Genomic DNA, 87,279 nt, shown 5'->3' with positions numbered 1-87,279 from the left:
GTTGTTAATATCGGTTATATTGTTTTATATTATCTTATTTTATTAAGTATTATTAATAGCATTCAATGATGAAAAAAGTTATTTACTTTTATGTTAATATTTTTTTTACTTTGTACTAGTTTTCAAAATAGTTTTTTTAGTGTTAATTATTCTATAACAATGTTAAATGTTGGTAATGGTCAGACAATTGTTCTTCGGGATCATCGAGCTTTAAAAACTGTTTTGTATGATGTTGGTGTTGGCGGGGGGACGGTCAAAACAATTAGTAAGAAATTATTTAAGATGAGCAGGGATTAATTGGATTGATACAGTTTTTATTTCGCATCAACATGATGATCATTATAATAATCTATTTGAAGTTCAAAACTATTTTTTAGTTAAGCAAATTATTCAAAACAACACTAACTTAAAAACTATTTGATTTGGCGGAATGAAGTTTACGATTTTACATCGAAGTATTAACGATGCTGATGAGAATAATAATAGTTTAGTTGTTTTAGTTAAAATTAATAATATTAAAATTCTATTGACAGGAGATATTAGTCAAAAGTTGAACTTAATTTATTAAACCAAGATTTAGTATTGTTAATTTATTACAGGTTGACCATCATGGTTCGGCAACGAGTTCTAGCTTGCCTTTTTTACAAAGGATACAGCCAAGATTTTGTTTTATTTCCGGTGAAAAAACAAAACAACAAAATTACCCTGCTGCAACAGTTTTAGAAAATTTACAAACTGTTAACTGTCAAATTTATTTTACTGGTGACAAACAAAATATTTAATTTAATATTATTGGTAAACAACCAATGCTTAAATTATTTTAAGTTGATATTTTAATTGTTTCCTTTATGATAAGATTACTTTAACATAGTTTTAGCATATTTTAAAGGAGTTTCAGAAGATGTTTTTGATATATGGTGAAGATGCTTTTTTAATTAAAATGCAGAAAAATAAGGTTTTAAAAAAAATTAATCCAGATGATGAGTATGATTTACAAGAGTATAATTATTTAGAAGATTCTTTACTAGGGATTTTAAATTATGCTAATACGATACCATTGTTTTCTGAAAAAGAATTATCATTATTAATGATAGTTATTTTATTACTGAAGAAAAAATTAAAGCAAAGATTGATAATAAGGAACATTTAACGCATTTAATGGAATATTTGTTAACTCCCAATCCAAGTACTTTTATTATTTTTATTTGTCCAGTAAATAATATTAGTAATCGTTTAAAAATAACAAAAAAAATGTTGGAGTTAACTAGTGTTTTAAAGCAACTAATTTATCGTATAATGAACTAACAAGATTTATTGATAATTATGTTGCCAAAAATAACGGGACAATTAAGCAAATTTAATTAATAAAATTGTTGAATATTTGCCAAATAATTTATATATTATTAAAAATGAGCTAAATAAATTATTGTTAATTGATAAAGTGATAACTGATGATTTAATTGAAAATAATATGACAAAATATTTGGATACTGACATTTTTAAATTAGTTGATGATTTATTAAAAAACGATTTAAATAATTTTTTAATCAATTATCATTATTTACAAGAGCGTGGACTAAGCAGTATTGCTTTGCTAGCTTTAATTACTAATAGTGTTATTTTTACAAGAGATATTATCGTATTATCTACCTTAAAGAAAACACCATCACAAATTGCTGAAATCTTACAAATTCATCCCTTTCGGGTTAAAAAAATTGCTGAACATATGCATAATTTTAGTATTGAAAAAGCAAATAATATCATTAAGGAATTATTTTGAATTGATTATAATATAAAAAAGGGTATAATAAGGAAGGAAATTAGTAGTGATTTGTATTTAATTAAATTATTTGATATAAATTAAACTATAGCAAAGAAAGACGAGGGAAACAAATGAAAGAAAATAAATTATATGCTCATATAGTTTATACATTATACAATACATTTAATGATGATAATATAAAGGCGCAAGTAATCGTTAATCCAGATTTTAAAAAATTAGTAATTCAGCAAATTTGTAATCTATTAACACTAGAGAAAGAATTTAATACAAATTTAAATGATAATAAGTTTACCCTTTCATTTGCACAAGTCTTAGCCGATATTACCAATGAATCAGAAAAAATTGAGAAAGTTGATGGTGCTACTTTTAACACATTAGATGAAGAATATGTTGAGTTTGTTCAATATATTGTTCAAAATTTTGAAATTGAAAAAAGTTATATTACTAGAGAAAATGTTATCACAAATGAATTAATTGATGCAACAGCTGATTTTACTGACGAAAAAGTAATTGAAAATGCACAGGATAAATTAAAAATTAAATCTAATGAAAAAGAAGTAGCTGAATTACATGATCAAACCGGGCCAACGGTTGGTAGCACAAGTGCAATGGGGGGTATGGGTGCTAATTTTCCTGATCCAAATAATTTTGATATGTCACAGATGATGCAACAAATGGCTAATATGCCAGTTCCGCCGCGATTGGATCATCGCTTTTATTTTTATACTTCAAAACCAAAATATATGCCACTTTTGAAAAAAATTGTTGCTGGTGTTGTTATTTTAGCTTCGCTTTTATTAGTAATTTTGTGATTTTTAACTTCTTATTTAAATATTCATTTAAATACAAAAGTAATTGTTTACACACTTCCAGGAACAAATTCTGGAATTATTGTTGGTGGAGGAGCAGATACTGCTTTACATAATGGAAATAATAATTTTAGTAAGGAAGCATTTCCTTTTGGTTCACAGTACAACTTTTCCATAATGCAGTCCGCAGGTTTACAAACATTTTCTGGTATCTTATCAATTTTACCGGGAATTTTCTTGGGTTATGAATTACTAGGAAAAAAACGTTTTAAACGAGATAATTATGTTGTTCGTTTTTGACCAGTTGTGTTATCAATCGTCATTTTATTATATTCTGCATTATCATTAATCCAAGTTTTGTTACCAAATATGGTTGAAAAATATTTTAATAAAATTTCAGTTCCTAACAATGGGGTAATTGTTAAAAATGACCCTAGATTAGCAATCACTGGTGGGTTATTATTACCAGATTCTGATTTGTCTGAAACAATTAAGAGTTTAATAAATGAGGTGTATAATAATACAACATATCAAATTTTACGAATTTTTACAGTTATTTTAATGATTATTGGTTTGATTGCAGGAATTCTGGTTGTTATTTTAGCTGTTTTAGCACCAAAAGTAGATCGTAATAAATTGATTCGTGCCAATACTGAGTATCAAAAAGCAGTAACAGCAATGATGAGTGGTCAAAAATACGAGATGGATCCAACTCTTTTTGATGATGAATTTAAGGATGATAATGTTTTTGAAAAAGATGATTCAGACGGGAAGAAAGATAATTAAAAATAAAAAGTTTTCATAATTAATTATGAAAACTTTTTATTTTTAATACTGTTGTCTTCTTTAAAAAGGATATGTGATTAATTTGCTTTAAGCATTAATTTACTTTTAACACGAGCGGCTTTATTAGTATGATAAATTCCTTTAGTAACTGCTTTATCCACTAAACTAACTGCTGTGTTAACTAGTTCTATTGCGTTTGCTTCATTTGTATTAATTGCAATCTCTGCTTTTTTAATTGCGGTCTTTACTGAAGATTTAAAAGATTTATTTGCTAAATTAGCTTTCGCATTTGTTTTTACTCTTTTAATTTGTGATTTAATATTAGCCATGTTAGGTCTCCTTTCATTTTTTAAGACACAAAGGAATTATAGCAAATAGATAAAAAGGTGTAAAGAAAAGTAATGCTTTTTCTCAATATTTTATAATTTTTTCTTAATTATATGTATAATAAAAGTAATGGGGAGCAACAAATATGGGTTATTATTATCAACATAAACTTGGCTTTTCTTTTCATTGTTTACAACGAATTCGTGAGCGAATTCCACTTTTTAAAGAAGAAAATGATTGGGTTATTAAAGAAAAAATTATTAAAATGATTGAAAATTCTTCTGAATGAATTGAAACAAGGCATAATTTATATATTAAATTAGATGATTTAGAGGGTAATTTGTATGTTGTTGTTGAAAAACAACACCGTTTAATTGTGACTGTGACACCAATGAGTCCAAATAAATTGCTTGATGTTATTACAAAAAATTAGGTTCTAAATTCTCTTTGTGAGCAAGATGTGTTATAGTTAAAATATAGGCAAAGGAGAAAAGAAACTATGAAAGTTTTTATTGGAAATGATCATACTGGTGTTGAGATGAAAAACGTAATTGTTGAGTACTTAAAAGCTCAAGGACATCAGGTTATTAATTTGGGAACAGATAGTGATGTAGCAGTTGATTATCCAGACTTGGGTCAGGCAGTTGGTGAGAAAGTGATGCAAGAAAAAGATAGTTTTGGTATAGTTATTTGTGGAACGGGGATTGGAATTTCAATTGCAGCGAACAAAGTAAAGGGGGTAAGGGCAGCATTGTGTAATGAAACAATTTTGGCTAAATTAGCACGTGAACACAATGATGCAAATGTTTTAGCGTTGGGTTCCCGTATGATTGCTAATCAAAATGCAACTTGAATTGTTGAAACATTTTTAAATACTACTTTTGAGGCGGGACGTCATGCGTTTCGTGTTGATAAACTTAAATAAATTGTAATTATTTTTATGAATAATTGAGATAGTTTACTTTTGTATCCTTTTTTTAACGATATTAGTAATGGTTAGTTATGTTATTGGGTTGGTTAAAAAAGGAGCAAAATCTTTTTGACAATGAGCTTTTATTGTTCAACATTTTTGTTTTTGATTAGCTTTATCATGTGCGTTAACTTTAAATTATAATTTTATTATTTTTGATTTTACAAAAAATATTACTTCAATTGCAATTTTGTTTGCAGTTAGTACTTCGTTTTATGCGGCAGTTTTTTTATCCCGAGAGCCTGAATCACTGCTTTGGTTCGTAGTCGAAAACTCTGATTATGGATTTCATATGGATTAATGTTTTTGGGAATTTTATTAGTTTTACTTGCCACGGAATTGAGAAGCAATGATTGCTTGTACACTTGCGTTTGGCTTTGGTGTTTCAACCAATTCAATATGATATTTAACCTTTAATGAAGTTTATTTATTTCGAACTAATCCATTTTTAACAATTGCTTTAAACTTGCCGGTTGTATTGTTAGCTAATATGGCAGGAGCAAATTTTTTAATGTTTGTAAAAAATTTTAGTCAAAATCCTTTAACGCTGCATTATGTTATCTTTGGTACTATTTTTAGTTTATTAATATTTGCAATGATCTTTCGTTTTTATTTACCAGAAATTAAAAGTAATGTTGGTGCTTTTCAACCACCAGTGTTAAAACAACTTAGTGGGTTTTCGTGATGAAAAGTTGTTATTATTTTTGTTTTGTTATTTTTTGTAACAATTTTAAGAGAACTTAGTCAAGGTGATTTTTTAAACTTATTATTAGCCCAAGAAACTTGAGTCAAGTATCATAACAAAACAATTGTCGAACAATATATTCATTCGGTACAAGAAATTTGATGAATTGCACAAATTATTGGTGCAGTATTAATTTATCATTTTTTTGTTAAGAAGGTAGGAATTAAAAAATCGTTAATACTAGCATTTGCTGTATGAGGAGGATATTTTATTTTAGCAGCAACAATTTCGGTCCCAGAAGTTTTATTAGGATTACAACTTTTAAATGGTTTTGCTTTAGGAATATTATTTGGTGTTTTGTTTTCATTAGCAATTATGTGAAATTATCGTATTCAAAATCGTCCGGTAACTGGTTGCTTTTCTGCCCTAAATTCTTTAATGACTTTTTTAGTTCAGTTTTTAATTCGTGTATTTTCTAATAATCATCTTGGTATTTTTAATAATTTAGAGTTAAATTGAAATTTACCATTTTTTGAAAATGATGCGTTTTTAAAAACATTAAAAACAACGCTTTTATTCTTATATTTAGGATGTGCCATTAGTTCCTTTGGGTTAATCATTCTTGTTTGCTTTACTGCTAAATTTATTAGTGGTGAGTACCATTATTCAAAACAAGTGGAAGAAAAAATGGTTGAATTAGTAGGAATGGTTGTTCCACAACGGGTTGATCAAAAAATTGTTTTACAATAATATTTGCGAATAAAAAAAGAATTTACATAATAACTTCTACTGCTTTAATGTCGGGCATTTCTTGTTTAACAATTTGCTCAACACCATCTTTAATTGTTGAATCAATTAATCCACAGCCAACACACGCCCCAGCTAATCGGACATAAACAACATTATCTTTAACTTCAACAAATTCAATATCTCCACCATCTTGGTTAATATAGGGACGAAGATTATCGATAATATCTTTTGCTTGATTTGTTTGTGTCATTTTATCACCTTCATTATTTATTATATCATTATTATTTTCTAATAAAAGATTGTTTAATCCATTATGGATAAGTATATAATATAATTAAGGATTAAATTTGAATTTTTATCTCATACCAAAATTTTATAGGAGGACTAATGGAAGAAAAAAGTTTTAGTATATATGGTCTGTCTGCTGGAGTTAAGTTAGCAGATGAAATTTGTAATATGTTAGGTGTTGTAAGAGAGGAAATGGAAACTGTTCGTTTTGCTGATGGAGAAATTCTAGTACGAGCAATGAATTCAGTTCGTGGTAAAGATGTTTACATTATTCAATCAACATCATGGCCAGTTAATGAAAATTTAATGGAGTTATTAATTGCAATTGATGCGTTAAAACGTGGAAGTGCACAAAGTATTAATGTAATTATTCCTTATTTTGGTTATGCGCGACAAGACCGTAAAGCGCGTGGTCGTCAACCAATTACTTGTAAATTGGTTGCTAATATGTTAACAACGGCGGGAGCAACAAGAGTGATGACTGTTGATTTACATTCACCACAATCAATGGGATTTTTTGATGTTCCTGTCGATGATCTACGATCAACACAAGAATTAGTAAAAACAACAATTCGTGAAATTGAAAAAAATCACATTACTGAAGAAGTAACTATTGTTTCACCAGATCATGGTGGATTAGTTCGCGCTCGTGATGTTGCTAATTGTTTAGGAAGTTTAGCGGGGAATATTGCGGTAATCGATAAACGTCGACCAAAACCAAATGTTAGTGAAGTTCAATTTGTTTTAGGAGATGTTAAAGATCGGATTTGTTTTATTGTTGATGATATGATTGATACGGCAGGAACAATTTGCAATGCCGCTAAAGCTTTAAAACAAAATGGTGCAAAAGAAGTATATTTATTAGCTTGTCATGGTGTTTTTTCACCACCATCAAAAGAACGGCTAACTGAAATCATTAATGATGGGACTGTTAAAAAAGTCATTGTTACTAATACTATTGATATTAATGAAGAACGTTTATTTGATGGGTTAGAAGTTATTTCAATTGCTGATTTAATTTCACAAATTATTAGAGCAATGATTGAAAAACGTAGTTTATCTGATGTTTATCTAAAATGTAATGAAAAAATTAAAAAATTAGTAGAAAAAATTAAAGGAATAAAATAGTGGTCATTTAATATATTAAGTAAAAATAACATACTAAAATAGTTATTAAAAAGTTTGAGTTGTATTAAAAAATACAACTCAAACTTTTTAATTTTAAAATAGTAGTTTTTAAACAACTACTATATATTGTTATTTTACATATTGTTATTTTACTTTATTTCAAGTTTTATAATTTGTTTTAGCTAAAGATCATAGTGTTGCCCGACTATATTGTCGAACATACCCAGGATCATAGTTGAAGAAGGGGCTATTTTTCGTAATTTGATATTTTTTATTGTTGATTGGTTGTTCTATTTTAATTTCCTTCTTTTCTAAACTAGTTTTTTTTGTTTTGCTAGTTTCGTTTTTGACTGTTCGTTTTATTTCTTTTTTAATTGGTATTTGATAAATATTTTCTTGTTTTGGGATTGTTCGACCCGCGTAATTAGTTTTCTTAATTTTCTGTGTAATTCGTTTATGTTTATGTTCATTAATATATTCTAATTGTGAAGGGTGCTTAACATGTTGTCGTTTAATTGCAACAATTTCTTCTTCTTCTTCTTTATTATTGATTTTACTGTTCGGAGTTTTCTTTTTTGCTTTTGATAATATTAAAGTTTGCTCTGGAGTTAAATTTTTTGTAATTGACAAAAGCAATTGTTTTTGGTCTTGTGTTAGGACTTTCTTAAAAAGCAATAGTCTTTCAATTGTTGGTGTATTTAAACGCATTGCTAATAATTCATTTAAAATTTTTTGGTTTTCTACAGTATATTTTTTTTGTTGTGATAGGGTTGAAGTGGTTGTTAATTTGTTTGTAATCATTTTGTTCCTCATTTTTTACATATATTTTTATAATACCATATTTTTTAATAATCTGGTCGTATTTATAATAATTTTTTTAAAATAGTTTTTAAATGTAATTATATTTAATAATGTCAAAAAATAGAATTTATTTATAAATTTTAAAAAAATAAAAGAATGATTCCTTGCAATTTGTTTTTATATCGTGTATCATTTTGGCCAATTTTTTATATTGATTAATAACCCTTTTTATGTTATGATTTATTAATGAGTGTAATTATTTAAAGGGGTTATTTTAACATGGATAAAGATATTGAAAAAGATCTTTGTGAAAATACTGATCCAAATGATTCGTCTGATCAGAATAAAATTGTTGATCCTGAATCTGAGAAAAAACAAACTACGGATAACATTAAATATGGACGCGCAACATTTGGGGGAATTTTTAAGACAGAATTATATAATTCTATTGCCCGCGATAAAAAACAGTTGCTACGATTTTTATTAATTTGTTTTATGTCTTTTTTGTATGGAATTATTTGTATTACTGGAGTTTGAGATCCAGTTGCTAATATTTCAAAAGTACCAATGGCGATTGTAAACGGTGATGATGCAACTTGTGTTGCTTATGTCAATAGTAAAGGTGGAACTGAATTTATTGATAATGCAATTAAAGTTGGTTATTTGGAAGCAAAAAGTTCGGAAGAATGTAATGGACAAGCAAGTAAATGATACCAAAGTGAAGGATTCGATCCAAATAAATATGAACTTAATTATCGTTATTCTTCATTGATTGATAGTGTTATTACTAATAATAACAAATATGATGAAAATTCAAAAACTTTAACAACATCAATCGGTGACATTGCAACAACAATTAAATATTTAAAAGAATCAGAAACTAATTTTGCACCAAATAGTAAATATTGAGTACAATTAAAATTCCAACTGACTATTCTTTAAATATTTATAAATTAATGCGAGGATTAGCTCAAATTGGTGAATCAAATTTCACTGATGATGATGAGAATGATTTCTTTAAAACAATGGATTATTTCAGTGCAAATAAAATGGAATTTTGAGCAACATATGAACATAGTTTTATGATTGGAAATATGATGAATATGTTACAAGCCGGTTTTGGTAGTTTAGCAAGTAGTATTTTAGCAACATTAGCACCATAAACAATGTTTTGATTAGCATCACGTCAAGATCATGGCGAAAGTTCAAACGGTGGTAGTTCACATTTTGGTGAATACTATATTATTCCAAAAAATATGTATAATTTTATAATGGCTGTTGTTCAAAATATTAGTACATATGATTGTGATGGGACAGTATGTTTTGGACCAAAACCAAATGATCCATCAAAATTATATAAAGCATTACAATATTTAAAACAAAATAATCCTAAATTATATGAGTCTGTTAACAAAATGTTTGGTCATATTAAAAATTATGTTATGATTTCTGTTGGTGGAATGATTGAATTAAAAATGGCAGATATTTTGCCACTTGCTTTTCAAATTATGTTTCCTGATTTAGGAACCAAAGTTATAATTCCTTTACTATAATCAGCATTAATAATATTAATTTCATCATATAAAAGATAACTATATTTATTAATAAATTCTTGTCCTAAAGTTTTAGTAACCACTTTTTTTCTAATAAGATTAAAATTATCATTTGGTAAAAGTGTGTAATTAATTTTTATTTTTATTACAGGGCTTGGATCTGTAACATCCCCCATTTCTATTTTTTCATTATTTACATTTAAATAATATTTATTTTCACCAACAATAAATTTAAAATGAACTTTAAATGAAGATGGACTAACATTTTTATTTTTGTCATAAGTTAAAGAAGTTTAGAGTGCACCCCAAAAAGTAAGTAAAGTAAAAAAAGACTTTGCTAAACTTTTAAAGGAGGTGCATTTTTATATGGCAAGAAAAGGTCAAAAATATAACAAATATACATCAGAATTTAGAACAAAAATCATTGAGGAAATTAAACAAAAAAGTTGTTGAGTAGTAGCAAAACAATATAATCTAAATGCAAATACAGTAGAATCTTGATGAGCAAATCATAAAAAAGGAAAATTAAACAATCATAAAGGACCTAAAATCTCTTTTGGTAAAAAGAGATTTAGAATATTATAAAACAAGGTATGAATTATTAAAAAAGCTCCATGACTTTTACAATTAAGCAAACTAAGAATCGTCTCTTTTATTAAACAAAATTGTCATGAATATTCAATAAAATTATTATTAGAAGTAACGGGGTTAAAACGTAGTTATTGAGATAAATATAAAAATTATGACAGTAGCAAAAAAGATAAAGAAGCAATAAATGATATTGTAAAAGTCTATGAAGAAAATTTAAAACAATTTGGATATCGAAGAATTACTAAATATTTAAAAGAAGATTATGATATAAAATATAATTCAAAAAAAGTTTTAAGGATTATGCGTTATAATCAAATACAACCTGAATATGTAAGAAAAATGAGAAGAAAAATGAAATATAAACAGAATAAAGAAAAAAGTTTATTGCAATATCCTGATTTAATTAATCGTAAATTCAATGATATAAAAACAAGGTTTTCAGTGCTATATACTGATGTAACATATTTAATTTGAAAAAGAGAAAAATATTATCAATCAACAATTATTGATGGATATACTAAAGAAATAGTTGATGTAAAGTGATCTAAATATAATGACAATAAATTAGTAATAGATAATTTAAATGATGCAATTAATAAAATAAAATTAATAAAAAAAGATCTGAATGGAATAATAATTCATTCAGACCACGGATATCAATACACATCCGCTATTTATCTCGATAAATGTGTATCTAACGGTATTATAATTTCAATGGGGAAAAATTACCACTGTGCAGATAATATTGTTATAGAAAGTTTTCATTCATTACTTAAGAAAGCTACAATCCATAATAAAATATATAATTCACATGAAGAATATATACAAGATGTTATAAAATGAAATACATGATATTCAAATCGTAAAGAAAAAGATATAATAAAAAAATAGTAAATACTTTTTATTAGTACTTACTAAAATGGGTGCAGTCTAGAACCCATTCCATCTGAAATAGTAGGCGTATCTACTGCTAAAAAATTAACCGCTGTTGTTAAATACATACCTAACATTATTTTTTATCCTCCTTGTTTTCAATTTCTTTTTTATCTTTTTTCTTACCTCGAATTTGCCGAATTTTTTGATAAATCGATAAACCAATTCAAGCAAAAATACCCAATATAATAACAACACTAAAAATTGTTGTTAATCAACCTGGCACAACTTAATTCCTCCTAAAAATTTAATTTCACGGCACGCTCCGCGTGTTTGCTACGCTAAAAATAAACTATATTGAATAAATTACGCGGATAATTTATTCATCTTCTTTTACATTATTAATTACAATATTATTTACCGTATTAATAACATTATCTTTTCCATACTTAATTACTAAGGACCGCAAAATAAAATAATGTTTCTTTTCAATAACAAATCAACCCCTTTCTGAGTTGAATTGTTGCACTTCACTTACACGATGCCAAATTGCTCGATAACTTTTTTCCGCAAATTTATCAATATCACAAAATGCAATTACTTTATATTTAATACCAATATTATCTAATGCTTTTCTTTGACTACCAATTCCACTAAATAATTCGATTACTTTAAGCATTATTTTTACCTTTTTTATAGCATAAAATATAATTATTTTTTGGTTTATCAAAATATAAATGAGTTAAATTTTCTATTTCTTCTGGTGTTAATTTTTTATGTTCAACTTCAATTTCATAACGATCCATAATTGCTTAACCATAATTTTGAGCAACTTCAGGGTAATTATCAAACATTTCATTTAATATATATTTTAATTCCATATTATTTATTCTTTCTAACAATATTTATCCGAGCAACTTTCACAAACATATCTTTGTTTTGCTTTAAAATTTTGTCTTAATTCTCTTGATGAACATTCATTTACAATAAAATTAATTTCTTCTTGTGTATATCTGTCATCAGGAAAAATTCATACAATACTATCACCAATCACTTTATAATAATTGTCTTCTTGACAATCTTCTCAATATTTTCTATTTGCCATATTATTCAAATCCTTTTCATTTAATTTCGTTATCTTCTAAATCAATAATTGATGTTGAATAATAATTTTCGTTTTTAGCAGCAATTGTCGCTTCCTCTAATGTATAAAACGATAAAGTATCAATGCTAAATTTATTTTTAATGATTAATAAGTATCTTTTATTCATAATTTATTCCTCCTCATTCTTTTTATTTACAATTAAATTTTCTAATTGATAAGTTTTTAATCAATGTTCTTCACATAATATAATTTCTTTTTTATAACCTAAATTTCACTCTAATTTATCACCAATTTTTTCAATATAATTATTTCCATAATAAGCATTTTTATTATTACAATTAATTTTTTGACATTTCATAGGTTAGTTTCTCCTAATTCTTTTTCCCCAATGCTCAATGTTCATCAGTCATATCTTCAAATGAAACTGAATAATAATGTAGCATTAATTCATTTAATTTATTAATAGTTTTTTTATTTAACTTTTTCATATATGCCTCCTATAATTTTGATAAATGTTGGTAAAACAACTACAATGTTCTACAATTTGTAGTTGTTTATATATATGACCGCCATGTATTTACATCTCTTCATCCGCACCATTTCAGGTCAAAGCGTTCAGTTTTTAAAATAAATCCACTTGCACCTTGAAGATCCTAATGCTAACGCAGATTTATTTATAAAGTCACTATCTCTATGTTTATTGTCGTTTGATATTAACCTTGGACTTATCACGACTATCGCTTTCTATTTTATTACTCACGGACTTTATACCGATTTGTTAGAACACATATATTAAGTTGTAAGATTGTTTAAATTAAAAAAAAACCCTAATAAGAGTTGTTTTTGTCCTAATTCGTTTTACAATTTACATTTTAAAATATTTAAAGCGAAGATTGATATAATTGATATAATTAAAACAGAACAGAAAAACGGTATAAGGGGAGTGTCGCGATGTTTAAATTAACAGCTAATTATTTACCTGCGGGTGATCAACCATTAGCAATTGAACAATTAACAACAAATTTATTTGCAAATAAAAAACATCAAGTTTTATTAGGAGCAACTGGGACTGGAAAAACTTTTACGATGGCAAATGTTATTGAAAATTATCAAAAGCCAACATTAGTAATGGCTCACAACAAGACATTGGCAATGCAATTATATGTTGAGTTAAAAGAAATGTTTCCGGAAAATCGAGTGGAATATTTTGTTTCAAACTTTGACTTTTATCAACCAGAAGCATATGTGCCCAGCAAAGATTTATATATTGATAAGGATGCACGACAAAATATGGAATTAGATATGATGCGTTTGAGTGCTTTTAATGCTTTGACAACGCGTAAAGATGTGATTGTTGTTGCTTCGGTTGCCGCAATTTATGGAGCACAAGATCCTGATGAATATAAAAAATCTTTTTTTCAAGTTGATCGAAACCAAAAAATTAGTAAAAAAGATTTAGCAAATTTTTTAGTATCATCAGGATATGTTCGCAATGATATTGAATTAGTTCCAGGGAGTTTTAGTGCAAAAGGAGATGTTATTAAAATTGTTCCAGGATGAAATATTAAAACTTTTATTCGTATTGATTTATTTGGTGATGAGATTGAAGACTTGGCGTATATTGATGGGTTAACTGGAGATGTGACACAGCGGTTATCAACCTTAACAATTTTCCCAGCACAAGATTATATTACTTCACCAGAACGGTTAGAAGAAGCAATCAAACGGATTGAAGCAGAATTAAAAGTTCGTTTAGTAGAATTAGAACAGGAAGGAAAACTTATTGAGACCCAACGATTAAAACAACGAACAGAATATGATTTGGATTCATTACGAGAAAGTAGCCTTTGTTCTGGGATTGAAAATTATTCACGACATTTAGATTTACGAAATGAAGGAGAAGCTCCATATACTTTAATTGATTTTTTTGGTGATGATTTTTTAACAATTATTGATGAATCCCATATGTCATTACCACAAATTCGGGCAATGTATAATACTGATCGCAGTCGGAAAGAAACATTGGTTAATTTTGGATTTCGGTTAAAGAGTGCACTAGATAATCGCCCGTTAAATTTTGATGAATTTAATCAAAAATTAAAGAATGTTATTTATGTTTCAGCAACACCAGGTGATTATGAATTAGAATTAGTTGACCAAAAAGTAGTTGAACAAATTATTCGTCCAACTGGTTTATTAGATCCAACTGTTGAGGTCAAAGGGACGATTGGTCAAATTGATGATATTATTGCACAAATTAAAAGTCGTCGTGAAAAAAATGAACGGGTGTTTATTACAACTTTAACAATTCGGATGTCAGAAGATTTAACAAGTTATTTACAAGAACAAAATGTTAAAGTTGCTTATTTACATAGTGAATTAAAAACATTAGAGCGAAGTCAAATTTTATTAGACTTACGGAAGGGTGTTTATGATTGTATCGTTGGGGTTAACTTGATTCGGGAAGGAATTGATATTCCAGAAGTATCACTAATTTGTATTTTAGATGCTGATAAACAAGGTTTCTTACGTAATGAACGTAGTTTAATTCAGACAATAGGACGAGCAGTACGGAATGCTAGTGGGCATGTGATTTTATATGCGGATAATGTTTCTGATGCAATGACAAAAGCAATGGCGGAAACAACACGTCGTCGTCAAATTCAAGAAGAGTATAATCGAAAATATCATATTACTCCAACAACAATTATTAAAAGTATTCGTGATTATACTAACATTAAACGTCGTGATGATAAGTTACAAAAAATTAAAAATAAAAAATCAAAAGAATATAAAACAGCAAAAGAAGCATTACTACACGATTTACGAAAAGAAATGGATGAAGCAAGTAAAAAACTTGACTTTGAACGAGCAGCGGAATTACGCGATATTATCATTGGAATTGAAGCAGAATAAAAAATTGTGATAGTATTAAACTACGAGGAGGAACTTAGGATGAAAAAGTTTATTGTAAAAGATATTGTTGATAGATTTGAGTATAAAATTTTAGCAGGATCAAATGGACTTAACCGTGAGGTTAAAGTTTATGGTCTTAATCGCCCAGGCTTAGAATTAGCAGGATTTGACTTTGAAAAAAATAATATTAATCGTCGAGTAGTCTTATTATCAAATAAAGAACAATTATTTGTTAATACATTAAGTGATGCGGTAAAAAAAGAACGTTATGAATATATTTTGAACGAAAACATTCCAATGATTATTTTAACGGAAAAATTTACTGATAAATTATTATTAACAATTGCGGAAAAACATAATTGCCCAGTTGTTTTAGCAAAAAATATTACCACAAGTCGTTTGTATCAAGTTGTACTAGAATTTTTTGATGAGCACTTTGCTCCAATAATAGAAGAACATGCGTCATTAATTAATATTTTTGGGAAAGGAATTTTATTAAAAGGGAAATCTGGGATTGGAAAGTCGGAAATGACATTAGAGTTAGTTAAAAAAAACCATTTGTTTGTTGGTGATGATCGTATTATTATTCAACAACGAAACAATAAATTATATGGGCAATCACATGAAATGTTAAAAAATTTAATTGAGGTTCGTGGATTAGGAATTTTAGATTTAAGTAAAATTTATGGTTTACAAGTTTTATTAGATGAAACGGCAATTGATTTAGTAATTGAATTAATTCATTTAGAGGATGAACAATATAAATCAATTGACCGTCTTGGTTCAGAATATAAATATATTAAAATTTTGGATACGCAAGTTCCAATTGTAACGATTCCTGTTACGTATGGACGAAATGTTAGTGAATTAGTTGAAACAGCTGTTTCAAAATTAAAACTAGAAGCAGCAGGAATTTCTTCGATGAAAACATTACAAGATCGTTTTAAAAAATATTAAAAATAGAAAAAGGAGTAGGGGCTTGTGAATTTAGCAACATTAATTGCCCATGATACGTATGGGAATTGATTTCGGCCATATTGATTTTTAATTTTTTGTGGTTTTGCAATTACAATTATTTTGTCGTTAGTTAATTTTCGCAAGCGTCATATTCCAACGCAGGGATTATATTTAGGAATCTTTGTTATTTCACCAATTGCTTTATTAGGAGCTAGTTTTTTTGGAAAATATGATGTCAAAAATCCAATTTTCTTTTTTACTTTGTTTGCTTTTTGGCAACCAGGAATGAGTATTCATGGAGGTTTAATTTTTGGTTTAATTACAGGTTGAGTTTGATTTGGGTTTGAATCACGAAAACACAATATTTCAATTTGAGTTTATGCTGATTTAATTGTTCCAAATATTTTATTGGCGCATGCAATTGGTCGGTGAGGTAATTTTTTTAATCATGAGTTATTGGGGGCCGCTGTTGCACTAGAGCAGTTAATGTGGTTACCAAGTTTTATTCGGGATAATTTGTTTAAATGATATGTTCCTAATCCAATTCCAAATAATTTTCATCCAACTGATGCGGTTGGAATTGGCGGTGGTCGTGTTAATCCAACTGATTTTAATAATGTACAATATTTTCAACCGATTTTTTTATATGAATCATTTGCTAATGTTTTATTATGAATTTTAATTGTGTTTGCATTACCGTTAATATTTCGTTATAGTTATTATTGGCGGTTCAAGAAAGAAGAACCTGATTTTACGAAATTATCGTGAAAAGGGATTTGAGCAAAATGATATTATGATATTAAACCCGATCCAATGATAGTAAATAATCTATCACAGGAAGAAAATTTAAAAAAAATCTATTTTAAGAATAAGTATAAGATGACAAAAAAACAAGTAATAAAAACTAATTTTAAATATCAAGGGGCACGCCTTAAACAAATTTTAAAGACTGATGGACGGAAGTTAGAAAAGGTAGAAAATCCACATCGATTAAAAATTTTACGTTGTGGGGTTCAAACAGGAATGTATATTGCTGGTTATAATATTATTCGGATAGTTTTAGAAACACAACGTGATGATCATGATTTATTTATTAAAAATATGCGTGTCCTTGATTATGTTATTCTTAGTTTAATGATTGGGATTGGCCTAATTTTAATATTGTTTGCACAGTGAATAGCTGTTATGAAATGAAGAAAAGACGGATGATTGTATGAAAAACAATACTAATGAAATATATGATATGTTAATCATTGGCGCAGGACCAGGGGGTATAACTGCAGCAATTTATGGATCCCGAGCAATGGCTAAAATTGCGATGATTGAAAAAGGGGCCCCCGGGGGAAAAGTAACAAAAACCAGTGAAATTGAGAATTATCCTGGGTTTGATAGTATTCAAGGTCCAGATTTAGCATTAAAAATGTTTGAACAAACCCAAAAACTAAACATTCCTTACTTAGCAGAACGAGTAACGAATATTACTAAAAAAGATAATTTATTTGAATTAGATTTATTATCAGGAGGTAAATTATTTGCTAAAGTAGTAATTGTGGCAACAGGAACTGTTGAACGAAAATTGGGAATTCCTGGAGAATTAGAGTTAAATAGTCGTGGTGTTTCATACTGTGCTGTTTGTGATGGAGCATTATACAAAGGAAAAGATGTCGTTGTTGTTGGTGGTGGTTATGCTGCAATTGAAGAAGCAATGTATTTAGCGCGGTTTGTTAATAAAGTTTATTTAGTTCATCGTCGTGATCAATTTCGTACAGACATTAACATTGTTAGTAAAGCAAAAGATAATCCTAAAATTAATTTTATTGTTGATAGCATTGTAACAGAAATTAAAGATATTGATGCAAATCGTGTAACAGCAATTGTTGTAAAAAATGTTAAAACTGATGAAATAAGAGAGTTAGAAATTAGTGCAGTCTTTCCATATATTGGAGCAATTCCAATTAGTGATTTTGCAAAAAATTTAGATGTGTTAGATGAAAATGGTTACTTTATTGTGGATAATAAATGTTTAACAAAAGTACCAGGATTATATGCGGCTGGTGATGTTACAAATACCACATTACGGCAAATTGCGACGGCTGTTAGTGATGGAGCAAAAGCAGCTCAATTTGCTTTAGAATATCTTGATAATTGCTATTAAAAGGAAGAATTTACGATAAGATATATATTAGATAAAGCAAAAAAGAAAGCGAGAAAGTACTTATTATGAATAAAAAAGAATTAAAAGATGTAGAAGTTAATGGGAAAAAAGTTTTAGTTAGGGTTGATTTTAATGTGCCAATGAAAGATGGCCAAGTAACGGATGATAATCGAATTACAGCCGCATTACCAACAATTAAATATTTATTAGAGCATGATGCAAAAGTTATTTTATTTTCACATTTAGGAAAAGTAAAAACAACAGATGATTTAAAAAAACGTGATATGGCTCCTGTTACGAAAGTTTTAGAACAAAAATTAGGACAGCCAGTTAAATTTGTTAATGCTTTTGAAGGAAAAGAATTGGAAACAGAAATCAATGAAATGCAAGCACAAGATGTTATTTTATTTCAAAATACAAGATTTGCTGACATTCTTGATAAAGATGGTCAAATTAATGTTGATTATAATGGCAATGCAAAAGCAAAACGAGAAAGTAAAAATGATGCAGCATTAGGAAAATATTGAGCAAGTCTAGGTGATGTTTTTGTTAATGATGCTTTTGGAACAGTACATCGTGCTCACGCTTCAAATATTGGAATTGCCTTAAATATTAGTGAATCGTGTTTAGGGTTTTTAGTTGAAAAAGAAGTAAAGATGTTATCACAAGGAGTTGATAACCCAGTTAGACCATTTGTTGCAATTATTGGTGGTGCAAAAGTTTCGGATAAAATTGGGGTAATTGAACATTTATTGACAAAAGTAGATAAGATTTTAATTGGTGGAGGAATGGCATATACTTTTTTTGCCGCACAAGGTCATAATATCGGGAATTCATTGTTAGAAGCTGATAAAATTGATATTGCAAAAGAATTTTTGGCAAAAGCTAATGGGAAAATTATTTTACCAATTGATGCTTTAGAAGCGCCAGAATTTGCTGATGCTCCAGCAAAAGTTACTAATGGTGTTGAAATTGATAACGGGTATATGGGCTTAGATATTGGACCAAAAACAATTGAATTGTTTAAAAAAGAGTTGGCTGGTGCTAAGACAGTCGCTTGAAATGGACCAATGGGAGTTTTTGAGTTTAATAACTATAGTATTGGGACAAAAGCGATTTGTGCTGCAATTGCTGAATTAAACGATGCCTTTACTTTAATTGGTGGGGGTGACTCAGCTGCTGCTGCAATTCAATTAGGTTATAAAGACAAATTTACTTATATTTCAACTGGTGGTGGAGCAAGTTTAGAATATATGGAAGGTAAACTATTACCGGGAATTGAAGCTGTTCAAAATAAATAACATAAAAAAACGACAGTATAGAGTGCACCCCAAAAAGTAAGTAAAGTAAAAAAAGACTTTGCTAAACTTTTAAAGGAGGTGCATTTTATATGGCAAGAAAAGGTCAAAAATATAACAAATATACATCAGAATTTAGAACAAAAATCATTGAGGAAATTAAACAAAAAAGTTGTTGAGTAGTAGCAAAACAATATAATCTAAATGCAAATACAGTAGAATCTTGATGAGCAAATCATAAAAAAGGAAAATTAAACAATCATAAAGGACCTAAAATCTCTTTTGGTAAAAGAGATTTAGAATATTATAAAACAAGGTATGAATTATTAAAAAAGCTCCATGACTTTTACAATTAAGCAAACTAAGAATCGTCTCTTTTATTAAACAAAATTGTCATGAATATTCAATAAAATTATTATTAGAAGTAACGGGGTTAAAACGTAGTTATTGAGATAAATATAAAAATTATGACAGTAGCAAAAAAGATAAAGAAGCAATAAATGATATTGTAAAAGTCTATGAAGAAAATTTAAAACAATTTGGATATCGAAGAATTACTAAATATTTAAAAGAAGATTATGATATAAAATATAATTCAAAAAAAGTTTTAAGGATTATGCGTTATAATCAAATACAACCTGAATATGTAAGAAAAATGAGAAGAAAAATGAAATATAAACAGAATAAAGAAAAAAGTTTATTGCAATATCCTGATTTAATTAATCGTAAATTCAATGATATAAAAACAAGGTTTTCAGTGCTGTATACTGATGTAACATATTTAATTTGAAAAAGAGAAAAATATTATCAATCAACAATTATTGATGGATATACTAAAGAAATAGTTGATGTAAAGTGATCTAAATATAATGACAATAAATTAGTAATAGATAATTTAAATGATGCAATTAATAAAATAAAATTAATAAAAAAAGATCTGGGGGGGGTAGAGTGCACCCCAAAAAGTAAGTAAAGTAAAAAAAGACTTTGCTAAACTTTTAAAGGAGGTGCATTTTTATATGGCAAGAAAAGGTCAAAAATATAACAAATATACATCAGAATTTAGAACAAAAATCATTGAGGAAATTAAACAAAAAAGTTGTTGAGTAGTAGCAAAACAATATAATCTAAATGCAAATACAGTAGAATCTTGATGAGCAAATCATAAAAAAGGAAAATTAAACAATCATAAAGGACCTAAAATCTCTTTTGGTAAAAGAGATTTAGAATATTATAAAACAAGGTATGAATTATTAAAAAAGCTCCATGACTTTTACAATTAAGCAAACTAAGAATCGTCTCTTTTATTAAACAAAATTGTCATGAATATTCAATAAAATTATTAATTAGAAGTAACGTGGTTAAAACGTAGTTATTGAGATAAATATAAAAATTATGACAGTAGCAAAAAAGATAAAGAAGCAATAAATGATATTGTAAAAGTCTATGAAGAAAATTTAAAACAATTTGGATATCGAAGAATTACTAAATATTTAAAAGAAGATTATGATATAAAATATAATTCAAAAAAAGTTTTAAGGATTATGCGTTATAATCAAATACAACCTGAATATGTAAGAAAAATGAGAAGAAAAATGAAATATAAACAGAATAAAGAAAAAAGTTTATTGCAATATCCTGATTTAATTAATCGTAAATTCAATGATATAAAAACAAGGTTTTCAGTGCTATATACTGATGTAACATATTTAATTTGAAAAAGAGAAAAATATTATCAATCAACAATTATTGATGGATATACTAAAGAAATAGTTGATGTAAAGTGATCTAAATATAATGACAATAAATTAGTAATAGATAATTTAAATGATGCAATTAATAAAATAAAATTAATAAAAAAAGATCTGAATGGAATAATAATTCATTCAGACCACGGATATCAATACACATCCGCTATTTATATCGATAAATGTGTATCTAACAGTATTATAATTTCAATGGGGAAAAATTACCACTGTGCAGATAATATTGTTATAGAAAGTTTTCATTCATTACTTAAGAAAGCTACAATCCATAATAAAATATATAATTCACATGAAGAATATATACAAGATGTTATAAAATGAAATACATGATATTCAAATCGTAAAGAAAAAGATATAATAAAAAAATAGTAAATACTTTTTATTAGTACTTACTAAAATGGGTGCAGTCTAGAATGGAATAATAATTCATTCAGACCACGGATATCAATACACATCCGCTATTTATCTCGATAAATGTGTATCTAACGGTATTATAATTTCAATGGGGAAAAATTACCACTGTGCAGATAATATTGTTATAGAAAGTTTTCATTCATTACTTAAGAAAGCTACAATCCATAATAAAATATATAATTCACATGAAGAATATATACAAGATGTTATAAAATTAAATACATGATATTCAAATCGTAAAGAAAAAGATATAATAAAAAAATAGTAAATACTTTTTATTAGTACTTACTAAAATGGGTGCAGTCTAGTATTGTTGTTTTTTATTTTTTAAATTTGTTGTTGTGTAATATAGTGAATGTTTCCACCACCTAATAAAATTTCATAAGCATAAATTGGTTCAATCTTATAGTGAGGAAAAGCAGCACCAATAATATTGATTGCTTGCTGATCTGTTGCCAAATTAAAAATTGGTAAAATGATTGCTCCATTTGCAATATAGAAGTTAACATAACTACCAGCCAAGCGGGTATTTTCTAATCGTGCTTTAACATGTTCTTTGCCAATAATGTCACTGGTGTCTTCGTTTGTTGTATACATTGGTGTTGGAATTGGTAATTTAATTACTTTAATTTTACGACCCATTGCATCGGTTGTTGCTTCTATAAATTTAAGGGCAGCACGACTACGTTCATATTGGGGATCATTTTGATCATCAGTTCAGGCTAAGAGAACAGCCCCTGGTTTAACAACACATAACATATTGTCAATATGACCACTTGTTTCATCATTAAAGATTCCATAAGGTAATCAAATCACTTTTTTAACATTTAAGTATTGTTTTAAAGCTGCCTCAATTTCTATTTTTGATAAATGTGGATTACGATTAGGATTTAATAAACATTCTTCAGTAGTATATAAAGTTCCTTCGCCATCAACATGAATACTACCTCCTTCTAAAACAAATGAAGTACGGTAACGATCAATTTTCAAATAAGAAGATACTTCAGCGGAAATTTTATCATCATTATCCCATGGATAATATAATCCACCATTTAAGCCACCCCAAGCATTAAAGATTCAATCAACGGCACGAACGTCACCATTTTTGTTTTTTAAAAATGTTGGACCAACATCACGCATTCAGGCATCATCATTTTCAAATACTAAAATCTTAATGGTTGGATCCAATAACTTTGTGGCAATTTCTTTTGTTCGTGGAGAAGTAATCATTATAACAGGTTCATATTTATTAATTGTGTTTGCAACTTTTGCATACACATCTTGTGCAGGTTCGGCATTTTTTCGTCAGTTATCAATTCGTTCCGGGAAAATCATTCAACAACCTTGGTGAGGTTCAAATTCTCCGGGCATATAATATTCATCATCTTGTGGTAATGTTTTTAGTAATTTATTCATGTTGTTGGTTTCCTCCTTTTTTGTGTTTTCATTTGTTATAACTAATTAAGATTTCCCTAATAATAATGACGATAATACTTCCAACAATACAAAAGGCAACGTGTTGTCCACCACTATTAAAAGCTCACGTATCATTCTTAACAATAATACTACCAAAAATAAACAAAATAACAGAGAAAATAATAATAATGATTGGGAATAAAACAATAATTCATTGCACTCATAAGGGTCCTTTAATTTTAAACGGTCGTTCAATATTAGGTTTGATAAGCCGTAATTTAATGTAAGCAGGAAAGATTAAAAAGTAAGGGGCTAAAAACATCAGCGATGAAAAAGCATATAAGGTTCAAAATAAGTTTGCAACATTTGGTGTTGCTGATAGCATTGCTCCCCCAATTAAAATAACAATCGTTGAAATAACACCCGCAATAATTGATGCTCATAATGGTGTATCATTTTTTAATTTAGATGCAAAGATTGTTGGGAATTCACCATCTTCAGCAGCTTCCTTAATTGCTAAGTTTGTGCCAGATGTTCAAGTAATCATTTTTCCAAAGAAAGTAAACAATATAAAAATAGCAATAATCATTGTGACTCATTAGGCCTTAAAAGCAGCACCAATTGATTGAATAATTCCATTTGCTTCATCAAGATGATTAACATCAACAATAATGTTAACAGCTGCTGTTCCAATCAAATAGCAAATAATGATGATAATTTCACTAATTAAAATACTTTTAGGAATTGTTTTACGAGGATTATCAATTTTATCAGTAGCATTACTTTGCAACTTAAATCCAGAAAAATTATAAATAATAACCATAAGAAAGATAACACCTGTTGACCAGGAAGGTAAAAAACCAAATTGAGCATCATGTAATTGGAGTTGAAACAGAATTACCATTTGCCAACCAATAAATTGCTCCTGTAATTAAGGTAATTGTTACAATTAATTTTGCTACTGAAGTTAAGTTCGGAATTCATTTTAGTTTTTCTAACCTAATAAAATTTAATAAAATTGTAATTCAAGTTAACAATAAGGAAATTGCAATTTTAATTCAAAAGTTTAATGTTTTATTAAAAAAGGCAAACGATAACGTACTTGAGAAAGCTAAGTAAACAGATGACATTCATAGTCCAACGTTAATTCAATATAATCAGTTTGTTCGTGCAGCTCATTTTCGCCCAAATGCTTTTTTTACTCAAACATACATTCCACCTTCAGAACCAAAGGTTGAACTTAATTCAGCACTAATAAAACCATAGGGAAGAAAATAAAAGATTTCTAATAAAAATCAATAAATAATTGATGATCATCCAATTTTAGCAGCACCAAATGAGTCAATAAAAAAAATGGCGCTAAAAGTAAAAAGGATAATATCAGTTATTTTTAATTTTTTTGTTTTCATAATGATTATTCTTGATGATTAAAAGTATAACGTTGTTTTCATGGGCGTTGGATATCATCTAATCAACTAGTGATGTCACCAGCATGATAATCTTTTGTAGCTGTTGTGGCAATATCAAGGCGTGGATAGATAAAATAAACTAATAAGGCAAGCTGAGCTGTCAAACGGTTTTCAGATTGTTGGAACACAATTGATTGGTTTCCATCGATAACTTCATCCATAACCTCAATATTTCGTGAAGCTGGTAAACAGTGCATAAATCTTGCTTGTGGTCCCGCTTTTGCCATTAAGGCATTAGTAATTTGATAAGTTGGTTTAAAGGCTTTTACGCGTTCATTTGCTTCATCTTCTTGGTCAACTCATTATCATAATAAATCGGTATAAATAATATTGGCATCTTTAACATAATTTAAGTCTTCGGTGATTAAAACACTGCCACCATTGTTTTCCTTAATGTTTGCTTTGGCAATATCAATTCATGCTGCTGGTGATTGGTATTTTTTAGGGGCAATTATGGACAAAGTTCATCCCAATTTTTGTAGTAATGTGTATTAACGAACTACAAACATTAGTTCGATCACCAATAAAAACAATTTTTAATTTGCTAAAGTCATTATTTAAATATAGTATTGGATCAGTATGTTCAAGGATGGTAAATAAATCACATAAAGCTTGCGTTGGATGATTGTAATCACTTAAACCATTAAAAACGGGTACATCAGCTTTTTTAGCAATTTCTTCCACTGTTTCATGTTTTCGGGCGCGGATTAAAATTCCATCGGTCATGTGTGATAAAACTTTAATTCTATCATAAAGGGACTCTTTTTGACCAAGATGAATTTCGCCGGGTTTTAAATATTGAGCATGCTCCCCCAATAATGTCGTTGCTGCTTCAAAAGAAACTCTTGTTCTTGTTGAAGGTTCTTCAAAAATCATTGCTAATGTTTTATTTTGTAATAAGGGCGGAATTGCCCCATTATAACGCGCAGTTTTTAGTTTTTTCATTAGCGTTAATAAATCTAAGATTTCATTTTTACTAAAATCTTGGGTATCAATAAAATGTCGTAATTGATTCATTGTAATTCTCCTTTCTTTGTTTTTATTATATTTTTCTAATAATATTTTACAAATTAAAATTCTAATTACTTTGTAATTAATTAGGCAAAAAATGGATTTTTTTTCGGAAATAAGTTAAGATTAAGGCATAAAAAAGGACATCAAAGGATTTTAATCAGTAGCATTAATATTTTAATTATAAAATAATAGTTAAAATAAGGACCTATTAGAATGAAATCAGGTTATTTTGTTTTTTTAATTTAAATTGAGAGGTAATAGTATGATTAGATTGGATAAAATAGATCGGGATATTATTGGTCAGTTACAAAAAGATAGTCGCATTTCAGTGCGTAAAATTAGTAAAACAATTAATATCTCTGAAAAAACAATTCGAATGCGAATTAATAAGTTAATGACGCAAAACATTGTTAAACCTGTTTGCATTGTCAACCCAAATTCTTTCGGTTATGTTAATTTTGTTGATATTTTTTTTTAAAATTAATCAGGATGTTGATATTAAAGTTTTACAAGAATGATTACATAATAAAGTTTATGTTTCATATTTATCACGTCATTGGCATGACCAAGATTTTGCAATTCAATGTTGGTTTAAATCAGGAAAAGAAATGATTAATTTTATTAGTGAATTAGAGAGTTATCCTGGTATTTTAGATGTTAAGTATCATTTAATTAGTGAGAATTTTATGAGACTCGTATTCATGAAAACCAGAGGATAAAAATTATCGCTAAAAGAACAATTGTTAACATTGTGTAATAATTATGCGAACATTATTTTTTATGATATAATAAAAATGATTTTTTATAATTGTGTAGAATAGAGGAGATAGTTACATGGCAGTTAGCGATCGTAATATTGTAAAAAAACATGGAAAAATAGCAGACAAAATCATAGCCTTAGATGGAACAATGCAAGCATTGTCTGATGAAACATTAAAAGCAAAAACAGCTGAATTTAAAGAGAGATTAGCGCAGGGTGCAACATTAGATGATATTTTAATTGAGGCTTTTGCGGTGGCACGAGAAGCAGCGCGCCGTATTTTGGGTTTGCATGCTTATCGTGTCCAATTAATTGGAGGAATTGTTCTACATGAGGGTGATGTTGCTGAAATGAAAACCGGAGAAGGAAAAACTTTAACTGCGTTAATGCCAACATATTTAAATGGTTTAACTGGAAAAGGAGTTCATATTGTTACTGTTAATGAATATTTATCAAAACGGGATTCAGAGATTAATGGTCAAGTGTTTTCATTTTTAGGTTTAACAGTTGGGTTAAACACTCGTAGTGGAAATAAAGACGAAAAAAGAGCAGCATATAGTTGTGATATTACTTATACAACTAACGCTGAATTAGGATTTGACTATTTACGTGATAATATGGCTATAGTGATAAAGTACAAACACGGGTTAAACTACGCTATTATTGATGAAGCTGATTCAATTTTAATTGATGAATCAAGAACACACCATTAATTATTTCGGGAGGTCGCCAAAATCGAATTCCACAATATCAAGCAGCCGATCATTTTGCAAAATCATTGTCACGAGAAAATGATCTTGAAATTGATTTAGAAACAAAAACAAGTTTATTTAACTCCAGAAGGAATTTTAAAAGCAGAAAAGATTTTCTCAATTAATTCATTATTTGACATTAAAAATACTGAATTATATCATTTAATTTTAAATGCTTTGAAGGCTAATTTTGTTTTTAAAAACGGAATTGAATATGTTGTTCAAAACAATGAAATTATTCTAATTGACCAGTTTACCGGACGATTAATTCCGGGGCGTGCATATAGTGATGGTTTACAACAATCATTACAAGCAAAAGAACAATTTTGAAATTGAACAAGAAACAGTAACTATGGCAACTATTACTTATCAAAACTTTTTCCGTTTATATAATAAATTAAGTGGAATGACCGGAACGGCAAAAACAGAAGAAGAAGAGTTTGTAAAAATTTATAATATGCGAGTAATTCAAATTCCAACTAATCGTCCATTAATTCGTCGTGATGAAGCAGACTATATGTTCGCTAATCGTGATGCAAAAATGCAAGCAATGATGAAAGAAATTTTGACTTTGCATGAAAAAGGACAACCAATTCTAATTGGGACAACTTCGGTTGAATCATCAGAAATTGTTTCTCATTATTTACGCAATGCTAATTTAAAGTTTGAAATGTTAAATGCTAAGAACCATGAGCGCGAAGCGGATATTATTGCGCAAGCGGGAGAAAAAAAGGCCATTACCTTAGCAACAAATATGGCGGGACGGGGAACTGACATTAAATTAGGGGGAGGAGTTACTAACCTTGGCTGTTTAGCTGTTTTTGGGGTTGAAAGAAATGAAGCGCGTCGGATTGATAATCAGTTGCGTGGGCGTTCAGGACGACAAGGAGATCCTGGATTTTCACGTTTCTATGTTGCGATGGATGATGAGTTAATGATGCGTTTTGTGGTGATCGATTACGTCGCATTTTTGCAAGACTAGGGTCAGATTTTATTCAATCACGAATGTTAACACAAGAGCAATTTCAAATGCGCAAAAAAAAGTTGAAGGGATGAATTTTGATCAACGAAAACATATTTTAGATTATGATAATGTTTTAGCACAACATCGTGAAGCAATGTATGCTCGTCGTGATCAAATTTTAATTGCTTCTGATTTAAAACCAATTATTAAAAAGATGCAATATTCAGCAGCATATGATTTAACAAAAATGTTTGGAAATGAATCACATGGTGAATGATTTATTCGTTATGATGAGTTAATTAAAGGGGTCAACGATAAAGTTGTTGCAAATAATGCATTAGATAAAACAGTAATGGAAAAAATGACCCGCGAAGAAGTTGCAAAATATCTTGCAGAAAAAATGAATGTCTTTTATCAAGCACGGACAGAGGATGTTCCTGCTGATGTGATGAATCAGATTGAACGGAATGCAATTATTTCTTCTTTTGATGAATATTGGACAAAGCATATTGACCAAGCAAGTAAATTACGAAGTGGGATTTATTTACGTAGTTATGCTCAAACTAATCCGCTTCATGCGTATGTTGAAGAAGCAGCAAAATTGTTTGAACATATGCAATTATCAATTGCTCATGAAGTTGTTATTAAATTAGCAAATGTTGTAATCCGAAAAGTTGAGGATGGGAGCGTTGAACCAATGCAAGATTCTGAACAAGAAGTTCGTGAATTTAAACAAAAAGGTTAATTGTCTAAACCACTATGCCAAGATAGTGGTTTTTTCTGTACTATTAAATTAGATAAAAGAGGGATTAAAATGAGTTTCGCGCTAGAAGTTAAAGAGGAAATTATTAAAAAAGAATTTTACCCAGTTTGTCAAAAAGCTTTTTTATGTGGTTTTGTTAAATATAATATGACATTAAATATTAGCAACCATTATTTTAATTTTGAAGTTAGTTCAATTAGTAACGCAATTATTCGTACAATTTATTCCTTTCTTAAAAATTTATATCAAGTTGAAATTGACATTATTATTATGCAAACAACAAAATTAAAAAAAAATAAAACGTTTATTTTACGAATTAAAGAACGTGCCTCAGAAATTCTAAAAGACTTAAATATTTTTGATGCTGATACCAACAAAAAAATTATTACAATTCCTGCTGATTGAAATGAACGCCAACAGCGTGCTTACATTGCGGGAATTTTTGTGGCGTGTGGTAGTGTTAATTCACCCGAAACAAGCAACTATCACTTAGAAGTGCAGTTTATTGATGATGTTTCAGCGCAAACTTTTCGCAGATTATTACACAAATTTCATTTTCCTTTTAAGATAGTTACCCGCCACGATAAATATGTCTGCTATCTTAAAAGATCAATTTTAGTTTCTGATTTTCTAAAATTAATTGATGCAATTAATAGTGTTTTAGCATTTGAAAATACGCGCATTTCGCGGGACATGGTAAACAGTATTAATCGGTTAAATAACATTGAAATTTCAAACCAGCAAAAAGCAATGAAAGCTGGAGAGGAACAAGTTATTATGATTAATTATTTGTTAGAACATAATTTATTTGATGAATTAAATGATAATACAAGAAAAGTTGCGTTTTTACGGATTGCCTATCCGGATGCATCATTGCAAGATCTTTCGCTATTATTGGAGAGTGAGCATAATTTAGAAATTTCAAAATCAGGAGTTAATCATCTTTTCCGCGAAATTAAGAAAAAATATTACGAAAATCAAAAGTAAGCTATGCTATAATTTACTTATATTTTTTATAAGATATGTTTATTAAAGGTTATTTATTTGAAAAAATGGAGGAAAAAATTATGGGAAAAACGAAAAAACATGTTAAGTTTTTTGAATTTTTAACTGTTTTTTCAACGGCTGTTGGAATTACAATCGGAATTGGGATTTATTTAAAAAATGATACTTCTGAGGGCCGCGTTTTATATTTCACCCAAAATCCATATTTAACAATTGCATTATGAATTTTAGTTTGTATTTTAGGAATTGCGATGATTATGGTTTTTATTGAAATTGCCTCTATTAACACAAAGAGTGGGGATGTAACATTAGCATCATGAGCCAATGTTTTAATTGGTCGTAAGGTTGGAAGTTTATTTTCAATTTTTTATATTTTTTTTTATTTTCCAACTTTATTAGGAATTTTCCCAATTTTTAGTATTAATACAATGTTTGATGCGTTAGAAATCAAGAGTATTACAAAGGGGACCCAAAACGCAATTGCAATTAGTTTGGGTAGTATTCTTTTAATCTTGTTTTACTTATTAAATATTTTTTTACTAAATGTTGGAAGATGAGTACAGACCATTGGAACTTTTGTTAAATTTATTCCACTATTGGTAAGTTTAATTATTGGATTCATTATTCCAATGAATGGAAATGTGTTTGATAGTTTTAAAGAATTAAAATTTGGGAATTTCTTTATGGGCCTTTTACCCGTGTTATTTTCTTTTGATGGATTTATTTATGCCGCAGGATTACAAAAAGAAGTTTCTAACAAAAATGTTGTGCCAAAAGCACTATTTGTTGCAATGGTTTTTATTACAGTTTTTTATTTAATTCAAGTTATTTCGTTATTCTTAGGGACAAACGATGGAAGTGTTTTTAGTTTATTTAATAATATTATTGGTGGACCAATTGATTGTGTTTTGAACTGATTTATTGTTATTACCGCACTAATGAGTATTAATGGTTTAACATTTGTTTCACCAGCATTAGGCCAAACTGTTCAAGATGAACGTCTTGTTTATATTGGCAAAAAAGAATTAAGTTATCACCAAATTGGCTTAATTCAAATGGCAATTACGGTTAGTTTTAATTTAATTATTATGGGAACTAGTTTAGGAATTAAAGATGACCCACTTTATTTATTAGATATATCTTCTAATGCAGTTAGTTTTGTTGCTTTTATTTGCTATATTAGTTTAATTGTTGCTGTATGAGTAAATCGTTATACAAAACGGGTTGAAGTAACGAAAGTAAAAGGAATGTATTACTATGCTGGCTTTGCTATCTTCTTGTTACTCGTTTCAATTTGTTACATTATTTATAGTTTTGCTGCTTTTAAAAGTAATCATAATACTTTATATAGCTTAGCAATTATTATTGGAGGAAGTTTAATTTTATGAGGAATTAATGAATTGTTATTAAACAAAACAACTACCCAAGTTCCATACCAAATAAAAACCCCAGTGATGAATAAAATTAATCAATAGGGTTATAAGTTAAGATTTTATCAAGTTCATCGGTCTGGTGAACTTTTTTTCAGCCCCCCATAAGAATGTAAACTTTAAAATTATGTTTTTTTAATAATTGATATAAATCAAGATGGGAATGGCCAGTACTTGAAATAAAAAGAATTTTTTTATCTTTAATAACTTTTTTTGAATAAATTAGACGAAATAAATGATGAGGGATATTAATACTATTGGTAATATGACTTTCCAATCATTCTTCTTTTGGTCGAACATCGATAATTAACCATTTTTCAGAATTATTAATTTTTGGTAATTTTTTAATTGATTTTGTATTGTATTTCATTTGAAATGCTGAAAAAAACATTTTTTCACCTCTTTGTGATATATTATAACATTAAGAAACTTATTATTTTACTACGAAATCTGTAAAATTTAAGTATATAATTAAAACGTTATATAGAAACGAGGGAAGAAAATGCGAAAACCAATTATTATTGGAAATTGAAAAATGCATAAAACAAGTAGTGAAACAATTGAATTTTTAAATCAAGTTGATCCTGTTTGTGGTAATTTAACAGTAGAAGCGGGAATAGCAGTACCATATATTAATTTAGCTGTTGGACATCAACATGCTAATAATTTGATTATTGCGGCACAAAACTGTCATTATGAAGATTTTGGGGCTTTTACCGGTGAAATTTCAGTTGATATGTTAGAAGATCTAAAAATAACACATGTTATTATTGGCCATTCTGAGCGTCGTGAAATGTTTAATGAAACTGATGAGACTGTTAATTTAAAAGCAAAAAAATTATTAGCAAAGGGGATGGTGCCAGTTATTTGCTGTGGTGAAACATTAGACCAATATGAAAATAATGAAACGCAACAAGTTGTTGAAAATCAAATTACAAAAGCATTCCAAGGAATTGATTTGGAAAATGCAAAAACAGTTGTCATTGCTTATGAACCAATTTGAGCAATTGGAACTGGAAAAACAGCAACCACCGAAATTGTTCAAAAAGTTTGTGCTATAATTCGTGCTAAAATTGCTGTGCTTTATGATGAAGTGGTAGCAAATGTAATTCGAATTCAATATGGTGGTAGTGTTAAACCAGATAATATTAAAGAATTATTAGCACAACCCGATATTGATGGTGCTTTAGTTGGCGGTGCCAGTTTAGAACCACAGACTTTTTTAGGATTAGTAAAATAATTATTAATAAGAAATGATGAATAATTTTTATCATTTTTTAAATATTGTAAATTAAAATAAAAAAGTTATATTTTTAAAATATAATTTTTATTTTGAAAAAACTAATTAGATCTTAACTATTTTATCTATAATTTAAATTTACTAAAAAAACAATATAATAAGTTTGAGAAATTGTTTAATTTCTCAAACTTATTATATTGTTTTTTTTATTTTGAGCGTAGCGAACACGCGAAGCGTGCCGCGCAAGTTAAATTTTTAGGAGGAATTAAGTTATGCCAGGTTGATTAACGACAATTTTTAGTGTTGTTATTATATTATGTATTTTTGCTTGAATTGGTTTATAGATTTATCAAAAAATTCGTCAAATTCGAGGTAAGAAAAAAGAAAAAAAGAAATTGAAAGTAAGGAGGATAAAAAATAATGTTAGGTATGTATTTAAAAACAGCGGTTAATTTTTTAGCAGCAGATACGCCTACTATTTAAGATGGAATGGGTTCTATTTGAAGTGGATTAGGACAAGTGATGATAAAAGTTAAAGAAACAATTTATGCTGTATTACCACAATTAATGACCTTTTTAGGTGATGCGTGAAGTATTTTAATTCCATTTGGTATTTTTGTTATCATTAAGATTTTAAACTTTTTCCGTGTTATGGTTAAAGGATTTTAATATTTATTATAACTAATTATTTGTATTAGTTAAGGCACACTACACTAGTTTATTTATATTTTATTAATTTATTATTTTATATAACTATTACTTTAAAACTTAATAGTATTTTTCAGTGTGCCAATTTTTATCATTTTTATATTTAACAATGTTAATAACATTGTTTATTAAACATTAGATAAACAATGATATTAGCATTATGTATACCATTGTTAATAATCAGTGTTTTTATCAATAAATAAGCAATATATAAACATTAAATATAACATTGTTTATTAAACAGATATTTAGTTAGGAGATTATATTATGGATATAAAATTTAAAACAACTAAGGAATATAAAAAATTAAAGAGAGATTTTATTATTAAAAATTTTGGTTTTGGTTTTGGTTTTGGTTTTGGTTTTGGTTTTTGTTATTTTTTATTTTTAATTAATCTTATTGCAATTATTGTAGGTTTTATTTTGTTTTCAAATAGAGAAATAATAGTTGGTATTTTAATTCTTTCTTTATTTTTAATTTTTATATTTATTATTTTATTTTTTGTAATTGAAGAGCATATATCAGAAATTAAGGAATATAAAGTTATGGTGTTAAAGAAACAATTGTTACCGTTAGAAAATATAATTGGAGAATTAGGAGAAGGTAAAATGCTAAGAGGAGGAGTTGATAAAATTGAGTAATTTTGTTAAGAAAAATCAGAATGTAGAAAATTATTTTATTCGTAAAGAGTTGATAGTTTTTGAAACAGATAAAGCAAGTTTTATAAATTTACCTAATCATAATCGTCACATTGGTTTTTGATTGAGTAATAAATTTATTTATCCTAGTGAAAAACACTTAGAACAAGTAGCTATTGGTTTGATTTGTGATAATTCTTATCCTATTGTAAAATATGATGAAAATTTAAAATGACATATTTGAAAGTATTTAACTGGAACAGAAATAATTAATTTGTATAATCAATATAAACAAAATTATTTTACACAAATGAAAAAAGCAATATTTCCTGGTGAACCTCAAAAAGTAAAAACAAACAATAATAATAATTTAACAAATTGAAGTGATGAAAAAGTGCAACAATTAATCAATGATTTAGAAAGTTTAAATTAAATGAGTTTATATGACTATTGAGTTCAATTTGTTAGTTATATTATTGGTTCAAATGCTCCTAAATTTTTATATGTTATATCTTTTGTATTATTTATTGTTTTATTTTTTGGAATGTTTTTTAAACTTATTCAAAAAATGTGGAGTTTTTAAATATGCAAAATGATTGAGAAAAATTAAAAGAGTTTTTTACTCATGTATTTTTGTTTATTGACAAATCTAACGTTGAAAGTATTACAACCTGGAATTTGACTCAAAATGAATATTTAACTCTTATGATTGGTGTTTGAATTGTGATTTTATTTCTAATTATGTTATTTATAATTTTTATAAAACCTCAACTTTTTTCTTACTACCAAGAATTATCATCAATTGCTTACAAAGCGGGGTGCATTGATAATATTAACAAGTTAGTAAAAGCATTGTGAACACGCGAACATGAAACATCAACGTGATTAGAAGATGGTTTTGCAGTTCCACATGCCCGCATGAAAGATATTAAAAAACCAGCTGTTATTTTTGTTTGTTATCAAACGGGGCTATCATGACCAACATTTGATAATAGTCCTGTGCAAGTTGCGATTGCTTTAATTATTCCAACGAATAAGAAAAATGATATTCATTTGGAAGTATTAAGTAATGTTGCAAAAAAATTATTAAATGCTGATCTTCGTCAAACTTTAAAAACAGAAAGTGATAAAAAAAAATTATAGCATTGTTACAAGCAGAAGATGAAACAACAATTGGCGCAAACGAAGATTATAAGGGATATGTTTTAGGAATTACAGCTTGTCCAGCTGGAGTAGCACATATATACATGGCTGCTAAAAAAATTGAAGATGAAGCAAAACGATTGGGATATGCTGTCAAAGTTGAAAAACAAGGAGAAAATGGTTTTGAAGATAAATTAACAACAGAAGATATTCAAAATGCTAATGTGCTAATTATTGCTGCTGATATTGCTATTGGTGAACAAGAACGGTTTGTTGATATTCCAATTTTAAAAATAGCGGTTAGTGAACCATTACATGATGTTGATGGTGTTTTTAAAAAAACATTTCAAATTATGCGGCAACTTCCAAATCAACATATTCCAACAACAAAACAAACTAAAATTAAAAAAGAAAGAGGTTGATTTAAATTACATTTTAAAGGAGGGGCTGTTAGTTTAAAAAATGCGGTTTTAACTGGAATTTCTTATGCGGTTCCTGTTATTGTTGCTGGAACAGCAATTCAAGCTTTAATTACAATTATCATTCAAATTGCTGGAGCGGATTATATTGTGCAACACGCTAATTGGTTGAACACTTTAAGCAATGTTGCTGGAAAAAGTTTAAGTATTTTATTAGCACCAGTTTTAGCGGCTTATATTGCTTATGCAATGGCTGATAAACCAGGGTTAACACCGGGTTTTCTTGGTGGTTTAGCATGTGTCTATGTTACAAAAACTGCTGCTGATGGAACAGTAATTGTTGATGGTCTTGGATTCTTGGGGGGTTTAATTACTGGGATTCTAGTTTGATATATGATTAAACTATTTAAAAAATATTTAGTTAGTCAAAAAATGCAAGGAGTCTTAACGTGGTTTGTTTATCCGGTTTTGGGGTCATTAATTAGTATGTGTGTGATTTTATTTGTTATTGGACAACCAATCGCTTTATTAATTAATGTTATTTTTAGTGGGTTAACAACTTTACAGACATCTAATTTAGCCGCCTTGTTAGGAATTATTATTGGAATGATGTGTGTCTTTGATTTGGGTGGGCCGTTTAATAAAGTGGCATGGGCTTTCTCATTTGCATCATTTTCACAAGCCTTTACTAGTGGGCAATTAACTAATCCAGCATTATTAGTACCATATGCTTGCTTTTGAGCAGCTGGAATTGGAACTGGTTGAACTACAGCATTAGTAACGCTTATTGGTCGTCGTTTTTCAAACCAATATGAAAAAGAAGCCGGAAAAATGTCGTGAATTTTATCATCATTAGGAATTACAGAGGGGGCAATCCCATTTGCCTTATCTGATCCATTCCGAATAATTCCTTCTTTCATGTTAGGTGGTGCTGTTTCAAGGGGATTATGTGCCGCATTTAATTTAGGATCAACAATTACTGGTGGTGGTTTTATTACAATGGCCAGAATGCAATCTGCAACAGGGGCAGTTTCCATTGGTATTGAAATCTTACTATGATTAATCTTTGCTATTATTGGATGTGCAATATCAACAAGCTTATTATTAGTTTTAAAATATATTAAGACAAAACCAATAATCGAGAAAAAAGTACAGACTTGAACAGTTAATATTTTATCATCAGGAATTGTTCCAGCGGTTAAAAAACAACATTTAAAAAAATTTAACCAATTATCATCAACCGATGAACAAGAACAATATTTAAATCGAAAACAGAAAAAAAGTAATCTTAAGGTAGAAAGGTAACAGTAATTATAATGAAATATGACTTTGATATTATCATTGATCGTAGTCAAAATTTAGAGCGAAAATGAGACCAAGCTTTCATTGCAAAAAACTATCATCTAAATGGTGATAATATCATTAATTCATCAATCGCTGATTTAGATTTTACTACACCATCACCAATTATGGACGCTATTTTAGCACGTGCAAAAAAAGGTGTTTATAGTTATAGTTATGTTAGTGATGATCTTTATCGGGCAATTAGTAATTTATATTGTCATCAACACAAAGTGGTGGTTCCAGTTGATAAAATTAAGTTATTGCATGGGACCGTTAATGCTTTGCATCGATTAATTCAATGTTTAACCGATGTTAACGATTATTTTTTAATTCAAACGCCAGTTTATGGTCCATTTGGACAAGTTATTGTTAACAATAACCGGCGGCTTCTTGCAAATCAATTACAATGAGTAGGTGATACTTACCAAGTTGATTTTTCGATGTTTGAAGCAACAATTAAAAATATCAACCAAAATTATTTATCTTGTGTAATCCACATAACCCTGGGGGCGTGTTTGAACAAGGACCGAATTACAAAAAATAATTACTATTTGTGAACAATATCATGTTTTAATAATATCAGATGAAATACACGGCGATTTAGCATTACCAAATGTTGAATTTCATTCGTTACTATCATTTAAAATTTCGGATAATTATCTAATTATTTGTAATTCACCAAATAAAGCTTTTAACCTTGGCGGTTTAAAATCATCATATTTAATTACGCATAATAAAATGTTAAGAACTAAAATTGATGAACAATATCAACGCGCTTCAATTACGTCACCCAATTTGTTTACCATTCCAGCTTATCTTGCTGCCTATAATAATTAGGAAGTAATTATGTGAAAGACAGCAATGTTAAGTTATATTGCAAAGAATTACCGGTATGTTGCCGAAAAACTAGCGGATATTTCAGGTTTAAAAGTTATGAAGTTAGAAGCATCGTATTTTGTTTGAATTAATTATGCAGAAACTAATCTAACTTCGCAAGAAGTTAATAAATTATTATTAAATACAAATTGATTGTTAGTAAAGATGATGACTTTGTTGAAACTCCATCAGCATGTTTTAGAATTAATATTGGTACATCCTTTGCGATGGTAGTAAAATTAATTAACATTCTAATAACAATTTTTACTAAATAAGAAAGGAAAATTTAAGATGAGTAAAAGAATTATCGCAACGACATTAGCTCCTCAGGCAATTGGCTCATATTCACAAGCAATTAAAGTTGGCAACTTTTTATATATCTCGGGGCAATTACCATTAGATCCATCAACAATGACTTTTGGTGGAACAACAATTACTGATCAAACAAAATGATCATTGGAAAATTTAAAAGCAATTGTTCAATCAGCTGGTTATAGTTTAGCAAATGTTGTAAAAGTTACCATTTTCTTAAAAGATATCAATGATTTTGCTGCAATGAATGAAGTTTATAGGACATATTTTACTGAAGACTTCCCAGCTCGTTCAGCAGTGGCTGTTGCAGGATTGCCGAAAGATGCTTTAGTTGAAATTGAAGCAATTGCTTATTTGGAATAATTAATTGTAACTTATGTTAAAACAAAGAAAAAATTTTCTTTGTTTTTATTATGTATTTTTATATAAAAAAATATTAAAATATCAAGAAAATTAATTAAGGGCATCTTCTTATTGCTTGTAAAATAAAGTGTTATAATTATTTATAGTGAGGAATTAAAATTATGAAAAAGAACAAAAAGATAATCAATTAACAGAAGCAGAAATTCAACAAAAATTACAAGAAATTGAAAATAATTTTAAATGTGTCCCAGAAGTTTTAGGTGGTGTTGGATTTTGTGCGAAGTCATTTGATGAAAATGGCAAACTAATTACAGAAGAACCAGTCCAAGAATCTAAAAAATAAGGTAAGATTTATATGTAGGAAGAATGTGATTAAAAATGTTTGGATTAGCACAAATAACGGGATTAGTTTATTTTGTTTTTATTGTAATTACAGGTTTGTTTCTTTTGGGGTGATTGACTTTTGGTTTTGTTCTACTTGGATATAAGAAACGTAAAACAGATTTAGAACCACGAAAATTATTTAGAAAAATGTTAAATGATAATGATCTTCAAGATGTTAACATTGGGGAACGAAAACATATTATTAAAGCGCGTAATTTTTCTAAAATAAGCAATGCCGTAGTTATTCAACAAAATGATTATAAAGATCAAAGTATTGCTAAAATTTATGATATAATTTTTCATTTTTATTATGTTTATAATAAAAAAACAAAAGAATCAAAATGTTTTTTTTGATTAAAATTTTTATCATGATTTTTAGTGTTTGTTTATTGTTATTTATTGTTACAACAATTTTAGTTGTCTTAACCAAATATTTAAAAGACAATGATGTTATTAATGGAGTTGGAATTGCAATTCAGGTTTTGTCAATTATGGGCATTATTTTTTTAATTCTTGGTTGGTTCTGTTGAACAAACTTAGTAGAACATTATCGCCAAGATTTAATAACATTAGCAACAGAATATTTATCAGATAAAGACTTAAAAGCTTTTAAAATTTATACTAGTTTTAAAGCTTTTTTACCATTTTCAGAAAATGTTATTTGTTTTTCTTAGAGGGATTGAATTTTAGAATTTAATTCGGTATATTTAAAGAGTAAATATATTAAACACCACCTGTATATGCCAGTAATATGGTCTAGCGTTTCTACGTCTTACCACTGGAATAAGTACTATATAGGTTAATGCTTTTCTTTTTTGCATTAACTTATGTTTATAAACAAGGTTAATGTTTTTTATTTTTACATAAATTTGAATGGAGAGTTAGCTTATATGTTTTAAAAAAAGATTGAAACTTTTTTTCACTTTGGTGATTTAAAAACTACTTTTAAGAAAGAAATTATTGGTGGTTTAACAACTTTTTTAGCAATGTTATATATTTTGTCCGTACAACCAAATATGTTATCTACTGCCCCAGATATTAATCATTCAACAGATCCAAGTCAGAATATGGCATTTGGGGGAATTTTTGTTGCAACAGCACTTGCATCTTTTATTGCAACATTAATTATGTGATTATCAGCTAATATGCCGGTTGGGTTAGCACCAGGAATGGGGTTAAATGCTGTTTTTACTTTTAACGTTGCTAATAATGGTTTGGGTTATCAAGGGGCTTTAATTGCAGTAATGCTGTCTGAGATTATTTTTTGTCTTATTTCAGTAACAAAATTACGAACAATTGTTATTAATGCAATTCCAAATTCATTAAAATTAGCAATTGGAGCTGGGATAGGATTTTTTATTACTTATATTGGTTTGCACAATATTGGTTTTGTTTGTGACAATGCTTTTACATCAGGAGGCATTGTTGTTAATGGCGGGATTCCTGTTGCAACATTAGGAAATTTAAAAACTAATTGACCAATGATCTCTCTCAACAACAACAACGGAGGAGGAGGAAAAGAGAGAGATCACACGCGCGCTATATTATATAGCGCGCGTGTGATCTCTCTCTTTTCCTCCTCCTCCGTTGTTATTGACAGTGATTTTATTCGCACAAATTTTGCCTATTGAAAGGGTTAAAGTTATAGTGATTTTAATGGTTTTGGTACTAATTTAAAGTCAACTTTTACAACATTTACTAATCCAAAAATTTGAACATCCCCAATTATGTATATTTCGATTTTCGTTTTTCTATTTGTAGATTTCTTTGATACGACAGGAACGTTATATTCGGTTTCAACGCAAATTTCAACGGCAACAGAACAACGATATAAATTAAAACCACGGGCTTTAATTGCTGATTCGGTTGAAACTTTAGTGGGGGAACATTAGGATGTTCACCTGTTACAAGTTTTGTTGAATCAACAACAGTAGTTCCGCAAGGAGAACGAACTGGTTTTTCAGCTATTATTACAGGAGTCATGTTTTTAGTTGTAATTCCATTATTTCCAATTTTTAAATTAATTACTCCCGCGATTGCTGGAGCGGCCGTTGTCTTTGCTGGAACATTAATGGTTAGTCAAATTAAAGATATTGAATGAGCAAAACCCGAATTTGGAATTGCTGCGTTCTTTACAATTATTACGATGATTGTTACTTTTTCAATTACAAATGGTTTAGCACTTGGTTTTATTGCATATGCCTTAATTTGTTTAATTACAAAAAAAGCTAAGAATGTTGCAATTCCAATTTATATTTTAGATCTATGTTTTATTGGGTATTTTATTGCTTTTGCCTTTGTCCCAGTAAAGTTAAAAAGATAAATTTACAAAAAAAACTCTTTAAAAAAAGAGTTTTTTTGTTAAAAATAATATAAAAGAATGATTGTATTGATAACAAGTTTATTTTAAAATGTAAAAAAGAAGATAAGGAGACCAATAATATGCGTTTAGATAATAAACTTTACGATGAAAACTTAACAATGGCAGTTAATTTTTTGAAACAAAAAGTAACCGATTGAGAAGACTAGACTGCACCCATTTTAGTAAGTACTAATAAAAAGTATTACTATTTTTTTATTATATCTTTTTCTTTACGATTTGAATATCATGTATTTCATTTTATAACATCTTGTATATATTCTTCATGTGAATTATATATTTTATTATGGATTGTAGCTTTCTTAAGTAATGAATGAAAACTTTCTATAACAATATTATCTGCACAGTGGTAATTTTTCCCAATTGAAATTATAATACCGTTAGATACACATTTATCGAGATAAATAGCGGATGTGTATTGATATCCGTGGTCTGAATGAATTATTATTCCATTCAGATCTTTTTTTATTAATTTTATTTTATTAATTGCATCATTTAAATTATCTATTACTAATTTATTGTCATTATATTTAGATCACCTTACATCAACTATTTCTTTAGTATATCCATCAATAATTGTTGATTGATAATATTTTTCTCTTTTTCAAATTAAATATGTTACATCAGTATATAGCACTGAAAACCTTGTTTTTATATCATTGAATTTACGATTAATTAAATCAGGATATTGCAATAAACTTTTTTCTTTATTCTGTTTATATTTCATTTTTCTTCTCATTTTTCTTACATATTCAGGTTGTATTTGATTATAACGCATAATCCTTAAAACTTTTTTTGAATTATATTTTATATCATAATCTTCTTTTAAATATTTAGTAATTCTTCGATATCCAAATTGTTTTAAATTTTCTTCATAGACTTTTACAATATCATTTATTGCTTCTTTATCTTTTTTGCTACTGTCATAATTTTTATATTTATCTCAATAACTACGTTTTAACCCCGTTACTTCTAATAATAATTTTATTGAATATTCATGACAATTTTGTTTAATAAAAGAGACGATTCTTAGTTTGCTTAATTGTAAAAGTCATGGAGCTTTTTTAATAATTCATACCTTGTTTTATAATATTCTAAATCTCTTTTACCAAAAGAGATTTTAGGTCCTTTATGATTGTTTAATTTTCCTTTTTTTATGATTTGCTCATCAAGATTCTACTGTATTTGCATTTAGATTATATTGTTTTGCTACTACTCAACAACTTTTTTGTTTAATTTCCTCAATGATTTTTGTTCTAAATTCTGATGTATATTTGTTATATTTTTGACCTTTTCTTGCCATATAAAATGCACCTCCTTTAAAAGTTTAGTAAAGTCTTTTTTTACTTTACTTACTTTTTGGGGTGCACTCTAGACTACCACTTTTTAATGGTACTTGGTTCAGGTTATAATCCTCTTGCTGATTCATTTAAAATTAACCACAGTATTAAATATGCGGATATTCCGTTTTGACCAGTTTGTACAGCACCATATCATTTTGGAAACTTAGTTTTTGCTGAACATAATGGGAAAAAAAGTAGTTTTTATGCAAGGACGACACCATTATTGTGAAGGAAATAGCATGGGTGAAATTGCTTTCCCAATTTATACGTTGTCATTATTAAATGTGCAAATAATGATTGCATCTAATGCTGCAGATAGTTTAAATGCACAGGCAATTAAAATTGGTGAAATATGTGCAATAACAGATCATATTAATGCTTTTGGGGATAATCCAATTATCGGGTTGAATAACTCTCGGTTAGGAATTCGTTGACCAATTCCGCAAAATTTATATTATGATAAATTACGACAATTACTCTTAACAGTCGCTGAAAAAAACAATATTAAATTAAAAACGGGAGTATATGTTGGTTATCCTGGTGGAATCTTTGAAACAGCTCGTGAAGCAAGAATGTATAAACCATATGCACAAATGATTGGAATGAGTATTGTTCCTGAAGCAATTGCAGAATTTCATAGCGGAATGAAAAGTTGCTGGTTTAGCAACCGCAACAGTTTGTTCGATTGGATATAATCCTGATTTTGTCGATGATGATTATATTATGAAACAAACGCATAAAATGGCAGTTGATTTAAAAGTCTTATTAATGAAATTATTAGAAGTAATTTAGAAAAAGCAGAATTGTTATTATGCTTTTTTCTTTGTTTAAATAGCCACTTCATATTAAAAAACCAATAATTGTATTAACAATAAAGAAACTCATTTGAATTAACATATTAATATTAATTGATATCGGATGATTACCACCAATACTATTTACGCCAGCAAACATTGAAAATTGGAGAATATTAGAAATTAATCATAAAATTCATTGTTCTTTTAATTGTAAAAACATTATAATTGAAGCAATAATGGCGATGCTATTTGTAATGCTATCAAAAATACAGGGAACTGGTTGATGCAAATAGGCAGTCCTGCTTTACAACCGCATAATGAAAGGCGGGAATTTCATAATATCAAGCAACCATTAAAATAGCACAAGCACTAAGGGCAATTGGAATTATAATTCATCATTTTGATGATCTAATGTTTAAAGAAGAATTTTGTTCAAATACTAATGTTTTCTGTCAAATGTATCAACCAATAAATTGAAAGGGGTAAATAAAAGAATAAGTTTAATTGCGCATCACCGGTATAATCAAAATAAAATGCAAATAATCCAAAAGTTTGTAACATTAATTAAACCTCAGAAAAAGTTACTCATTTTTCCAAAACTAATTAAAAAAACATTTAAGACCACACTAAAACTAACTAGCCCGCTTAATGAATACAACGTGGCATCAATTCATTTTGGCATATTACCCAAATAAGGTTTGGGTGTGTTTAAAACATTTATAATACTAAAGAAAGAAGGATTATTATAAGGATCAATAAAATGAATAAAATCAAAAAAGGATAATAAGATAACAATAACTCCAAGACAAATTAAAAGAATCTTAAAAAGTCTTGGGTAATTCTTTAATATCTTTTCATATTGTTTTTACACCTAGAAAATTAATTGGTCGGGTAATTATAAATCATTTTTGCTGTTTATTTTCTATTTTAGATAACTATCTTGAACTTTCTTCTGTCGATCTTTTTAAATTTATAAATATATCTTAACAAAAAATATTGTTTTTTGTTATATTTCAAGTAGATTTGCTACAATAAAATTAAGAGAAAGTTATGCTAAGTATTTTACTAACACAATAATTTTTTAAAATAATATTAAATTTAAATTGAAAGGAAGATTAATGATGAAAAAGTTATTAACTATTTTTAATATAATTTTAATCGCTATTTTACCGGTAAAAAATAACTGTTGAAAATTTTGTTAGAACTGAAGTACAAACAAATAAACATTTAGATGTCACTAAAGTGGGGGAATATAATAAAAATAGAAAATTATTTTATTATAAAAATTATAACTTTAATAAATAAAAAGAATATAGTATTGATAGTAAAAAGTTTTAAATTATTCTTAAAAAACTTAGTTAATAATATTAAATTATTTTTAGAAGAAAATCCTAATGTTAATTTAATGGATAAAGATCAATTAATTGAATTCGTATATTAGTTACTTAAAAAATGAAAAACATTATGGTGTCACAGCATTTGAAAACTTTTGATGGGGTTTTAAATGATGAATTACTTGAGACAGTTTTATTACCACTTTAAATAATGCGGGTAATAACATTGCACGTGATAGTATTAGTAGTATTTTAACTGTAAAATTAGCAGGGTATGTAGCTCATTATTAGCAATTAAATATCCTTGAGTTTTAGCAATTCCTAAAATTGATTTAATAATAGGCGGTACATTAGGTGTTCAAGTAGCGGGTTGTTTATTGGGACGTCAATTTTGATTAAAAACTAGTATAATTTTTAGAATGATATGATTCCCACCAATTATGACTGGGTGCTGAGATCAGTAATATGTTTTAAATGATGATTATTAATCAAAATAAGTTTAAAAATAGTTTATGTTCACGTCTTGTTACAACAACATTAATAATTCTGTTTTTTTCACTTTGTATGATGTATTATACTTGAGATATTGATTGGCGTTGACTTATTATTAATATTTCTATATTAATAGGTACAAGTGTGATTGTTAATATTATTGATTGATATTTTCAAATGTATATTGTTAAACATTGTTAACAAAAAATTTTAGTAAAAATAATGAAAAATCGTAGTTATTCTCGAAATTTTAACTTAACAAAACAAGCAAATATTATAGTTAACTTAAAAAAGAGTGAATATTTTATTGCTCAGTTTTAAATGTTTTTGTGATTATATTTATGCCTTTATTTTTAATGCTATTAAATAATTTAATTTTAACTGGCAAATTATTGTCGCTCATATTTATTTTCATTTATTTTTTATTGTTGAATTTATATGAAATAAATTATAATAATCAGAATATTGCATTAAAAGATGATGAGTATCAAGTTGAAAATGTGAAAAAATGAAATTTTTATAGCATTAAAAACAAAAAAGAATATAAAATATTTTATTATAAAAATTATAAATTTTATTCCACTTTATTTAGGTTTTTTTGGATTAATTGCTAATATTGTTATATTGTATATAACTTTAAATTATTTATATGATCAACCTTTTAATAAGATAATTGTTGCAACAAATAGGAATGGAATTTGAGTTTTCTTTACACCATATAATTATATTCATATTATTTTGCATAATTTTTTAATTCTCCTTTTTTTAACATGACTTATGCAACTAATATTATTTTATTTATTGGATCTTAAATACCCTTAATAAAAATAAGAAAATATTGTTAATTCAAATTTTTTGTTTTTTAAATATTTTTGCTATTTTAAGTTTTATTTTAAAACTATTCTTAAAATCTTTATAATAATTTTAATTTAAATATTCATAGTGATAATGGCTCAGAATGTAAATCATATAAATTGGAAATTGTTTGGACAATGCGATAGTTGAATCATTTTATGCTATTTTAAAAACTGAAAGCTAAAAAAAGAAATATAATAAATTCAAAAAATTATTTGAAGACTTTAAAAATTTTATTACTTGATATAGCACAAAAATTTAATGTAAAAACTGGACTATCACAAGTTTATATAGGATAATTTACACATTGTGTAAAATTAGGATATGATTAAATTTTTAAAATATAAAATATTTTTATAGTTTAACTTAATAATTTACCATAGTAATATATAATTTATTATATAGACAAGTTACCTCAATGTCTAATATTTTTAAGGAGGAAAAAATGTCAAACTTTAATTTTTACAAAAAATATAATAACAATGATTTTATTTCTGAAATAGAGATGATAGAATCGAATATAAATTATAGGAAATTTAATTTTCCAAATGAAATAAGAAAAGCTTTAGAGTATTTTTTAGATTTTGAATTTAATGATGTTTGCGAAATAAAAAGTGTGGGTTCAAAAATTAATTATATTAAACAAAAAAATATGTTAAATGATTCTATATTAAATAAAATATCTGAATTAAATAATAGTGTAAAACCCTATTCACATTCTGGAAATGATTATACAAAAGTATCTTTTGAATTAAAAAATGATATGTTAAATAGAATGTTTGATATTATTAGTGAGTATAAAGAAACACATGTTATTAATTTTAACGAAAGTATTTATAATGATACGAATAAAGAATACTTTTCAAAAGAATATTAAAAACAAATGTTTTTTGATCTTTTAGAGGAAAAGGAAATAGCAGACTTTGAATGTTTTGAATTATTTTGTGCAAAATATTTAATGGATCTTGATGATATTGATTCTGAAAAAAGAGTAATTGGTTCTGTAAAAAACGGTGGAATTAATCTGTTTGAAATTGATGAAGAAACTCAAACAATTAAAATATGTCATTGCAAATATAAAAAAGAAATTAATAAGCTTGATGTTCAAGATAGTTTTGATAAAATAATAACTACCATTGATTCATTTTATAAAGATAAATTTTATGATAAAAATGAAGATATAAAAGATATTGGTGCTAATTGAAATAATTATATTGAAGAAAACTTGAATGTTGAACTTGTATTATATACTTCTGCAGATGCTAATTTTAAATATAAAGATTTATTACAAAATTTAGAAAAAAAATTAAATAAAATTATTGGCAATGAGCATCATATAATTATAAAAGTTATTGATGAAAAAGAGATAGAAAAAATATTAATTTCAAAACAAGCAAAACCGGGTGTAAAAAATGTTTTTTCTTGAATTATGTAATGAAGATTCACTGATTTCTATTGATACTAAAGATTTTGGCAAAGTTATTTTGGCAGTAATTAAAGGAAAATCATTAAGAACAATATATAAGAATCAAGAGCGTAAAGGACAATTATTTAAAAAAAATGTCAGAAGATATATTAAAAGGAATTATGTAAAATGAAGTGCAACAAATCTTATTAGTCAAATAATACAATAAAAATCATAAAAAATCAATTATAAATTTTTAAAAATTAAAATATTTATAATTTTTATTTTATTTTAAGCACACTTAACCGTACTAAAAAATAATTTATTAAGTTAAGTAATAAATTTTTTAAAAATTCTGTAAAAATACTTCTTTTGCACTTATTCAATTTAAACAAGGCCTTAATTTATCATTTATAACATTAACTACTCAATTTATTTTTTGTTGACTAACATTATTAAAATCAGTTCTCTTAGGATATCATTCTCTAAGTTCAGAATTCATATATTCAATTAGTGGTTTTCCCGGATCGCAAAAATAAACTTGTGTTTCAGCAAATATTTCTAATTATCTTCATTTACTAAATTCTTTTCCTCTATCGGTTATTATTCCTTTAATTTTCCCAATTAAATTATTAGTTATAACAATATCTTTAAACTTTTCTACAACTTCATTAGCAGTATGATTTTTTAATTTCATTACAAAGTAATTTTTACTTAATTGTTCTACTAAAACTAAATTACTAGATTGATGGTCTTTACCAACTACGGTATCCATTTCAAATCAACCAACATCAGTCTCTTTATTCTCAATATCTCATATTGATTTAAAATTAATTAATTTACCACGATTATCAAATTTTCCTTTTGTTTTATATTTTTTACCACGATGACGTAAATTCTGTTTTAAAAAACCATAAAAACCCAAATAAATTCATTTATACAATGTTTTAACACAAACAGGAAATTTAATACCAAACTTTATAAAATAACGATGAATAAGTTGTGATGGAGAATCACGATAAACATTAAATCTTATATTAATAAAATTTAATTGTTCTTCTGTAAACTTATATCTTTTATTATTATTTTTTCTTTTCTCATAATACATTTTATCTGACTTATAAGCACTATATTCATCAATAGTTTTAAAACGCTTAATTTCTCGCAAAATAGTACTACGATTTCTGTTCAAACATTTAGCAATTTGTGAAATATTTATTTCACCATTCTTTTTTAAAAATAATTTTGATAATAATAATTTTTCCAATTTAACCTTATCAATAAAACTTAAATGACTATACATAACATTTATATACCTTTCATTAATTTATAAATTTAATATTAAAATTATTTAATACATTATTGATATATGATAAAATCAATTATAGCATTCAAGTAATTTTAATAAAGGAGAAGTAAAATATGAAAAAATGACTAAGTATTTTAGGAACAATCGAATTAACAGCAACAAGTACAACAACATTAATTAGTTGTAAAAAACCAAATAACAATGAAAAAAAAGGGGGTAATAAACCTACACCAGAACCACAACAACCACCAGAAAATAGTAGTTGAAAAAAAGTTTATTCAAATGATAATGTATTTAATAAAATAGATAATAAATATTATATTGTTATTTGATTTTATATATTTGATAATGAATGAAGAATTAATAAGTTTAATAATAATTCAATAAATATAAATATTGTTAATGATTTATTAAAAAAAGAAAATAATGATTTACAAGTTTGGCGTGGTATAGGATGAAGTGATTGAAAAAATAATCCAGATCATTTTAAAGCGGTTTATCGTTGAAATAAAAACAATGAACCACAAATACCAGAAATTAATAAAGACACAGGACTAATAATTGATTGAAAAAAATAAAAGGAACTATTATGAACATATAAAATAAAATTGACAGAAAAAAGAGAGTTAAAATTTCTGTTATATAATTTTATTGAAAGGATGTTCTTTTTTATGGCAAAACAATGAAATAAAGATGAAAAAATTGAAATATTAGAATTTTCTAAACAAAATGGAGTGAGAAGTTCTGCAGAAAAATATAATGTAGCAAAGTCAACTATTCAAAGATGACGCGCTGAGGCTGAAGAAAATGTTGATAATTTAGAGTGAGTCCGTGGCTTGTAAACAATTCAGCATTCAAAACGTAGAATGAAAGCATCAAAAGTTATGACTGATGATGTGACTAAAATGTCGCGTCGCGTGTTCGCTACACTCAAAATAAACTATATTGAATAAATTACCGCTAATAAATTACGCGGATAATTTATTCATCTTCTTTTTCATTATTAATTACAATATTATTTACCGTATTAATAACATTATCTTTTCCACACTTAGTTACTAAGGACCGTAAAATAAAATAATGTTTTCTTTCCATTAACAAATCAACTCCTTTCTGAGTTGATTTGTTGCACTTCACTTACACGATGCCATGATATTTTTGCAATAATTGGCGCAACTATTTATTATTTAATATTAAAATCAAAGCATATAGAAAATGATATAGAAATTTATATACACTATTAAACAAAATTACAATTATAATCCTTTATAAAACATAATAATGAAAAAGATGAACTTGTAAAAGAATTATTTGATGAAATAGCTGAGGAAGCGGCTATAATTATTGAATTAAGTAATAAGCCCTCTTCAAATTTTTTAAAAACTGATTCAAATTATGAATTGCTTTTTAATCAAATAATTAAAAATGTTTTTGGAGCAAGAAAGAAAACAAGAATAGAAGAATTAGTTGAAATATTATTTAAACCATTAAAATTAAAAGATACTAATTTAAAGTAAAAAATGTTTATTTAATATATTATTCTAATCTTATTTTAAAGTATTTCTTATTAAGAATATTTCATTATAATTAAATACCATTGTGAACAATTATTTTTTAGTTATATTTGTTTTTGTTTTTTTCATAGGGAACTTGATGTTGCAAAATAAACTGAAGTTTCAATAATTTGTTTAATTTTTTACATTGTAAATTTATTGTATTTGTTGTTTTATTATTAATGTGATTTGCATAAAAATTTTATAAAATTAAAAAAATGGCTAAAAATAGTTGCTTGTTTTTTAATATTTAGTATATAATTAATAAGGCTAAAAAATATGCCATGCCTAGTTAGCTCAGTCGGTAGAGCACTCGGCTGTTAACCGATCGGTCGCAGGTTCGAGCCCTGCACTAGGCGCCATTATTTTTTTTGACAATTTTTACAAATATTTATCGGCCTGTTGGTGAAGCGGTTAACACACATGCCTTTCACGCATGCATTCACGGGTTCAAACCCCGTACAGGTCACCATTTTCCGGTGTTAGCTCAGTTGGGAGAGCGCCTGCCTTACAAGCAGGTGGTCAGCGGTTCAAGTCCGTTACACCGGACCATTTTTAATGATAGGCTGGCTTAGCTCAACTGGTAGAGCAACTGGCTTGTAATCAGTAGGTTGGGAGTTCAATTCTTCTAGCCAGCACCATTGGCTGTCTCCTGTTAGCTCAGTTGGTAGAGCATCTGGCTTTTAACCAGTGGGTCAAAGGTTCAAGTCCTTTACAGGAGACCAATTTTAAAAATCAAATACCCGGGTGTGGCGGAACTGGCAGACGCACCAGACTTAGGATCTGGCGGGGTAACTCGTGGGGGTTCAAGTCCCTTCACCCGGACCATAAAGAGAAACAAAACAACACTTTATAAGTGTTTTTTATTTTGCAAAAATTTGTTTAATTTTATTATTTTTCTACTATAATTAATAAAACTATAAAATAGTGTCTGATACATATCTTAAATAATTGATCATACAACTTTTGGTTAGAAAGAAGAATACAAATGAAAAAAGCTGTTTTTTCAGATTTAGATGGAACCTTATTAAAAGATAATCACCGTTTTAGTAAGTTAACAAAGAAAACCGTTAATTCAGTCCAAAAAAAAGAATTCCGTTTGTGGTGACAACAGGGCGATTAGCAAATGATGCCATTCTTCAAGCTCGTAAACTAAAGGTTCATAAATATAATGGCTATGTCTTATCAAACAATGGGGCAAGTGCCTATTCATTTAAAACAAATAGTTTTTTATGAATGATGATTTTTACAACTGCTGAAATTAATACTATTTTTAAATTTACGTATCAAAAATATAAAGTGCATTTTTTTAGTAATAATAGTACGTATGTTTATAAATGTGGTGAAAATTCTTATTATTGATCAAAAATAATGCGAACTAAATATAAGGTTATTACTAAACCAGAAGAAATTATTGAAGATATTACGCATGCTAGTGTTATTGCTCATCAGTCATTAAATGATAATGATGCTGAAATATTGATGCAAGAGTTACGACAATTATTACCACAATTAGATATTACACAGTATAATAATCGTGTTTTTGAAATTTCTTGTAAAGGAATTTCAAAGGGAAGTGCATTACAGTTTTTATCGCATCATATTGGAATTGATATTAGTCAAACTTATTCGTTTAGTTATTCTTACAATGATCTTGAATTAATTCGACAAGATGGCGTTGGAATTGCCGTTGGTAATGCAATTGATGAATTAAAGGTGATGGCCAATGAAGTAACTTTATCAAATCGGGAGGATGGACCGGCAAAATATTTACAGCAGTTTTTTTAAAAAAAATAGAACTTTTGTGATATGATAAAAAAAGCAAGAGAGTTCAGTAAAGGAGAGAAAAAATGGCTGTAAATGAATTAAAAACTGTTGAGGAGTTTGAAAAAGTAATTGCTGAAAATAAATTAACATTAGTTGATTTTTATGCTGATTGATGTGGACCATGTAAAATGATTTCACCGGTAATTAATGAATTATCAAAAGACCGTGGTGATGTTAATTTTGTTAAAATTAATGTTGATGAATTGCAAGATCTTGCCCAAAATTATGGAATTTTATCAATACCAACATTAATTACATTCCAAAAAGGAAATGAATTAAAGCGAAAAACTGGATTTGTAACCCGTAATGAAATTGAACAAGAATTGTTAAGTTAAAATTAGTTGTTAAAAAGATTTAATAACAACCTAAAAGAAGAAGGTGAATATAAAATGGCAATGGCAATGAAAAAGCGTCGTCGTTTAATTGCGGAGAAAAAAGCAGCGAAAGCCTTAGCACGAAAAGAAGCTGCAAAAAAAGTAAAAGAAAAAGATAACTTGGAAGAAAAAGCTTCAAAATAAAAAAAATAAAATAATGAACATATAAAATAAAATTGACATAAAAAAGAGAGTTAAAATTTCTGTTATATAATTTTATTTAAAGGATGTTCTTTTTTATGGTAAAACAATGAAATAAAGATGAAAAAATTGAAATATTAGAATTTTCTAAACAAAATGGAGTGAGAAGTTCTGCAGAAAAATATAATGTAATGTAGCAAAGTCAACTATTCAAAGATGACGCGCTGAGGCTGAAGAAAATGTTGATAATTTAGAGTGAGGCCGTGGCTTGCAAACAATTCAGAATTCAAAACGTAGAATGAAAGCATCAAAAGTTATGACTGATGATGTTACTAAAATGTCGCGCTTTGAATTAGAAGAAATTGCAAAGCTCCATCTTGCACTAAAAAAGTATGAAGCGAAGACTATTAAAGATAAGTTATTCGCCATTAATAATTTATCAACAGATTATTCTGTTGATTTTTTATGCCGAAAATTAAAAGTTACTAGACAAGGATATTATTTATGAATAAAAAATGGAATGCCTAAGTATAAAAATTATAATATTAAATTTGCCAATACAATATTAGAATTATTTAATAAATTTAAAGGTATCTACGGATATCCAATGCTGAGTATTTTATTAGAAAAATATAAAAACATAAAACTTAACAAATGAGTTGTTTATAGATACATGAAAATTTTAAAAATTAAATCTATTAAACGTAAAATTAAGCCAAGTTATTTAAAATCTAGACCATTAAGGTTTCCAAATATTTTAAACAGAAATTTTGTTGCAACTAAACCTAATCAAAAATGAGTAACTGATGTTACATATTTACCAATAAAAAATAAAATGTTATATTTATCAATTTTAAGAGATTTATTTAATGGTGAAATTTTAGATTGAAAATTATCTAATAATCTAAATAGTAATTTGTGCTACAAAAATTTAGTTTCAGCTTGAAATTATTCAGGAAAACCAAAAAATATAATAATTCATAGTGATCAGGGTAGCTCATATACTTCACCAATCTAGAAGGATTTATGTGAAAGTATGCACATGGTTATTTCTATGTCTCGAAGAGGAAATTCACCAGATAATGAGGCATGTGAAACTTGATTTAGTTCATTTAAAAAAGAATGCATATATTTATATCAACGAAATGAACTAAATTTAAATAATATTTATGAAATTGTTTCGAACTATATTGAGTTTTATAACTTTGTAAGGCCAATAATATCGCAAAGAAAAACTCCTTTCGAACAACGAATGGAGTTTTTTAATAAAAAAATCTTTTTTTTGTCAATTTTAATTGACATCTTCATAATATTATTTTCTTTTTTTATTTACCCTAAAATAGAAAAAATAACAGCTGTAATTAAAGCATAACTAAAGTTAATTACAAGTGTTGTTAGTAGAATAAATCCTTTTTTCTTTAAATATCAAACATACCCGTCATATTCGGTTTGCAAATGTGAATATTTGGTTATAATATTAAATACTAAATCAGCTTGTTTAGGATTTAATTCCTTCGTTTTGTTTAGTTTTTGCAATGGATTTCGAACTATAATTCAGTTACTAATAAACATTATTAAAATAATAATGATTAAAATTCCAAAGAAAATTTGTGATAAATCGCTATTACTTAAGTGTAAGGCATTTTTATATAATACCAACGGAATTGTTGTTGCAATTTGTGATAATAGAAAAATAACATTACAGATTAAACTAATAATTCAAAATGTTTTAAGTGATGTTTTCATGGTTATATTATTGCTTTCTGATTAATTGCTATATGTGCGCCAGCTTTTAAAAAATAGTAACAAATTCATCTTCTGGAATTCTTAAACAAGGAAAACTTGTGCCTGTTTTGTTATCATCATAATAGCCAAAAAGCATTCCTAATGCTAAATGTCATTTTGCGGAGTCAACAATGTTGTGTTCTTTAAAAAATGGAATAGCTTGTGTTGGAGTAATACCACCCATAATACTTGAACCAATTTTTAAATCTGCCGCTTGTAATGCCATAAAACTAGCAACAATATGTGTTTGTTCATCAGAAAACATATCGGGACTTGGATAAGTTTTTAAATAATTGTTCATTCCCTTTACGTTATTTTTTAATGCTTCTCCTTCAAAAATTCGTCCTAAACGTTTTGTTAGAAATTGTTCTGAAGTTAAATAATCTCCGTTTGCTCCTAATAATAATGCCAAAACTGGAGCATCTTTTACTTTTTGTTGATTTCCTGTCATAAAGCAATTTAGTGCTGCTTGTTCTTTTAACTTTTGATCTTTAATAATAATAACTTTAACTGGTTCTAATCCATTTGAACTAGGTGCTAGTGCGCCTGTTGTTAAAATTGTTTTTAAATCAGCTTTGCTAACCGTTTTTGTTTTATCATAAATTTTAATGGCTTTTCGAAATTGAGCTGCTTGTTGTACACTCATTGTTTTTCCTCCACTTTCTTGTTCTGGTAATAATTTTATTATACGTGAATAAAATTAAATTAATAGTGTTTAAACCACTAACAAACCGTAGGAACAATGTTATAATAAAAAAAGATAAAATTAAGGAAGGATAATAACAATGGAATTTTCGCATAAGGCAATTGAGCAAAAATGACAGCAATATTGAGAAAAACATCAAACTTTTAAAACAACAAATAATTATGATAAAAAAGCTTATATTTTAGATATGTTTCCGTATCCTTCGGGAGCAGGTTTACATGTTGGGCATCCAAAAGGTTATGTCGCAACCGATGTTGTTAGTCGTATGCGAAAATTACAAGGATATGATGTCTTACATCCAATTGGTTGAGATGCTTTTGGATTGCCAGCAGAACAATATGCTTTACAAACAGGAAATGATCCTGCTGAATTTACATTACAAAATATTGCTAATTTTCGTAGTCAATTAAAAGCGCTTGGATTTAGTTATGATTATAATAAAGAAGTTAATACTTCTTCGCCGGGGTTTTTTAAAACAACACAATTAATTTTTGAATTATTATATCAAAATGGTTTAGCTGAAATGCGTGATGTTGATGTTAGTTGGTGTCCTGAATTAGGAACTGTTTTAGCAAATGAAGAGATTTTAAATATTAATGGAAAAATGGTGTCAGAACGAGGGCATTATCCAGTTTATAAGAAACCAATGCGTCAGTGAGTTTTAAAAATTACTGCGTATGCTGAAAAATTATTAGAAGGACTAGATGAAGTTGATTGACCAGAATCAGTCAAAGAATTGCAACGTAATTGAATTGGAAAATCAGTTGGTGCTGAAATTAAATTTACGGTTCAAGATAGTTCAGAAATTATTGAAGTCTTTACAACTCGAGCGGATACTATTTTTGGTGTTGAATACTTAGTTTTAGCACCAGAGCATCCGTTAGTAACAAAATTAGCAACACCAGAATATAAAGGAAAAGTAACAGAATTTTTAGTCACTACAAAAGCAAAAAGTGATTTAGATCGCCAAGATAATAGTAAAGAAAAAACAGGAATGTTTATTGGTAGTTATGCAATTAATCCTGTTAACAAAAAAGTTGTGCCAATTTGGATTGCTGATTATGTCTTACCATTTTATGCTACGGGGGCCGTAATGGCTGTTCCTGGTCATGATGAGCGTGACTATTTGTTTGCTTTAAAATATCAATTACCAATTAGTTATGTTATTGAAGGCGAACACCATCAACAGTTGTATAATAAAGATGGAAAACACATTAATTCTGACTTTTTAAATGGTTTAACAACTAGTGAAGAAATCACAAAAGCAATTACTGTTTTAACCTCAGCAGGGCATGCAACAGCAAAAACAACTTATAAACTTCGTGATTGATTATTTTCTCGACAACGTTATTGAGGAGAACCATTTCCCGTTATTCATTGAGAAGATGGGGCCATTAGTTTAGTTGATGAAAAAGAATTACCATTAGAATTACCAAAAATGACAAATATTAGACCTTCCCAAACGGGAGAGTCACCCTTAGCTAATGCAGCTGATTGATTAATGGTTGTTGATAGCACTGGTAGAAAAGGCCGCCGCGAAACTAATACGATGCCACAATGAGCTGGCAGTTGTTGATATTACTTAGGCTACATTTTAATGGAAAATAATGAAATGTTAGATTTACGAAGTTCAGAAGCACAAAAATTACTAAAAAAATGATTACCAGTTGATTTATATGTCGGTGGACAAGAACATGCTGTTTTACATTTATTATATTCACGTTTCTGACATAAATTTTTATATGATCAAAAGTTAGTATCAACTTCCGAACCATTTTATAAATTAGTTAACCAAGGAATGATTTTAGGTCCTGATGGAACAAAAATGAGTAAATCAAAAGGGAATGTTATTAATCCTGATGATATTATTAAATCGCATGGCGCTGATACTTTGCGGTTATATGAAATGTTTATGGGTCCAATTGAGGCATCATTACCATGAAATCCTAGTGGTTTAGATTCAGCGCGAAAATGATTAGATCGTGTTTATCGTCTTGTTAAAAATCATAATTTTACGCAAGTTAATAATCACCAATTAGATTTTGTTTATCATAATATGGTTAAAAAAGGAACCGAGATGATTGAAAAATTGAGTTTTAATACCGCTATTTCACAATTGATGGTTTTCATTAATGCTTGTTATAAAGATGATGCGCCTATTTACCAACCATATTTTGAAGGGTTTACTAAAATGTTAAGTATTTTTGCACCACATTTAGCAGAAGAAATTTGAGTTAATTTACAACAAGAATCATCAATTGCATTATCGACTTGGCCAAGTTATGAAGAAAAATACTTACAAAAAAAGGAAGTTGTGATTGCGGTTCAAGTTAATGGGAAATTACGTGCTAAATTAGAAGTGGCAGTTGATACTTCCGAGCAAGACTTGTTAACTTTAGCAAAGGCAAATTCTAATGTTGAAACCTTTTTAGCTAATCATCAAATTATAAAGGAAATTATTATTAAAAATAAAATTGTTAATTTTGTTGTAAAATAATATCACAAATTTAATAATTTATCATTTTAAACAAAGGAGAAAGAAAAAATGAAATTTGTTCGTTCTAGTGATGGACCTTGAGGATTTTTTGATCCAGCAGGTTCATATGTGCCAGGAGCAGATTGAACTGACCAATGATTTTTTAAAGGGCACAGTTATATTTTTCAATTAGTTGGAATTGCTATTTTTATCTTACTTATTGGGTCATTGTTTTTTTGTAAAAAATATTATGCTAAAACTGTTAATTGAAAATGATTTCGAATTTCAATTGGAACTTATCAAATTGCAACTTATTTTTTAACTTATGCAATTTGAGCATCATATTTAGCGCTTGTTTTAAAAACGGAGTGAATTTGAGGTCCGGTTGGTCCGTCACAAATTCGTGGTTTAAGTGAAGTGATGCCATTGCATTTATGTAGTATGCACCAATTATTATCTGGCTTTATTTTAATTTTTCCTAGTCGAAAATTTTTTGAAGTTGTAGGGCCATCAGCAATTATTTTACCAATCTTAGCAATTATTACGCCCGTTAATGGTTATTGAAGTTTAGATAATTTCTTTTATTATAATTACTTTATCTTACATACTTTAATCATTTTTGCTTATTTATATGTTTATAAATATGGTTTGGTTGGTCGTCCTTATAGTGGTTTATTATTTAAATGACAATTATTGTGATTAACATTATTTTCAATTATAGCGGTAATTTGAGATTGGATTTTTAAAACTAATCAGTTATTTGTTGGACCAAGTAGTGGTGAATCATGAAATAATGGTGGTTTTAACGTTGGTGGATGAAATACAAACTTTATTGGAGCAAAATACATGTGACCATTTGCCTGATTGCCAATGTTTATCTTGGGAATTGTGATGGTTTCGCTCACCCATGTCGTGTTATTTTATATTCCACAAAGTTTTTTATACGATGTAAAAACAAAGGAATTAATAGCCGTTTCTCGTGGTTCATGTAATAAGTTTCGAACAAAAGAAGGGTTAACTTATATTGGCTTTACATTTACCTATATTTTTTGACCAGATAATAAAATTCATCAACATTTAAATCAAACTAACTTATTGCGGTTTACCGATGTTGAATTACTAACTTTTTCTCGTTAAAATAGTCAGGTTTGTTGACTATTTTTTAATTAATAAGGATTACAATTTAAAATAAAGGTATAATATAACTAAATTGCTAAGAAAAGGTGGATGATAACAATGTTTAAATATGCAATTATTGCAAATGACTATCAAGAATCAGCCAAGTTGGTTAGTAAAATTACAAAAACATTACAAAATTACGGTTTGGAAGAAGATATTATCAATCCAGAATATGTTTTTGTGATTGGTGGTGATGGTACTTTGTTACGTGCGGTTAATGAGTTTCAAGATATTATTGATGAAGTTTATTTTATTGTTATTAAGTCGGGGTCATTAGGTTTTTATGCTAACTATGATGAAAAAACATATTCACGAGCAATTGATGCAATTATTAAGGATACAGCGCGGATTCGTCAAATGCCTTTATTAGAAATTAAATATAACAATAATATTGTTTGCTATGCTTTAAACGAAGCAAAAGTTGTTGACCATGTTAAAACAATTCGAACTGATATTTATGTAAATGATGATTTATTAGAACATTTTCGTGGGAGTGGTTTAGTATTTGCAACAAAAACGGGGTCAACGGGTTATATGCGAGCAATTAACGGGTCAATTATTGCGGCAAATATGACAACGTTATGACAATTAAAAGAAATTGCCCCAGTTGCTAATTCAACATTTTCAACAATTAATGCTTCTATCATTTTGGACCAAGAACAAGTTGTTCGTTTAACCGGGGCATTAGCAGGAAAAAGTTTAGTCATTGATACTTATGAATCAGAGATTTTAAGCCCACAAATAGAGTTAAAAATTAGTCAAAAAACATTAAATTTATTTTATGATGAAGAAAATAATTTAAGTATGATTGCTAAAATGAAAATTTTATTTGCGCATTGTAATAACAACAGAAGGGATGATTAGAAATGCGGGCAGAATATATCATTATTATTGTGGTATCTATGATTTTAATGTTATTATTCATTTTAATGATGGTTTTTCGAAAAAAAATTTTTAATTTTCAAAAAGTTTTAATTCCAAAGCAAAAAATTTCTTTTTCTGTTAATGATTTAATTACAATTTTAGGAACAGTTAATAACATTGTTATGGTTAAAGCAACTTTGACTCGTTTACGCGTAACGGTAAAGGATTTAGATGAAGTTGATTTTGAATTATTAAAAACAAAATTCAAACTAAAACACATAATTACTGTTTTGCAAACAGTAATTATGCCATTTGGTAATGTTAGTTTAGCTGTTAAGATTGAAATTGATGCAGCGATGGAAAAAGAACAATAAGTAATATTGATTAGTAAATTGGCGATAGTAAAATTGTTATAAAAAGGAGTATATATATTATTAGAGTGCACCCCAAAAAGTAAGTAAAGTAAAAAAAGACTTTGCTAAACTTTTAAAGGAAGTGCATTTTTATATGGCAAGAAAAGGTCAAAAATATAACAAATATACATCAGAATTTAGAACAAAAATCATTGAGGAAATTAAACAAAAAAGTTGTTGAGTAGTAGCAAAACAATATAATCTAAATGCAAATACAGTAGAATCTTGATGAGCAAATCATAAAAAAGGAAAATTAAACAATCATAAAGGACCTAAAATCTCTTTTGGTAAAATAGATTTAGAATATTATAAAACAAGGTATGAATTATTAAAAAAGCTCCATGACTTTTACAATTAAGCAAACTAAGAATCGTCTCTTTTATTAAACAAAATTGTCATGAATATTCAATAAAATTATTATTAGAAGTAACGGGGTTAAAACGTAGTTATTGAGATAAATATAAAAATTATGACAGTAGCAAAAAAGATAAAGAAGCAATAAATGATATTGTAAAAGTCTATGAAGAAAATTTAAAACAATTTGGATATCGAAGAATTACTAAATATTTAAAAGAAGATTATGATATAAAATATAATTCAAAAAAAGTTTTAAGGATTATGCGTTATAATCAAATACAACCTGAATATGTAAGAAAAATGAGAAGAAAAATGAAATATAAACAGAATAAAGAAAAAAGTTTATTGCAATATCCTGATTTAATTAATCGTAAATTCAATGATATAAAAACAAGGTTTTCAGTGCTATATACTGATGTAACATATTTAATTTGAAAAAGAGAAAAATATTATCAATCAACAATTATTGATGGATATACTAAAGAAATGGTTGATGTAAAGTGATCTAAATATAATGACAATAAATTAGTAATAGATAATTTAAATGATGCAATTAATAAAATAAAATTAATAAAAAAAGATCTGAATGGAATAATAATTCATTCAGACCACGGATATCAATATACATCCACTATTTATCGCGGTAAATGTGTATCTAACGGTATTATAATTTCAATGGGGAAAAATTACCACTGTGCAGATAATATTGTTATAGAAAGTTTTCATTCATTACTTAAGAAAGCTACAATCCATAATAAAATATATAATTCACATGAAGAATATATACAAGATGTTATAAAATGAAATACATGATATTCAAATCGTAAAGAAAAAGATATAATAAAAAAATAGTAAATACTTTTTATTAGTACTTACTAAAATGGGTGCAGTCTAGAATGGAATAATAATTCATTCAGACCACGGATATCAATACACATCCGCTATTTATCTCGATAAATGTGTATCTAACGGTATTATAATTTCAATGGGGAAAAATTACCACTGTGCAGATAATATTGTTATAGAAAGTTTTCATTCATTACTTAAGAAAGCTACAATCCATAATAAAATATATAATTCACATGAAGAATATATACAAGATGTTATAAAATGAAATATATGATATTCAAATCGTAAAGAAAAAGATATAATTAAAAAAATAGTAAATACTTTTTATTAGTACTTACTAAAATGGGTGCAGTCTATATATCACAATGACTTGAGTAATTATAGTTTTGATACTTGTTGGTTTTTCCTTAGTAGGAGCTTAGGTTCGGTTTTGGTTTCGGAAAGCAAAATATCATCTTAAAAATGAAGAGAATACTATGAATGGCAAAGACCAGGCTGATAAAAGTTATGAGCTTATGATGACCATTATTAGTGAAGATGCATTAATTGCAAAATATTTGTTACCACCGCCACGTTATGTTGATACTTCAATTCCAAACTACCAAATTGATTTTAACTTAGGATTATTTATGTCTGACTATTGAGAATTAATTCATTATTTAAATAAAACAACAGATCCAATTGCAAATGATATTTTTGTTGAATATTTCACAACAATTAATGAAGAATTAAATAATTTATTAACAGAAGTTATTAGTAACAATATTGAACCATTAGCAACAGTATTTGTTGCATTATATGATCAAGAAACATGAGATAAAACTTTTGTTGAATGTTTTTTAAAACCGCATGTGTTATTAACTAGAGAAATGTTAGCAACCCAATTGATTCCAGATAGTTTTTCAATTTTACAACAAATTAAATTTTATTTACGATGGAAAGATCGTCAAATTTTTACTAAACTAGAAGCAGTTTTTTCTGCCGTTTTAAATGAGCATCTTACCTTGGTAAATAAAATTTATCAAGAGTTTATTCAAAAATTAGAAAATGATTTTAATACCCTTTTTGATTTACAAACATGAGAAAACTTTGGACAATCATCTGCAACTGCTTCATAATTAGAAGAATTATATCAATTGTTTGGGTTAAGTTCATCAGCTTCAATTAATGATATTAAACGAGCATATCGCCAGTTAGCAAAAAAATATCATCCTGATTTAAATAAAAGTTTTGATAGTGAAGAAGTAATGCGAAAAATTAATGATGGTTATGAGAAGTTACTTGCCAATCATCAGCAAGAAGAAAATGAAGTTTAAAAATTTGTTAGTTGCAAATTGTTTTTACTAAAATTAATAGTATAATTTTATTAACTTAAAGGACAAAAAATTATTTTAGTATGCAGAAGTTATGACGAGAAAGGGAATATACACATGGCTACACAAAAAATAATAAAATGATACTATACTAATTTAAAATTTAATAATTGAGATTTATATATTGCTGTTTCTGACCAAGGGGTTACTTTTGTTAGTTCTAATCATAAGGGTTTTAGTGAGTTAGAATATTGGCAAAAGAAAAAGGGATTAAATATTGTTTTGGTTGCTGATCAAGAGCAAAAAACAGCAGAAGTAGTTACCCAATTAACAGAATACTTAGCAGGAAAACGAACAACCTTCACATTACCGTTTGATTTTATTGGAACATTGTTTCAACAAAAAGTTTGACGTGAAGTTGCAAAAATTCCTTATGGGAAGACAACTTGTTATTCTGATATTGCCCAAAAAATTGGTCATCCCCGAGCAGTTCGCGCTGTTGGTACTGCCATTGGGAATAATTCAATGACAATTATTGTGCCATATCACCGTGTTCTTGGCAAAAATAATACCTTACGAGGTTATCGTGGCGGGATGGAAATGAAGGCGTCGTTGTTACAATTGGAAAACATTTGATAATTTAACATTTTGTATATTGTAAACCAAATGCAACACTTTATGAAAAATAAAGTGTTTTTTATTTTTATTAAAAAACATAAATTTATTTGCATTATTCATCGGATAGTATCTTATAAATTTAGAACTTTTATCATAAAAACAGATGTTCTTATGTTTTCCCTACACAAAATAAACGATATTTTTATAAATTTCCTTTCAAATAAAGGTATTATCCGATGAATAATGCAGTACTTAAAACTTAATATTTTGATGCTGAAAGATGAACAACTCATCTATGGCGCGAAGCTTTAAAGAAAGTGTGAAAGCGAATGGATTTACTACTCCTATTTATTTCTTTAATTCTCGGCAAGATTAATCACTTGCGAAATGTCAGAGCATGTGTTTTTTGGCTTGTTTTCATAAAAAGAGTGTTTGTTGTTAAACCGAAAAAACAATATCGGACACTAAAAAAACAAGAGGGTTGGAGCTCCAAAAGGTTATTTTCTTTATATAAAGTTGTCTAGGGATGGATGAAGCGTAATTAATAACTGGGTAAACTTTTTTACTTCCGTAGGGGGGTAAACTATGTCTAAATATTCTACCGCCCCCGCTCACCCCCAAAGTGAAGCGGGCGGCAAATTAAGTAAGTACTAAAATAAATTACTAAATATCAAAATATTAACCAACAAAGGATTTTTCTATTTATTTAAAAAAATAAATAAAAAGAAGGGAAAAAATATTATGCAAGAATATAAAAGTAAATATATCAATAAAACTTGAAATGAAATAACAACATCATTTGATTGGGTTAATTGTCAACCTGTTAATTGTCGTATTTCACATTATAAAAATCATTATGATTTGCAATGTTTAGAATGAGCAAAAATGTATTTAAATTTATTTGAAAATAAATGAGATGTTATTGTTTCTTATATGCAACATTATAAAATTAACGATATTTTAGATTTAGCTTCCGATGGATGAAAAATATTACAAATTGACCAAAAAATCAAAGGAATAAATTAAAATATATTATTGCAATTGACCCTGCTGGAATTGGACAAACTGGTATTATTATTTATAATGTTTTGCAAAATAAAATAATTAATAATATTACTTTTAATTCCAAAAATGAAGAAGAAGCAATAAATAATATCTATTTAATATTAAATGAGTTTAAAAATAAAATTTGTTCTTATTTAAATAAAGTTATTGTAATAATTGAAGATTATCAACTTCATAAGGGATTAAAAATAACAAACCCACTATCTACACCTAAATTTATAGGTGGTTTAAAAGTTTTATGTAAATATCAATTTAATTTAAATTATGTTTTACAATCGCCAGTTGTTAAGAAAAATTATAGCTATAAAGGAAATATTAAAATGACAGAGCATGAACATGACGCTTGAAAACATTTACAATATTTTTTATCAAAGGGAGTTGAAAAAAATGGCACGGCTAAAAAGTAATTTACCTAAGAAATCAATAACTAATAAACCTAAAATAAAAAATAAAAGAATTAACAAGTTAGAATTAACTGTTAGATTACATGAAAACCCTATTAAAACAAAAATTAAGGCACTGGTTGCTGGTGGTGTTGAAGTTGATGCTTGTTCGGCTAAATGTCAATGAGACGGATTAAATTATTCAACATTATCAATATATAATCCACCAATTGTATCTGAGTTTTTGAAATTAAAAAAAGATGATGAGATAAAAATTAAAGGCTCAGTATTTAATCAGTTAAATATAAAAACTAAACGTTATTTTTTATCTTTTCGAGTCGATAGTTTTGAAATTATCCAAAAAGCAATTAGAAAAAGAACAAATACAAATAATAAAAAATAGGAGGAAAAACAATGGCATTAAAAAATGTAAAATATGTTCTTATTGATGAAAATAATGAACCAATTAAAAATGAAGATGGTGGTTTAAATATTAAAACTGCTGAAATTATTTTAGAAAATATTGCTGAAGTTGAAGAATTTAATGCAAGTAATTTAGAAAATAGCAATCAGCAAATCAACGAATTACAAACAAAAAACACTGAATTAATTTCACAATTAGAACAACAAACCCTGCAATTAAAACAAATTGAAATTAATAGTTTTAATAATTCTTTAACTGATAATGAAGAATTTAAAAATGTCTTATTAAAATCTTATGATATTAATGATGATATTGAAGTAATTAAAACACACCTACAAAGTGTTTATGATGAATTAATTAAGGTACAAACAGTTAATACTGGTGGTGTACCAAAAGTAGAAAACAAAGAAAACAATATTTTAGATACAGACAATGTATTTAATAAATAGAAAGAAGGAAGTAAATTATGGCACAAACCCCACAAAGAATATTTGGAGATATTGTTAACCAAGCAACAAAAAATGATCGTGAAGCATTTGATCAATGATATTTACAAACTTATCAACAAAAATTTAGTTGAGAAGCATTATTTGCATGAAAAGAAGCCAATAAATTTGGTTTAACATATAAAAGAAAGAAAAATATTAAATATAATGAAGGTTTGGGAAAAGATGGAAAAGTATTTAATACTGATGATAGTCTTTTAAATTACACTGAAGTAGAGTTTGAAGATGGAACAGTTGAATTAGATACAATTTTAACTTTTGCTCGTAAATTAGACCCTGTAGAAAGTGATTTTAATCCTAATCTTTGGGCTGCAGATATAGAACAAGCAATGGACACAGAAGTTGCTTATAAACGCAATAAAATTCTAGATATTATTAATAATGGAACAGTTACAACTATTCAAGGTAAAAAAGCAGATGACACAAGTGCATTACAAATCCACGATGAAATTATGGATAAAATATATGAAAATGGCTTTACTCCATCAGAAACAGTTGTCTTGGGTTCGGCTGATTTTATTCGTGGAATTCGTAATAAATTACAGTTACAGCTTGGAGCAAATGACCAAATAAACAGTGTAATCACAACAAGTGGCGCAATGAAAACCGTTGAAGGAACAACCTACTATATGGTTCCTAAAAAATTACCAATTATTAATAAAGATGGTTCAGAAGGAATAATTAATCTATTACCAGAAGGTGTTAATGCAATTGCCTTTAAATTTAACAAAAAATATGACCCGCTTATTTTACGCAAAAAAGACCATACTCCATTAAGGATTGGTGCAGCTGCCTTAGGTACTGGAATGGGTAATACTTTGATTATGGAAAGAGTTTTATATTTAGGTGGCGCTGTAGTTGAAACTAAGGGAATTATTAAACATATTGTTGTAAAAATTGATATTAGTAAAATTAATAAATTAGATAAACCAACTATTCATTTTGCAAACCCAACAAAAGCAACACCAGAACAGTTAAAACCACAATTTAAAGATGTTGTTTTAAAAGCAATAAAAGCAGTAGATAGTTCTTTAACTGAAAATGATTTTGATTACTTTATTGAAAGTAAAGGTGAAGATTGACCCATTGATATTACAAATGATAAAACTGTTGAAGTTCAAATTCAAGGTAAAAACAACGCTACTGGTCAAACAAATCCAATTGATGTTAAAATTAAAAATTCTTAATAATAGTACTAAAAAATAGTACTTTTTCGTTTGATATATATGCCAATTGGAACATCTAAAACTGCTCTTATTTATTCTGTTAAAAAAATACCAACCAGATTATCTATCCAACAACAAGAAAAAAGTTTTGGTTTACAATTATTAGAATTTTTAGGAATTCAAGTTTTAGAGCCCTTGGTTTATCAGTTTTAACTGGCGGTATTGCTTCGGCTGTTGGTCTTGGTGCGGGATTATCTAATTTTGGCGCAGCATTTATCTCATTTGGAGTAGAAACAGCAACCGATTTTGCTGTAAATCAAATATATGATAGTTTAACATCAGAAGTTACAGCAAAAAGTACTGCCTTAAATTTGTTACCAGCAATTGGTGGAGTTGGTAAATTAACGCGCGCTGCTCGAACAACTAGAATTTTAAAATTAGCAAAAGAAACTAAATTACTTGAAAAATTAGGTGTAATAACTGCTAATAACTTAGAAGATATTGTAAAACAAGTTACAGGTAAAAAGATTTTATCTGATAAATTAATATTTGATTTTACAAAACAAGCTAATAATGAGGCTTTGTTATATACAATTGGAAAATTAGCCCGAAATGATTTTTATAAAGGTTTTAAAGTTTCTAAATTAGAAACAATTAATAATTTATTAAAAATTGAGAAAAATATTCAAAAAATAAGTCCTACATTAGTTCAAAAAATACCACGCGTAAATGAAAAAAAATGCTAATAAATGATTGTCTGAATATGGATTAAATATTGATAAAATAAGCAAAATTAATACTAATGAGTGATATAACATTATGACTAATCTTCATAAAAAAGGTGTTGGTAAAAATCTACTATTAAATGCTAATTTAATGCGATGCAGTAAAATATATAATAATAAATTATTAAATATTTTGCATCAAACACCAATTAAATTAAATAAAGTTTTAAATCATTTAAACCCAAATTTTTATATTCAAAAAGTAACTAAAAAATTATTAGCCCCAATTGAAAAACAAATAATTACTATTAAACAAAAAGTAATTAATAAAATTACTGATAAAACTAAAAAAATATTGTCTAAATTTGAAACTAAGGCTATTAAAAAAGGCCAATTATTACCTTTTGCTTATGGTTCTGATGTTTTTTTAGCAGTAAAAATTGTTCCTTTATCAGTTGCGGGTGAAGTTGCTTTAACAATATATTATAAAAATCCTAAATATGCCCCTATTGTCGTTATGACAACTTTAATCAAAGCAGAACAGTTTGTTTTGGCTTCTGAACCATTTAAATTCTATATGAACAGTGAGTGGTTTATTGGTTGGGGATTTAAAAAAACAAGTTTATTTAATTTAGTTTCTTTTGCCCCACTTGCTGATAAGCAAGTAGTAAAAGATAGTTTTAAAATATATAGAACAATTGCTAAGATATTAAAAATGCAAGAACAATTTAAAAATAACTTTAATAAAGATAAATTGTTAAATACGCTAGAAGATAGTGCGGTTACTAGTTTATTGGGTAATGGACTACTATTTCAAGCATATAAACAACTCAGAACAAAACAAGATTTAAACAAAACAATTAAAACAAAAACATTACTAAATAGTAAAAAATTTATATCAAAGAAAATATATTCTAAAAAAAGTAAATGGTAAGGAGATGATTAAATGTTAAATGAATTATGACAAAATGTTACTTTGGAAAATTATAATAATTTTATTCCAATGACAGGTAAAATTACACAAGTTCCAGTTCGTTATAATAAGTTCTTTAAAGGTGATGTAGAATTATGATTTAAAGCATTTGCTTTAAGAGCCCAAAATATGATTAATTCCTATTTGAATTATCCATTTTCAAAATTAAAATTTGAAACATTTAAAGACCCACTATTAAAGAAAATTTGTATTAATATGGTATTTATTACTATTGAACATTGAACATTTAATCGTATTCCGATTGAATTCTTTACTTCAGCATCTATGAATGTTGGTGATATTAATTATTCTTCACAAAATGACCCAATGGCAACATGACAAGGTCTATTGCCTACTTATGCAAAATCATTGGCTAATTTAACAACTTTAAAGAAAATGTTTCGTACTTTTCAAGAAGAAGGTATTGATTTAACTATGATAGATTTAGAAGCATATTATACTCAGTTAGAAGTTGATGCTTTATTAGATAAGGTTGTTATAGAAAAAATTAAAGATGATAAACTTGTAAAAATAAAAGAAGAAATATCAGATGAATTAAAAAAATTAATTGTTATACAAGGTTTCTCGGATTGAGAAGTTGTTGATACTAGTGATTTTGTATCTAATAGTATTTCGGAATATAAAATTAAGAATTTTGATAAGTCAAAATATGTTTATAAAATTTGAGCTAATATTGAACAATATCCGATATTAATGGTAGAAACTTTTAAAAATTATAGTGAAGATATTCATTCGCATTCTCAAATTACTTTATTTATTAAAAAAAACGGGAATGTTCTTATGTGATTAAATAATTCACTCTATAATATGTCAATATTACATATTCAAAGAAAAAAAGTAAGTTAGAAAGGAGATGATTTTATGCCAAAAGTAGAAGTTAAAGATGTAATTATGTTTTTGAAAATCTTTGGAGTTTCATCATTGTTTTTTATCGCAGGAATTATTATTTGTTTTTTAGGCCATACTAAATTAGGGATTGAGTGACCTGCATATGTAATTATTGGTGCAATGCTTAATGGTTTTGGGGTTGTTGTTTTAATTATTGAAACTATTAGATTTATCAAAACTCATAACAAACAACAAAAAAAAGATAGTATTGAAGATGTTATTAAAAAAGAAGATACAAAATAAAGAGGTGATATAAATGGGATTGTTACCAGCCAAAAAGAAGTTAAAGAAAAGCTATGATATTGATAGTTATTATCTTAATTTAGCATCAACTATTACTAATCGTAAAAATGTTACTGTTCAAAAACATAATGAAATTTTAGAAAAAAGAATTTGTGAAGATAATGCTAATTTTTTAAATCCACGTGATTTAGAAATTAGCATTTATAATCCACTCACTAATAAAAAAATAGATACTAAATTAATTAATAACTTGTATAATGTACGATGAAGCGGCAAAAAACAACTCTTGTTAAATAAAAAGGGTTGTTTTTTTATTTGTAAACCCATAATTATTAATTGATTCAGAGAAAGGACAGCATCTTAAATTCTTAAAATAGAAACTTTTTATTACAACTTTTTGATATTCTCTTTAAGTTGTTTATACATTTATTAAATATCTTAGAAATCTTTACAAAGTGTACCTGTTTTTTCTCCCCTTATTTAAGGTGTTGTCCTTTCTCTGTTTCAATTAATTAATTAATTTGGCTAATAAATAAAAAAATAATATCAAAGAAAGGAATGAGTAATGAAAAATAATAAGCAAGAACAAATTTGCGATATTTATAACTGCTATAAAGCAATATCATTCATTACCGAAGAATTTGTATCAAATAAAGTTTTATGAACTTGTGAAAATCATAAAGATTTATTAAATCGCATAAAAGATAAAAAACAAAAGCGATTTTATAAAAAACTAGAAAATTCAAAAATTATCTTTGATGATAAAACTGGTTCTTTAAAATTTTGATTTTATAAAACAACTCAATGCAGAGTGGGACAGTTATTTTAAATAACTAAGTGCTTCCATAAGAACATGAGTATTAACTCATTCCCACAAGCCATCCGAGGCAAGTACTGAAATAGTGTATGAGGAAAAAAGTAAATCGGCGCTGGTTCATTATAACTAAGCGATAGTCGTGATAAGTCCATGGTTAATATCAAACGACAATAAAAAAAGAGATAGTGACTTTACAAATAAATTTGCGATAGATATTACTTCTTAGAAGTGACAGCGGTTTAATAAAAACCACAAAGTCAGCATTAGGCTCTTCAAGATGCGAGTGAATTTATTTTAAAAACTGAACGCTTTGACCTGAAATGGTGCGGATGAAGAGAGAGAATTCTCTGGCTCCACAAAGAAAAAACAACTGTCGATTATATAATATACCGCCACTGCTCACCCGCAGTGAAGCGAGTGGCGTAGTAAATAAATAACTTAATTTATATATAACTAATTCTCGCTTGGCACTTTCACTCGGGAGTGAGTACCAACGAGTTTAAAAATAGGAGGAATTAAAAATGATATGTAATAAAGCATTAAAAATTACCAATAAAGATATTATTTATGCACAAATTGATAGTGGTTATTCAGATAATTTGGAGTTAAATTTATATCTTAAATTTGGTAATGAAGAACGACACGTAGGTAATATTGAATTACCAATAGATTTTAATTTAAATTGCAAATGATATGAAATTGATAAAGTTAAAGGTTTAATTAGTGATTATTTAGAAGATGAAGAAGCGGATTACGAGGTGATAAATTATGAATAAAAGATACTTATTAGTAACAAAAGATAAATATAGTTTAAATACTACATATTTTTATACATTTGATGAGACAAGAATTTATTCTGAAAATTTAAATTATTGTAAAACTACAATTATTGATTTAGAAAATGAAAATATTAAATGAAAAGGAGTTGAATAATATGTGAAAAGATGAAGATAACAATGTTTATACAGAAGAAGACTTATTTAATATTGCATTAGAAGAATGTTATTCAGAAGAAAGTGCTTATGAATATATTGATAATTTAATTAATGAAATGGAATTAGAGGAAATTTAATTATGGCAGATTTAAAGTTAAATAATGAAGTTAAAAATATTACTTATCCGTTTTATTTAAAAGGAAATGATTTTAAAGAATTAAGTTTAAAAGCATTAACAATTAAAAAATGAATTGATGAAAATGGGCAAGAATTAGCAGAATTTATATATCGACAACAAACTTGATTAATAAATGGAGAATATAAATCACAATCACTAAAAGATTTAAAACTAGTAGTTTCAAAAATTGATTATATTTTTAGAGAACCTTTAGAATTAATAAAAATTTTTAAAGATGAATTAAATTTTATTAGAAAAGATATTTTGAATTTAGAAAATAATATCAAGAATAATCATGATTCTTTAAAAAATAGTGTCATTAATATTCAATTTCAAAAACAAAATGAAATTATTGAAACTCATAAAAAAGAACAATTTTTAGAAATTAAAAGTGTAGCAAAACAAGAGCAAGAATTAAAAATTATTACTAGTAATTTTCGTAAAGATAAATTATTAATTAAAAATATTGAAATATTAGGTATTAATGATGATTTTTTACAAAATGCTGATAAATTAGAACTTATTAATTTAATTAAAAATTATTTAATTGTTGATGAACAAATTGTTAAAAACGAAATTAAAGAACAATGAGATAGTAATAAGGATATTAATTTAATTGGTGTTAAAGGTATTAATTTTAAAATAAATAAAAGAGAAAAATAATATGGCAAATATTGTTGAATTTTTAAGAACAGATAAAGCAACAGAATGAATAAAAAGTAAATTTTCTAATGAAAATGAAATTGCAAGATTTAAAAGTAATATAGTTGCAATATCAAATAGTAATGAATTATTACAAAAAGCAGATCCAAAAACAATTATGACTGCTTGTTATCAAGGTGTATTATTAAATTTACCAATGGAAAAACAATTTGGTTATGCTTATGTAGTTCCTTATAATACTAAAATAACAAGGATTATTAATGGTCGTGAAGTGCAAGAATGAATTAATCAAGCTCAATTTCAAATGGGCTATAAAAGTTATATTCAATTAGCACAAAGAAGTGGCCAATATTTAGATATGTCAGTATCAGATGTTAGAGAAAATGAATTAATAAATTATGATCGTTTAAAAGGTACTAGTTTTAATTGAAATCAAAACGAAGATGAACGAGAAACATTACCTATTATTGGTTATGTTGCATATTTTAAAATGGTTAATGGTTTTGAAAAAACATTATATATGACCAAAGAACAAATGGAAAATCATTTTATAAAATATTCTAAAACTTATGCTAAAAATAAATCATTTTATATTGCTACTTTTGATGAAATGGCACTTAAAACGGTATTAACTAGTTTATTGCGAAAATGAGGTATTATGTCAGTCGAATTACAACAAGCTTATAAATCAGACCAAGCAGTTATTACAACTAATGATGAAAAGATTTATATTGATAATGATAGTAATATAAGCATAAATAAGGGCCAAATTAGTAATGAAAATATATCAAATAATAATTTATCCGAACCAAGTGAAGAAGTGACAGATAATAATGTAGTAAAAGAAGAAGATATATCAAATGTAGTACCAGCAGTTAACAATGATGAGGAATGAGCGAAATGATAAAAATAGGCATTGATCCATCAGGAACCGGTACTACGGCTGTTGCTATTTTTGAAAATAATAAATTAATTGATAAATCTGAATATACAAATCGTGATTGAATTGCACAAACCGATATTATTTTAGATAAGTTAAAACAAAATGCAATTATTAATATTGAAGATTGTTTATATACATCTGCTAGTGCGAGTAAAGATAGAGATGATTTATTAAAACTTATAGGGGCAATTAAATATAAAACAGAAAAATTATTAAATATTAATTGAATATCACCACGTCATACTAAATCAGTTGTTAAGAATATGGAAAATTTAAGTAAATATAATGATAGTTGTATATGAAAATATGATAAAGATAATAATTTAACTTATCAATATGGTAAAGGCTGAAAATATAATAATAAAAAAATAAGTAATCATATCCGAGATGCAATTATTATTGCTAATTATAAGGGTTAATATTATGAAACATTCATTTAATCAAAAAACAGGAAAATATTATTCTTGCAAAATTCGGAATGTTAATATTTACTTAAATAAAAATGAAGAACAAGTTTGAAATGAATTTAATGGCTTTACTTATTCACAACGAATAGAATATCTTATTAATTATTATATAAAACACAATAAAGAAAAATAAAAAATAACCAATTAAGGTTATTTTTTAAATACTATTTGTTAGTTGTCTAATAGCATCTTTTTGCGCTTGTTTTTTATCATTTACTTTAACTTGTTTTTTAACATTTTTAATTTGACCTGTTTTTAATGCTAATTCTGTTGCATAATCAGGTCCTCGTAAATGTTTTTCGTGGGCAATAACAGCAGTTCTTAATTCTCTAATTTCTGCTTTATATTTTTTAATTTTTTTAGCAGATAATCCAAGAATACCAAGACTACTCATTCCACCAGCACCCGATAACACAAGTAAAGTAATCATTAATGTATCATTAAACATTTTTTTAATTCCTTTCTTATCCTTACTCAAACAGTGGCCATCCATTTTTTCAGAACAAAATAATTTATTAAATTAAACTATATAACCACCCAAAAATATCAGCCGCCCCTATATATAGTCTATTTTAAATTTAATTCTTGTTTATTTTCATTTTGTATATTTTTTAATTTTTCTTCTTGTTTTTTAGTATATTCATCTTGCATATTTTTAAATATCTCTTCTGTTATACCATCTAAATTATTTCATTGTTTTGCTATTCTTGGTTGAATAACACGCGGATTAATCCGACAATCTAAACAATGTCTTAAATGGTCTTTTTTTCATTTTGATTTATCAATTCAAATGATAATTAAAGAAATTATTAAAGTAATTAAAGGCAATATTGTAAATACTAATCCCATTTTAGATATTTTTAATCGTGGTATATCAATTTTCATATCTACTTTCGGTTTACTACTAGCAACAAATATGCCTTGAATTCCATGTGTAAATAAAGGTGTTAATAATATTGCGATGCCATTACCCCAATATTGACCATAATTATATCAATTAATACTATCTTTTATTGCATTAATCATGCCATATTCTAATCAACAATTTAATGCTAAAAATATCAATGTATAAAAATTAACTACTCAACTACGAATTTTATATTTTCTTTCTCATTCTCTAATATCTTTATGAGTTCAATTATAAGTCGGAATAGGGTCTTTTTTAAATCAATTTCAAGGTAAGGCCCCTTTTAATCAAGTTGTTTTATCTTGTTTCATTAATTAAAAATCCTTTCTAACTTACTTTTTTTCTTTCAATATGTAATATTGACATATTATAGGGTGAATTATTTAATCACATAAGAACATTCCCGTTTTTTTTAATAAATAAAGTAATTTGAGAATGCGAATGAATATCTTCACTATAATTTTTAAAAGTTTCTACCATTAATATCGGATATTGTTCAATATTAGCTCAAATTTTATAAACATATTTTGACTTATCAAAATTCCTAATTTTATATTCTGAAATAGTATCAGGTACAAAATCATTAGTATCAACGACTTCTCAATCATTACCACCACCACCTTTTAATTGATAATGTTCATTAATATATTTAGTAGTTGGTAATGTGTCATCTGTTGCTTCTAGTCCAGGCGTTTTTTTTGTTTTAATAACACTAAAATCTGCAACTTGGTCATTATTTTTAAAACTTGAATCTCATATTCTTAAACCACCAGTTTGTTTATCATAGTCAGCATTAGCTCTGCCACTTTCACCAATAACTATATGCAAATTCTGTGACTGACCACTTTGTTTTGTTTTTCAAACATTATTTTCATAATAAATAGTATCATTATCAAACGGAACAATAAGTTTAATATATTCGTTATAATCAATTTTAGAAAAGTCATTAATAGTTGGATAAGTAATATTTATTGAATTATCTGTTTGTAATCGCTCTTTTAATCAAAATAATAATGTTGGATAAAAAGTTTTTTTACTAATATGTTTATATTCTTCTTCTCATGGATGAGCATAATTATCTAAACTATAATTATAAGGTCTAGATACTGTTTTACTAGATATAATATCAATTATTTCACCTGCTAATTTTAAAGCATTTTTAACATCACAAGTAATATTTTCATTTGCTTCTGGGTCATTAGTTTGTGAATATGCTACACCACCTTGTGAAAATGAAGCACTACCAGTTAAATCATTAACTCCTTTTGGTAAATATCAATTTATAACTGCTAATAAACAAGCAGATTGAATATAACTTAATCATTTATCATATTCAATTAAACCAGTATTATCTTTTTTTACTCAGGGAAATAAATATTTTTTATTTATTTTATCGGAAATTGTGCCACCAGATAATCTATCCATTCATAAACTAGTTTTTAAAATAGCATTATAAATTAAATTATAATTGTAAGCAGATTGTTTACGATCATTAATGGGTTGTCAAAGTTTACTTGCTTTAACATCTTCAACTGTTATAAATAACAAATTACTTAAATTATTTTCCATATATTACACTCCTTAATTGATTACGATATTTATTTCTTAAATTAGACGGTTTATAACTATTAACTTTTCTTTTGATTTTATTAATTGCTTTAATAGACTTATTAACTTGATAAAATTTATTATTAACTGGTGTTTTATATGAATTATTAATATTTTTAACATCACTTCGGCGTTCACGATATCATTTTTTATTATTAATTTCACCAGCAAAATTAAAATTAAAATGTCCAATCTTTAAATTATTAATAAACTTTTTAATTTGTTGTAATTTTTGAATATGTGGTAATGTTAATTTAGTAGTTCCTTTGGGATATTTTTCTTTTAATTCTTGTGGTAATCTTTTTTTAATATAATTTCTTAAATGACTAGGTAATCATTTTCTTAACCAATACCGTCAAAATAAGGTTCCTGCATTAGATGCAGCATTACTTAATAATTTTCAAATTTCAACTGGAACACTAGGATAAACATATGGACCATAAAATTTTGGATGTTTTGCTGTTTTTGTATATATTAAAATAGTTAAATTACCTGTTAAAGTTAATTTATTTGTTATATTAAACATTCCACTATCAAGTCAACTACTATTTAACTGTTGTCAATTAGTATTTAAATAATTTTCCTTTTTAAATTGTTCTCTATTTTTAATATTATTATCTTTTTCTAATTGACTTAATATTTGTTGAATTTCTTTTTGATGACCTTTTTTAATTAAATCTACATAGATATAAGGATTTAATCATTTATAAATATCTTCAATCTTATTTGTAATCTTTTGTAACGGATTAGCATAATATGAAGCAAATTTACTAACTTTATTAATTAAATTAACAAATTTATTTATTATGTGTTCATTACCTAAGTTTTCTGCTAATAAAGTTAAAACTCGTAATATTAATAAGTTCATGTCTTATTGAGTATTTTTAATTACTACTTCAATTGGGTCTGTTTTACCAGTTGCTTTGTTTTTACCTTCAATTACAACTTCAATAATTTTATCATTTGTAATATCAATTGGTCAGTCTTCACCCTTGGGTTTTGGATAGTAATTAAAATCATTTTCAGTTAAAGAACTATTTACTGCTTTTACCGATTTTAAAACAACATCTTGTAATTTTGGTTTTAATCATCCATAACTGACATCTTTAGGGTCTGGTAAATTAATGATTGGATTATCTATTTTATTAATTTTGCTAATATCTATTTTATTAATATTAACAACATTGCTTGATGATGAAATTTCGTAATCAACTGGCACTCTAAATGTTTTATTTAGATTACTTTTAGCAGTATTAATTTCATCTTGTGTTGGTTCTTTTTCTAAAATAATTTTACATGTTTTAGGATATAAAATAGTTGGTGTTGCATATTGCACTTTACCAATTCATTTAGGGTTAGCAGTATCATTATCTAAAACTTGTTGAATAGTATCCATATTAATTGGATATGCTCATACTTGTTTATTAATAATTAAACCATTTACATTAGTAAAATTATAACCTTTATCACGGTTAACTTGTCCTTTTGTATATGTTTTTTCTAAATGAAAACTTTTAGATACTGGAATACCCATTGCGGTATTTTCATATAATTCACCATTAACCATTGCTTTTAATTGGGCTTGTGAACCAATTACTTTTAAATAAGCAGGTGTTAATCCTAAATAGGCTCTACGACCTAAAACCATAAACATTTTATCTGTTGGCAAACCAAAATATAAATTACTAATTTGATTTGTTAATTCAATCAAAGTTTCATTTAATTTAAAGAATGCACGATTTGCATCATCAGCATCATCAGCTGTATAACTACGAAATGGAATTACTTCATATTGACCATCTGCTAAACAATAATCATAAATAGCCTGAATTAATTCACATTCTAAATTAACAAATTTATTTTGTACAACACTAGAAATAGCATCAGCAATAACACCATTTTTAATATTTTGTTCTATTAATGCTAAATCAAAAGCCTCATTCATTAATTTTAAATTAAATCTTTTATCAATAGGAACTGGAATTCTTGTTAATCCCATTGTTTGAGTTGTTCCACCATTTGGTAATGAATAATCATCTTGTCATACTACACGATGAGTTAAATTATATAATGCTTGTCCAGCATTTGGTAATCAAGCAACTTGTTCGGCTGTTGCAGTAGCATATTGCATAATACTTGCATATTCATTATATAAAGGTCCACGCAATAAAGCATTAACCATATCAACATATGCTTTTTGATCTGTTGTATTACCTTGTAATGTAAAAGGGTACTTGTGGCAAATTAATTGTTGCCATAATATTCACTCCTTATTATCTAAGGTTTTTAAGTGTATAATCAGTTAATTTTTTAATTTCTTCCGGAGTATATGCTCCTTTTTCTTTAATAGTTTCAATTTCATCATTCTTATTTTCACTAGATTTTTCAATCATATCTTTAATAAAATTAGTTGGTGAAACTGACGGTTGTTCTTGTACAAACAAATCAGGTTTTAATTCTTTTAAAGTTTGCATTTTTTCAGTTAAAGAACTACCACTAACTTTATCTAAATTAGTTTTAATATCTTCAATTTTAGTAGATGGAACATCTTTAAATGCTTTTAGTTCATCTAATTCATTAGATAATTTAATAAAGTCTTCTTTTGATATAACATCTTCGCGTTTTTGCACACTTTCTCTAATTTGTTTTGCTTCATTATTAAACTGATTTAAGATATTTTCAGCAATCTCTTCACTTAAACCTTGTTCTATTAATTGTTCTTTTGTAAGTGCCATTTTATAAACTCCTCTTTTTTTATTCTTGTTCGATTAACAAGTCAGCATAACTCTTTTTTACGGAAAAAGATTAAACCTATAAATTAATTATATACTAATAGTTTATAATTACAATACTTTTTATAAACTAATACTAAACAATTACAAACAATAAACACAGCCACATATAAAATAATATATATTTTAATATTTATTATATTTCATTTCTAATTTAGTCCTTAAAACGCGTAATAAGAGTTATTTTTAAAGATAAAATTTTAAAATAATTCCTAATTTTGCTTATATATATATTATACTTAAGGTAGATCTTGATAAAAAGTTTCAAGATTAAGAAAAGGAGAAAAACAAGTATGAAAAAATTACTTAGTTTATTAAGTGTATTAACAATTAGTGGAAGTACAATGTCAAATGTAATTGCTAATAAACCTTATTTAATAACAGCTTATGAAAATAATTTAAGATATGAAATACTTCCTCCAACAAGTGTAAAAAACTTAATTACAACTTTCATGAATAAAATTGAAACCAATGATAATTTTGATTATTGAATTGGGACAGCAGATTATGATACCCAGTGACGTTTTAAAGAACTTACAGAAAATAAAACAGGTAATTTATATACAAAAAACATGACAGCAATATCTGATAATGTAGTTCAAACATTTGAAGATAATTATACAAATAATAGTAGTTCTTCTCAAACTTTTCAAACGCAATCTTATTCAAAAACTATTGGTAATACCAATTCATTTACTATTTCCTTAAATGAATCAGTATCATTTAATACAAGTTTTGATTTTCTATTTTTTAATTCATCTATAAATGTTGATATGAACTCAAGTCAAACATGAGATAAAACAACAACCACTGAGGAAACAGTAACTGCACCAAGTCAATCATTTATTGTGAGTCCTAACTCCAAAGGAACTGTAGAATATATAATTAGACAAGGTACATATAATTCAAATGGAATTATAAGATATTATGAACAATTAGATTTTAAATTTGCTTCACCATATTGAAAAACAAAGGGTGGAAAAGAAGTATATTCACTTATAAATTTAGTAGATATGATTAAAATAATTGGAACTAAATATAGGGATATGCTTTCAATGGACTACAAAGGAAATTGTGTTTGATCAGTTGATAATGTAGATAATCCTACTGTTATTATATTTAGTATACCAATAACTTGAAATTCACAAGGTGGTAAACTTGATGTTACTTTTGATGAAACTCCGTTATAAAATAAATAAAAATGAAAAGATTATTAAGTATTTTAGGAACAATCACTATAATTGCAACAAGTACCACAAGTTTAATTGCTTGTGATAACATAGCAGAATATACACCTGAAGAATTAACAAAATTAAAAGAAGAAAATAAAATTAAAACAAATAATCAAGAAATTAGAAATAATTTAGAATGAATAGCACCACAAGAAAAACCGTTTAATAAAATAGATAATAAATATTATTATGTAGTATGAAGAGGTAATGGAAATAAGTGAAATTTAACTAAATTTAAAAATAATGAAAAAATAATACCCACAAAAGAAAATAACAATAATGTATTTAAATGCCTGGATGAACAAAAAGAAAACAAACTTAAACTACATTATCACGGAAACTTATATGCAGGAAAAATAATTAATACTGATGTTGATTTAATTAATTATGAATTATCTAAAAAAACAAATTGACCATGAAGAATTGACAAAGGAACTTATTTTAAATCCGTTTATCGTTGAAATGGTGATGAACAAAAATTACCTAATTTAGATATTGAAAAAAATGGTAATATAAAAGTTAAATAAAAATATAAAAATAGATAATTAAATCTATTTTTTTGTTTTATCTTGGTTTAATTGTAATTTTAATTGGATTATTATTTTTATTTCTAATCCCAAAAACACTGGGGTTAGAAACGTTTATTATTATATTATCATCATTACCCCAAGAAGTATTAATTGTGTTACAATATCCAGATAATTTAACAATTAATACCTTTGAAAATCTGATTTTTAATTTCATATCATTTGTATAATATGCTTGTAAATATGTTTCTTTAATTTTATTATCATCATTATTGGATAATTTTGTTACTTGAAACAAAGAATTAATTGTTCATCTTCTTCACGAAATAACATAACTATTTTCATAATTTTCACTTGACAAACCATTTGTATATGCAGTGGCAAATGTTAGAATATCATTTACTTTTATATTATTTGTATATAAAGTTATTGTATTATCAAAATTAATATCATCAGTTTGTGATAAACACTCTTTTTGTAAACTTGCCTCAGATAATTGTCCAAAATTATATTCACAAGTATAATAACCTGCTAAAATATTAACATTTCTATTAGGAATGAGATTTTCTATATCTGGTGGTGCACATTCAACCCGCAAATTACCTAGATTACTTATTTCTATTGTTTTATAAGAACTAATAAATTTATCAATACTTTGAATTGTTGGGTCAATTTGTCTTAAATCAATTTCAGTTTCATAATATCCTTCATTAAATTCATTAGAAAATAAATTAATATAACTATTAGGAGTATTTGAACGTTTACATTGTGCTGGTGCTGTAATTTTGGTTTTTAATGGTTGAATTGTATTAGATCCTCATATATCTTTTGTATAAGTTTTATAATTATATGGTATTGGTGGGAGAACATATTTTGGGTAATTAAAGGTTGGTATTTCATAATCATGTGGTAATAAGAAACTAGTTTTATAATTAGTTGTCATATCGCGTAAATAGTTATTTAAGACACTTTTTGTTTTACCACGAAAACTCCATACTGATAATCTTAAGTAATCTTCTTCATTATTTGTATATGGGTTATCAGCATAAAAGATAATTTCAAAATTACCTTTATATAATGCTTGAATTGAAAACATATCAATTATATAACTACAATTTGTACCATCTGGTGTTTGTAAGAATTCTAAATTATTATCTTTTTCACTATCACTAACTGGTGTTTGTGCATCTACTGCTTTGGTTTGTTCATTAATTAAATAAACTCGGTTAGTTTTTTCATTTAATTGTTTTAAATTATAAGTTGAGTAAACTAACGCACTTGTTTTTGAACCATTTTTATTTAAAACAGTACCTTTGCATTTATCAGTTAATAAAGTAGTAAAACCTAAACTAGTAGCATTTGCTCCAAAGATAGCACCAACTTTATCATTGCCTTGTTCTCTAAATATTTCAAACGGTAAATAACCTTTCCCTTTTGAGTTTTCAGACCAAAATGCATCATTATAAAAACTATAAATATTAGCACTAATAAAGCCATTAAGTCATTGAAAATTAGGTCATGATTTTTCATCTTGATTAATAACTCATCCTCATGGAATACCAAATGAAATAAAGTTTAAAAATTTACCAACTCCGCCTGGTATAGTAAAAGGATTAAATACTAATTTTTGCGTATAGTTTAAGGGTAATACTGTAATTTGGCGATTAATAAAATTATTCATATTTAAAATATCTCAAACATTACATGCACCCATTTTATTATATTCAATTTGAACACTACCAACTGTATTACCAAATTCATCTTTTCTTCTAAAATATGATGAAGCTTGAGTACTAATAATATTATCAACATTACCACTATTTACTTTTATTTTATTAGGTGGAGTTATATTTCAATTTTTAGATCAATAAAATTTAGAATTATCATCTTCTGTATGAATATTTCTACCAACACCAGAATTAGTTGCTGATGTAGTAGTTGGGTCAGTTATAACAATACCCTCACTATTTTTTTGATTTCAAAAATCATATCTTGCTTCCATACTATCTTTTCAATCTTTAAATCCTGTTATCATTGTTGGTTGAATACCTTGAATATTATATCAACTTACATCAGGTGAAGCATAAGTATTTATTTTATCTGGAGCAGCAGGAAACATATTATACATTAATAAATCCCTTGAATTCATAACTTTTTTATTAAATTCACCTTTAATAATTGGTCGCCCAATTACAGGCATATCAAAAAATATCGGATTACCATAAAATTTAACTGCCATTGCTCTAACCCCTGGGTCTTTTAATAAAATCTCATCTAATTCAACAATACCTTTATTTAATTTTTCATCATAAGTTATTTTAGGAAAACAATAACCTTCACCAGGCGCTGATGTTTGAATAAATTGTCGTACTGATAAACCACTATTACTAATTTTGTCATTAATACTTGAAAAGGTAATTTCTTGTCATAAAAAACTGCCATCATAAGGTGAATAATAATTAATAACATTTGAGGGATATAATCATTGTCTATCTTGGGGGGCAGAATTAATATCACCACCACCAATATTTAATCCACGATCATTAAATACAGTATAAAAATTATAATAATCATTAATATTTAATTTAGTAATATCTTCATCTAAAATTAATAAAGTATATTGTCTTTCAGTTGATTGCTGAGTAAATACTTGTTCAAATTTAGCTTCACCAAATTGAATTGAACTTCTATCATCAATCATATAAGCATCTCAATATTTACCAACTTTAACCTCTTTTGTATAAAAGTTATCAGCTTTATTATCATTAATAAAATAACTTAATTTATATTGATTTAAGTATTCTAACATTCTATTAATATCATGAATATTTTCACCATCAATTAATTTTCAATAAACATTATTATTTTCATCTTTTAATTTTATCGCAAAAGGTGTCTCATTATTTGCTCATATAGTTGAGTTAATAGGTTGTTTATTAAAATCATCAATAGTTAATATATTAATTTCTTCACCTTTATATTTTTGTACTATTTTTAAACTACCTTGTCATTGAGCAATCGTACTTTCCATATTATCAAATATTCTTGAATAACTACCATAATCACTTGGTTTAGCATTATTAGGTTTTCATCCTGTTTCAGTATCAGGTATATATGAACTATAAACATTAAAAGGAAATACCATTCAATGTCTGTTATCTTTTATGTTTTCCCTGATATCTATTAAAGTATCATGGGCTTGTCTTCTTAATTCTTCTATAACTCCCGGGTTAATTCTAGAGTGCACCCCAAAAAGTAAGTAAAGTAAAAAAAGACTTTGCTAAACTTTTAAAGGAGGTGCATTTTATATGGCAAGAAAAGGTCAAAAATATAACAAATATACATCAGAATTTAGAACAAAAATCATTGAGGAAATTAAACAAAAAAGTTGTTGAGTAGTAGCAAAACAATATAATCTAAATGCAAATACAGTAGAATCTTGATGAGCAAATCATAAAAAAGGAAAATTAAACAATCATAAAGGACCTAAAATCTCTTTTGGTAAAAGAGATTTAGAATATTATAAAACAAGGTATGAATTATTAAAAAAGCTCCATGACTTTTACAATTAAGCAAACTAAGAATCGTCTCTTTTATTAAACAAAATTGTCATGAATATTCAATAAAATTATTATTAGAAGTAACGGGGTTAAAACGTAGTTATTGAGATAAATATAAAAATTATGACAGTAGCAAAAAAGATAAAGAAGCAATAAATGATATTGTAAAAGTCTATGAAGAAAATTTAAAACAATTTGGATATCGAAGAATTACTAAATATTTAAAAGAAGATTATGATATAAAATATAATTCAAAAAAAGTTTTAAGGATTATGCGTTATAATCAAATACAACCTGAATATGTAAGAAAAATGAGAAGAAAAATGAAATATAAACAGAATAAAGAAAAAAGTTTATTGCAATATCCTGATTTAATTAATCGTAAATTCAATGATATAAAAACAAGGTTTTCAGTGCTATATACTGATGTAACATATTTAATTTGAAAAAGAGAAAAATATTATCAATCAACAATTATTGATGGATATACTAAAGAAATAGTTGATGTAAAGTGATCTAAATATAATGACAATAAATTAGTAATAGATAATTTAAATGATGCAATTAATAAAATAAAATTAATAAAAAAAGATCTGAATGGAATAATAATTCATTCAGACCACGGATATCAATACACATCCGCTATTTATCTCGATAAATGTGTATCTAACGGTATTATAATTTCAATGGGGAAAAATTACCACTGTGCAGATAATATTGTTATAGAAAGTTTTCATTCATTACTTAAGAAAGCTACAATCCATAATAAAATATATAATTCACATGAAGAATATATACAAGATGTTATAAAATGAAATACATGATATTCAAATCGTAAAGAAAAAGATATAATAAAAAAATAGTAAATACTTTTTATTAGTACTTACTAAAATGGGTGCAGTCTATTCTACTCATTTTTTAATTCTCCTTAATTTCTGTTCTACCTTGTAAGGCATTTTGATTATTACCAGTTTCATCGTATTCTAGTAATTTATTATTATGTTCGATTTCTTTAGTTTGCATTTTATCTTGTCATGACTCTACTTTTTCATAGTATTTGGTTGCTTCTAATTCATCAATATTATCATATTCAGTTATAGCTCTTATTGGTTCCATTGTGCCATTATCTAATCTAGCTGTAATTAATTCATTTTGTCGCATTTGGTCTAATAAACTAGCACTAACAAAATGAAATCCATAAGGTCGTTCACCATTTCCGTCTCATAAACCATAATATTTTAAAACAGTATCAAACATTTTAGTATAATATTGTTTACGATATGATTGTAAATATGCTTGTTTTTCTAAATCTTTTGTTTTAGTTAATAATGATTGTGTTTTATTTTGGTCATTATCTGACTTATCACCAAATGGACTAGAAAAATGACATGCTAAATATACTTGTTCAATAATAGATTTTTGGTCTTCGGTATATGTTTCTAATGTTGGTGTACCTTGCACTACTTGTAAAGATTGGGATAATTGACCATCTACTGTTGATGAACTTGATTGAACAAAAATATCATCAAATACATCTTGTAGTACTTTTTTATTACCTTTGTTATAAGCAGTCATTAAATCATCACTTAGTATCCCATATCAATGCGTACGATTTGCATATCTTTCTTTTGATTTAATATTAAAACTATCTTCTAAATCAAATTGTAATTTATAACAATTTGCCATAGTTGGTCATTGATTTAAAGTGGTTGATGTTGATAAAAATAAAGGATTAGGTTCATTTATTATTTCTCAAAAAGGGACTATGCCTAATTTATTTTTAAATTCTTGTACCAAAACGGGTCTAACATCATCTTTAATTTGTGTTTTACTTTGCCCAACAACTACTTCATTATTTTTAGGTCAACCTTTAATAACTATTTTATCTTTGGTACAAATTAAATTTAAAATAAAACCACTATCTGATTGATGATAATTTAATCAAATATCAGCACCTTGTTCTATTTCATTTATTTTACTTACACGAGATGTAAAGTTAAAAGGGTTAATTCATAAATCAATATTTCCATCACTAGTTTCTAATAAACCAAAGATAGTTTTACCCATTAAACTTGCTGTTAATTCATTTTTATCTAATTTTTCTTTTATTTTATAAGTTTCATATCATCAATTTAATTTTTCTAAAATGTCTTTACGATGAGACTTAAATAAAATATCTTTACCATTTATTAATCGCATTTGATGGCGAGCAATAATATTTGCTAAATTAATTGTTCAATCATAATTATAAAATTTTAAAACACTATTAATATCATTTAAGTTTGGTAAACTAGGAAAAGCATTATTCATGGTTATTTTGCTCCTTTAAATTTAAGATAAGTGCATAATTAATTATATTTACTGTTAATAAATTTGGTTCATTTGCTAAAACTTGTACACATACTTTAATTTTTTGATATTTCTTAATATATTCGTTATATAAATTTAATTTACACATTGCGATATTATCTTTATTTAATTCTTGACAAAGTCTTTTTTTAACTTGTCCACAAACCGACATATATGGTCTTTTTGCATTTATTACACGCTCATCATGTATTACATAAATATCTTTTTTCATTAAGTTATTCACTCCCTTTGTTGTCATAATTTATAATCTGCTGAACTATTATGTTTAACCATTGGTATTAATTCAAAGTGTAAGGCATAAAAATCACTATCAAAGGTATCATCATATAAGTCTAACATTTTTTCTTCTCTGGCATCTGGTTTATCTTCTCATTGTATTAATTCATATTGGGTTTTACTTACAGGACATTTTTCTCATAATCATTTTAATTGATTAGTATTTATTAACATTGTAAAAGCTTCAATACGATGTCTTATTTTAAATTTTTGTTTTTGTGCTGGTTTAAATGTCATATATTGACCAAAACTATAATTATATTTTTCTCTATTTAAACTTTGTA

The 87,279-nt window shown here is 26.8% G+C and carries 113 protein-coding genes, 6 tRNA genes, 11 pseudogenes and 1 riboswitch; of the genes and pseudogenes, 98 read left to right on the top strand and 32 right to left on the bottom strand.

All coding sequences use genetic code 4. The annotated features are described in order from the left end of the window. Window positions 1-226 precede the first annotated feature (226 nt). The 4 genes and pseudogenes from NL276_RS04940 to NL276_RS04920 all read left to right on the top strand — a co-directional run bounded on the left by NL276_RS04940 (window position 227) and on the right by NL276_RS04920 (window position 3,378). A complete protein-coding gene (locus NL276_RS04940) occupies window positions 227-568 on the top strand; it encodes a ComEC/Rec2 family competence protein (RefSeq protein WP_253301439.1) in 342 nt (113 codons plus the stop codon). A 333-nt stretch (window positions 569-901) separates the two neighbouring features. Further along, window positions 902-1,305 (top strand): annotated as a pseudogene (locus NL276_RS05305) (DNA polymerase III subunit delta). Between the two features lie 52 nt (window positions 1,306-1,357). Beyond that, a complete protein-coding gene (holA, locus tag NL276_RS04925; RefSeq protein WP_370281057.1) occupies window positions 1,358-1,864 on the top strand; it encodes a DNA polymerase III subunit delta in 507 nt (168 codons plus the stop codon). A 29-nt stretch (window positions 1,865-1,893) separates the two neighbouring features. After that, on the top strand, window positions 1,894-3,378 hold the full coding sequence (locus NL276_RS04920) for a hypothetical protein (protein ID WP_253301436.1): 1,485 nt from the start codon (window positions 1,894-1,896) through the stop codon (window positions 3,376-3,378). Between the two features lie 77 nt (window positions 3,379-3,455). On the opposite strand, the gene rpsT is transcribed toward NL276_RS04920, so the two are convergent. Then, window positions 3,456-3,707 carry a 30S ribosomal protein S20 gene (gene rpsT, locus NL276_RS04915; RefSeq protein WP_253301435.1) on the bottom strand — a complete coding sequence of 84 codons (252 nt, stop codon included), beginning with the start codon at window positions 3,705-3,707 and terminating at the stop codon, window positions 3,456-3,458. 143 nt (window positions 3,708-3,850) lie between these two features. Here rpsT and NL276_RS04910 point away from each other — a divergent pair, with 143 nt between their 5' ends. From NL276_RS04910 to NL276_RS04895, 4 genes are all read left to right on the top strand, one after another. Further along, the gene (locus NL276_RS04910; protein WP_253301434.1) at window positions 3,851-4,138 is read left to right on the top strand and encodes a hypothetical protein; all 288 of its coding nucleotides are present in this window, start codon (window positions 3,851-3,853) and stop codon (window positions 4,136-4,138) included. Window positions 4,139-4,204: 66 nt separating this feature from the next. Further along, a complete protein-coding gene (gene rpiB, locus NL276_RS04905; RefSeq protein WP_253301433.1) occupies window positions 4,205-4,630 on the top strand; it encodes a ribose 5-phosphate isomerase B in 426 nt (141 codons plus the stop codon). A gap of 67 nt (window positions 4,631-4,697) precedes the next feature. After that, window positions 4,698-4,976 carry a hypothetical protein gene (locus NL276_RS04900; protein ID WP_253301432.1) on the top strand — a complete coding sequence of 93 codons (279 nt, stop codon included), beginning with the start codon at window positions 4,698-4,700 and terminating at the stop codon, window positions 4,974-4,976. Between the two features lie 27 nt (window positions 4,977-5,003). Beyond that, complete coding sequence (locus NL276_RS04895) at window positions 5,004-6,110, top strand: hypothetical protein (protein ID WP_253301431.1); 1,107 nt, start codon at window positions 5,004-5,006, stop codon at window positions 6,108-6,110. 22 nt (window positions 6,111-6,132) lie between these two features. Here the strand turns inward: NL276_RS04895 and NL276_RS04890 are convergent, their stop codons facing one another. Further along, complete coding sequence (locus tag NL276_RS04890) at window positions 6,133-6,360, bottom strand: NifU family protein (RefSeq protein ID WP_070406371.1); 228 nt, start codon at window positions 6,358-6,360, stop codon at window positions 6,133-6,135. Window positions 6,361-6,497: 137 nt separating this feature from the next. Between NL276_RS04890 and NL276_RS04885 the strand changes: the two genes are divergently transcribed. Further along, window positions 6,498-7,526, top strand: a complete 1,029-nt coding sequence (locus NL276_RS04885; protein ID WP_253301430.1) for a ribose-phosphate diphosphokinase — start codon at window positions 6,498-6,500, stop codon at window positions 7,524-7,526. 144 nt (window positions 7,527-7,670) lie between these two features. Here the strand turns inward: NL276_RS04885 and NL276_RS04880 are convergent, their stop codons facing one another. After that, entirely contained in the window at window positions 7,671-8,327 is a 657-nt protein-coding gene (locus tag NL276_RS04880) for a hypothetical protein (protein WP_253301429.1), read from the bottom strand. A gap of 279 nt (window positions 8,328-8,606) precedes the next feature. Here NL276_RS04880 and NL276_RS04875 point away from each other — a divergent pair, with 279 nt between their 5' ends. From NL276_RS04875 to NL276_RS04855, 6 genes and pseudogenes are all read left to right on the top strand, one after another. Beyond that, window positions 8,607-9,269 (top strand): YhgE/Pip domain-containing protein, encoded by a 663-nt coding sequence (locus NL276_RS04875; RefSeq protein ID WP_253301428.1) that lies wholly within the window; start codon window positions 8,607-8,609, stop codon window positions 9,267-9,269. Next, complete coding sequence (locus NL276_RS04870) at window positions 9,233-9,490, top strand: hypothetical protein (protein ID WP_253301427.1); 258 nt, start codon at window positions 9,233-9,235, stop codon at window positions 9,488-9,490. The genes NL276_RS04875 and NL276_RS04870 overlap by 37 nt, the downstream gene beginning before the upstream one ends. A 3-nt stretch (window positions 9,491-9,493) precedes the next feature. Then, the gene (locus NL276_RS04865) at window positions 9,494-9,880 is read left to right on the top strand and encodes a hypothetical protein (RefSeq protein WP_253301426.1); all 387 of its coding nucleotides are present in this window, start codon (window positions 9,494-9,496) and stop codon (window positions 9,878-9,880) included. Between the two features lie 366 nt (window positions 9,881-10,246). Continuing rightward, window positions 10,247-10,465 carry a transposase family protein gene (locus NL276_RS04860; RefSeq protein ID WP_253301425.1) on the top strand — a complete coding sequence of 73 codons (219 nt, stop codon included), beginning with the start codon at window positions 10,247-10,249 and terminating at the stop codon, window positions 10,463-10,465. A 12-nt stretch (window positions 10,466-10,477) separates the two neighbouring features. After that, window positions 10,478-10,798, top strand: a pseudogene (locus tag NL276_RS05300) (IS3 family transposase); the annotation flags it as partial. Between the two features lie 12 nt (window positions 10,799-10,810). Then, window positions 10,811-11,362, top strand: a complete 552-nt coding sequence (locus NL276_RS04855; protein ID WP_253301039.1) for a DDE-type integrase/transposase/recombinase — start codon at window positions 10,811-10,813, stop codon at window positions 11,360-11,362. 118 nt (window positions 11,363-11,480) lie between these two features. On the opposite strand, the gene NL276_RS04850 is transcribed toward NL276_RS04855, so the two are convergent. From NL276_RS04850 to NL276_RS04830, 6 genes are all read right to left on the bottom strand, one after another. Continuing rightward, window positions 11,481-11,630 (bottom strand): hypothetical protein, encoded by a 150-nt coding sequence (locus NL276_RS04850; RefSeq protein ID WP_126821178.1) that lies wholly within the window; start codon window positions 11,628-11,630, stop codon window positions 11,481-11,483. 93 nt (window positions 11,631-11,723) lie between these two features. Continuing rightward, the gene (locus NL276_RS05295; RefSeq protein WP_370281039.1) at window positions 11,724-12,023 is read right to left on the bottom strand and encodes a DNA cytosine methyltransferase; all 300 of its coding nucleotides are present in this window, start codon (window positions 12,021-12,023) and stop codon (window positions 11,724-11,726) included. After that, window positions 12,016-12,150: a hypothetical protein gene (locus NL276_RS05000; RefSeq protein WP_256468768.1), complete on the bottom strand. Its 135-nt coding sequence runs from the start codon at window positions 12,148-12,150 to the stop codon at window positions 12,016-12,018. The genes NL276_RS05295 and NL276_RS05000 overlap by 8 nt, the downstream gene beginning before the upstream one ends. A gap of 89 nt (window positions 12,151-12,239) precedes the next feature. Next, window positions 12,240-12,449, bottom strand: a complete 210-nt coding sequence (locus tag NL276_RS04840) for a hypothetical protein (RefSeq protein ID WP_253301424.1) — start codon at window positions 12,447-12,449, stop codon at window positions 12,240-12,242. Between the two features lies 1 nt (window position 12,450). Beyond that, on the bottom strand, window positions 12,451-12,615 hold the full coding sequence (locus NL276_RS04835; RefSeq protein ID WP_253301423.1) for a hypothetical protein: 165 nt from the start codon (window positions 12,613-12,615) through the stop codon (window positions 12,451-12,453). A 3-nt stretch (window positions 12,616-12,618) separates the two neighbouring features. Continuing rightward, on the bottom strand, window positions 12,619-12,807 hold the full coding sequence (locus NL276_RS04830; protein WP_253301422.1) for a hypothetical protein: 189 nt from the start codon (window positions 12,805-12,807) through the stop codon (window positions 12,619-12,621). A 593-nt stretch (window positions 12,808-13,400) separates the two neighbouring features. Between NL276_RS04830 and uvrB the strand changes: the two genes are divergently transcribed. The 12 genes and pseudogenes from uvrB to NL276_RS04780 all read left to right on the top strand — a co-directional run bounded on the left by uvrB (window position 13,401) and on the right by NL276_RS04780 (window position 22,220). Continuing rightward, a complete protein-coding gene (gene uvrB / locus NL276_RS04825; protein ID WP_253301421.1) occupies window positions 13,401-15,365 on the top strand; it encodes an excinuclease ABC subunit UvrB in 1,965 nt (654 codons plus the stop codon). 39 nt (window positions 15,366-15,404) lie between these two features. After that, window positions 15,405-16,322 carry an HPr(Ser) kinase/phosphatase gene (hprK, locus tag NL276_RS04820; protein ID WP_253301420.1) on the top strand — a complete coding sequence of 306 codons (918 nt, stop codon included), beginning with the start codon at window positions 15,405-15,407 and terminating at the stop codon, window positions 16,320-16,322. A gap of 24 nt (window positions 16,323-16,346) precedes the next feature. Then, complete coding sequence (locus NL276_RS04815) at window positions 16,347-17,552, top strand: prolipoprotein diacylglyceryl transferase (RefSeq protein WP_253301419.1); 1,206 nt, start codon at window positions 16,347-16,349, stop codon at window positions 17,550-17,552. Further along, window positions 17,536-18,477, top strand: a complete 942-nt coding sequence (gene trxB, locus NL276_RS04810; protein WP_253301418.1) for a thioredoxin-disulfide reductase — start codon at window positions 17,536-17,538, stop codon at window positions 18,475-18,477. The genes NL276_RS04815 and trxB overlap by 17 nt, the downstream gene beginning before the upstream one ends. A 65-nt stretch (window positions 18,478-18,542) precedes the next feature. After that, window positions 18,543-19,778: a phosphoglycerate kinase gene (locus NL276_RS04805; protein ID WP_253301417.1), complete on the top strand. Its 1,236-nt coding sequence runs from the start codon at window positions 18,543-18,545 to the stop codon at window positions 19,776-19,778. Window positions 19,779-19,867: 89 nt separating this feature from the next. Next, window positions 19,868-20,131, top strand: coding sequence for a transposase family protein (locus NL276_RS04800; RefSeq protein ID WP_253301010.1), 264 nt, complete (start codon window positions 19,868-19,870; stop codon window positions 20,129-20,131). Further along, window positions 20,098-20,418: pseudogene (locus NL276_RS05290) on the top strand (IS3 family transposase); the annotation flags it as partial. The gene NL276_RS04800 and the pseudogene NL276_RS05290, both read left to right, overlap by 34 nt. Before the next feature lie 12 nt (window positions 20,419-20,430). Continuing rightward, on the top strand, window positions 20,431-20,748 hold the full coding sequence (locus tag NL276_RS04795; protein ID WP_253301416.1) for a hypothetical protein: 318 nt from the start codon (window positions 20,431-20,433) through the stop codon (window positions 20,746-20,748). Window positions 20,749-20,794: 46 nt separating this feature from the next. After that, the gene (locus tag NL276_RS04790) at window positions 20,795-21,058 is read left to right on the top strand and encodes a transposase family protein (protein ID WP_253301010.1); all 264 of its coding nucleotides are present in this window, start codon (window positions 20,795-20,797) and stop codon (window positions 21,056-21,058) included. 63 nt (window positions 21,059-21,121) lie between these two features. Continuing rightward, a pseudogene (locus tag NL276_RS05285) lies at window positions 21,122-21,346 on the top strand (helix-turn-helix domain-containing protein); the annotation flags it as partial. Between the two features lie 12 nt (window positions 21,347-21,358). Beyond that, on the top strand, window positions 21,359-21,910 hold the full coding sequence (locus tag NL276_RS04785) for a DDE-type integrase/transposase/recombinase (RefSeq protein ID WP_253301415.1): 552 nt from the start codon (window positions 21,359-21,361) through the stop codon (window positions 21,908-21,910). 133 nt (window positions 21,911-22,043) lie between these two features. Further along, the gene (locus NL276_RS04780; RefSeq protein ID WP_253301414.1) at window positions 22,044-22,220 is read left to right on the top strand and encodes a hypothetical protein; all 177 of its coding nucleotides are present in this window, start codon (window positions 22,044-22,046) and stop codon (window positions 22,218-22,220) included. A 62-nt stretch (window positions 22,221-22,282) separates the two neighbouring features. Here NL276_RS04780 and aguA read toward each other — a convergent pair whose 3' ends face one another. The 5 genes and pseudogenes from aguA to argF all read right to left on the bottom strand — a co-directional run bounded on the left by aguA (window position 22,283) and on the right by argF (window position 25,857). Then, window positions 22,283-23,371: an agmatine deiminase gene (gene aguA / locus NL276_RS04775; RefSeq protein WP_253301413.1), complete on the bottom strand. Its 1,089-nt coding sequence runs from the start codon at window positions 23,369-23,371 to the stop codon at window positions 22,283-22,285. Then, entirely contained in the window at window positions 23,364-23,960 is a 597-nt protein-coding gene (locus NL276_RS04770; RefSeq protein ID WP_253301412.1) for an amino acid permease, read from the bottom strand. The genes aguA and NL276_RS04770 overlap by 8 nt, the downstream gene beginning before the upstream one ends. 9 nt (window positions 23,961-23,969) lie before the next feature. Then, window positions 23,970-24,194: an amino acid permease gene (locus tag NL276_RS04765; protein WP_253301411.1), complete on the bottom strand. Its 225-nt coding sequence runs from the start codon at window positions 24,192-24,194 to the stop codon at window positions 23,970-23,972. Next, window positions 24,178-24,780 carry an amino acid permease gene (locus tag NL276_RS04760; RefSeq protein ID WP_253301410.1) on the bottom strand — a complete coding sequence of 201 codons (603 nt, stop codon included), beginning with the start codon at window positions 24,778-24,780 and terminating at the stop codon, window positions 24,178-24,180. Before NL276_RS04760 ends, NL276_RS04765 begins: the two co-directional genes overlap by 17 nt. A 5-nt stretch (window positions 24,781-24,785) precedes the next feature. Then, a pseudogene (argF, locus tag NL276_RS05280) lies at window positions 24,786-25,857 on the bottom strand (ornithine carbamoyltransferase). Window positions 25,858-26,116: 259 nt separating this feature from the next. Here argF and NL276_RS04740 point away from each other — a divergent pair. The 5 genes and pseudogenes from NL276_RS04740 to NL276_RS04705 all read left to right on the top strand — a co-directional run bounded on the left by NL276_RS04740 (window position 26,117) and on the right by NL276_RS04705 (window position 31,573). Then, a complete protein-coding gene (locus tag NL276_RS04740) occupies window positions 26,117-26,332 on the top strand; it encodes an Lrp/AsnC family transcriptional regulator (protein ID WP_253301407.1) in 216 nt (71 codons plus the stop codon). After that, window positions 26,316-26,573 (top strand): hypothetical protein, encoded by a 258-nt coding sequence (locus tag NL276_RS04735; protein WP_253301406.1) that lies wholly within the window; start codon window positions 26,316-26,318, stop codon window positions 26,571-26,573. The genes NL276_RS04740 and NL276_RS04735 overlap by 17 nt, the downstream gene beginning before the upstream one ends. Window positions 26,574-26,688: 115 nt before the next feature. Then, window positions 26,689-29,075 (top strand): annotated as a pseudogene (secA, locus tag NL276_RS05275) (preprotein translocase subunit SecA). A 69-nt stretch (window positions 29,076-29,144) separates the two neighbouring features. Further along, window positions 29,145-30,080 (top strand): DNA-binding protein WhiA, encoded by a 936-nt coding sequence (gene whiA / locus NL276_RS04710; protein WP_253301402.1) that lies wholly within the window; start codon window positions 29,145-29,147, stop codon window positions 30,078-30,080. 80 nt (window positions 30,081-30,160) lie between these two features. After that, window positions 30,161-31,573 (top strand): APC family permease, encoded by a 1,413-nt coding sequence (locus NL276_RS04705; protein ID WP_253301401.1) that lies wholly within the window; start codon window positions 30,161-30,163, stop codon window positions 31,571-31,573. Here NL276_RS04705 and NL276_RS04700 read toward each other — a convergent pair. Next, window positions 31,563-31,919 carry a rhodanese-like domain-containing protein gene (locus NL276_RS04700; protein ID WP_253301400.1) on the bottom strand — a complete coding sequence of 119 codons (357 nt, stop codon included), beginning with the start codon at window positions 31,917-31,919 and terminating at the stop codon, window positions 31,563-31,565. The two genes, NL276_RS04705 and NL276_RS04700, sit on opposite strands and share 11 nt — an antisense overlap. A gap of 111 nt (window positions 31,920-32,030) precedes the next feature. Here NL276_RS04700 and tpiA point away from each other — a divergent pair, with 111 nt between their 5' ends. The 15 genes from tpiA (at window position 32,031) to NL276_RS04625 (ending at window position 41,279) form a co-directional block, all read left to right on the top strand. Further along, window positions 32,031-32,768 carry a triose-phosphate isomerase gene (gene tpiA / locus NL276_RS04695; RefSeq protein ID WP_253301399.1) on the top strand — a complete coding sequence of 246 codons (738 nt, stop codon included), beginning with the start codon at window positions 32,031-32,033 and terminating at the stop codon, window positions 32,766-32,768. 522 nt (window positions 32,769-33,290) lie between these two features. Beyond that, complete coding sequence (locus NL276_RS04690; RefSeq protein WP_253301398.1) at window positions 33,291-33,437, top strand: hypothetical protein; 147 nt, start codon at window positions 33,291-33,293, stop codon at window positions 33,435-33,437. A gap of 306 nt (window positions 33,438-33,743) precedes the next feature. Next, on the top strand, window positions 33,744-34,118 hold the full coding sequence (locus NL276_RS04685) for a hypothetical protein (RefSeq protein WP_253301397.1): 375 nt from the start codon (window positions 33,744-33,746) through the stop codon (window positions 34,116-34,118). Further along, a complete protein-coding gene (locus NL276_RS04680; RefSeq protein ID WP_253301396.1) occupies window positions 34,111-34,548 on the top strand; it encodes a DUF3627 domain-containing protein in 438 nt (145 codons plus the stop codon). The genes NL276_RS04685 and NL276_RS04680 overlap by 8 nt, the downstream gene beginning before the upstream one ends. 152 nt (window positions 34,549-34,700) lie before the next feature. Then, complete coding sequence (locus NL276_RS04675; protein WP_253301395.1) at window positions 34,701-35,258, top strand: DUF2649 family protein; 558 nt, start codon at window positions 34,701-34,703, stop codon at window positions 35,256-35,258. Between the two features lie 2 nt (window positions 35,259-35,260). After that, window positions 35,261-36,982: a fructose-specific PTS transporter subunit EIIC gene (locus NL276_RS04670; RefSeq protein WP_253301394.1), complete on the top strand. Its 1,722-nt coding sequence runs from the start codon at window positions 35,261-35,263 to the stop codon at window positions 36,980-36,982. 11 nt (window positions 36,983-36,993) lie between these two features. Next, a complete protein-coding gene (locus tag NL276_RS04665) occupies window positions 36,994-37,665 on the top strand; it encodes a beta C-S lyase family protein (protein ID WP_253301393.1) in 672 nt (223 codons plus the stop codon). After that, complete coding sequence (locus NL276_RS04660) at window positions 37,553-37,858, top strand: aminotransferase class I/II-fold pyridoxal phosphate-dependent enzyme (RefSeq protein ID WP_370281056.1); 306 nt, start codon at window positions 37,553-37,555, stop codon at window positions 37,856-37,858. Before NL276_RS04665 ends, NL276_RS04660 begins: the two co-directional genes overlap by 113 nt. A gap of 9 nt (window positions 37,859-37,867) precedes the next feature. Next, a complete protein-coding gene (locus NL276_RS04655) occupies window positions 37,868-38,131 on the top strand; it encodes a hypothetical protein (protein ID WP_253301392.1) in 264 nt (87 codons plus the stop codon). A 57-nt stretch (window positions 38,132-38,188) separates the two neighbouring features. Then, window positions 38,189-38,572 (top strand): RidA family protein, encoded by a 384-nt coding sequence (locus NL276_RS04650; protein WP_253301391.1) that lies wholly within the window; start codon window positions 38,189-38,191, stop codon window positions 38,570-38,572. A gap of 366 nt (window positions 38,573-38,938) precedes the next feature. Further along, a complete protein-coding gene (locus NL276_RS04645) occupies window positions 38,939-39,373 on the top strand; it encodes a hypothetical protein (RefSeq protein WP_253301390.1) in 435 nt (144 codons plus the stop codon). Continuing rightward, entirely contained in the window at window positions 39,346-39,630 is a 285-nt protein-coding gene (locus NL276_RS04640; protein ID WP_253301389.1) for a hypothetical protein, read from the top strand. Before NL276_RS04645 ends, NL276_RS04640 begins: the two co-directional genes overlap by 28 nt. Window positions 39,631-39,670: 40 nt before the next feature. After that, window positions 39,671-39,771, top strand: a riboswitch (purine riboswitch). A gap of 183 nt (window positions 39,772-39,954) precedes the next feature. Continuing rightward, entirely contained in the window at window positions 39,955-40,596 is a 642-nt protein-coding gene (locus tag NL276_RS04635; RefSeq protein WP_253301388.1) for a solute carrier family 23 protein, read from the top strand. Between the two features lie 87 nt (window positions 40,597-40,683). Then, on the top strand, window positions 40,684-40,848 hold the full coding sequence (locus tag NL276_RS04630; protein ID WP_253301387.1) for a hypothetical protein: 165 nt from the start codon (window positions 40,684-40,686) through the stop codon (window positions 40,846-40,848). A gap of 89 nt (window positions 40,849-40,937) precedes the next feature. Next, entirely contained in the window at window positions 40,938-41,279 is a 342-nt protein-coding gene (locus tag NL276_RS04625; RefSeq protein WP_253301386.1) for a hypothetical protein, read from the top strand. 244 nt (window positions 41,280-41,523) lie between these two features. Here the strand turns inward: NL276_RS04625 and NL276_RS04620 are convergent, their stop codons facing one another. From NL276_RS04620 to NL276_RS04615, 3 genes and pseudogenes are all read right to left on the bottom strand, one after another. Continuing rightward, window positions 41,524-42,075, bottom strand: a complete 552-nt coding sequence (locus tag NL276_RS04620; protein ID WP_253301385.1) for a DDE-type integrase/transposase/recombinase — start codon at window positions 42,073-42,075, stop codon at window positions 41,524-41,526. A gap of 12 nt (window positions 42,076-42,087) precedes the next feature. Beyond that, window positions 42,088-42,234 (bottom strand): annotated as a pseudogene (locus tag NL276_RS05270) (helix-turn-helix domain-containing protein); the annotation flags it as partial. Between the two features lie 231 nt (window positions 42,235-42,465). Beyond that, complete coding sequence (locus tag NL276_RS04615; protein ID WP_253301384.1) at window positions 42,466-42,639, bottom strand: hypothetical protein; 174 nt, start codon at window positions 42,637-42,639, stop codon at window positions 42,466-42,468. Window positions 42,640-42,861: 222 nt separating this feature from the next. On the opposite strand from NL276_RS04615, the gene NL276_RS04610 reads away from it, so the two are divergent. Continuing rightward, on the top strand, window positions 42,862-43,374 hold the full coding sequence (locus NL276_RS04610; protein ID WP_253301383.1) for a purine-nucleoside phosphorylase: 513 nt from the start codon (window positions 42,862-42,864) through the stop codon (window positions 43,372-43,374). A gap of 82 nt (window positions 43,375-43,456) precedes the next feature. Here the strand turns inward: NL276_RS04610 and NL276_RS04605 are convergent, their stop codons facing one another. Continuing rightward, window positions 43,457-43,765 carry a nicotinamide mononucleotide transporter gene (locus NL276_RS04605; protein WP_253301382.1) on the bottom strand — a complete coding sequence of 103 codons (309 nt, stop codon included), beginning with the start codon at window positions 43,763-43,765 and terminating at the stop codon, window positions 43,457-43,459. Window positions 43,766-46,602: 2,837 nt separating this feature from the next. Here NL276_RS04605 and NL276_RS04600 point away from each other — a divergent pair. Beyond that, the gene (locus NL276_RS04600; protein ID WP_253301381.1) at window positions 46,603-47,034 is read left to right on the top strand and encodes a hypothetical protein; all 432 of its coding nucleotides are present in this window, start codon (window positions 46,603-46,605) and stop codon (window positions 47,032-47,034) included. 6 nt (window positions 47,035-47,040) lie between these two features. Next, window positions 47,041-47,592: a hypothetical protein gene (locus tag NL276_RS04595; RefSeq protein ID WP_253301380.1), complete on the top strand. Its 552-nt coding sequence runs from the start codon at window positions 47,041-47,043 to the stop codon at window positions 47,590-47,592. Window positions 47,593-47,908: 316 nt separating this feature from the next. Here NL276_RS04595 and NL276_RS04590 read toward each other — a convergent pair. Continuing rightward, window positions 47,909-48,865, bottom strand: a pseudogene (locus NL276_RS04590) (IS30 family transposase). 119 nt (window positions 48,866-48,984) lie between these two features. On the opposite strand from NL276_RS04590, the gene NL276_RS04585 reads away from it, so the two are divergent. The 13 genes and pseudogenes from NL276_RS04585 to NL276_RS04525 all read left to right on the top strand — a co-directional run bounded on the left by NL276_RS04585 (window position 48,985) and on the right by NL276_RS04525 (window position 54,138). Continuing rightward, window positions 48,985-49,449, top strand: a complete 465-nt coding sequence (locus tag NL276_RS04585) for a lipoprotein (RefSeq protein ID WP_253301379.1) — start codon at window positions 48,985-48,987, stop codon at window positions 49,447-49,449. A 93-nt stretch (window positions 49,450-49,542) separates the two neighbouring features. Then, window positions 49,543-49,713, top strand: coding sequence for a hypothetical protein (locus NL276_RS04580; protein WP_253301378.1), 171 nt, complete (start codon window positions 49,543-49,545; stop codon window positions 49,711-49,713). Window positions 49,714-50,710: 997 nt separating this feature from the next. After that, window positions 50,711-50,786: transfer RNA gene (locus NL276_RS04575), tRNA-Asn, on the top strand. A 34-nt stretch (window positions 50,787-50,820) separates the two neighbouring features. Beyond that, window positions 50,821-50,896: transfer RNA gene (locus NL276_RS04570), tRNA-Glu, on the top strand. Between the two features lie 4 nt (window positions 50,897-50,900). Further along, a tRNA-Val gene (locus NL276_RS04565) sits at window positions 50,901-50,976 on the top strand. A gap of 13 nt (window positions 50,977-50,989) precedes the next feature. Beyond that, window positions 50,990-51,065: transfer RNA gene (locus tag NL276_RS04560), tRNA-Thr, on the top strand. A gap of 8 nt (window positions 51,066-51,073) precedes the next feature. Continuing rightward, window positions 51,074-51,149 (top strand) — tRNA-Lys (locus NL276_RS04555). 18 nt (window positions 51,150-51,167) lie between these two features. Next, window positions 51,168-51,252: transfer RNA gene (locus tag NL276_RS04550), tRNA-Leu, on the top strand. A 160-nt stretch (window positions 51,253-51,412) separates the two neighbouring features. Continuing rightward, window positions 51,413-52,212, top strand: a pseudogene (locus NL276_RS04540) (HAD-IIB family hydrolase). Between the two features lie 62 nt (window positions 52,213-52,274). After that, window positions 52,275-52,586 (top strand): thioredoxin, encoded by a 312-nt coding sequence (gene trxA, locus NL276_RS04535; protein WP_253301375.1) that lies wholly within the window; start codon window positions 52,275-52,277, stop codon window positions 52,584-52,586. A gap of 54 nt (window positions 52,587-52,640) precedes the next feature. Further along, a complete protein-coding gene (locus tag NL276_RS04995; protein ID WP_256468767.1) occupies window positions 52,641-52,769 on the top strand; it encodes a hypothetical protein in 129 nt (42 codons plus the stop codon). 265 nt (window positions 52,770-53,034) lie between these two features. Continuing rightward, a complete protein-coding gene (locus NL276_RS04530) occupies window positions 53,035-53,784 on the top strand; it encodes an IS3 family transposase (RefSeq protein WP_253301374.1) in 750 nt (249 codons plus the stop codon). An 18-nt stretch (window positions 53,785-53,802) separates the two neighbouring features. Continuing rightward, a complete protein-coding gene (locus tag NL276_RS04525; RefSeq protein WP_253301373.1) occupies window positions 53,803-54,138 on the top strand; it encodes a hypothetical protein in 336 nt (111 codons plus the stop codon). On the opposite strand, the gene NL276_RS04520 is transcribed toward NL276_RS04525, so the two are convergent. Both NL276_RS04520 and NL276_RS04515 read right to left on the bottom strand, forming a co-directional pair. Further along, window positions 54,096-54,512 carry a hypothetical protein gene (locus NL276_RS04520; protein WP_253301372.1) on the bottom strand — a complete coding sequence of 139 codons (417 nt, stop codon included), beginning with the start codon at window positions 54,510-54,512 and terminating at the stop codon, window positions 54,096-54,098. The two genes, NL276_RS04525 and NL276_RS04520, sit on opposite strands and share 43 nt — an antisense overlap. 46 nt (window positions 54,513-54,558) lie before the next feature. Next, window positions 54,559-55,197 carry a nitroreductase family protein gene (locus tag NL276_RS04515; protein ID WP_253301371.1) on the bottom strand — a complete coding sequence of 213 codons (639 nt, stop codon included), beginning with the start codon at window positions 55,195-55,197 and terminating at the stop codon, window positions 54,559-54,561. A gap of 139 nt (window positions 55,198-55,336) precedes the next feature. Here NL276_RS04515 and leuS point away from each other — a divergent pair, with 139 nt between their 5' ends. The 30 genes and pseudogenes from leuS (at window position 55,337) to NL276_RS04370 (ending at window position 73,856) form a co-directional block, all read left to right on the top strand. Next, window positions 55,337-57,754, top strand: coding sequence for a leucine--tRNA ligase (gene leuS, locus NL276_RS04510; protein WP_253301370.1), 2,418 nt, complete (start codon window positions 55,337-55,339; stop codon window positions 57,752-57,754). 48 nt (window positions 57,755-57,802) lie between these two features. Further along, window positions 57,803-58,870 (top strand): TMEM164 family acyltransferase, encoded by a 1,068-nt coding sequence (locus tag NL276_RS04505; RefSeq protein ID WP_253301369.1) that lies wholly within the window; start codon window positions 57,803-57,805, stop codon window positions 58,868-58,870. A 99-nt stretch (window positions 58,871-58,969) separates the two neighbouring features. Beyond that, window positions 58,970-59,776 carry an NAD(+)/NADH kinase gene (locus NL276_RS04500; protein ID WP_253301368.1) on the top strand — a complete coding sequence of 269 codons (807 nt, stop codon included), beginning with the start codon at window positions 58,970-58,972 and terminating at the stop codon, window positions 59,774-59,776. Window positions 59,777-59,778: 2 nt separating this feature from the next. Continuing rightward, window positions 59,779-60,150 (top strand): PTS sugar transporter subunit IIB, encoded by a 372-nt coding sequence (locus NL276_RS04495; RefSeq protein ID WP_253301367.1) that lies wholly within the window; start codon window positions 59,779-59,781, stop codon window positions 60,148-60,150. A gap of 133 nt (window positions 60,151-60,283) precedes the next feature. Next, window positions 60,284-60,547 carry a transposase family protein gene (locus NL276_RS04490; RefSeq protein ID WP_253301366.1) on the top strand — a complete coding sequence of 88 codons (264 nt, stop codon included), beginning with the start codon at window positions 60,284-60,286 and terminating at the stop codon, window positions 60,545-60,547. Continuing rightward, window positions 60,514-60,834, top strand: a pseudogene (locus NL276_RS05265) (IS3 family transposase); the annotation flags it as partial. The gene NL276_RS04490 and the pseudogene NL276_RS05265, both read left to right, overlap by 34 nt. 12 nt (window positions 60,835-60,846) lie before the next feature. After that, on the top strand, window positions 60,847-61,398 hold the full coding sequence (locus tag NL276_RS04485; protein ID WP_253301365.1) for a DDE-type integrase/transposase/recombinase: 552 nt from the start codon (window positions 60,847-60,849) through the stop codon (window positions 61,396-61,398). Window positions 61,399-61,531: 133 nt separating this feature from the next. After that, window positions 61,532-61,726: a hypothetical protein gene (locus NL276_RS04480; protein WP_253301364.1), complete on the top strand. Its 195-nt coding sequence runs from the start codon at window positions 61,532-61,534 to the stop codon at window positions 61,724-61,726. A gap of 145 nt (window positions 61,727-61,871) precedes the next feature. After that, a complete protein-coding gene (locus tag NL276_RS04475; protein WP_253301363.1) occupies window positions 61,872-62,513 on the top strand; it encodes a hypothetical protein in 642 nt (213 codons plus the stop codon). Window positions 62,514-62,531: 18 nt separating this feature from the next. Continuing rightward, the gene (locus NL276_RS04470) at window positions 62,532-62,711 is read left to right on the top strand and encodes a DnaJ domain-containing protein (protein WP_253301362.1); all 180 of its coding nucleotides are present in this window, start codon (window positions 62,532-62,534) and stop codon (window positions 62,709-62,711) included. A 114-nt stretch (window positions 62,712-62,825) separates the two neighbouring features. Then, the gene (locus tag NL276_RS04465; protein WP_253301361.1) at window positions 62,826-63,347 is read left to right on the top strand and encodes a methylated-DNA--[protein]-cysteine S-methyltransferase; all 522 of its coding nucleotides are present in this window, start codon (window positions 62,826-62,828) and stop codon (window positions 63,345-63,347) included. 720 nt (window positions 63,348-64,067) lie between these two features. Beyond that, a complete protein-coding gene (locus tag NL276_RS04460) occupies window positions 64,068-64,352 on the top strand; it encodes a hypothetical protein (protein ID WP_253301360.1) in 285 nt (94 codons plus the stop codon). Further along, on the top strand, window positions 64,307-64,798 hold the full coding sequence (locus NL276_RS04455) for a hypothetical protein (RefSeq protein ID WP_253301359.1): 492 nt from the start codon (window positions 64,307-64,309) through the stop codon (window positions 64,796-64,798). Before NL276_RS04460 ends, NL276_RS04455 begins: the two co-directional genes overlap by 46 nt. Continuing rightward, window positions 64,779-65,177 (top strand): hypothetical protein, encoded by a 399-nt coding sequence (locus NL276_RS04450; protein ID WP_253301358.1) that lies wholly within the window; start codon window positions 64,779-64,781, stop codon window positions 65,175-65,177. The genes NL276_RS04455 and NL276_RS04450 overlap by 20 nt, the downstream gene beginning before the upstream one ends. 11 nt (window positions 65,178-65,188) lie before the next feature. Beyond that, window positions 65,189-65,647 carry a hypothetical protein gene (locus NL276_RS04445; RefSeq protein ID WP_253301357.1) on the top strand — a complete coding sequence of 153 codons (459 nt, stop codon included), beginning with the start codon at window positions 65,189-65,191 and terminating at the stop codon, window positions 65,645-65,647. Window positions 65,648-65,664: 17 nt separating this feature from the next. After that, the gene (locus tag NL276_RS04440; protein WP_253301356.1) at window positions 65,665-66,891 is read left to right on the top strand and encodes a hypothetical protein; all 1,227 of its coding nucleotides are present in this window, start codon (window positions 65,665-65,667) and stop codon (window positions 66,889-66,891) included. Between the two features lie 39 nt (window positions 66,892-66,930). Further along, complete coding sequence (locus NL276_RS04435) at window positions 66,931-67,083, top strand: hypothetical protein (RefSeq protein ID WP_253301355.1); 153 nt, start codon at window positions 66,931-66,933, stop codon at window positions 67,081-67,083. A 158-nt stretch (window positions 67,084-67,241) separates the two neighbouring features. Continuing rightward, on the top strand, window positions 67,242-67,616 hold the full coding sequence (locus NL276_RS04430) for a hypothetical protein (RefSeq protein ID WP_253301354.1): 375 nt from the start codon (window positions 67,242-67,244) through the stop codon (window positions 67,614-67,616). Beyond that, on the top strand, window positions 67,600-68,529 hold the full coding sequence (locus tag NL276_RS04425) for a hypothetical protein (protein WP_253301353.1): 930 nt from the start codon (window positions 67,600-67,602) through the stop codon (window positions 68,527-68,529). Before NL276_RS04430 ends, NL276_RS04425 begins: the two co-directional genes overlap by 17 nt. Window positions 68,530-68,541: 12 nt before the next feature. Further along, window positions 68,542-69,435, top strand: a complete 894-nt coding sequence (locus NL276_RS04420; RefSeq protein ID WP_253301352.1) for a hypothetical protein — start codon at window positions 68,542-68,544, stop codon at window positions 69,433-69,435. A 15-nt stretch (window positions 69,436-69,450) separates the two neighbouring features. Beyond that, window positions 69,451-69,720 carry a hypothetical protein gene (locus tag NL276_RS04415; RefSeq protein ID WP_253301351.1) on the top strand — a complete coding sequence of 90 codons (270 nt, stop codon included), beginning with the start codon at window positions 69,451-69,453 and terminating at the stop codon, window positions 69,718-69,720. Window positions 69,721-69,733: 13 nt separating this feature from the next. Next, window positions 69,734-70,084 carry a hypothetical protein gene (locus tag NL276_RS04410; RefSeq protein WP_253301350.1) on the top strand — a complete coding sequence of 117 codons (351 nt, stop codon included), beginning with the start codon at window positions 69,734-69,736 and terminating at the stop codon, window positions 70,082-70,084. Window positions 70,085-70,285: 201 nt separating this feature from the next. Continuing rightward, window positions 70,286-70,549: a hypothetical protein gene (locus NL276_RS04405; protein WP_253301077.1), complete on the top strand. Its 264-nt coding sequence runs from the start codon at window positions 70,286-70,288 to the stop codon at window positions 70,547-70,549. A gap of 509 nt (window positions 70,550-71,058) precedes the next feature. Next, complete coding sequence (locus NL276_RS04400) at window positions 71,059-71,313, top strand: hypothetical protein (protein ID WP_253301078.1); 255 nt, start codon at window positions 71,059-71,061, stop codon at window positions 71,311-71,313. Continuing rightward, the gene (locus NL276_RS04395; RefSeq protein WP_253301079.1) at window positions 71,306-71,470 is read left to right on the top strand and encodes a hypothetical protein; all 165 of its coding nucleotides are present in this window, start codon (window positions 71,306-71,308) and stop codon (window positions 71,468-71,470) included. The genes NL276_RS04400 and NL276_RS04395 overlap by 8 nt, the downstream gene beginning before the upstream one ends. A 1-nt stretch (window position 71,471) precedes the next feature. Continuing rightward, entirely contained in the window at window positions 71,472-71,609 is a 138-nt protein-coding gene (locus NL276_RS04390) for a hypothetical protein (RefSeq protein WP_253301080.1), read from the top strand. Window positions 71,610-71,611: 2 nt separating this feature from the next. Further along, window positions 71,612-72,313, top strand: coding sequence for a hypothetical protein (locus NL276_RS04385; RefSeq protein WP_253301349.1), 702 nt, complete (start codon window positions 71,612-71,614; stop codon window positions 72,311-72,313). 1 nt (window position 72,314) lies between these two features. After that, the gene (locus NL276_RS04380; RefSeq protein ID WP_253301348.1) at window positions 72,315-73,220 is read left to right on the top strand and encodes a recombinase RecT; all 906 of its coding nucleotides are present in this window, start codon (window positions 72,315-72,317) and stop codon (window positions 73,218-73,220) included. Beyond that, a complete protein-coding gene (locus tag NL276_RS04375) occupies window positions 73,214-73,675 on the top strand; it encodes a hypothetical protein (protein WP_253301046.1) in 462 nt (153 codons plus the stop codon). The genes NL276_RS04380 and NL276_RS04375 overlap by 7 nt, the downstream gene beginning before the upstream one ends. Before the next feature lie 4 nt (window positions 73,676-73,679). Then, on the top strand, window positions 73,680-73,856 hold the full coding sequence (locus NL276_RS04370; RefSeq protein WP_253301045.1) for a hypothetical protein: 177 nt from the start codon (window positions 73,680-73,682) through the stop codon (window positions 73,854-73,856). A 24-nt stretch (window positions 73,857-73,880) separates the two neighbouring features. Here NL276_RS04370 and NL276_RS04365 read toward each other — a convergent pair whose 3' ends face one another. The 6 genes from NL276_RS04365 to NL276_RS04340 form a co-directional block, all read right to left on the bottom strand. After that, on the bottom strand, window positions 73,881-74,216 hold the full coding sequence (locus NL276_RS04365) for a hypothetical protein (protein ID WP_253301044.1): 336 nt from the start codon (window positions 74,214-74,216) through the stop codon (window positions 73,881-73,883). Between the two features lie 74 nt (window positions 74,217-74,290). Beyond that, window positions 74,291-74,941, bottom strand: a complete 651-nt coding sequence (locus NL276_RS04360) for a hypothetical protein (protein WP_253301043.1) — start codon at window positions 74,939-74,941, stop codon at window positions 74,291-74,293. Window positions 74,942-74,957: 16 nt separating this feature from the next. After that, complete coding sequence (locus tag NL276_RS04355) at window positions 74,958-76,199, bottom strand: hypothetical protein (protein ID WP_253301347.1); 1,242 nt, start codon at window positions 76,197-76,199, stop codon at window positions 74,958-74,960. Beyond that, window positions 76,189-77,106: a hypothetical protein gene (locus NL276_RS04350; protein WP_253301346.1), complete on the bottom strand. Its 918-nt coding sequence runs from the start codon at window positions 77,104-77,106 to the stop codon at window positions 76,189-76,191. Before NL276_RS04350 ends, NL276_RS04355 begins: the two co-directional genes overlap by 11 nt. 3 nt (window positions 77,107-77,109) lie before the next feature. Then, window positions 77,110-78,420, bottom strand: a complete 1,311-nt coding sequence (locus NL276_RS04345; protein ID WP_253301345.1) for a hypothetical protein — start codon at window positions 78,418-78,420, stop codon at window positions 77,110-77,112. Window positions 78,421-78,511: 91 nt separating this feature from the next. Next, a complete protein-coding gene (locus tag NL276_RS04340) occupies window positions 78,512-78,973 on the bottom strand; it encodes a hypothetical protein (RefSeq protein WP_253301344.1) in 462 nt (153 codons plus the stop codon). A gap of 350 nt (window positions 78,974-79,323) precedes the next feature. Between NL276_RS04340 and NL276_RS04335 the strand changes: the two genes are divergently transcribed. Together NL276_RS04335 and NL276_RS04330 are read left to right on the top strand one after the other, a co-directional pair. Beyond that, window positions 79,324-80,220: an ETX/MTX2 family pore-forming toxin gene (locus tag NL276_RS04335; RefSeq protein WP_253301343.1), complete on the top strand. Its 897-nt coding sequence runs from the start codon at window positions 79,324-79,326 to the stop codon at window positions 80,218-80,220. 11 nt (window positions 80,221-80,231) lie between these two features. Next, a complete protein-coding gene (locus NL276_RS04330; protein ID WP_253301342.1) occupies window positions 80,232-80,789 on the top strand; it encodes a lipoprotein in 558 nt (185 codons plus the stop codon). A 37-nt stretch (window positions 80,790-80,826) separates the two neighbouring features. On the opposite strand, the gene NL276_RS04325 is transcribed toward NL276_RS04330, so the two are convergent. Further along, the gene (locus NL276_RS04325; protein ID WP_253301341.1) at window positions 80,827-84,036 is read right to left on the bottom strand and encodes a hypothetical protein; all 3,210 of its coding nucleotides are present in this window, start codon (window positions 84,034-84,036) and stop codon (window positions 80,827-80,829) included. A 61-nt stretch (window positions 84,037-84,097) separates the two neighbouring features. Here NL276_RS04325 and NL276_RS04320 point away from each other — a divergent pair, with 61 nt between their 5' ends. The 3 genes and pseudogenes from NL276_RS04320 to NL276_RS04315 all read left to right on the top strand — a co-directional run bounded on the left by NL276_RS04320 (window position 84,098) and on the right by NL276_RS04315 (window position 85,212). Beyond that, window positions 84,098-84,361 (top strand): transposase family protein, encoded by a 264-nt coding sequence (locus tag NL276_RS04320; RefSeq protein WP_253301010.1) that lies wholly within the window; start codon window positions 84,098-84,100, stop codon window positions 84,359-84,361. After that, window positions 84,328-84,648: pseudogene (locus tag NL276_RS05260) on the top strand (IS3 family transposase); the annotation flags it as partial. The gene NL276_RS04320 and the pseudogene NL276_RS05260, both read left to right, overlap by 34 nt. A gap of 12 nt (window positions 84,649-84,660) precedes the next feature. After that, complete coding sequence (locus tag NL276_RS04315; protein WP_253301039.1) at window positions 84,661-85,212, top strand: DDE-type integrase/transposase/recombinase; 552 nt, start codon at window positions 84,661-84,663, stop codon at window positions 85,210-85,212. A 55-nt stretch (window positions 85,213-85,267) separates the two neighbouring features. Here NL276_RS04315 and NL276_RS04310 read toward each other — a convergent pair whose 3' ends face one another. From NL276_RS04310 to NL276_RS04300, 3 genes are all read right to left on the bottom strand, one after another. After that, the gene (locus NL276_RS04310) at window positions 85,268-86,659 is read right to left on the bottom strand and encodes a hypothetical protein (RefSeq protein WP_253301340.1); all 1,392 of its coding nucleotides are present in this window, start codon (window positions 86,657-86,659) and stop codon (window positions 85,268-85,270) included. After that, window positions 86,652-86,930 carry a hypothetical protein gene (locus NL276_RS04305; protein WP_253301030.1) on the bottom strand — a complete coding sequence of 93 codons (279 nt, stop codon included), beginning with the start codon at window positions 86,928-86,930 and terminating at the stop codon, window positions 86,652-86,654. Before NL276_RS04305 ends, NL276_RS04310 begins: the two co-directional genes overlap by 8 nt. Next, the coding region (locus tag NL276_RS04300) for a hypothetical protein (RefSeq protein ID WP_253301339.1) at window positions 86,930-87,279 on the bottom strand (350 nt) is incomplete at its 5' end. The genes NL276_RS04305 and NL276_RS04300, both read right to left, overlap by 1 nt.

It is taken from the genome of Spiroplasma endosymbiont of Phyllotreta cruciferae (assembly GCF_918697755.1).
Note: the sequence above shows the minus strand (reverse complement) of the source record. Positions and strands in the feature narration are given on the sequence as shown.